The following is a 112,413-nucleotide window of genomic DNA, read 5'->3' as shown; positions in this document are numbered from 1 at the left end:
GCACGAGTTGGTGGTGCCGAGGTCGATGCCGATGATCTTTGCCATGTTCTTACTCCTGAAATTCGGAAAAATATGTTGTTATGAACTTGTGGATAACCCGGTGCGATTCAAGGGACGACGCGGGGATTTCCTGTGGGAATCTTGTGGGGCAGTGCCGATTTACTTCGGGGCGGCCACGGTGACCAGCGCCGGGCGCAGCACGCGCTCGTTGATCGTGTAGCCCTTTTGCAGCAGGCCGACCACGGTGTTGGCGTCCTGGTCGGCGGGCACCATCGAGATGGCCTGGTGCAGGTGCGGGTCGAACTTGTCGCCGGCAGCGGGGGCCACTTCGATCACCTTGTTGCGTTCGAGGGCGCTCTTGAGCTGGCGCAACGTGGCCTCGGCGCCTTCGCGGATCTGCTCGGGCGTGGCGTCCTTGACGGCCAGGCCGGCTTCGAGGCTGTCGGTCACCGGCAGCAGGCTCTCGGCAAAGGCTTCGACCGCGAACTTGCGGGCCTTGGTGATCTCGTCGTCGGCGCGGCGGCGGGCGTTCTGCACGTCGGCCTGGGCGCGCAGGTACTGGTCGGCCAGCTCGGCATTCTTGGTCTGCAGGGCAGCCAGCTCGCCTTGTGCCACGGCCAGGGCGTCGAGCGCCTCGGCTTCGTTGGCGGCTTGCGCGGCCTCCAGTTCTTCGGGACTGGGCTCGCCTTGCAGCATTTGAGAATTCTGTGCGGATTGTTGCGGGTCAGACATTTTTCAAAGAACCGGCGTGCGCCGGAAAACAAACACAGCCAGCCACTTGGGGCTGCTCTAGGGCTTTTCAAGCGTAAAAATGCGGCCAAAGCGGCCGCAAGAGGGGTGCGAAGTGGCTTTCGCGAGAGACACCGAGGAACCGGCTTCGCCGGGCCTCAGGTGTCGCCCCCGGTAGGGGGTTGGCGAAGCGGACACGAAGTGCCGCGCAGCCTGGGGGCGAGCCTCAATGTGCGTCGAGGAGCTCGACGTCGAACTTCAGGGTGGCGTTCGGGGGGATCACGCCGCCGGCGCCGCGGGCACCGTAGCCCAGCGAGGCGGGGATGATCAGCGTGCGCTTGCCACCGATCTTCATGCCGGCGACGCCTTCGTCCCAGCCCTTGATGACCTGGCCGGCGCCCAGCGAGAACGCGAAGGGGTCGTTGCGGTCGCGGCTGGAGTCGAACTTGGCGCCTTGCACGCCGTCGTTGAAGAGCCAGCCGGTGTAGTGCACATGCACGTGATGGCCGGCCTTGGCTTCGGCGCCGGTGCCGACTTCGGTGTCTTCGTATTGCAGGCCGGAGGGGGTGGTGGGCATGGGAAACGCTCCTTGCGTCGATGAAATGGGAGAGGAATCGGAGGCGCGGAGTTTACCGAGGCCCGGCGGGCCCCCGCTTCAGCCCTGGCTGTCGGAGCCGGGCGGCGTGGCTGCGGGAGGTGCTTCGTCGGGGGCGGAAGGCGCCGGCGCAGCGGGTGCCGCGGGCGAGGAGGCCTCGGCCGATGCAGGCTGAGCGGCGGCGGGCCCCGCGGCCTTCTTGCTCTGCCCGAGCTGCCACTTGGCCGCGAAGGCCTGCAGGTCGGACAGGCGCTTGAGCAGGTCCTGCCCGCTCAGCGTGAGGCAGTAGCCGTCGCTGCCGTGGCTCACGACGCCGGCTTCGCGCAATTCCTTGATGCGGGTGTTGAGGGTGTTGGGAGTGATGCCGCCGACGCTGTCCTGCAGCAGCCGGAAGGTCTGGGCGTGGCCGTCGCGCAGGGCCCACAGCACACGCAGCGCATAGCGGGCTTCGAGCAGGGCGAGCAACTGGCTGATGGCTGCGTTTTCCTTGGTACTCATCGACATCATCTCCTCGAAGCTGGGCGGACCGTCGGCCGGGGGCGGGCCGGGGCGGCGCACTCTTGTTTGTGATTGGTCGTCATGGACCGTCTGGCTGGCCGACGACTATAGCGCGAAGGATCAGGATGCTACTGGTTTTATAGCTGTGCAGGCATGCAGCATGCGGGTTTCGAGACAAAGCTTCACAAATCAGGCGTAGTTGGCCATGGCTTCGCCCAGGCGGATCGCGCGGGTGGGCGACCAGTCCGGGTTGAAGGCCAGCGCGGGCGCCGGAAACAGCATGACGACGGTGGAGCCCAGCAAGAACCGGCCCATCTCGTCACCCTTCTTGATGTCGATCTGCTGGTCGTTGTAGTGCCACTCGCGCAGCTCGCCCACGCGCGGCGGGTTGACCACGCCGTGCCACACGGTGGCCATGCTGCCGACGATGGTGGCGCCCACGAGCACGAGCACGAAGGGGCCGTTCGCCGATTCGAAGACGCACACCACGCGCTCGTTGCGCGCGAACAGGCCGGGCACGCCGCGCGCGGTGGTCGGGTTGACCGAGAACAGGTCGCCGGGCACGTGGATCATGCGCACCAGCCGCCCGTCGCAGGGCATGTGGATGCGGTGGTAGTCCTTGGGGCTCAGGTACAGCGTGGCAAAGCTGCCGTGCGCGAACTTGGCGGCCAGCGCGGCGTCGCCGCCGACCAGCGCGGTGGTCGTGTAGTTGTGGCCCTTGGCCTGGAAGATCTGGTCGCCCTCGATGGCGCCGAACTGGCTGATGGCGCCGTCCACGGGGCAGACGAGGTCGGCCTGCGCGAGCGGGCGCATGCCAGGCTTGAGGGCGCGCGTGAAGAACTGGTTGAAGCTCTTGTAGTGATGGATGTCGGACTCGAGCGCTTCGCCCATGTCGACGTTGTACTTGGCAACGAAGCGGCGAATGATCCAGGTGGTGACCGCGCCTCGTTCCTTGCCTGCGACCCAGCCGGCGAAATTGGTCAGGGCCTGCTTGGGGAACAGGTATTGGGGCAGAACTGCGGAGCGATCGGACACGTTGTGAAAGGCCTGGAATGCGGAATCGGACGGGCATTCTATAAAGCGCTTTTCCTTGGGGACGTAGGAAGCTTCCCTTGGTTCGCGAGGGTGGGCGCTCTTTGCGGGGCACGCGCCCGGCGGGCGGCGCGGCGCGGTCGGCCCCACTGTGCCGGCCGCTTCGCGGCTGCCCTGCGGTGCTCGCGTTTCGCGGGGTCTCGCAGAACTCGCTTCGCTCAAACAGCTGCGAGCCCTGATCCGCGAAACACTGCGCGCCTCGGCGGCACAGAGGGGCCGTCCGCACCGCACCGCCCACCGGGCGCTTGTGGGGGTGTGGATGCTGTCGGATGCGGGGGAGGGGGAGGTCAGTCGGCCTTGATGCCTGCGGCCTTGATCACCTGCGCCCACTTTTCCACTTCCGTTTTCTGGAAGGCGGCGATCTGCGCGGTCGTCATATCGGCGGGCTCCATGCCGAAGCCCTTGAGCTTGTCCTGCATCTCGGGCGTCGCGAGGATCTTGCGGATCTCGGTGTGCAGGCGATCGACGACGGGCGCCGGCGTGCCCGCGGGCACGAAGATCGCCTGCCACGACACCACCTCGAAGTCCTGCAGGCCGGGCACGCCCGACTCGGCGACCGTGGGCACGTCGGGCATCGAGGCCAGGCGCTTGGCCGAGGTGACGGCGATGGCGCGCAGCTTGCCGCTCTGGATGTGCGGGCCGGCGACCACGGTGGTGTCGAACATCATGTCGACCTGGCCGCCGATCACGTCCTGGATCGCCGGGCCGCTGCCCTTGTACGGGATGTGCGTGAACTTCACTCCCGACTTGTAGCCCAGCAGCTCCAGCGCCAGGTGCTGCGAGGTGCCCGTGCCCGCCGAGGCCGACGAGAGGCCACCGGCCTTGGCCTTGCTCGCGGCGATCACGTCCTTCAGCGTCTTGTAGGGGCTGGCCTGGTTCACCACCAGCACCACGGGGTTGGTGCCGATCAGCGTCACGGGCGCGAACGACTTCTGCGGGTCGTAGCCCAGCTTGGGGTACAGGCTCACGTTGATCGCGTGCGAGCTGATCGTGCCGCCCACCAGCGTGAAGCCGTCGGGCGCGGCGCGCGCGCCGATCTCCGAGCCGACGCTGCCGCCGGCGCCGCCCTTGTTGTCGATGATCACGCTCGTGCCCAGCACGGTGCCGAGCTTCTGGCCGATGAGGCGGCCCAGCACGTCGGTGGTGCCGCCCGCGGGAAAGGGCACGAGGTAGGTGATCGCCTTGCCCGTGGGCCAGGTGCTGCCGCCCTGCGCGAAGGCGGGCAGGGCCGCCGCCAGCGAGGCGGCGAGGGCGGACTGGATGAGTGTGCGACGTTGCATGGCTGTGTCTCCTTGTCGTGTCGCGTTCACGGCTTGATGTTCAGCTTGGTGATCAGCGCCTTGAAGTAGGCGTTGTCCTTGGCCAGCGTTTCCTTGAACGCCGCGCCGTCGGTGTAGACGTAGCCCAGGTTCTGCTTGTCCATCACCTCGTGCATGAGTGGCTCAGCGGCGGTCTTGGCGGTGATCTCGCGCAGCTTGGCCATCACTTCGGGCGGCGTGTTCTTCGGCGCGCCCAGGCCGCGCCACGTGCCGATCGACAGGTCGATGCCGCGCTCCTTGGCGGTCGGGATCTTCTCGAAGCCCTTCACGCGCTTGTCGGCCATCACCATCAGCACCTTGAGCTTGCCGCCCTGCACGTGCGTCGTGACTTCCGCGGGGCTCACGGCCACGGCCTCGATGTGGCCGCCCAGCAGCGCCAGCACGGCGGGCGCGGCGCCCTGGAACGGGATGTGGCCGAACTTGGTGCCGGTCTTGTCTTCGAGCGCGGCGGCGGCCAGGTGCCAGATCGAGCCGTTGCCCGAGTTGCCCACGCGGATGCTCTCGGGCGACTTCTTCGCGGCGGCGAGGAACTCTTCGATGGTGTTCCACGGCGCATCGGCCTTCACGGTGATCGCGGCCGGGTCGGCGTTGAGCTGCGCAATGGGCTGGAAGTCGTCGTAGTTGAACTTGGCCAGGCCCAGGTGCGGCAGCGTGAGCAGCTCCACCGTGAGCACGGCGAGCTTGTAGCCGTCGGGCTTGGCGTTGATCACCTCGGTCCAGCCGATGGCGCCGCCCGCGCCAGGGCGGTTGACGATCACGATGCTCTGCGAGATGTGCTTGCGGCTCGCTTCGGAAAACGCGCGCGCCAGCCCGTCGGTGCCGCCGCCGGGCTGGTAGGGCACGAGCAGCTCGATGGTGCGGTTCGGGAAATCGTTGGCTTGCGCCGCGGCGGGCGCGGCCAGGCCGAGCGAGAGGGCGGCGGTGGCCGAAAGGGCGGCAAGGCCGCGGACGAACTGGCTTCTTTGCATGGTGTCTCTGTCTCCGTTGTTGATCTGTTGTGCTGAGAAGGCGGGGGAGTGCGTCAGGGCATGTACTGCCCGCCGTTCACTTCGAGCACCTGCCCGGTCACGTAGCCCGAGAGTTGCTCGGAGGCCAGGTACAGGAAGGCGCCCACGCATTCGTCGGCCGTGCCCAGGCGTCCCATCGGGATGCCGGTCCTGAAGGTCTCGAGCATTGCGGGCGTCGAGAAGCGGTCCTGGAACGGCGTCTGGATCACGCCGGGCGCCACCGCGTTCACACGGATGCGGTCGCCCACGAGTTCCCTTGCCAGGCCGTGCGTGGCGGTGCTCACGAAGCCCTTGGCGCCCGCGTACAGGTAGGCGCCGGGCCCGCCGCCGGTGCGCGCGGCCACCGAGGTCACGTTGATGATGGCGCCGCTGCCTTGCTTGCGCATCTGCGGCACCGTCTCGCGGCAGAAGGCCAGCACCGAGCGCGCGTTGATGTGCATCACTTCGTCGAACAGCGCATCGTCGAACTCGGCGATGGGCATGCGCTTGACCAGGCTGCCGGCGTTGTTCACGAGCACGTCGATACGGCCGAACTGCGCCGTGGTTTCCTGCACGCAGGCGCGGATCGCGGCCGTGTCGCGCACGTCGGCCTGCAGCGCGAAGGCCGTGCCGCCGGCGGCGCGGATGGTGTCGACCACGCGGGTCGCCGCATCGGCCGAGCTGTTGTAGTGCACGGCCACGCGCATGCCGCGCGCGGCGAACGCGATGGCCACCGCGGCGCCGATGCCGGTGCTGGCGCCGGTGACGAGGGCGGTCTTGTCCTTGAGGTCTTCCATGGCTGTGCTCCGTGAGGGTGGTTCGATCAGGTGACCGGGGCCGGGTTGAACAGCACCAGCGCGTTGTGCAGCTTCCAGTGCTCGGCCCAGGTCTTCTTGCGGCCGCTGGCCACGTCGAGCATCAGGCGGAACATCTCCCAGCCGATGTCCTCGATGCTGGCTTCGCCATCGGCGATGCGGCCTGCGTTCACGTCCATCAGGTCGTGCCAGCGGCGCGCGAGGTCGCTGCGCGTGGCGACCTTGATCACCGGCACCTCGGCCAGCCCGTAGGGCGTGCCGCGGCCGGTGGTGAATACGTGCAGGTTCATGCCGGCCGCCAGCTGCAGCGTGCCGCAGATGAAGTCGCTGGCCGGCGTGGCGGCGTAGATGAGGCCCTTGTGCGTCAGCTTCTCGCCGGGCGCGAGCACGCCGGTGATCGGCGACGAGCCCGACTTGACGATCGAGCCCATCGCCTTCTCGACGATGTTCGACAGCCCGCCCTTCTTGTTGCCCGGCGTGGTGTTGGCGCTGCGGTCGACGCGGCCCTTGTCGAGGTAGGCGTCGTACCAGGCCATCTCGCGGATCATGGCGTCGGCCACTTCAGGCGTGGACGCGCGCGACGTGAGCTGGTCGATGCCGTCGCGCACCTCGGTGACTTCCGAGAACATCACGGTGGCGCCCGCGCGCACCAGCAGGTCGGTGCAAAAGCCCACGGCCGGGTTGGCGGTGACGCCCGAGAAGGCGTCGCTGCCGCCGCACTGCACGCCCACGACGAGCTCGCTCGCGGGCACGGTCTCGCGCCGGCGCTGGTTCAGGCGCGCGAGGTGCGCGTCGGCCTGGCGCATCACCGAATCGATCATCGACATGAAGCCCACGTGCGCGTCGTCCTGCAGGCAGACCACGTCGAGTTCTTCGGCGGGCGTGCCGCGCTGGTCGGCGATGGGGATGGTGCCGGGCGGCAGCAGCCGCTCGGGCTGCAGCTTCTCGCAACCCAGGCTCACGACCATCACCTCGCCGCCGAAGTTGGGGTTGAGGCTGATGTTGCGCAGGGTGCGGATCGGCACGATGGCGTCGGGCGCGTCGATGGCCACGCCGCAGCCGTAGCCGTGTTCGAGCGCCACCACGTCGTCCACATGCGGGTACTTCGGCAGCAGCTCGGCCTTGATGCGCTGCACGGCGAACTCGGTCACGCCCGCCACGCACTGCACGGTCTGCGTGATCGCGAGGATGTTGCGCGTGCCCACCGAGCCGTCGGCGTTGCGGTAGCCCTCGAAGGTGTAGCCGTCGAGCGGCGGCAGGGCAGGGGGCTTGACCGTGGCGATGGGCAGGCCGTCGAGCTCCGGCGCGACCGGCATGCGCATCACGCGCTCGTGCACCCAGCTGCCGCGCGGCAGCGCCTTGAGCGCGTAGCCGATCACCACGTTGTAGCGGCGGATGGCGTCGCCTTCGGCCAGGTCGGCGAGTGCCACCTTGTGGCCCTGGGGCACGGTGTCGACCAGCACCAGGCCGTCGTCGAAGGCCGTGCCGGCCTTCAGGCCGCCGTCGTTCGCGACGATGGCCACGTTGTCGGCCGCGTGGATGCGGATGTACAGCGGCGGTCGGGTGTTCGCATCGGCCATCGGGAGGCCCTTTCTCTTTTCTTTACTTCACCACCATGAACAGGCTGGGCAGCCAGGTGGAAAACGCCGGCACGAAGGTGACCACGCCGAGCGCGAAGATCAGCGCACCGTAGAAGGGCCAGATCGTGCGCATCACCGTGCCCACCGACACCCCGCCGATGGCACAGCCGACGAACTGCGTGGTGCCCACCGGCGGCGTGTTCAGGCCGAGCGCGCAGTTGATGAGCATCACCACGCCGAACTGCACCGAGGTCATTCCGTACTGCTGTGCAATGGGCAGGAAGATCGGCGTGCACAGCAGGATGGTCGCGGCCATGTCCAGGAAGGTGCCCAGCACGAACAGGATGATGTTGATGAGCAGGAAGATCATCCACGGCGTGGTCGTCACCTGCGACAGCATCTGGCCCGTGAGCTCGGCCACGCCGTACAGGCTGATGAGGTAGCCGAAGGTGCTCGAGATGCCGATCAGCAGCAGGATCACGCCCGTGGTGCGCACGGCCTTCGAAGCCGCCTTGATGAAGTGCTCCCACTTCAGCGTGCGGTACACGAAGATCGTGAGCGCCAGCGCATAGAGCACCGCCACCGCCGCCGATTCGGTCGCCGTGAAGATGCCCGACAAAATTCCGCCGAGGATCAGCACCACGATGAACAGGCCCGGCAGCGCCGCTGCGAACGAGCGCGCCACGATGGCCCAGCCGGGGAAGCTGCCGGCCGGGTAGCCGCGCTTCACGGCCACGAGGTACGCGGCCGCGAGGTTGCTCAGCGTGAGCACGGCCGCCGGCAGCAGCGCCGCCAAAATCAGCGCCGCGATCGACACCTTGCCGCCCGCTGCGAGCGAATAGATGATGAGGTTGTGGCTGGTGGGCATCAGCGCGCCGACCAGGGCCGCGTGGGTCGTCACGTTGACCGCGTAGTCGGCGTGGTAGCCCTCCTTCTTCATCATCGGGATCATCACGGCGCCCATGGCCGAGACGTCCGCCACGGGCGAGCCCGAGACGCCGCCGAACAGGGTGCAGGCCACCACGTTCGACATGCCGAGGCCGCCGCGCACGTGGCCCACGAGGTTGCGCGCGAAGTTGACGATGCGGTCCGCGATGCCGCCGTAGAGCATCAGCTCGCCGGCGAAGATGAAGAAGGGAATGGCCAGGAACGAGAAGATGCCCATGCCCGAGGTCATCTGCTGGAAGCCCACCGCGAGCGGCAGGCCTTCGTACAGCAGCGTGGCCAGGGCCGAGAGGCCGATCGAGAACGCCACCGGCACGCCGAGCAGCAGGAACAGCGTGAACGAGAGGCAGAGAATGAGAAGAGGGGTCGTCATGATGAGGTTCAGCCCCAGGCGGGTTCGACTTCGCGGCCTTGAGCGAGCGCGATGATGTGTTCGATCGAGAACATCACGATGAGGACGCCCGACACGGCGGCGGGCACGTACTTCCAGCCTTCGGAAATCCACAGCGTGGGCAGGCGGTAGTCCCACACCGATTCGGCGAGCGAGGCGCAGTTCCAGGCCATGGCCAGGCCGAACAGCAGGATCAGCGCGTGGATGAGGTATTCCATCTTCAGGCGCAGCCAGTCGGGTGCGAGCACGAGGAACGATTCGAGCCCGATGTGGCCCGCGTCGCGCACGCCCACGGCCACGCCCAGCATGGTCACGTAGAGCACCAGCAGCAGCGCGAGGCTCTCGGCCCAGGTGGGAGTGTTGTTGAGCACGTAGCGGCCGAACACCTGCCAGCTCACGGCGCAGATCACCGCGACGAGACCGAGGATGCCCAACCACATGCAGGCACGGGCGAGCGTGCGGCAAAGTTTGGTGTACATATTTCCAGCGCGAAAAATGGAGAGGCTCCGCCTCTTCGTGGCCCCTGGCAGGGGTGCAGGGTCACGAAGTGCGCGAAGCCTGGGGGCGAGCCCTGTTTACTTCGTGTCCTGGACGCGCTTGACCAGGTCCTTCAGCTTCGCGTCGGTGATGAACTTGTCGTACACCGGTTTCATCGCGGCCTGGAACGGGGCCTTGTCGACGTCGATGATCTCGGCGCCGCCGGCCTTCACCGTGGCCAGCGACTTCACTTCACGCTCCTGCCACTGCTTGCGCATGTAGGGCACCGATTCCTTGGCGGCCTGGCGCAGCCAGCCCTGCTCTTCGGTGGAGAGCTTGTCCCACGCGCGCTTGGAGAACAGCAGCATCTCGGGCGCCATCGAGTGCTCGGTCTTGCTGTAGTACTTGGCGACCTCGAAGGCGCGCGCGCTTTCGTAGGTGGGGTAGTTGTTTTCGGCGGCGTCGATGAGGCCGGTCTTCAGGCCCGTGTAGACCTCGCCCATGGGCATCGGCGTGGCGTTGGCGCCCATGGCCTCGAGCATCGACACCCACAGGTCGGACTGCTGCACGCGGACCTTCAGGCCCTTCATGTCGGCGAAGTTGCGCACCGGCTTCTTGGCCGTGAACATCGAGCGCGCGCCGCTGTCGTAGTAGGCCAGGCCCACGAAGCCCTGCTTCTCGCACGACTTCAGGATTTCTTCGCCGACCGGACCGTCGAGCACCTTGTGCAGGTGTTCGACCGAACGGAACAGGAAGGGCATGGTCGGCACCTGCGTCTCGGGGCAGATGTTGTTCATGGGCGCGATGTTCACGCGCACCATCTGCAGCGCGCCGATCTTGGTCTGCTCGATCGTGTCCTTCTCGTTGCCGAGCGCGCTGTTGTTGAAGACCTTGATGCTGTGCTTGCCCCCGGACAGCGCCTTGAGCCGTTCGCTCATGAACTTCACGGCGGTCACGGTGGGGTAGTCGTCGGGGTGGATGTCGGCCGAGCGGAACTCGGTGGCGCCGGCAGCCAGCGTGGTCAACGCGGCTGCCGCGCCGGCAGCAAGTGCGATGAGTGTCTTGTAGAGCTTCATTTGTCTCGTCCTCTTGGTGGTTGTCGTGAATGAAAGAAAAAGAAAAGGGTCAGCCGCCGAAGGCCGGCTCGGGCACGCCCGCCACGCCGGGGCGCAGCGCGAACACGCCGCCGGCCAGCGGCTGGTCCGACAGGTCGATGCCGCCGGGGCGGATCGAGGTGACGAACAGCGTGTCGAGCGTCGGGCCGCCGAAGGCGCACATGGCGGGCTTCTTCACCGGCACGGCGAGCGAGCGGTCGAGCCGGCCATCGGGCGTGAAGCGATGCACCAGGCCGGCGTCGTTGCCGCAGATCCAGTAGCAGCCGTCGACGTCCATCGCCGCGCCGTCGGGGCGGCCGGGCAGGGGATTCATGTCGACGAAGAGACGGCGGTTGCTCGGCGTGCCGGTGTCGGTGTCGTAGTCGAAGGCCCAGACGGCCTGCACGCTCGGGTGCGAGTCCGATAGGTACATCGTGCGGCCGTCGGGGCTGAAGGCCAGGCCGTTGGGAACGATCAGGTCGTCCAGTTGCAAGGCCGCGCCGTCGTCGCCGGGGCCGTAGCGGTACAGGCGGCCGACGCGCGCGCCCGCGGCCATGTCCAGCCGCATCGTGCCGGCCCAGAAGCGGCCTTGCCGGTCGCAGCGGCCGTCGTTGAAGCGCATGCCCGGCGCGGCGTGCGCCACCGGGGCGAGCGGCGCGGCCGCGAGCGTGCCGTCGGTGCGCTCGCGCAGCGAGAACAGGCCGCTTTCCATACCGGCGATCCATTCGCCGGGCCGGTCCGCGCGCGGTGCGATGCAGGCAATCATTTCGTCGGCGAGCCACTGCGCATGGCCTTCGCTTGCGTGCCAGCGGTTGAGCGTGCGCGCGGGAATGTCGACCCAGTACAGCGCCTGCTGCGCGGCCAGCCACACCGGGCTTTCGCCCGTGCCGTTGCGCGCGTCGAGAACGAGTTCGGCTTGCATGCGGTGGTGCGGCCTGTTCAGTCGCCGAACGGGCCTTGCGCGGTGAACGCGCCGCCCTGGTAGATGGCGTTCGGATCGGTGGGCGCCACCTTCGGCTGCGCCTCGACCTTGTCGCGGAACACCTCGGAGCTGTCTTGCGGCACGAAGCCCAGGTGCGCGGCGGCGGCGTTGTCCCACCACAGGTCGCGGTTGGCCGACATGCCGTAGACCACCGTGTGCTTCACGCCGGGCGTGAAGAGCGACTTCTCGATCAGCGTCGTGAGGTCGCGGTAGCTGAGCCAGGTGCTCATCATCCGGCGGTTGAGCGGCTCGGGAAACGACGAGCCGATGCGGATGCTCACCGTCTCGATGCCCCAGCGGTCGAAGTAGAACTGCGCCATGTCCTCGCCGAAGGACTTCGACAGGCCGTAGTAGCCGTCGGGCCGGCGCGCGGCGTGCGCGTCGATGTGCTCGTCCTGCTTGTAGAAGCCGATCACGTGGTTCGAGCTGGCGAACACCACGCGCTTCACGCCGTGACGGCGCGCGGCCTCGTACAGGTTGAACACGCCCTTGATGTTGGCTTCGAGCACTTCTTCGAACGGGCGCTCGACCGACACGCCGCCGAAATGGGCGATGGCGTCGCAGCCGGCCACCAGCGCGTCGACTGCGGCCTTGTCGGACAGGTCGCAGGGCACGACTTCTTCATGCGCGCCCGTGGCCGGCGCGATGTCGGCGATGTCGGAAAGGCGGATCACGTTCGCAAAAGGCGCGAGCCGTTCGCGCAGCACGCGGCCCAGGCCGCCGGCGGCGCCGGTCAGCAGCAGGCGGCCAAGCTGGGGGGAGGAGGCTTCAGGCGTCGACATGTCTTCGGGATGTGTGAGGGGAAGCGGAGGAGGTGGACAACGTCGTCACCGTTTTTAGGTGATAAGTTATCTGTTGTCGTACAACTGTGAGGGGATTATGATCGTCGTCATGGCCTCAACGACTGCGGGTAATCCCGAAGTTCAGACAACGACCGCTGACAACCCGGCGGGCAACGCCGCTTTCGTGGGGCGGCCGCGCCAGCGCGCGCGCGGCCTGGCGAACGGGCTGGTGGAAGACCTGGGCGAGAAGATCCGCAGCCAGTCGCTGCGCCCCGGCGACAAGCTGCCGACCGAGTCGGCCATCATGCAGGCCTACGGCGTGAGCCGCACCGTGGTGCGCGAGGCGCTGTCCAAGCTGCAGGCGGGCGGGCTGGTCGAGACGCTGCACGGCGTGGGCACCTTCGTGCTGCAGCCGCGCCCGGGCGGCATGGGCGGGGTGTTCCGCCTCGATCCCGGCGAGATCGCGACCTCGGTCGACGTGCTCGCCGTGCTCGAGTTGCGCATCAGCCTGGAGACCGAATCCGCCGGGCTGGCCGCGAGCCGGCGCACCGACGAGCAGCTGGTCGCGATGCGCCAGGCGCTCGACGCGTTCGAGCAGAACGTCAAGGTGGGCGGCGACACCGTGGCGCCCGACTTCGCCTTCCACCTGGAGATCGCGCAGTCGACCGGCAACCCCTACTTCGCCGACATCATGCGGCACCTGGGCACGACGATCATCCCGCGCACGCGCATCAGCGCGATCCGCGTGCAGGACGGCAGCTACCTGAGCCGCGTGAACCGCGAGCACGAGGAAATCTACGCGGCCATCGCGCGCCGCGACCCCGAGTCGGCACGCGCCGCGATGCGCATCCACCTGACCAACAGCCGCGAGCGGCTGCGCATGGCGCAGGAAGCCGCTCAGCAACAGAAAGCCAGGGCGGAGGCGGCCGGCCACGGCGCCGCCTCGTCCGACAACACCCCTTCGCGCTGAGTTCTCCCCGGGTTTTCGGGGCTCAAGTCTGGACAAGCTGATTTTCTAGTTGTACGATGACTGATAACATGCGGCGCCATCGCGGCCCCGCATGCCTGCATCGAACTTCAGGAGACAGCCCCCATGACCGTCAACCGACGCGGCGCGCTCGGCGCCGCCCTCGCCACCACACTGGCCGCCAGCCTGCCCTTGCACGCGTTTGCGCAAGGGGCGGGCGGCACCTGGCCTTCCAAGCCCATCCGTCTCATCGTGCCGTACCCGCCGGGCGGCTCGTCGGACATCATTGCGCGCGCCATCGGCCAGCCGCTGTCCGAGGCGCTGGGCCAGCCCGTGGTCATCGAGAACCGCGCGGGCGCCAACGGCAACCTCGGCGCCGACATGCTGGCCAAGGCGCCGGCCGACGGCCACACGCTCATGCTGTGCGACCTCGGCGCGCTGGCCATCAGCCCGTCGCTGTACCCCAAGCTGCCGTTCGACCCGTCGAAGGACCTGCGCAGCGTGGCCATGCTGGCCTACTCGCCGCACCTGCTGGTGGTGCACCCGTCGGTGCAGGCCAGCACGCTGAAGGAGCTGGTCGAGCTGTCGAAGAAGAGCGACCTCAACTTCGCCGTCACCGCCAGCGGCAGCACCGCGCACCTGGCCGGCGTCGAGTTGCAGCGCAAGAGCGGCGCCAAGTGGGAGTACGTGCCCTACAAGGGCGGCGTGCAGGCCGTGCTCGACACCGTCGCGGGCCAGACGCAGGTGCTCATGAACGGCATGTTGGCCACCTACCCGCATGTGCAAAGCGGCAAGCTCAAGCTCATCGCCGTGTCGAAGTCGACGCGCATGCCGCTGATCGGCAGCGTGCCGACCATCGCGGAGCAGGGCGTTCCCGGCTACGAGTCGGGCACATGGCAGGGCGTGGTCGCAGCGCGCGGCACCCCTGACGCGGTGATCGCCCGGCTCAACAAGGAACTGGTCCGGATCATCCGCACGCCCGACATCCGGGCGCGCCTTGCGGGGCAGGGCGCCGAGGTCGTGACCATGACCGCGCCCGAGCAGGACCAGTTCTTCGCCAAGGAACGCGCGCGCTGGGCGCAAGTGATCCAGCAGGCCAATCTCAAGCTCGATTGAGCGGCCCCTTCTTCCTCTCTCTTCTTTTCCTCATTTCTCTTTTTTCACTGGACGACTTCCGATGAACCCGCAAGAACTCAAGACCATCATGGGCTCCGGCCTGCTCTCGTTCCCGCTGACCGACTTCGACAGCAACGGCGACTTCAACAAGAAGGGCTACATCGAGCGCCTCGAATGGCTGGCACCCTACGGCGCGAGCGCGCTGTTCGCCGCGGGTGGCACGGGCGAGTTCTTCTCGCTGACGGGTGACGAGTACCCCGGCATCATCCAGACCGCGGTCGACACCTGCCGCGGCGTGGTGCCGATCATTGCCGGTGCCGGCGGCCCGACGCGCTTCGCCATCCAATGCGCGCAAGCGGCAGAGAAGGCCGGCGCGCACGGCATCCTGCTGCTGCCGCACTACCTCACCGAAGCCGGCCAGGAAGGCCTGGCCGCGCACGTCGAGGCCGTGTGCAAGAGCGTGAAGTTCGGCGTGATCGTCTACAACCGCGCCTCGAGCCGCCTCAAGCCCGACACGCTGGCCCGCCTGGCCGAGCGCAACCCGAACCTCGTGGGCTTCAAGGACGGCGTGGGCGACATCGAAGCGATGGTCGCGATCTTCCAGAAGATGGGCGACCGCTTCGCCTACCTGGGCGGCCTGCCCACGGCCGAGGTGTATGCCGCGGCCTACAAGGCCATGGGCACGCCCGTGTACTCGTCGGCGGTCTTCAACTTCATTCCGAAGACGGCGATGGATTTCTATCACGCGGTTGCCAACGACGACATGGCCACGCAGCACCGCCTGCTGAAGAACTTCTTCATGCCTTACCTGGAGCTGCGCAACCGCGTGCCCGGCTATGCCGTGAGCATCGTGAAGGCGGGCGCCAAGCTTGTCGGCCACGACGCCGGCCCCGTGCGCGCACCGCTGACCGACCTGAAGCCCGACGAGATGGACGCACTGAAGGCGCTCATCGACACGCTCGGCCCGCAGTAAGCCCGCACTGATCGCAGTCGACCGCACCACAAGACAAACAGGAGACAACGACATGCTCATCAGAAAATTCCTGCTCGCCGCCGCAGCGACCGCCGTGTTCGCGGGTTGTGCCGCCAGCGGTGGCAGCAGCAGCGGCGCAGCGGCCGAACCCGCAGTTGCGGCGGCCGCCGAGCGGCTGCGCGTCGCCATGGTCGACCCGACGCCGGCCGCGCTACGCGCGCTGGTGGCCGACGACCTGAGCTACGGCCATTCGGGCGGCAAGGTCGACACGCAGGCCAGCTTCATCGCCGACCTGCTCGACCGCAAGTCGGACTTCGTGACCATCGCGATCACCGACCAGACCATCAAGGTCGTCGACGGAAACACCGCCATCGTGCGCCACACGCTCACGGCCGACACCAACGACTCGGGCAAGCCCGGCAAGGTCGCGCTGAAGATCCTCGGCGTCTGGCAGAAGCAGGGCGGCGAGTGGAAGCTGCTCGCGCGCCAGGCTGTGCGCCTTCCTTCCTGATCGGACCACCGCGCATGAAGAGAATGCAATTCTTGGCGACGGGCTTCGCGCTCGCCGCCACCGCGCTGCTGTCGCCGCTGCACGCTTCGGCGCAGGCCGATGCATGGCCGCAGCAGAAACCCGTGACCATCATCGTGCCGTTCCCGGCCGGCGGCTCCACCGACATGGTGGCGCGCGCGCTGGCGCAGCAGCTGCAGGGCAAGCTCGGCGGCAGCTTCGTGGTCGACAACCGACCCGGCGCCACCGGCACCATCGGCACCGGCTTCGTGCGGCGCGCACTGCCCGACGGCTACACGCTGCTCGTGTCGTCGCTCGGCGCCTTCGTCGTCACGCCGCATCTGCAGAAGAGCGTGCCCTACGACGCGACCAAAGACTTCGACTACATCAGCGTGCCCGTGCAGGCGCCCAACGTGCTCGTCGCCAATGTCGCGCGGCCCGAACACACCGTGGCCGACGTGCTCGCGCTGTTGCGCAAGACGCCCGGCAAGGTCTCGTTCGCGAGCTCGGGCAACGGCTCGTCCGACCACCTGTCGGCTGAACTCTTCTGGCAGCAATCCAAGACCGAAGGCGTGCACGTGCCCTACAAGGGCGGCGCGCCGGCGGTGAATGACCTGCTGGGCAACCAGGTCGATTTCTCGTTCCAGAACGTGAACGCCGTGCTGCCGCACATCCGCGCCGGCAAGCTGCGCGCGATTGCCGTCACCGGCGACAAGCGCTCGCCCGTGCTGCCCGACGTGCCCACGCTCGCCGAAGCCGGCGTGAAGGGCGCCGAGGTCTATTCGTGGCAGGGCATGGCCGCACCCAAGGGTCTGCCGCCCGCCACGAAGAAGAAGCTGAGCGACGCGGTCATCGCCGCCATGCAGGACCCCGAGACGAAGAAGCGCATGCTCGACCAGGGCCTGGAAATCGTCGCGAGCACGCCCGAAGACTTCACCGCCTTCCAGTTGCGCGAGTGGGCGCGATGGAAGACATTGATCGACACCCGCCACATCACTGCCGATTGAGGCCACAGCCCGAAGATGACAAGTCCTGAATCCGTTTCCCATGTCGTGTCGGGCGCGCCCGTCGTCACCGCCATGCGCGTCGTGCCCGTCGCGGGCCACGACAGCATGCTGATGAACCTCAGCGGCGCGCACGGTCCGTTCTTCACGCGCAACCTGCTGATCCTCACCGACAGCGCCGGCCACACCGGCGTGGGCGAGGTGCCGGGCGGCGAGAAGATCCGCCAGACGCTCGAAGACGCGCGCGACCTCATCGTGGGCCAGCCCATCGGCAACCACAACGCCGTGCTCAACCGCATGCGCAGCGCCTTTGCCGCGCGCGACAGCGGCGGGCGCGGCCTGCAGACCTTCGACCTGCGCGTGACCATCCACGCCGTGACCGCCGCCGAAGCCGCGCTGCTCGACCTGCTGGGCCAGCACCTGGGCGTGCCCGTGGCGGCGCTGCTCGGCGAAGGCCAGCAGCGCGATGCGGTGCAGATGCTCGGCTACCTCTTCTACGTGGGCGACCGCACCAAGACCGACCTGCCGTACGAGACCGACCCCGGCGCCGACAACGACTGGTTCCGCCTGCGTCACGAAGAAACGATGACGCCCGAGGCCATCGTGCGCCTGGCCGAGGCCACGCACGTGCGCTACGGTTTCACCGACTTCAAGCTCAAGGGTGGCGTGCTGCGCGGCGAGGAAGAGGTCGAGGCGATCCGCGCGCTGCACGCGCGCTTTCCGCAGGCGCGCGTCACGCTCGACCCGAACGGCGGCTGGCTGCTGGCCGACGCCATCCGCCTGTGCCGCGACCTGCACGGCGTGATGGCCTATGCCGAAGACCCGTGCGGCGCCGAGGGCGTGTTCTCGGGCCGCGAGGTGATGGCCGAGTTTCGCCGCGCCACCGGCCTGCCCACCGCCACCAACATGGTCGCCACCGACTGGCGCGAGATGGTGCACAGCCTCTCGCTGCAGTCGGTCGACATTCCGCTGGCCGACCCGCACTTCTGGACCATGCAGGGCTCGGTGCGCGTGGCGCAGCTGTGCCAGGCCTGGGGCCTGACCTGGGGCTCGCATTCGAACAACCACTTCGACGTGTCGCTCGCGATGTTCACGCATGTGGCCGCGGCCGCACCCGGCAAGGTCACGGCCATCGACACGCACTGGATCTGGCAGGACGGCCAGCGCCTCACGAAGGCGCCGCTGCAGATCGAGGGCGGCCTCGTGCAGGTGCCCACGCGCGGTGGGCTGGGCATCGAGCTCGACATGGCCGAGGTCGAGAAGGCGCACCAGCTGTACCTGAAGCATGGCCTCGGTGCACGCAACGATGCGCAGGCGATGCAGTTCCTCATTCCGAACTGGACCTTCGACAACAAGCGCCCCTGCATGGTCCGCTGAGCGCCCGGTGCCTTCGTGCGCTGACGGCTGAAACATCCAAGGAGACTGAATGAACAAGCACATGGATCGCCGTCGCCTGCTGCAAGCGGCTGCCGGCTCGGCACTCGGCGCCGTGGCCGCCGCCGCGGGCGCCCAGTCGTTTCCCTACAAGCCGCAGCAGCGGTATCCCGATCCGTCGGTGCTGATCCTCGACCCCAGCTTTGCGAAGTACCGCATCTACAGCAGCACGCTCGAGCAGGTCGGCACCGGCATGCGCTGGGCCGAGGGCCCGGTGTACCTGCCGCGCGAGGGCTACCTCGTGTGCAGCGACATCCCGAACAACAGGCTGATGCGCTACGAGGAGAAGACCGGCGAGTTCAAGGTCCACAAGGCGAACGCCGGCTACTGCAACGGCAACACGCGCGACCGGCAGGGCCGCCTCATCAGCTGCGAGCACTCGGTGACGCGGCGCGTGGTGCGCACCGAGGCCGACGGGCGCATGACCGTGCTGGCCGACCGCTACCAGGGCAAGCGGCTGAATTCGCCGAACGACGTGGTTGTGAAGTCGGACGACACCGTGTGGTTCACCGACCCGCTCTTCGGCATCTCGGGCACGTGGGAAGGCGAGAAGGCCGCGTCCGAGCAGGCGACGACCAACGTGTACCGCCTCACGCCCGACGGCCAGCTCTCGGCGGTGATCACCGACCTGGTGAACCCGAACGGCCTGGCCTTCTCGCCGGACGAGAAAAAGCTCTACGTCATCGAGTGGAAGGGCACGCCCAACCGCAGCCTCTGGAGCTACGACGTGGCGGCCGACGGCAGCGTGTCGAACAAGCTGAAGCTCATTGATGGCACGGGCGCTGCGGCGCTCGACGGCTTTCGCGTCGACCGTGACGGCAATCTCTGGATGGGCTGGGGCTGGAGCGGCGCCGTCGCTCCCGAACCCGTCGATGCCGGCAACGGCATGAAGGTCTATCAGCCGCAGGCGAAATCCGAAGACCTCGATGGCGTCAAGATCTTCAATTCGCAAGGCAAGCCCATCGGTTTCATCCGCCTGCCCGAACGTTGTGCCAACCTGACGTTCGGCGGCCCCAAGAACAACCGCCTCTACATGGCGGCCAGCCATTCGCTGTACGCCCTCTACGTGGAGTCCGAAGGCGCCACCTAGCCTTCAGACTTTCCAACCTCCTCACCGCAACACGCACACAAGGACATCGACGATGACTGAATTCAACAACCTCATCAATGGCGAATGGCTGGCTGGCCAAAGCTACAGTCCCAACATCAACCCCAGCAACCTGGCCGACGTGCTGGGCCAGTACACGCAGGGCGACAAGGGCCAGGTCGATGCGGCCGTGGCTGCTGCCACCGCCGCCTTCCCCGCATGGGCGACGGGCAGCATCCAGGCGCGCTCCGATGCGCTCGACAAGATCGGCACGGAGATCCTCGCGCGCAAGGAAGAGCTCGGCACGCTGCTCGCACGCGAAGAAGGCAAGACCAAGGCCGAAGGCATCGGCGAGGCCACGCGCGCGGGGCAGATCTTCAAGTTCTTCGCGGGCGAGTGCCTGCGCCTGTCGGGCGAGGTGCTGCCGTCGGTGCGTCCGAACATCGGCGTGGAGATCACGCGCGAGCCGGTCGGCGTGGTCGGGCTCATCACGCCGTGGAACTTCCCCATCGCGATTCCTGCCTGGAAGATCGCGCCCGCGCTGGCCTTCGGCAACTGCGTGGTGCTCAAGCCCGCTGACCTCGTGCCGGGCTGCGCGTGGGCGCTGGCCGAGATCATCAGCCGCTCGGGCATTCCGGCCGGCGTGTTCAACCTCGTGATGGGCCGCGGCAGCGTGATCGGCGATGCGCTGGTCAACCACCCCGGCATCCACGCGATCAGCTTCACGGGCTCGGTGGGCGTGGGCCGCAACATCGCGATCCAGTGCGTCACCAACCACAAGAAGGTGCAGCTCGAAATGGGCGGCAAGAACCCGCAGGTGGTGCTCGACGACGCCGACCTCGCGCAGGCCGTGGAGCTCAGCGTGCAGAGCGCGTTCTACTCGACCGGCCAGCGTTGCACGGCGTCGAGCCGCCTCATCGTGACCGAGGGCATCTACCCGAAGTTCATCGAGGCGATGAAGGCGCGCATGGCGAAGATCAAGGTCGGCGACGCGCTCGCACAGGGCACCGACGTGGGGCCGGTGTCGTCGAAGTCGCAGCTCGACCAGGACATGGAATACGTCGCCATCGGCAAGGGCGAGGGCGCCACGCTGGCGGCCGGCGGTGAGCTGCTGACGCTGGAGACGGACGGCTACTACATGTCGCCGGCGCTGTTCAGCGAGTCAGCCGCGAACATGCGCATCAACCGCGAGGAGGTGTTCGGGCCGGTGGCGAGCGTGATCCGCGTGAAGAACTACGAAGAGGCACTGGCCACGGCGAACGACACCGAGTTCGGTTTGTCGGCCGGCATTGCGACGACCTCGCTGAAGTACGCGACGCACTTCAAGCGCCACAGCCAGGCGGGCATGGTGATGGTGAACCTGCCGACGGCGGGGGTGGACTATCACGTGCCGTTCGGTGGACGCAAAGGGTCGAGCTATGGGCCGCGTGAGCAGGGCAAGTACGCGCAGGAGTTCTTCACGACGGTGAAGACGGCTTACACGTTGGCCTGACGCTTCTTCTTGTCTCGTTGAAAGCCCCCTGTTTGGGGGCTTTTTTATGTCCGCTTGGTTCGGGGCGCGTGCGCAGGCCACCGGGTACTTCCCTCCGCGAATGTCCCCCGGCCTGCGGCCTCCTCCTTGATTTCGCTGCGGGAAGCACCCAGTGTCCTGCGCACGGGACGCGGCGGTGGGGTGCAGCCGATCAACGACCGCTCTGAACACGCTCACGTCGATGCGGTGCCTTGCGCAGCGAAATCAAGGAGGAGGGCGAAGCCCGGGGGACATTCGCGGAGCAAGGTACCGCGTCGGCGGGAGCGTCGCCCCGAACAGCTCAGGCCAATGGCGCCCTGCGGCTGCGACGCATCAGAAATTCGATCAGCTCGAAGATGCCTTCGCTGATCAGCGCCATCGCGGCAGCCGGCAACGCACCCGCCATCAACAGCTCGCGATCGTTGAGTGCCAGCCCCGTCACGATGCGCTCACCGAAACCGCCCGCGCCGATGAAAGCCGCGATGGTGGCCGTGCCGATGGCAATGGCTGTCGCGGTGCGAACTCCCGCCAGTAGCGTGGGCAACGCGAGAGGCAGCAACACCAACTGAAGGCTCTGCGGCGGTGTCATGCCCAGCGCGGTGCCGGCCAGTCGAAGTCCATTCGGCACTTCGGCCAGCCCGGTCACGGTGTTGCGCATGATCGGCAGCAGCGAATACAGCGTGAGCGCGATCAGCGCGGGCAGGGCGCCGATCGCGCCGAGCAAAGAGATCAGCACCGCGAGCAGCGCCAGTGACGGCACGGTCTGCATCACGCTCGCGAAGCCCAGCACCACGGCGCGCAGCCGCAGATGCGGAAACACGAGGATCGCGAGCGGCACGCCGATGAGGATGGCCACGCCGACCGACACCGCCACCAGCAGCAGGTGCTGGCGCGCCAGCGGCCAGAGGTCGGGACCAAAGAGCTTGGCCGTGAAGCCGCGCGCGGCGCTCGGTGGCGTCTTGCCGTCCTTGGTGGCGCCGGCGAGAAAGTCGCGCGCGATGGTGTCGAAGCGCACGCCCTGCAGTTCGGCGCGCGCGTTCATTGCGATCATCGCGTGCTCGTCGATCTTGCCTTCGAGCGCCTGCAACGCGGCCCAGGCCTTCGGCAGCCGCGCGGGCAGGTCGAGCTTGTAGAGCACCACCGCGTCGTAGCGCGGAAAGTACTGCTTGTCGTCCACGAGCACGCGCAGGCCGAGGTGGTCGATCTTGGCGTCGGTGGTGTAGATGTCGATGGCGTCGATCTGCTTGGCCGTCATCGCTTCGTAGGCCAGGCCGTGGTCGAGCCCGGTCGGCGTCTGCGTGAAGCCGTAGCGCGCAGCCAGGCCCTTCCAGCCGTCGGCGCGGCCGATGAATTCGTTCGACAGCCCGATGCGCAGCTCGGGGTGTTTGGCCAGGTCGCTCAGCGTGCGCAGCCCGAGCTTGTCGGCGTCGGCGGCGCGCACGGCCAGCGCGTAGCCGTCGTTGAAGCCCAGTGGAATCGCCACGCCCAGTCCGAGCGGCGCGAGCGCGGCGTTCATGGCCTCGCGCGTGTCGGCGGGCGAGCCCTTGAGGATCTCGAGCGCGATGGTGCCGGTGTATTCGGCGTAGAGGTCGATGGCGCCGGAGCGCAGCGCTTCGTAGACGATGGCCGTGTTGCCCAGGCCCTGGCGAATGACGGGCGGCGACGTTGTGTGCGGCGCGGCGGTCTGCGCCAGCACCTCGGCCAGGATGTACGACTCGGTGAAGCGCTTCGAGCCGACGCGCAGCGTCTCGTCGGCGGCCTGCGCGCGGGGTGCGGCGGCGGCCAGCCAGAGCATCGCGAAAAGCCACAGGGCGGGGTGCCAGAAGCTGCGAGGCAGGTGCATCCGGATCAGTGTATCGGCATCGCCGCGCCAGCCGTACCCGTCCGTCTCCTACACGCCGTGGTGCGCGAAGCCGATGCGCCCGGGCCGCGCGGCGGCCCATAGTGGCCGTCATGAAAAAAACCAGGCACGCGCCCCCCGGTCCCGACATCCACGGCCTGCGCGAGCTGCCCGGCCTGCGCGTGGACGGCTACAGCCTGCAGCTGCGCGACAAGGACGGCTTCGTCGGCGACCAGGCCAGCCAGACGGCGTTTCGCGAACTGCTCGAGCGCTGGCGCAAGCGGCGCCGCAAGGCCGGCCGCGACCCGCTGGGCGCGGCCCATTCGCGCGACCTGAGCAAGAAGCAGCTCGACCGCGCGCTGCAGGGAAAGACCGCCACGGCCGCCGGCGACGTGATGCACGGCGCCATCGAGGAGTTCGCGCAAGAGCTGGCCTTCGTGGTCCAGCGCTTCGTGCGCCAGCCCTCGTGGCGCAAGGTGCAGCGCATCGTGGTTGGCGGCGGCTTTCCCGAGAGCGACGTGGGCGAGCGCGCGATCCTGGAGGCGGGCGCGATGCTCGAAGACCTGGGCGTGCATGTGCAGCTGGGCCGGCTGTCGCACAACGTGGACGACGGCGGGCTGATCGGCTGGGCGCACCTGACGCCGCCACCGCTGCTGAAGGGGCACGACGCCATCCTGGCCGTGGACATCGGCGGCACCAACGTGCGCTGCGGCATCGTGAAGACGCGCCACCGCAAGGCGCCCGACTTCTCGCGCGCGAAAGTGGTCAAGCGAGAAAAGTGGCGCCACGCCGACGACGGCCCGAACCGCAGCCACATGGTCGAGCGCATCGCCGACATGCTCGAGGACATGGTGATCTACGCCGAGCGCCGCAAGATCCGGCTCGCACCCTTCATCGGCATCGGCTGCCCGGGGCTGATCCGTTCCGACGGCTCGATCGCGCGCGGTGCGCAGAACCTGCCGGGCGACTGGGAGAGCCGGGCCTTCCACCTGCCGGCCGCGCTGTGGCGGCGGCTGCCGATCATCGGCTCGGGCGCGACGCTGGTGCTCATGCACAACGACGCGGTGGTGCAGGGCCTGAGCGAGCTGCCCTTCATGCGCGACGTGCGCCACTGGGGCGTGCTGACCATCGGCACCGGGCTGGGCAACGCCAGCTTCACCAACCGGCGTTGAGCGCTACCTCTTACAGGTCTTCGGGCCGCAACTCCGCGCCGACGCGCGCAGTGGCTGAGGTGGTGGCGACATTGCCCGCCGCATCGGTGGCGCGCAGCTCGATGTTCGCCAGGCCCGCGCGCGCGGGCGTCCAGCTGCAGGCGTAAGGCGCGGCGCGCAGCGCGCAGACGGTTTTGCCATCGACGATGAAGGCCAGCTCGGCCACGCCGGTGTCGTCGCTCGCGCTGGCCGACAGCCGCACCGGCAGGCCGGCGGCCGACGAGGCCATGGGCGGCACGTTCAGCGTGACGGTCGGCGCCGTGGTGTCGGCGGGCGCACGCACGATCACCTGTGCCGACGCGACCTCGGCATTGCCCGCGGCGTCAATGGCGATCACGCGGACGATCTGCACGCCCGGCGCGGTCGGCGTCCAGTGGCAGGTGTAGGGCGGGGCGGTGAAGGTGCAGATCGGCAGGCTGTCGGTACCGATCACCTTCACGCCGAACACGCCGACGTTGTCGACCGCCACGGGCGCCAGCGCCACGGGCTGGCCCACGGTCGCCATCGCGGGGGCGGCCAGGGACACGGCCGGCTTCTGGCTGTCGGGCACGCCCAGCGGCAGGTCGATGGTGAAGGCCGCCTGCCCCTGCACCGCCTTCTGCTCGAAGGCGTCGAAGATGGTGAACCAGGTGGCGCCCGGTGCGCGGCCCGGGGCCTGGGCCTTCACGAGCAACGTGGTCTTGCCGACGGCGAAGCAGCTGAAGCCGCAGCGCCAGTCGAACACGAAGCGGCCTTCGGCATTCGTCGAGCCCTGCGCGATCGGCTCCAGCGGCTTGCCGGCGCCCGGGTCGCGCCACACCGAGACCGGTGCGCCGGCCAGCGCGGCGCCGCTCTCGCGCTCGGTCACGCGCACCTGCGTGGCGGTGGTCGCGGCCATGAACTTCGAGCTGCCGAGCTTGGGCCAGTCGCGCCAGTCGGTGTTGATCTGCGCCTTGCTGCCTTCGGTGAAGCGGATCAGGCCGAGCGTGGCGACGCGGTTGGCGGCCGGGTCGTAGCGCTGCTCGAACACGGTGCCCAGCAACGGGTCGAGGCGCCAGTGCTGGCGTGTCCACCAGTAGCGGTCGGTGTGCTTCACGAGGGCGAGGTCGCTGGCGGGCGCGGTCTCGGTGGTGTCGGCGACGGCGATGGCGTTGTAGTACTCGCCCGAGCCGGCGCCGAACACGTGCTCCAGCTCGTGCAGCAGGGTCTTGAGCTGGCGCCCGAGGTAGTCCTTCTCGGTGGACTCGGGCGCGGCCGGCGTGATGGCGCGCGACAGGCGCAGCGGGTCGTGGATGGCGGTCCAGTTCAGGTTCCAGGTCACGCCGGTGGGTGGGAAGGTGGTGCTGGTGGTCAGGCCGCCGTGGCTGTAGCCGCGCTTCGAGGGGCCGACGCACAGCACGATCTCGCCGCCGGCCACGCCGTTGAAGCCGCAGGGCGGCGCCGCGCCGGGCGCGACGATCTGCAGGTCTTTCGCGGGGTCGAAGGTGAAGCTGCGCACGGTCTCGCGCTGGAACACGGTGTTGAGGTCGGCCACGTACTGCGCGAGCCGGCGGCCGGCCTCGGGCGCGCCGATGTCGGCCGCCAGCTGCGGGTCGATGAAGAAGCGCAGGCGGTGCACGCTCGGCGTGGCGCGGCCGACTTCGTTCAGGGCCGCCCAGGCGGGAGCGGCGGACAACGGCAGCAGCAGGGCCAAAACGACAGGCAAGGCTGCGCCCAGCCGGCGCGCGAGCGCCAGCAGCGAATCAATGAAAGGCATCGATTTTTCTCCCCGTGCTCAGGGGAATCCGGCAGTGATCGACAACAAAGGGGATCGCTTGGGGCCGCGCGAAGGTGTCGCCCGGCGCCCAGCGCTCAAACCCCGCCGCGACCGCCTTTGCCGGTCACGCTCCTGCATCGCATCGAGGTCGCCGAAGGCGATACGCCCTGACGGACGCCGATGCTTCTGAAGTGCGGGGGGACTACTGGTTGCTCATTCAGTGCAGAGGGCGGGCGGACCGCTCATTCCTCCACACGATGTGGCAACAATCAGTGAACCTTTATCTTAATTTCTGGGCTCGTAGGAAGGGAACTGGCCTCGCTGTAGTGGTGCCTGTTATTTGGGCACTTTCTCACGACAACGGCGGTACGAATGGCGCTTCGGTGGGCCCCATGAGGCCGGGCCGGAGCGGGCTGCCCCGCAATGCAGGGGGCTCCGGAAGAACGGTCATCCACCGGAACCGGTGGCGATTCTAGTGTGAATGTTCAATTGGTTGCAATTGTGTTGCATTCGTGCACCTTGGGCGATGCACCGCCCGTCTACAGCTGGAACGCGACGGTCAGCAGCAGCCCTTCGGCCACGTCGCGCAGCAGCCCCGGGCGCCGCGCGCGGTAGGGCTCGCCGGCGGAGGCGGTGGTCTCGATCCATTCGGCCAGCCATTCGATGTCGTCGTGGCCGTAGAACACCACCGCCGCCTCGTGGTTCAGCAGCAGGCTGCGCAGGTCGAGGTTGATCGAGCCGCACATCGCCAGTTCGTCGTCGACCACCACGGCTTTGGCGTGCGCCATGAAGGGCAGCATGCGAAAGCTCACGCCGGCGCGCGCGAGGTCGCGCATGGCGCGTGCGCGCACGAAGTCGGCCAGCCGGTGGTTCGACTGCGCGGGCATCGCGATGGTCACCTGCACGCCGCGCCGCGCGGCGAGGCGCAGCGCATCGCGCAGGCCATCGCCGGGCACGAAGTAGGGCGTGATCGCGAGGATGCGGTGCTCGGCGCGAAAGCAGGCGTCGATGAGCAGCGCATGCGCCGTGTCCTCGGTCTGGTCGGGGCCGCTCGGCAGGAACTGGGCCATCGCGCAGCCGGGCCCCGCGGGCACGTCGGCGGCGGTGATGGCGCGCGCCTTGCGCCCGCGCACCGAGCTCCAGTCGTGGTCGAACTGGCGCGCGGCGGCGGCGGCCACGCTCCCCTGCAGGTCGAAGGACAGGTCGTGCCAGGCTTCGGGGTGCTTGTCGTTGCCGGAGAAGTACTCGCCCGCGAGGTTGCGCCCGCCCGACCACAGCCAGCGGTCGTCGGCGATGGTGAGCTTGCGGTGGTTGCGCAGGTTGCGCGGCCCGATGCGGCGCAGGCTGAAGAAGGGGCGGAACACCGCCACCTCGCCGCCGGCCGCGCGCAGCCGGTCGAAGTGATGGCGCGGCAGCGACAGTGCGCCGAAGCCGTCGAGCAGCACGCGCACCTTGACGCCCTCGCGCGCGCGCTGCGCGAGCCGCGCCAGCACGGCATGGCCGAGCGCGTCGTCGCCGATGATGAAGGTGCACACGTCCAGGCGCTGGCGCGCGCCGTCGATCACCTCGAACAGCGCCTCGCGCGCGGCCTCGCCGTCGGCGTGCATGCGGATCGCGCAGCGCCCGGGCGGCGCCAGGCCGAAGCTCTCGATCAGGTCGGCCGCCCAGTGGCCCGGCGGCAGCGAACGCGGCGGCCGGGGCGCACCGGCCGGGCGCAGCTTGCGCTGGCCGAACAGCAGGTACATCGGCAGGATCACGTACGGCATGAGCACCAGCCCCATGACCCACGCGATGGCGGTGGTGGGGGCGCGCTGCTCGCGGCGCGTGCGCGTGGTCAGCACATAGACCAGCAACGCGAAAGTGACGACAAGAAAATGCTGCGAAGGGGAGGGCAGCCAGTCGAAGAGGGTGTCCGGCATGGGCGGGTGATGCCTCGGTGCCCGCTCAGCGCTGCAGGAAGGCCGGCACGCCGCGCCCTTGCGAAGCCAGGAACCGCATCATCGGATCGACCACCGCGCGCACGGCGGGCCGCGCGCCCACGCGCTCGCGCCAGGCCACGAGGCGCGGCGTGGCGCTGGTCATGCCGGCGCCCTTGCGGTCGGCGAACACATGCGCCATGTAGAAGGCGATGTCGGCGAAGGAGTAAGGGCCGGCCAGGTATTCGCGCGTGGCGAGCAAGCCTTCCATCTCTTCGTAGAAGCGCGCGCAGCCGGCACATGCGGCCACGGCCGGCGCGCTCTGCATGGCGTCCTGCAGGCCGAAGAGCTTGATGACGTTGGGGAAGAACACCTCGTCCGACTTCTGCTCCAGCTGCCGCGCGCGGGCCCGGTCGGCGATGCCTTCGGGCCACAGCGCGGGCTGCGGGTAGCGGTCTTCGAGGTACTCGAAGATCTGCGTCGAGTCGAACAGTGCCACCTCGTCGTCGACCAGCACCGGCACCTGCTGCTTCACCGGGTTCACGCGCAGCACCTCGGGATGCTTGGGCTCGTAGGCGTCGTCGGTGGTGAACGGCACCATGATGAGCTCGAAAGTGATGCCTTTTTCGTACGCGGCGATCTGCACCTTCGCGCCGAACATGCTGAGGGGGCCGGAGTAAATCTGCGTCGTCGTCATGCCCCCGACTTCAACAGAAACGGCGCGTCAGGTCGAGCCCCAGACCTCCTGCGCCGTCTCGACCACGAGCCGCAGCTTGTTGCGCTGCGCTTCGACGGCGATGTTGTTGCCGTGCACCGTGCTGGAGAAGCCGCACTGCGGCGACAGCGCGAGTTGGTCGAGCGAGGCGTACTTGCTGGCGTCCTCGATGCGGCGCTTGAGCTCGTCCTTGTCTTCCATCTCGCCGAACTTGGTGGTCACGAGGCCGAGCACCACCGTCTTGCCCTTGGGCAGGTAGCGCAGCGGCTTGAAGTCGCCCGAGCGGGCGTCGTCGTACTCCATGAAGTAGGCGTCGAGGTCCATCTCCTTCAGGAGCGCCTCGGCCACCGGCTCGTAGTTGCCGGCCGCGGCGTGCGTGCTCTTGAAGTTGCCGCGGCACAGGTGCATGGCCAGCAGCATGCCCGGCGGCTTCTGCGCCACCACCTTGTTGATGAAGGCGGCATAGCGGTGCGGCAGCTCGTTCGGGTCGTCGCCGCGCTTGCGGGCGGCTTCGCGCATGTGCTCGTCGCACAGGTAGGCGAGGTTGGTGTCGTCCATCTGCACGTAGGTGCAGCCGGCCGCGGCCAGCGAGCGCAGCTCGTCGCCATAGGCCTTGGCCACGTCGTCATAGAACACGGGGTCGAGCTCGGGGTACGCGTCCTTGCTGATGCCCGCGCGTCCGCCGCGGAAGTGCAGCATCGTCGGCGAAGGGATGGTCACCTTCGGCGTGCGGCCGGCCGAGACCTGGCTTTTCAGGTACTGGAAGTCGGCGAGCTGGATGTCCTTCACGTGGCGCACCTTGTCGATCACGCGCATCGCGGGCGGCGCCAGTTCCTCGGTGCCGTCGGGGCGGCGGATGGTGACCGGGATGTCGGTCTTCACGCCGCCGAGCTGGTCGAGGAAGTCGATGTGGAAGTAGGTGCGGCGGAACTCGCCGTCGGTGATGCTCTTCAGGCCGATGTCCTCCTGGAAGCGGACGATCTCGGTGATGGCCTTGTCTTCGACCTCGCGCAGTTGCTCGGGCGTGATCTGGCCCTTGGCTTTCTGCTCGCGGGCTTCGAGCAGGTACTGCGGGCGCAGGAAGCTGCCCACGTGGTCGTAGCGGGCGGGCAGGGCGGCATGCTGGGACATGGAATGAACTCCGTCGTGACTGTGAACGAGCGGAATCCTAGCGCCTTCGTGAAAAGCCTGTTTGTATACGTAGACGTCAGTATTTACCCTCGAATAAGGGGTTTCATACTGGAATTTCTCTCTGTTATGTATACATTGCGTATTCATGAAGACGCCCACGACCGCCTTTCCGCTCAACGCCTGGTATGCCGCCGCCTACGACGTCGAAGTGCGTCACGCGCTGCTGCCACGCACCATCTGCAACCAGAAAGTGGTGCTGTTTCGCCGCACCGACGGCCAGGTGGCCGCGCTCGAAGACGCCTGCTGGCACCGGCTGATGCCGCTGTCGCTGGGCCGCCTCGAGGGCGACGAGCTGGTCTGCGGCTACCACGGCCTGGTCTACAACAGCCAGGGCCGCTGCACCCACATGCCGAGCCAGGAAACGCTCAACCCCTCGGCCTGCGTGCGCAGCTTTCCGGTGGTCGAGAAGCACCGCTTCGTGTGGATCTGGCCCGGCGACCCGGCCAAGGCCGACCCGGCGCTGGTGCCCGACATGCACTGGAACGACGACCCGGCCTGGGCCGGCGACGGCAAGATGATCCGCGTCAACTGCGACTACCGCCTCGTGGTCGACAACCTCATGGACCTCACGCACGAGACCTTCGTGCACGGCTCGTCGATCGGCAACCGCGAAGTGGCCGAGGCGCCCTTCGTGGCCACGCACGGCGACCGCTCGGCCACCGTCACGCGCTGGATGGAAAACATCGACGCGCCGCCGTTCTGGGGCAACCAGATCCGCCACGCGCGCGGCTACACGGGCAAGGTCGACCGCTGGCAGATCATCCGTTTCGAAGGTCCGTGCACGGTGAACATCGACGTCGGCGTGGCCGAGGCGGGCAGCGGCGCGGTGCCGTCGAACGACAACGCAGGCGACCGCAGCAAGGGCGTCAACGGTTATGTGCTCAACACCATCACGCCCGAGACCGACAAGACCTGCCTGTACTTCTGGGCCTTCTCGCGCAACTACTGCCTGGGCGAACAGCGCCTCACGCACGAGCTGCGCGAGGGCGTCTCGGGCATCTTCCGCGAGGACGAGATCGTGCTCGAGGCACAGCAGAAAGCCATCGACGAGCACCCCGACCACCAGTTCTACAACCTCAACATCGACGCCGGCTCGATGTGGGCGCGGCGCCTCATCGACCGCATGATCGAGAAGGAGCGGCCCGCGCGCGCCGCGATCCCGATCCGTCCCGTCCCAGAGAGCCAGGCCGCGTGATGAAGGTCGCCACCGTCTCTCCCGCCGAGCCCGGCGACAGCGGCAGTTCGCAGGCCGTGAAGGCGCAGCTGCGGCTGCGCGAAATGATCCTGGCGGGCGAGCTGCCCGGCGGCGCGCGCATTGCCGAGGTCGCCATCTCCGAACAGCTCGGCGTGTCGCGCACGCCGGTGCGCAGCGCGTTGATGCGGCTCGAACAGGAAGGCCTGCTCGAAGCCCTGCCCAACGGCGGCTATGCGGTGCGCACCTTTTCCGAGCGCGACGTGGCCGACGCCATCGAGCTGCGCGGCACGCTCGAAGGCCTGGTGGCGCGGCTGGCGGCCGAGCGTGGCGCGGCGCCCGTGGTGCTGCGCGAAGCGCGCGCCTGCCTCACGCGCATCGACGAACTGCTGCGCGAGCCCGCGCTCGACGACGCGGCCTTCTCGCGCTACGTGACGCACAACGAGAAATTCCACGCGCTGCTGTGCGAGATGGCGGGCAGCCCCGTCATCGCGCAGCAGCTCGAGCGCGTGGTCAACCTGCCGTTCGCCTCGCCCTCGGGCTTCGTCATCGTGCAGGCCAATTCGCCGGCCGCGCGCGACATGCTCGTGATCGCGCAGGACCAGCACCTGCAGGTGCTCGACGCCATCGAGTCCGGCGAGGGCTCGCGCGCCGAGGCGCTGATGCGCGAGCACAGCCGCATCGCGCGGCGCAACCTGCGCGAGGCGCTGCACGGCACGCCGAGCGCCGAACAGCGTCCGCTGCCGGGCGTGCAACTGATCCGCCGTCGCGGCTGATCGACGACTTCTTTTTTTCTTCTCTTTCCCCGCTGGTGTTCCCCGATGAAAAGCGATCTTCAATGGATGCAGGCGCAGGTGGTGGCGCTGCGCGACGTCACGCCCACCGTGCGCGAGTTCACGCTGCGCCCCGACACCGACTTCGTTGCCGCGCATGAGCCCGGCGCCCACCTGCAGGTGCAGGTGATGACCGAGCAGGGCCGCGTGCAGACGCGCTCCTACTCGCTGGTGGGCGAGGGCGACGGCAACTGCTGGCGCATCGCCGTCAAGCGGCTGGACGACGGCCGTGGCGGCTCGCGCGCGATGTGGCGGCTGGCCGAGGGCGACCGGCTGCAGGTGAGCGCGCCGCAGAACCACTTTCCGCTCGACCTCGCGGCGCCCGGCTACCTGCTGGTGGCGGGCGGCATCGGCATCACGCCGCTGGTGTTGATGGCGCAGCGCCTGGGCGCGCTGGCCCGACGCCGCGGCGTGCCGGTGGCCATGCTGTACGGCGCGCGCCATGCGGGCGAGTTCGGCTACCTCGACACCCTGCGCGACGCGCTGGGCGAGGCCGGCGTGCAGGCGCACGAAGGCGCCGCGCCCATCGACTTCGACGCCGCCATCGCCGCGCTGCCGCCCGGCGGCCAGCTCTACACCTGCGGCCCGGTGCCGATGCTCGAAGCCGTCAAGCGCGCCTGGGCCGCGGCCGGCCGGCCGCTCGCCGACCTGCGCTTCGAGACCTTCGGCAGCAGCGGGCGCCTCGCCACGCAGGCCTTCACCGTGCGCATTCCGCGCCACGACCTGTCGATCACCGTGCCGGCCGACTGCACCCTGCTCGACGCGCTCGACGCGGCCGGCGTGCAGACCCTGTCGGACTGCAAGCGCGGCGAGTGCGGCCTGTGCGCCATGGACGTGCTGGCCGTGGACGGCGAAGTCGACCACCGCGACGTGTTCCTGAGCCCGCACGAGAAGCAGGCCACCACGCGCATCTGCGCCTGCGTGTCACGCGCCGTGGGTACGCTCACGCTCGATTCCGCGTACCGCCCCGACCGTTGAAAACATCGGTTGCGCGATCATCGCGCAACCATTCGACTGATCGCGCAACAAAGTCCCGTGCGGCGGGTGGGTAGGTGGTTGCCTGCTCCGTCAATTGTTGCGAATTGTTCAAAATACGCCCGGTTTCGCGTTCCGTCCCTCAAAGGAAAAATTCCATGCAAAGACGCCATCTCATCCAGACCGCCGGCCTTTCGGCGATTGCGCTCGCCACCGCGCTGTCGCTGCCTGTGGCCAGCGCCCAGGACAACAAGTTCAAGATCGGCCTGATCCTGCCGATGACGGGGCAGTCGGCCTCCACCGGCCGCCAGATCGAGGCCGCCGCGCGCCTGTACATGGCACAGAACGGCGACACCGTGGCCGGCAAGAAGGTCGAGCTGATCGTGAAGGACGACACCGGCCTGCCCGACGTGACCAAGCGCCTGGCGCAGGAGCTCATCGTCAACGACAAGGTCAACGTGATCGCCGGCTTCGGCATCACCCCCGCCGCGCTGGCCGCCGCGCCGCTGGCCACGCAGTCGAAGACGCCGCAGGTCGTGATGGCCGCCGCCACCTCGAGCATCACCGAGGCCTCGCCCTACATCGTGCGCAGCAGCTTCACGCTGCCGCAGGTGTCGGTGGTGATGGGCGACTGGGCGCCCAAGAACGGCGTGAAGTCGGTGGTCACGCTGGTCACCGACTACGGCCCGGGCAACGACGCCGAGAAGTTCTTCAGCGACCGCTTCCAGCTCAACGGCGGCAAGGTGCTCGAGAAGCTGCGCGTGCCGCTGCGCAACCCCGACTTCGCGCCGTTCCTGCAGAAGGTGCGCGACGCCAAGCCCGACGCGCTGTTCGTCTTCGTGCCCTCGGGCGCGGGCGCGGCGGTGATGAAGCAGTTCCTGGAGCGCGGCATGGACAAGGCCGGCATCAAGATGATCGCCACCGGCGACGTGACGGATGACGATCAACTGAACGACATGGGCGACGGCGCGCTGGGCGTGGTCACCTCGCACCACTACTCGGCCGCGCACCCTTCGGCGCTGAACAAGAAGTTCGTCGAGGCCTTCCAGAAAGCCAACCCCAAGATGCGCCCCAACTTCATGGCCGTGGGCGGCTATGACGGCATGCGCGTGATCTACGAAGCCCTCAAGACCACCAAGGGCCAGGGCGGCGGCGAAGCGCTGCTGGCGGCCATGAAGGGCCAAGTCTTCGAAAGCCCGCGCGGCCAGGTGCTGATCGATGCGCAGACGCGCGACATCGTGCAGGACGTGTACCTGCGCAAGGTTGAAAAGAAGGACGGGCAGCTCTACAACGTCGAGTTCGACGTGCTCAAGGGCGTGAAGGACCCGGGTAAAGCCAAGTAATTTCGCTTCGCCGGTGGGAACGTTGCCGTTCAGGGCGGCGCTCCCGCCGACGGGGTGCCTTGCTCCGCGAATGTCCCCCGCCCTTCGGGCTCCTCCTTGATTTCGCTGCGCAAGGCACCCCATCGACGTGAGCGGGTTCAGAGCGGTTGTTGATCGGCCGCGCACCACCGCCGCGTCCCGTGCGCAGGACACTGGGTGCTTCCCGCAGCGAAATCAAGGAGGAGGGCGAAGCCCGGGGGACATTCGCGGAGGGAAGTATCCGGTGGCCTGTGCACGTACCCCGAATAGCAGCATCCTGAACGACCGCACCAGACCCAGACAACCGACATGCTGACCATTCTTTTCGACGGCATCGCCTACGGCATGCTGCTCTTCGTCCTCGCCGTGGGGCTGGCCGTGACGCTCGGGCTGATGAACTTCATCAACCTCGCGCACGGTGCCTTCGCCATGGCGGGCGGCTATCTCACCGTGTTCGCGATGCAGAAGTTCGGCGTGCCGTTCCTGGCCTGCCTGCCGCTCGCGTTCATCGTCGTCGCGCTGGCTGGCGCGCTGCTGGAGCGCACGCTCTACCGGCCGATGTACGGCAAACCGCACCTGGACCAGGTGCTGTTCTCCATCGGGCTGGCGTTCATGGCCGTCGCGGCCGTCGACTACTTCGTCGGCTCGTCGCAGCAGAACCTGCAGCTGCCCGAGTGGCTGCGCGGGCGCAGCGAATTCGGCGACGGCGCGTTCCTGCTGGGCATGGGCCACTACCGCATCTTCATCATCGCCGTGTGCGCCGTGCTCACCGTGGTGCTGCAGCTCATCCTCTCGAAGACCCGCTTCGGCAGCCGCCTGCGCGCCGCCGTCGACGACCCGCGCGTGGCCGCCGGGCTGGGCATCAACGTCAACATCGTGTTCCTGCTGACCTTCGCCGTGGGCTCGGGCCTGGCCGGGCTGGGTGGCGCGCTGGGCGCGGAAATCCTCGGGCTCGACCCGACCTTCCCGCTCAAGTACATGATCTATTTCCTCATCGTCGTCTCGGTCGGCGGCACCTCGTCGATCACCGGGCCGCTCGCCGCCGCGCTGCTGCTCGGCATTGCCGACGTGGCCGGCAAGTACTTCATTCCGAAGATGGGCGCGTTCACCGTCTACCTGCTCATGATCCTGATCCTCATGTGGCGGCCCCAGGGCCTGTTCACGCGCAAGGGAGGCCGCTGACATGAGCGCGCCTGCCTATGAATCGGCCCTGCTGCGCACCGCGCGCTGGCGCCCCTGGGAGTTCGTGGTCTGGGCCGTGGCCTTCGCGCTGCCGCTGGCCATGCCCTCGCACTCGCTGCTGGTCAACGAGATCGCCATCGTCGCGCTGTTCGCGATGTCGCTCGACCTCATCCTCGGCTACACCGGCATCGTGTCGCTCGGCCATGCCGCCTTCTTCGGCTTCGGTGCGTACGCCGCCGCGCTGTTCGCCAAGCTCGTCATGCCCGACCCGACCGTCGGCCTCGTGTTCGCCACCGTGCTGTCGGCCGTGCTGGGCCTCGTGGCCAGCGTGACCATCCTGCGCGGCAGCGACCTCACGCGGCTCATGGTCACGCTGGGCACCGCGCTGCTGCTGCTCGAACTGGCCAACAAGCTCGACTGGCTCACCGGCGGCGCCGACGGCCTGCAGGGCGTGGTCATGGGGCCGGTGCTCGGCCTCTTCGAATTCGACCTGTATGGCCGCACGGCCGCCTGGTACTCGCTGGCCGTGATGCTGGTGCTGTTCCTCGTGATGCGCCGCATCGTGCATTCGCCCTTCGGCGCCACGCTCAAGGCCATCCGCGACAACCGGCTGCGCGCCATGGCCATCGGCATCCCGGTGGTGTCGCGGCTCGCCGTGGTCTACACCGTGGCCGCCGGCATCGCGGGCGCCGCGGGCGCGCTGCTGGCGCAGACCACCGGCTTCGCCTCGCTCGACGTGCTGGCCTTCGACCGCTCGGCCGACGTGCTGCTGATGCTGGTCATCGGCGGCGTGGGCTGGCTCTATGGCGGCGTGGCCGGCGCCATCGTCTTCAAGCTGCTGCAGACCTGGCTGTCGTCGGTGACGCCGCAGTACTGGATGTTCTGGATCGGCCTGATCCTCGTGCTGCTGGTGCTCGTGGGGCGCGACCGCCTGCTCAAGCCGTGGACCTGGTTCGGCGCTGCAAAGAAGAAGGGCGGTGCGGCATGACCACCGACACCGTGCTCTCGACCCAAGGCCTCGTGATGCGCTTCGGCGGCATCACCGCCACGAACAACGTCACGATGGAACTCAAGCGCGGCGCGCGCCATGCGCTCATCGGCCCGAACGGCGCCGGCAAGACCACGCTGATCAACCTGCTGACGGGCGTGCTCACGCCCACCGAAGGCCGCATCTCGCTGCTCGGCGAAGACATCACCACGCTCGCGCCGCACAAGCGCGTGGCGCGCGGGCTGGTGCGCACCTTCCAGATCAACCAGCTCTTCGACTCGATGACGCCGCTGGAAACGCTGGCGCTCGTGGTGTCGCAGCACCAGGGCATCGGCGCGCAATGGTGGCGCCCGCTGGGTGCGGACAAGCGCATCGCCGAGCGGGCCGGGCAGCTGCTGGAGCAGTTCCACCTCGCCGACGTCGCGCAGCAGCAGACGAAGTTCATGGCCTACGGCAAGCGCCGCCTGCTGGAGATCGCGATCGCACTGGCCTGCGAGCCGCGCGTGCTGCTGCTCGACGAGCCCGTGGCGGGCGTGCCCGCCGGCGAGCGCGAAGAGCTGCTGCAGACCGTGGCCGCGCTGCCGGCCGACGTGTCGGTGCTGCTCATCGAGCACGACATGGACCTGGTGTTCAGCTTCGCCGACCGCATGACCGTGCTGGTCAACGGCGCGCTGCTGACCGAAGGCGACCCCGAGACGATCGCCAATGACCCGAAGGTCAAAGAGGTCTACCTGGGCCACGGAGAACATGCCCATGTCTGAACTGCTGCGCATCGAAAACCTGAGCGCCGGCTACGGCGAGGCCGTGGTGCTGCACGACGTGGCCTTCACGCTCGGCGAGGGCCAGACGCTCGCGCTGCTGGGCCGCAACGGCACCGGCAAGACCACGCTCATCAACACGCTGGCCGGCGCCACGCGCCAGCACGGCGGCACCATCGCGCTCGGCGGGCAGTCGGCGCTGCACAAGCTGCAGCCGCACCAGCGCGCGGCGGCCGGCATCGGCTGGGTGCCGCAGGAGCGCAACATCTTCAAGTCGCTCACGGTGCACGAGAACCTGACGGCCGTGGAGCGCCCGGGCCAGTGGAACCCGCAGCGCGTCTACGAGATGTTCCCGCGCCTGGCCGAGCGCAAGACCAACCTGGGCACGCAGCTGTCGGGCGGCGAGCAGCAGATGCTGGCCGTGGGCCGCGCGCTGGTGCTCAACCCCAAGCTGCTGCTGCTCGACGAGCCGCTCGAAGGCCTCGCACCGATCATCGTGGAAGAGCTGCTGCGCGCCATCCGCCGCATCACGCAGGGCGAAGGGCTGGCCGCGATCATCGTGGAGCAGCACCCGCAGGCGATCCTCGCGATTTCCGACCAGGCCGTGGTGCTCGACCACGGGACCATCGTGCATGCCGACACCGCGGCGGCGCTGCGCGCGCAGCCGGAAGTGCTCGACCGGCTGCTGGGCGTGGCGCGGTAGCGGCGGCCGATCACACAAAACAACCAGGAGACAGACAGATGGCGATCCCCCAGACAGTGTTCAGCGGGGGCGCCATGCTGGCGACCGCCGCCTTGCTCGCCGCATGCGGCACGGCGCCGACCGGCCCCACACGCCTGGGCCTCGGCGCCGATCCGGCCCCCGCCTGCGCGGCGCTCACCGCGCCGGTGGCGGCCACCGCGATCGGCCTGCCCAGCGGCGCGGCGACGATCGATTCGGCAGCGCTCGTGCCGGCGTCTGCACTGGGCGTGGCCGAGCGCGGCCCCAGCCCCGCGTCGCGCATCACGCCGGCGATGCCTGCGTACTGCAAGGTGCTCGGGCGCATCGCACCGGTCGACGCGAGCGCGCCGCCGATCCTGTTCCAGGTCAACCTGCCGCTCGCATGGAACGGGCGCAGCGTGCAGTACGGCGGCGGAGGCTTCAACGGCACGCTGATCACCGGCCTGGCGCTGGTGCCTGCCGCGCGCTTCGACCTGCCCACGCCGCTCGCGCAGGGCTACGTGACCTACGGCACCGACTCCGGTCACCAGAACGTGCAGGGCCAGCCGCCGCAGGCCTTCGCGCTCAACGACGAGGCGCTCGTGAACTTCGCGCATGCCTCGTACAAGAAGGTGCGCGACGTGGCGGTGGCGCTGACGCAGCGCGCCTACGGCCACGCGCCGCAGAAGCTCTACTTCATGGGCAGCTCCGAAGGCGGGCGCGAGGCGCTCACGATGGCGCAGCGCTATCCGCAAGATTTCGACGGCATCTTCAGCCGCGTGCCGGTGATCAACTGGACCGGTCTGCAGCATGCGGGCACGCGCAACGGCATCGCCACCTTCGGCGAAGGCTGGCTGCGGCCCGCGCAGGTGCAGCTGGTGCACAACGCGGTGCTCGCGTCATGCGATGCGGCCGATGGCGTGGCCGACCGCATCGTGTCGAACCCGGTGGCCTGCCTGCAGCGCTTCGACCCGGCCACCTTGCGCTGCGCATCGGGCACGAGCGGCGACAACTGCCTCAACGACGCGCAGGTGCAGGCGGTGCGCACGCTGCGCTCGCCGTGGCGCTCGCCCGTGCCGCTGGCGCATGGCGTCACCGACTACCCGGGCTGGGGCATCGGCGGCGAAGGCACGCCGGCCTTCGCGTCGATGGGCGGATGGAACGCCTGGTGGACTGGCACCGCTGCACCGACCGTGCCGCCGGAGCCGAGCAACGGCATCGCGTGGTTCTACGGCAGCGGGGCGCTGCAGTATTTCTATGCGCGCAATCCGTCGCTCGACGTGCGCAACTACCGCGCCGAAGACTTCGCCGCGCGCATCGCCACCGTGTCGCAGCTGATGGACTCGACCAACCCCGACCTGAGCGCCTTCCATGCGCGCGGCGGCAAGCTGCTGATGCTGGAGCACATGGCCGACTACGCGCAGAGCCCGTTCGCGGGCATCCGCTATTACGAGTCGGTGGTGGCACGCATGGGCCGCGAGAACGTGGACCGCTTCATGCGCCTGTACACCGCGCCCGGTGTGGACCATGTGGGCAGCGGCGCACCGGCCAACGTCGACATGCTCGGCGCGCTGGCCGACTGGGTCGAGCGTGGGCGTGCGCCGTCGGGGCTGCAGCTGCTTGAACAAGAAGTGCAGCCGCCGTTCAAGACGACCCGTGCGCGTCCGCTGTGCGAGTGGCCGCTGTGGCCGCGTTATGTGAGTGGGGATGCGTCGCAGGCTGCGAGCTTCCAGTGCAGCCGGTAGCGTTCGCTTGAAGAGGCCGCGATCTTCAAGGGGCGGTTGAAGGAGTTTCGGGGCGAGGGGGCTTTTTCATGTGCGGGTGTCACCGCAGACTGCAGGCATCCGAACTCCACAACGCACCGACCCATGAGCACCACGCCCCTCATCAGCATCGCCGTCCTGAAGGCCAAGACCGGCCAGCGCGAGGCGCTGCGCGACGCCTTGAGCGCGCTGGTGGCGCCCACGCGGCAGGAGCCCGGCTGCCTCGACTACACCTTGTTCGAACTGCGCGACGAGCCCGGCAGCTTCTACATGCGTGAGTCGTTCCAGGACCAGGCCGCGCTGGACGCGCACTTCGCCACGCCGTATTTCCAGGCCTTCGAAAAGCGGTTCGACGCGCTGCTGGACGCGCCGATCCGGCTGGTGTTCCTGGAGAAGGTCGCCTAGGCGCCGGCCTCAGAACTGGTACTTCGCGCTCGCGACCACCGCGCGGTCGCTGCCGGGGTAGTACTTGCTGTACGCGCGCGATGCGGCGTACTGGCGGTTGGCCAGGTTCGTGGCGCTCAAGGCGAAGCGCCAGGGCCCGCGCTTGTAGTGCACCGTCGCGTCGAGCAGCGCGACGCCGCCTTCGGACGAGGTGTTGCCCACGTCGTTCCAGCGCTTGCCGATGTAGCGCACGCCGCCGCCGAAGCCGAAGCCGTTGCCCATCGTGTAGTCGAGCCAGAGCGAGGCCGTGTTGCGGGGCACCTGGATCGGCGTCTTGCCGCGCTCGGTCTCGTTGGCGCTTTCGCGCACCTGGGTGTCGAGCCAGGTGTAGGAGGCCGTGAGGTTCAGGTCGCGCGCCAGCTCGGCCTTGGCTTCGAGTTCGAGCCCGCGCGAGCGGATGCGGCCGATCTGGCGCGCCTCGAAGGTGTTCTGGTCGTAGGTCACCACGTTGGATTTGCGCAGGTCGAACACGGCCGCGGTGAACAGCGCGCGCGTGCCCTCGGGCTGGAACTTGACGCCGGCCTCCACCTGCTTGCCGCGGCTCGGCCGGAACGGCGTGCTGTTCAGGTCGACGCCGCTGGTCGGCATGAAGGATTCGGCGTAGCTGAGGTAGGGCGCCCAGCCGTTGCCGACGAGGTAGCTCAGGGCCGCACGGCCGCTGAACTTGTCGTCGGTCTGTGTCGTGCGCTCGCCTTTCAGCCGATCGTAGGTGGCGGACTTGACGTGGTCCTGCCGTCCACCGAGCGTGAGCAGCCAGTGGGGGCCGAACTTGATCTGGTCCTGTGCGTACACGCCGAGCTGCTCGGTGGTCTGCGTGAAGTTGCTGTCGGGCCGGAACGGTTCCGCCACCGGCAGGCCGTTGACGGGAAAGCGCAGATCCAGGCTCGGCGCCGGCCCGGAGAACTGCTTGGCCGTGTACCGGACGCGCGACCAGTCGACGCCGAACAGCAGCGTGTGCTCGACGTCGCCGGTGCGGACGCGGCCCTGCAGCTGCGTGTCGGCGGTCCATTGGTTGACCCACTCGGGGGCGAAGCGCGCGGTTCGCCGCAGCGTGTAGCCGTCGGGCGCGAGGTTGACGACCACGTGGTGCTTGTCGGTGTCGAAGCTGAAGTAGCGCGTGTTCTGGCGCACCGTCCAGTCGTCGTTGATGTGGTGTTCGAACAGGTAGCCGAGCGACGATTGCTGCTGCTTGATCCGGCTGTAGTTCGGTTCGCCCTGGATGAGCCCGGTGTCGCGTCCCTTCGCGTCGGTCACGTTGAAGGTGTCGTCGCTGGCATCGCTCTTCAGGAATTCGCCGAGCAGGGTGAACGAGGTGGCGGCCGACGGCTGCCAGCGCAGCGAAGGCGCGAGGTAGCTGCGCTTCACTTCGGCGGGGGCGCCGTTGGGATAGCGCTGCTGGCTGTTGCTGTCCAGCTCGACGCCCACGAGGCGGTAGCTCAGCGTGTCGCTCAGGGCGCCGCCCAGGTCCACGGCCAGCTGCTTGCGCTGGAAGCTGCCGTACTGCACTTCGATCTCGCGCGTGGGCGTGCTGCTCGGCATCTTGCTGACGCGGTTGACGATGCCGCCTGCATCGCCCAGACCGAACATCACCGACGACGGGCCGCGCAGCACCTCGACGCGCTCGACGCCGTAGGGCTCGGTCAGCGAGTAGGCCGGCAGCAGCAGGCCGTCGCGGTACATGGCGTTGCCTGCGGTGGCGTCGAAGCCGCGCAGCAGCAGCCAGTCGATGCCGCGTGCGTCGTAGCCCCAGTTGCCGGCAACCACGCCGGGGGCGTAGCGCACGGCTTCCATCACGGTCTGCACGCCGCGCGCTTCGAGTTCTTCGCGGCCGATGACGGAGATCGACTGCGGCACTTCGAGGATCGGCGTGTCGGTCTTGGTGGCGCTCTGGCTGCGCCGGGCGACATAGCCCGGCACCGGGCCTAGGCTGGTTTCGAGTTCGGCGGTGGCGCTCACGGTCACGGCCGGCAAGGTGGCGCCGGCGGCGCTTGGCGCTTTCTCGATCACCAGCGTGCTGCCCGCTACGCGGCCGGCCAGCCCGCTGCCCTGGAGCAGTTGCGCGGCGGCGGCCTGCACGCTGAGGCTGGCCTGCACCGGGCGGCCCTGCAGGCCCTGCAGCAGACCCGGCGCCGCCAGCAGCTGCACGCCGGCCTGGCGCGCAAGCTGGTTCAGCGCCTGGTCCAGCGGCTGGGCGGGGATCGAGAAGGCGATGGCTGCGCCGGCGGCAGGCGGTGTCGCGCTCTGGGCCCAGGCGGTCTGGCTGGCTTGAGCGACCAGGCACAGCACGGCTGCCGCGATCAGGTGGCGCCGGCCGGCGGGGAGAAGAAGGTGGCGGGAGGGCATGCGGTTCTCTCGGTTCAGGTCGGGGTCATGAAAATTCCGGGACGTCCGCAGGGCGGTTGTTCCGGGCTCCATGGACTGATACGACCGAGCGAGCGCAATCCCTCATGCAGATCGCAAGAAAGACAAGGCAAGGCCAGCAGGCGGATGCCGGCGTCAGGAGATCGGGCGGCGTTCGATGACCAGGGCACGCTCCGCCCTGTCGTCTTCGCGCACCCGCACCGGCAGGCTGTTGGGCAGCAGGCGCAGCCAGGTGCCCGCCTCGGCAATGCGCACGCGCCCGAACACCGGGAGTTGCGCGGCCTCGGGCGCCACGCGCAGGGGGCGCGGGCTGTAGCGCGCCAGGCGCTCCACCACCTCGCCGAGCGGCTGGTGATGAAAGTCGAGCCAGCCGTCGCGCCACGGGGCCACGGCGCTGTTCACGGCGTTCGCGGCCGGTTGGGCCGCAGACAGCTGATGCGCCGTGTCGATGAAGGCGCGGTCGCCCGCGCCGAGCACGCGCGCGTCGCCGCTCGCGCTGCGCACCCGCACCTGGCCCGATTCCACCGCGACGCGCACGCCGCCGTCCTGCAGCGCGACCTCGAAGCGCGTGCCCAGCACCGTGATCTCGTGGCCCAGCGCGCTGACGATGAAGGGGCGCGCCTCGTCGCGCGCCACGTCGAAGAACGCGCTGCCGGCCAGCAGCCGCACGGTGCGGCGCGCGGCGAAGTACTGGACCTCGGCGCGGCTCGCGGCGTCGAGCGTGAGGCGGCTGCCGTCGGGCAGCGCCTGCGCCTGGATGCGTCCGATGGCGGTCGCCAGGGTGGCGCTGTAGCCGGGCATCCACTGGCGCCAGGCCTGCCAGAGCGCGGCGCTGCCGACGCTGAGGCCGCCCACGCCGAGCAGGGCCGACAGCGCGCGGCGCCGCCCGGTGCGCGCCGGCGCCACGTCGCCGCGCCAGCGGTGCAGCGCGGCCTCGACGCTGTCGAGCGCCCGCATCACCTCGCGCTCCACGGTCTTGATCGACACGCCGTGGCGGCGCGCCAGTTCGGCATGGCAGGCGCCGTCGAGCCGGTCGGCCAGGAAGATGTCGCGGCTGCGCGGCGGCAGGGCCCGCAACGCGGCATCCACCGCGTCGAGTGCCTGCCGGTGGGCGACGCCATCGGCCACGTCCCGTGTGCTGTGGTGGTCGTGTCCCGTCGTCAGCCCGGTGTCGAGGTCGACGGGGGCGGGGCTGAAGCGCTCCGCGCTGCGCTGGCGGCGGCGCAGGTGGTCGATGGCGAGGTTCTCTGCCACGGTGTAGACGTAGGCGCGCACGGCGGCCTCGGGCGGGGCGGGGTCGGCGGTGGTGTCGTCCCGCGCTTGCGCACGCTCGGCCAGCCGGACCCACGTGTCGTGCGCCAGTTCCCGCGCCTCGTGCGGGCTGCCGGTGCGGCGCGCGATGAAGCGCACCAGTTCCTGGTAGCTGTCCTGGAAGGCTTTCAGCAGCGGGCTGGAGGAGAGTTGGGCGGACATGGGCTGGGGTGTGGCGCGCGAATCGCAGGAGAATTATTGTCGAGAATAGTTCTCATTTGATGGCGGCATACCCGAATCGGCCCCGTTCTGTGGCGAACGGGGCCATCGCCGGCCCAGACCGGCGATGCGGCTAGATTGCGCAGCCGTCAGGGCCGCAGGCTTCCGGCGCAGCTGCAGAAGGCGCCGGTGCGACGAAGGTGGCGAGCTGCGCCTTCCAGTCGTCGGCACGCCCCAGCCACGGCCCGATGTCGATGCGGCCGGCGCTGCCGTCGGCCTGCGCCAGCACGAAGGTCGGAAAGCCCTGGCCGCCCGCGCGCTGCAGCAAGTCGCGGCTCGCGGCGATGTGCTGTGCGGTCGCGTCACCCGTGTGCTGCTCGAAGGCCGCAGCGAAGTCTTCGGCGTCGAAGCCGAGCTCGACCGCCAGTTCGGCGAGCACGCCGGCCTCCGCGATGCGCCGGCCCTCGACATAGTGGGCCTGCTGCACCCGGTGCGCCATGTCCAGCCCGCCGCCCGCGCGCAGCGATTCGGCCGCGAGGATGGCGGTGATTGGCGGTTCGGAGTCCATCACCGCGGCGGTGTCGCGCAGCAGGCCTTCGAAGTAGGCCTCGCCGAAGGGCTGGCCCGTGAGTTCGGCGATGCGACGGTCGTGCGGGATCACGTAGTCGCGCCACTGCGGCGTGATGGGGCGGCGGTTGGCGCCGGTCATCATGCCGCCGGCGTGGAGTTCGACGCGCAGGCCCGGCACGGTGCGCGCGGCCTCGACCAGCGGCGCGGCGGCGTAGCACCAGCCGCACAGCGGATCGAAGATGCAGTGCAGGGTGGCGGTATCGCCGTTGTTGTCGGTTATTGCGGCCACTTCATTTCTCCCTTGATGACCTTGGCGCCCAATTCGAGCGACGAGGCGTCCTCGAGCTTCGGGTAGCGCTGCTTCATGGCGGCGATCAGCGCGGCCGAGTCCTTGGCCTTCGTTGCTTCGGTTTCGAAGGCCTTCAGGTAGTCGCGCGTGAACTTCACCGACGCCACGGTGTAGGGTGCCGAGCCGTCGGCGTTCGGCAGGTAGTGGCCGGGCACCACGGTCTTGGGATGCAGCGCGGCGATGCGGTCGAGGGTCTTGAGCCAGTCGCGGCGCGATTGCACCGTCTGCGTGTCGGCCACCCAGACGTGGATGTTGGCCGACACCGGAATGCCGCCGACCACCGCCTTCAGCGAGGGAATCCACGCGAACGTGCGCGCGGGCGAGGGGCCGTCCAGGCCGACGACCTGGATCTTCTTGCCTTCGAGCACGAGGCTGTCGCCGGCCAGCGGCTCGGGCACCACCAGCGCCTGGGGCGCGTTGTCCTTGAGGATCGGGCCCCAGTGCGCGAGCTTGCCGTCCTTCGATGCCTGGATGGCGGCGACGGTCTGCGGCGTGGCGACGATCTTGGCGTCGGGGAAGGCGGCGCGGATCACGTCCAGGCCGAAGTAGTAGTCGGGGTCGCTGTGGCTGATGTAGACCGTGGTCAGCTTCTTGCCGCTGTCCTTAATCTTCTGCACCAGCGCCTGCGCGTCGTTGCGCTGGAACTGAGCGTCGACCAGCACGGCGTCGGTGGCGCCGGCAACCAGCACCGACGACACAGGGAACATCGACTTCGTGCCGGGGTTGTAGACGTCGATCTTGAGCGGCTGGGCAGCCTGGGCGGCGAGCGGCGCGAGGGCGAATGCGGCGGACAGGGCGGCGGCGGCAACGAGGGTTCTGCGGAACATGGCGGTGTCTTTCGATCGGTTGAGTTGAGGGTGACAGCGTGAACAGACCGAATGTTAGGTTGCGCGAAACGAAACAAAAACCACCGCCAGCACAATGGATCGTTTCGGTTATCGGACGAATCAGGCGGCTTCCGCGCGGTCCGTGGCGCACCGCTCGAGGTGCGCGACCAGCAGCTGCGCCGAGGGCGACAGCGCCGCCTCGCTGCGAAAGCAGATCGCGAAGCGCCGGCGCGCCCAGTCGTCCGTGAGCGGCATCAGCCGCAGTCCGAAGGCCTCGGTGAAGGGCCGGGCGACCTCTGCCGGCACCACGCTGATGGCCAGCCCGGCGCGCACCACGCGCAGCGCCGCATCGAAGTTGGACACCAGCACGCGGTACACGAGCGGCTTGCCGGCCACGGCCGCCTCGCGCGCGAGCATCAGCTGCACGGCGCTGAGCGCGGGCATGCCGACGAATTCGTGGTCGAGCACCTGCTCGAAGCGCACCGCGTCGTGGCGGGCCACGGGGTGCGACGGGTGGGCCACGATGGCCAGGTGGTCCGAGCGGTAGTCGCGCCGCTCCAGCCCGTCGAGGTCGGCCGCGTCCCAGCACAGCCCGATGGACGCGATGCCCTCGCGGATGCCGCGCACGATCTCGGGGCTCACGCGTTCTTCCATGTCGACGCGGATGTTGCGGTGCGCCGGGTCTTGCAGGAAGCCCGCCACGTCCTCGGCGAGCGATTCGGCCATGACCGACGCGGACGCCAGGATGCGCACATGCCCGCGCGCGCCGCCCGCGTAGGCGGCCATGTCGCGCTCGATGCGGGTGGCGCTGCCGAGCATGGCGCGTGCGTGTTCGAGCAGCGTTTCGCCGGCCGGCGTGGGCACCACGCCGCGGCGCTTGCGCAGCAGCAGCGGCGTGCCGACCGTGTCTTCGAGCTGCGCGAGGCGCTTGCTGATCGCCGAGCCGACGATGTTCGCTTGCTCGCCCGCGCGCGCGATGCTGCGGCTCTCGCAGACGGCGACAAACAGGCGCAGGGTGGTCAGGTCGAGGTCTCTCATGAAGTTCCAGTTTGGAAGCCGATGGCTTCCAAAATATACCTTCACGACTGAATCGGAACTTCTACGATCGGCGTCATTCAGTTCCTCACGACGGAGACACCCTCTTGATTCACGCCTTCCTGCCGCCGTGCGCGGTCGTCCGCGAAGTGGGCCTGCGCGACGGCCTGCAAAGCATTGCCCGCGTGCTGCCCACCGCACGCAAGCTCGAATGGATCCGCGACGCGCACGCGGCCGGCCAGCGCGAGATCGAGGTCGGCTCGTTCGTGCCGGCGCACCTGCTGCCGCAGCTGGCCGACACGGCCGAGCTGCTGGCTTTTGCGAAGACGCTGCCGGGGCTTTTCGCCTCGGTGCTGGTGCCCAACCTGAAGGGCGCCGAGCGCGCCATCGCGGGCGAGGCCGACCTGATGATGGTGCCGCTGTCGGCCAGCCACGCGCACAGCCTGGCCAACCTGCGCAAGACGCCCGACGAGGTGGTGGCCGAGGTCGGCCGCATCCGCGCGGCGCGCGACGCGACGGGCTCGAAGACGCTGATCGACGGCGGCGTGGGCACGGCCTTCGGTTGCACGCTGCAGGGCCATGTCGACCCCGACGAGGTGCTGCGCCTGATGCAGGCGCTGCTCGACGCCGGCGCCGACCGCGTGAGCCTGGCCGACACGGTGGGCTACGCCGATCCGGCCATGGTGCGCAGCCTGTTCGAGCGCGCATTGCGCATCGCGGGCGACCGCCTGTGGTGCGGGCATTTCCACGACACGCGCGGGCTGGGCCTGGCCAATGTCTACGCCGCGCTGGAGGTCGGCATCACGCGCTTCGACGCCTGCCTGGCCGGCATCGGCGGCTGTCCGCATGCACCGGGCGCGAGCGGCAACGTCGACACCGAGGACCTGGTCTTCATGCTCGAGAGCATGGGCGTGGCGACGGGTGTCGACCTGCCGAAGCTGCTCGACTTGAGACAGCGCGTGGCCGGCTGGCTCGACGGCGAGACGCTGCAGGGCACGGTGTGGCGCGCGGGCTTTCCGAAGACCTTTGCACCGGCGGAAGGCGTCGCGGCATGAGCACGGAAGAAAAACGCCTGCCGCTCGCGGGCATCCGCGTGGTCGAGTTCACGCACATGGTCATGGGGCCGACCTGCGGCATGGTGCTGGCCGACCTGGGCGCCGAGGTCATCAAGGTCGAGCCCATCGACGGCGATCGCACGCGGCACCTGCTGGGCGCGGGTGCGGGCTTCTTCCCGATGTTCAACCGCAACAAGAAGAGCATCGCGCTCGACCTGCGCCATCCGCAGGGGCTCGAGGCCGCGTTGCGCCTGTGCGCCACGGCCGACGTGGTGGCGCAGAACTTCCGGCCCGGCACGATGGACAAGTACGGCCTGGGCTATGCCGCGCTGGGCAAGCTCAATCCGCGCCTCGTGTACGTGAACCACACGGGTTTCCTGCCCGGCCCGTACGAGCATCGCACCGCGCTCGACGAGGTGGTGCAGATGATGGGCGGCCTGGCCTACATGACGGGGCGCCCCGGCGATCCGCTGCGCGCGGGAACGAGCGTGAACGACATCATGGGCGGCATGTTCGGCGCCATCGGCGCCATCGCCGCGCTGATGCAGCGCGCCGACACCGGCCGGGGGCAGGAGGTGCAGTCGGCGCTGTTCGAGAACAACGTGTTCCTGGTCGGCCAGCACATGCTGCAGTACGCCATCACGGGGCAGGCGGCCGCGCCGATGCCCGAACGCATCTCGGCCTGGGCGCTGTACGACGTGTTCACCGTGAAGGACGGCGAGCAGATCTTCCTGGCGGCCGTGAGCGACGCGCAGTGGAAGACCTTCTGCGATGCGCTGGGCTTCGACGACCTGAAGGCCGACGCCACGCTGCAGACCAACAACGACCGCGTGCGCCTGCGCCCGACCTTGCTGGCCGCGTTGCGCACGCGTCTGGCCGACCGTTCGGCCGCCGAGCTGTCGGCGATCTTCGAGGCGCGGGGCTTGCCGTTCGCACCGATCACGCGGCCCGAAGACCTGTATGCCGATCCGCACCTGCAGGCCACCGGCGGCCTCGCCGACATCCGCCTGCCCGACGGCGAGCGGGCCGGCGAGATGGCGCAGACCACGCTGTTCCCGATCACGCTCGGCGGCGAGCGGCTGGGCGTGCGCCTGCATCCGCCGACGCTGGGCGAGCACACGCGCGCGCTGCTGGCCGAGCTGGGCTACGCGCACGAACAGGTCGAGGCGCTGCATGCCGAAGCGGCCGTGGCCTGATCCTTCAAGCACCGACAAAGACAAAGAGAGACAAGACCCATGAGCCCGATTCCGTTTTCCTCTTCTTCATTCAACCGCCGTGCGTTGCTCGGCCTGGGGGCGTCGGCGGTCGTGCTGTCGGCCGCCCGCCCGGTGTTCGCGCAGGGCGGCGACAAGCCCGTGCGCTTCATCCTGCCGATCAGCGCGGGCTCGGGAGTGGACGCCATTGCGCGCGCCGCCTCGGTCGCGCTCGGCAAGGCGCTGGGCCAGCCGGTGGTGATCGAGAACCTGCCGGGCGCCGGCGGCATCACCGGCACCTCGGCCGTGATCAAGGCGCCGCCCGACGGGTTCACGCTCGGCATGGTGTCGAACAACCACGTGATCAACCCGAGCGTGTTCAAGAAGATGCCCTTCGACGCCATCGCCGACATCACGCCCATCAGCGTGGTCGGCGCCACGCCGCTGGTGCTGGCCGTGAACCCGAAGCTGCCGGCGAAGAACGTGAAGGAGCTGGTGGCGCTGCTGCGCGCAAAACCCGAGGGCTACAACTACGCCTCGTCGGGCAACGGCACGATCATCCACCTCGCGGGCGAGATGTTCATGGACGAGGCCGGCGTGAAGGCGCGGCACATTCCGTACAAGGGCACCGGGCCGATGGTGACCGACATGATCGCGGGGCAGGTCGAGATGGGCGTGGTCGCGTTGCCGGCGGTGCAGCCGCATCTGAAGAGCGGCGCACTGCGCGCCATCGGCCTGTGCGGCCCGGCGCGCTCACCGGCCGCGCCCGAGATTGCGACGATCGCGGAGCAGGGGCTGCCGAACTACGCGGTCGAAGGCTGGTTCGCGGTGATCGGCCCGCCGAAGATGCAGCCGGCCGACGTGAAGCGCGTGCACGAGGCCATCGTGGCCGCCTTTGCCGCGCCCGAGGTGCGCGAGGCGATGGACAAGCAGGGCAACATCGTCAAGCCCACGTCGCCAGAGCAGGCCGCGAGCTACTTCCGCAGCGAGGCCGCGCGCTATGCGGCGCTGGTGAAGAAGGCGAACGTGGTGCTGGAATGAAGGTCTTGCGCCTTCCCCTTCGCGAGAAGGGGAAGGCAACGTGCGGGCCCTACGCCGGACTCACCGCGCGGTACAGCGCCCGCACGAAATCCGACTGCGTGATCATCCCCGTCAGCCGCTTCTCTTCATCGATGATCGGAATGTGGTGGTGGCCGCCTTCGGAGAACAGCGGCACCAGCTCGACCACCGGCCGGTCGGCGCTGGCCACGCGCACCTGGCGCGTCATGATCTGGCCGACCACCTCGGGCTTGTTCGACATCACCGTGCGCGTGGCGCGGATCAGGTCGCGCAGCCGGCCGGCGATGCCGTCGTGGTGCTGCAGGTCGAGCTGGCGGAAGAAGTCGGCCTGCGTGACGATGCCGACCACGCGGCGCGTGCGATCGATGACGGGCAGTGCCTTGATGCGGTGCTGGTGCATCAGCGTCCAGGCCTCCTGCAGCGGCGTGCCGAACTCCACCGAGATCGGCGTGCGCGACATGATGTCGGCGCAGTGCAGCGTGCCCAGGCGGCGCTTGTACGACTCGAGCTCGGTCTGCTGGATCAGCGACTCGAGGTCGTCGCGGCTGATGTCGAGCACCTGGTTGTAGCGCGCCAGCACGGCGTCGATGTCGGCCTGGCTGAAGCGCGCGTCGGGCGAGGGCGGGCGCGCCACCTGCACGTGCGGATAGCGCCGCCCCGTGAGCGTGTTGTAGGCCACGCCAGCCAGCACCAGCAGCAGCGAGTTCACGAGCACCGGGAACAGCGCCGCCGAGAAATCGGTGGTGTGCGTGAGCACCGCCAGCAGCGCCGCCGCGCCGCCGGGCGGGTGCAGGCAGCGCGTGAAGAACATCAGGCCGATGGCCAGCGCCACGGCCACGGCGGCAGCCACGGCGGTGTCGGGAATCCAGCTGGCGCAGGCGATGCCCACCAGCGTCGACAGCGTGTTGCCGCCGATCACCGACCAGGGCTGCGCCAGCGGACTGGCGGGCACGGCAAACACCAGCACGGCGGTGGCGCCCATCGGCGCGACCAGCCACACCGCATGCTCCAGCGGCACGGACAGCCAGCGGCACAGCAGGCCGGTGATCAGCAGCCCGATGCCTGCGCCGCCCACGGCGCGCAGGCGCTCGCGCGCGTTGACGTTGGAAGGGCCCGGGAGCCAGGCGCGCAGATAAGTCCACAGTGCGGCGAATCGCATCCCCCGTCCCCTTCAGGCTTCTTCGTGTGCCACCCGACGCCCGATGTCGGGCCAACGGTGGTGCAGCCAGACCCAGGCGACCAGCCCGATCGTGAGCATCAGCGCGGAGGTGAGGGCCAGTGCCAGCGTGGAGTGCATCACCAGCGGCGCCACCGCGCCGGCCACGACGCCGTTGGCGGTGGAGCCGATCACGGCCTGCAGCGACGAGGCCATGCCGCGGCGCTCGGGGTGCAGGTCGAGCACCAGCAGCGTGACCACCGGCACCATCAGCGCCCAGCCGAAGGCGAACACCGCCAGCGGCCACACGGCCCAGGCCACGTGCGCCTGAAAGAAGATGTTGGCCACCACGTTGACCACCGAGGTGACCATCATGATCAGGAAGCCGTCACGGATCTGCCGCTTGGGCGCCACCTTGCCGGCCATGCGGCCGCTGGCGCGCGCGCCGAGCATGATGCCGCCGATGGTCAGCAGGAAGAACCAGAAGAACTGCTGCGGCTGCAGCGCCAGGTGGTCGCCCAGGAACGCGGGCGCGGCCAGCACGTAGAGGAACATGCCGTTGAAGGGCACGCCGCTCGCGAAGGCCAGCAAGAGAAAGCGCGGGTCGGAGCACAGGTCGCGGTAGCCGCGCATCAGGTGGCGCACCTGGAAGGGCTGGCGGTGGTCCTTGTGCAGCGTCTCGGGCAGCAACTTGTAGTTGGCGACGAACAGCACCACGCCCACGGCCACGAGGAACCAGAAGATCGAGTGCCAGCCCGCGTGCACGAACAGGAAGCCGCCCACGATGGGCGCGATGGCCGGCGCGACGCCGAAGTAGATCGTGACCTGGCTCATCACCCGCTGCGCTTCGGCCGGCGGGAACATGTCGCGGATGACGGCGCGCGACACCACGATGCCGGCGCCGGTCGACAGGCCCTGCAGGCCACGGAACAGCACCAGCTGCGTGATGTTCTGCGACAGCGCGCAGCCCAGCGAGGCCAGCGTGAACACCGCCAGCCCCCACAGCACCACGGGCCGGCGGCCGAAGCTGTCCGACAGCGCGCCGTGGAACAGGTTCATGAAGGCAAAGCCGAACAGGTAGGCCGACAGCGTCTGCTGCATCTCGGCCGGCGTGGCGCCGATCGATTTCGCGATGCCCGAGAAAGCCGGGATGTAGGTGTCGATGGAGAAGGGCCCGAGCATGCCCAGCACGGCGAGCAGCACGGCAAGCGCCCAGCGCGGGGCCTGCCAGAGTTTGTCTGCGTCGGGATTCATGGAAAGGCGGCTCCGTTGTACTTGTAGTGTGTCGGTGGAAAAACGAGAACGCCCGCCGCCCGGGTGAGGGGCAAGGCGGGCGCTTGGGCTTCAGCGAACCTGGATTACAGGGTGTCGATGAAGCTGCGCAGCTTGTCGGAACGCGACGGGTGCTTCAGCTTGCGCAGTGCCTTGGCTTCGATCTGGCGGATGCGCTCGCGGGTCACGTCGAACTGCTTGCCGACTTCTTCCAGCGTGTGGTCCGTGCTCATCTCGATGCCGAAGCGCATGCGCAGCACCTTGGCTTCGCGCGGCGTGAGGGAGTCGAGGATGTCCTTGACCACGTCGCGCAGGCCGGCTTGCATCGCGGCCTCGATGGGGGCCGTGTTGCTGCTGTCCTCGATGAAGTCGCCCAGGTGCGAATCGTCGTCGTCGCCGATGGGGGTTTCCATCGAGATCGGCTCCTTCGCGATCTTCATGATCTTGCGGATCTTGTCTTCCGGGATCTCCATCTTGGCGGCCAGGATGCCGGCGTCGGGCTCGAAGCCGAACTCCTGCAAGTGCTGGCGCGAGATGCGGTTCATCTTGTTGATCGTCTCGATCATGTGCACCGGGATGCGGATGGTGCGCGCCTGGTCGGCGATCGAGCGCGTGATCGCCTGGCGGATCCACCACGTCGCGTAGGTCGAGAATTTGTAGCCGCGACGGTATTCGAACTTGTCGACCGCCTTCATCAGGCCGATGTTGCCTTCCTGGATCAGATCCAGGAACTGCAGGCCGCGGTTGGTGTACTTCTTGGCGATGGAGATCACGAGGCGCAGGTTGGCCTCGATCATTTCCTTCTTGGCATCGCGCGAGGACGATTCGCCCTCGTTCATGCGCTTGTTGATGTCCTTGAGCTCGGTCAGCGGCACCACCACGCGCGACTGGATGTCGGTGAGCTTCTGCTGCAGTTCCTGCACCGGCGGGATGTTGCGCGCGAGCACGGCGCTCCAGGGCTTGCCGGCCGCGGCCTGCTTCTCGACCCACTTGAGGTTCAGCAGGTTGGAGGCGATGCGGTTGCCGTTCTTGTCGAAGCCGCTGAAGTCGCGGATGAACTCGTCCTGCGGGAAGCCGCACTTGTCCACGATGATGCGGCGCAGTTCGCGTTCCTTCTTGCGCACGTCGTCCACCTGCGTGCGCACCAGGTCGCACAGCTTCTCGATGGTCTTGGCCGTGAAGCGGATGGTCATCAGCTCGTCGGACACGGCCTGCTGGGCCTTGGTGTACGCGGGCGTGCCGTAGCCTTCCTTCTCGTAGATCTTGTGGATCTTCTCGAACATCTCGGCGATGCGGTCGAAGCGCGAGAGGGCTTCGTTCTTGAGTTCTTCGAGCTTCTTGGTCAGGGCCTTGGAGCCGCCCTTGCCGTCGTCGTCGTCTTCTTCGTCGAATTCGTCGAAGTCTTCTTCGGCCACGTAGTCGTCGGCCTCGTTGGGGTTCGAGAAGCCGTCCACGATGGTCGAGATGACGACCTTGCCTTCACGGATGGTCGCGGCCATTTCGAGGATCGCGGCGATGGTGGCGGGGGAGGCCGAAATGGCTTCCATCATGGCCATCAGGCCGCCTTCGATGCGCTTGGCGATTTCGATTTCGCCTTCGCGCGTCAGCAGCTCGACCGTGCCCATTTCGCGCATGTACATGCGGACCGGGTCGGTGGTGCGGCCGAATTCGCTGTCCACCGTGGAGAGAGCGGCTTCGGCTTCTTCCTCGGCTTCTTCCACCGTGGTGGCGGTGGGCGCGGTGTTGTTCAGCAGCAGGGTTTCGGCGTCGGGCGTCTGCTCGTACACCGCCACGCCCATGTCGTTGAGCATGGTGACCACGACTTCCATGGTCTCGGCGTCGACCAGCTTGTCGGGCAGGTGGTCGGAGATTTCGCCGTGCGTGAGGTAGCCGCGGGTCTTGCCCAGCGTGATCAGGGTCTTCAGGCGCGAGCGGCGCTTGGCCAGGTCTTCTTCGGAGAGCACGGTCTCGTCGAGGCCGAACTCCTTCATCAAGGCGCGTTCCTTCGCCTTGCTGATCTTCATGCGCAGCGGCTTGACCTTCTCTTCGGTGGTCGCGACGGCCGCGGGCTCGTCACCGGCCAGGTCTTCCTCGATGTCCGACAGGTCGATGTCGCTCTCGCCGGCTTCCTTGGCGGCCTTGGGCTTGCGCCCGCGCTTGGCGCCGGTGGCGGGCGCAGCGGCAGCGCCGGCGGCCTTGGGCGGACGGCCAACTTTCTTGGCAGCGGGGGCAGCCGTGGCAGTGGCCGCGGCTTTTTTGGGATCGTCGAGAGAGGTCGATTTCGTGGGCACGGTTTTCACTTTCGTTGCGGCTGCCGTTTTGGACGCGGCGGCAGCCGTCTTGGTTGCCGGTTTGGCACCGGCTTTCAGCGGTTTCTCTGCTGCGGGCTTGGTGGCGACGCTCTTGGCGCTTTTGGCAAGTGAAGGAGCAGGCTTCTTTGAACTGGGCATACGACCTCGTTACGACAAGAAAAGACAAGCGGGATCACAGGCGCGCTGCCACGCGGACAGCACCACCATGCCCGTGCACAGGCACGGACAAAACAATTGGGAAACGAGGAATTAATTCCTCACCAGGCAAGATGTCGGGCGAACATTTGGTGTGCAGTCCTTGCGGTTATTGACCCTTTCCGCCGGAATTTACCGTTGGAGTGCGTTGCGCTAGGGGTCGGCCCGGAGGTGCTGCTGTCGCTCTTGCCTAATTTCGCCAGTTGCGAAGCCCTACATTATAGCCTGTTGCGCAAATTTCAAGCAGTATCTGTCCCCGACGCGCGAATGCGGCCTCGCAATTCGAGCCGGCGGGCTTCCAGCGCCTTGTAGCGTTCCAGGGCTTTCGGGTCTTTTCCAACCGAAGCGATGGCCTCGCTCTGCTGGGCCTTGAGCCGGTCGTCGAGCATGAAGTCGAGCACGCTCCCCAGCTCCTTGGCGGCCTCGGCCAGGTGCTGTTCTTCCTCGCCCTCGGGCACCGGCCCGGCCTCGGAAACGCTCATGAGGCGCTCGGCCAGCGGCGCGAAATCGAGCCCGCGCAGGCCTTCGCGCAGCGCCGCCCAGGGTTGCACGCCGTGCTCGTGCAGCTGGCTGTCCAGCCAGGTGAAGAGGGCGCCGTGCTCGCCCGGCAGGTCGCACAGCATCACGTGCAGCTCGTGCGACAGCGCCTCCCACTGCGCCATGTTCGACAGCACCAGCCGCACCGCCACGTCGGGCCGGCTCGGCGGCTTGCCGCGTCCGCGCAGCGGCTCGATGGGCTCCTCGAACTTGCCGCCCCAGCGCTTGCCCTTGGTGAACTTGCGCGGCTGGAACTTGGGTTTGCTCTCGTTTTCGTAGCGCGGCGGCTCGTAGTCCTGCGTCGGCGGCAGGTCGGGGTAGTAGTCGCCCGGGTCGTTGCCGTAGCTGTCGGGTTCGCTGTGGCGCTGCGGCGCCTGGGATGGCTGGCTGCTGCCGCCACTCTTGCGCGGACCGGGCGCGGCGGTGGCCCACAGGTCGGACAGCGCCGCGGCGTCGAGCTGGACCAGCGTGGCGATCTCGCTGAGCAGCTGTCGCTTGAGCGCGCCGTCGGGCATCGCGCTCCAGAGCGGGCGCACATTGCTCGTCATGTGGGCGCGGCCCTCGGCGGAGCTCAGGTCGCAGCCTTCGCGCGCGGCTTCGAGCATGAAGCGCGACAGCGGCGTGGCCTCGGCCACGAAGCCCGCGAAGGCCTCGGCGCCGTGCGCGCGGATGTAGCTGTCGGGGTCGTGCTCGGCCGGCAGGAACAGGAACTTGATGCTGCGCGTGTCGGTGGCGTAGGGCAGGGCGCCGTCGAGCGCCTTGCGCGCGGCGCGGCGTCCGGCGGCGTCGCCGTCGAAGCTGAACACCACCGATTCGGTGAAGCGGAAGAGCTTTTGCACATGCTCGGTGGTGCAGGCGGTGCCCAACGTGGCCACCGCGTTCGGAAAACCGAGCTGGGCCAGCGCCACCACGTCCATGTAGCCTTCGGTGACGAGCGCGTAGCCGCGGTCGCGGAAGGCGGCGCGGGCTTCGTACAGGCCGTAGAGTTCGCGGCCCTTGCTGAAGACGGGCGTCTCGGGCGAGTTCAGGTACTTGGGCTTTTCGTCGCCGAGCACGCGCCCGCCGAAGCCGATGCACTCGCCCTTGACGTTGCGGATCGGGAACATCACGCGGTCGCGGAAGCGGTCGTAGCGCTTGGCCTCCTCGTCGCTGAGCTTGCCTTCCTCGTTGTTGACGATCACCAGCCCGCTCTCGGCGAGCAGCGGATCGTCGTAGTCGGGAAACACGCTGGCCAGCGCGCGCCAGCCGGCCGGCGCATAGCCGATGCCGAACTGCTTGGCGATCTCGCCCGACACGCCGCGGCCCTTGAGGTAGTCGATGGCGCCGGGCGCCTGGCGCAGCGCCTTGCGGTAGGCGTCGCCGGCTTTCTCGAGCACGTCGGTCAGCGTGGCCTGCTTCTGGCGCTGGCTGGCGGCGCGGGCGCGTTCGGCGGGCGAGACGTCGTCCTCGGGCACGACCAGGCCGTACTGGCCGGCCAGGTCGTGCACGGCCTCGACGAAGCCCATGCCCGCATGTTCCATGAGGAAGCCGATGGCGTTGCCGTGCACGCCGCAACCGAAGCAGTGATAGAACTGCTTGGTCGGGCTGACCGAGAACGAGGGCGACTTCTCGCCGTGGAAGGGGCACAGCCCCATGAAATTGGCGCCGGCCTTCTTGAGCTGGACGTAGCGGCCGACGATTTCGACCACATCGGCGCGCGCGATGAGTTCCTGGATGAATGAAGCGGGGATGGTCATGGCTGCGGGGAGCGGCAAATCATACGCAAGCGCACGGGCGGCATACTGAACCCCGCCGCAAATCCACATCACGCATGAAGACGCCACTGCCTTTGCAACACGCCGCGCCGCTGCTGCGCCATCCGCTGCGCTTCGTCTGGGGCGCGCTCAAGGACTTCCGAGCCAACCAGGGGTTGCTGCTGGCGGGGGCCGTCGCCTACTACGCGCTGCTGTCCATCGTGCCGCTGCTGATCGTGAGCGTGATGGCGCTGTCGCACGTGATCGACCAGGCCGAGCTGCTGCGCACCATCGGGCGCTACCTCGAATGGCTGCTGCCGGGGCAGTCGAAAGCGATCGTGGCCGAGCTGTCGAGCTTCCTGGACCACCGCTCCGTGCTCGGGCCGGTGCTGCTGGTGACGATGATTTTCTTCAGCTCGCTGGCGTTCAGCGTGCTCGAAAGCGCGATGGCGGTGATCTTTCACCACCGCAAGGACGATCACAAGCGCCACTTTCTCGTGTCGGTGGCGATGCCGTACCTCTACATCCTGAGCCTGTGCGCGGGGCTGCTGCTGGTCACGCTGGTGTCGGGGGCGCTGCAGCTGGTGGGGCAGGAAAGCGTCGACCTGCTGGGGCGCAGCTGGTCGCTGTCGGGCATTTCGGGCCTGCTGCTGTACCTGCTGGGGCTGGGCGGCGAGATCTTCATGCTGACCTCGCTCTACCTCGTGATGCCGGCCGGGCGCATGTCGCTGCGGCATGCGCTGCTGGGCGGCGTGACCGCTGCGCTCTTGTGGGAGGCCACGCGGCGCGTGCTGATCTGGTATTTCTCGACGCTGTCGCAGGTGAACATCGTCTACGGCTCGCTCACCACGGCGATCGTGGTGCTGCTGAGCCTGGAAATCGCCGCCATGCTGGTGCTGCTCGGGGCTCAGGTGATCGCGAACTACGAGCGCCTGGACCGCACCGGCAGCACGAAGCTGCCGGCGTCCGAGCTCAGCGAGGGGCCAATCGAATCGCTCCGTCCAGACGAATCACCTCGCCGTTGAGCATGTCGTTCTCGATGATGTGCTTGGCCAGCTTGGCGTAGTCCTCGGGCGTGCCCAGGCGCGACGGGAAGGGCACGCTGGCGGCCAGCGCCTCCTGCACTTCCTGGGGCATGCCGAACAGCATGGGCGTGCCGAAGATGCCGGGGGCGATGGTCATGTTGCGGATGCCGCTGCGCGCGAGGTCGCGGGCGATGGGCAGGGTCATGCCGACCACGCCGCCCTTCGAGGCGCTGTAGGCGGCCTGGCCGATCTGGCCGTCGTAGGCCGCGACCGAGGCGGTCGAGATCAGCACGCCGCGTTCGCCGGTGGCCTCGGGCTCGTTCTTGCCCATGGCGTCGGCCGCCAGGCGGATCATGTTGAAGCTGCCGATCAGGTTGACCGTGACGGTCTTGCTGAACACGGCCAGCGCGTGCGGGCCGTTCTTGCCCACGGTCTTCTCGGCCGGCGCGATGCCGGCGCAGTTGACCAGGCCCATCAGCTTGCCGAGCTTGACGGCGGCAGCCACCACGGCTTGGCCGTCGGCTTCCTGGCTCACGTCGCACTTGACGAACACGCCACCGATCTCGCGGGCGACGGCTTCGCCCTTGTCAGCCTGCATGTCGGCGATCACCACCTTGGCGCCGTTGGCGGCCAGCATGCGCGCCGTGCCTTCGCCGAGGCCCGAAGCGCCACCGGTCACGATAAAAACTTTGCCGTCGATCTGCATTGAGAGTCTCCTGAAATGAGACCCGCATTATCGAAGACGGCCGCCGGACGAAAAAAAAAGGCCTCGTCGTGAGACGAGGCCCTGAATTGGATCCGTGAGGACCCAAGGAGACAACTGGTGGTGGTCGGTGCTTAGCGCTTGCGCGAAGCGGTGGCCGTCTTGGCAGCGGCGACGGCTTGGGTCGACACGGCGTTGAAGTTGGCTTCGGCGACGTCCGACGCTTGCTTGACGGCCTTCTGGACCGATTCGAAAGCGTTGTTGGCGGCGGCCACGGCGCTCTTGAGCACGGCGACGGCGGTTTCCGAACCGGCGGGGGCGTTCTTCGAAGCGCTGTCGACGAGGCCGACGAAGGCTTGCTGGGCTTCAGCGGCCTTGGCTTCGAAAGCCTTCGAGAATTCGGCGCTGGTGCCTTGGGCGATGTCGTACAGGTGACGGCTGTAGGCAGCGGTCTTTTCGGCCAGGGGCTGGAACAGGCTGGCTTGCAGCGTCAGCAGCTCTTGGGCGTCCTTGACGTTCAGGGCAGCTTGAGCGGTGCTCTGAGCTTCGGTCAGGGCGGCCTTGGAAGCGGTCACGTTCAGTTCGACCAGCTTTTCAACGCCTTCGAAGGCCTTGGTGGTCAGGCCGAACAGGGTTTCGAGGTTGGCTTTTTGGGCGGCGAGGATTTGGTCAGCGGTCAGGGCCATTTGAGATCTCCAGAAAGGATGATGGGGTGGTCGATTCACGTTGCGCTGCGCCTCGTCGTCTATGTTGCGGTGCAGCATGGCCTCAAGTATAGGCAGCTGAACGCGGCGATCAAGTGGTTTTTGCTGCTCTGCAGCAATTTAGAAGCGGCCTTCTAAATCCGGCCTGCGCGGCCAGAATGCGGCCATGCGTGCTTTCTATTCCGGGCAGTTCGTCCTGCCCCTGCCGCCGGGCCATCGTTTTCCCATGTCGCGCTACGCGATGCTGCGCGATCGCCTGCAGGAGCAGCTGCCGGCCGTCGAGATGGACGCGGCCCCGCGCGCCACCGACGACGAGCTGGCGCTGGCCCACACCCCCGAATGGATCGCCGCCGTCAGCGAAGGCCGCGTGAGCCCGCAGGCCATGCGCGAGATCGGCTTTCCCTGGAGCGAGGCGATGGTCGAGCGCTCGCGCCGCTCCACCGGCGCTACCATCGCGGCCTGCCGCGCGGCCTTCGCGGGCGGCGTGTCGGCCAACATGGCGGGCGGCACGCACCACGCCTATGCAGACAAGGGCAGCGGCTTCTGCGTCTTCAACGACGCGGCGGTGGCCGCGCGGCTGATGCAGGTCGAGCAGGCCCGCGCCGGCCGGCTGCTCAGGGTGGCCATGATCGACCTCGACGTGCACCAGGGCAACGGCACCGCCCGCATCTTCCAGGGCGACCCGAGCGTGTTCACGCTGTCGGTGCACGGCCAGAAGAACTTTCCGTTCCGCAAGGAGGCGAGCGACCTCGACGTGGAGCTGCCCGACGGCTGCGGCGACACCGACTACCTGGCGGCGCTGGAGCACGCGCTCGACGAGCTCGACCGCCGCTTCTCGCCCGGCCTCGTGATCTACCTGGCCGGCGCCGACCCCTTCGAGCGCGACCGGCTGGGCCGCCTCAAGCTGAGCTTCGACGGGCTGGAGGCGCGCGACCGCCGCGTGTTCGACTGGACCTGGCAGCGGCGCATCCCCACGGCCTTCGCGATGGCCGGCGGCTACGCCAGCGACATCGCCGAGACGGTGCAGGTGCAGCTGGGCACCTTCCGGGTGGCGCTGGACTACTGGCGCCGCTGGCAAAATGCCGCGCGATGAGCGCCCCCACCACACCCGCACAAACCCCCAAGCCCACGCCCCACACCCGCAGCGCCTACCGGGCGTTTCGCAGCATCCCGACGCGCTGGGCCGACAACGACATGTACGGCCACGTCAACAACGTCGTCTACTACAGCTGGTTCGACACCGCGGTGAACGCGCTGCTCATCGAGCGCGGCGCGCTCGACATCCATGGCGGCCAGACCATCGGCTTCGTGGTCGAGACGCAGTGCAACTACTTCGCGCCGGTGGCCTTCCCGCAGACGGTGGAGGCGGGCATCCGCGTGGCGCAGGCGGGCCGATCGAGCGTGCGCTACGAGATCGCGCTGTTCGCCGAGGGTTCCGACACCGCCGCGGCGCAGGGGCACTTCGTGCATGTGTACGTCGACCGCGCGACGCAGCGGCCGGTGCCATTGCCCGAGGCGCTGCAGCAGGTGGTCGATTCGTTGCGCGCCTGAGCGCCCATGAAAAACGGCGCCCGCAGGCGCCGTCCGTGAGAGGGGCCGCAGCCCCGCTTACATCGTCTTCTTCATGGCCTTGATGTCGGCCTTGCCCTGGGCTTCATCAGCCTTGGCCTGCTTCACGCAAGCGTCCTTGGCCGCGCCATTCTGGTCGTCGCACTTTTCCTTCGCGACTTCATAGGTGGCCTTCACCTTTTCTTCGGCCACCTTGCGGGCATGGCTGTCGCTCGGCTGGTACTGCTGCTCCAGCTCGGCCTTGGCCACTTCTTCCTTGCCCTTGGCTTCCTTCTGGCAGACGTCCTTGGCGTTGTCCTTCATCGTGTCGCACTGGGCCTTGGCGACCTTGTAGTCGGCCTCGACCTTTTCCTTGGCGACCTTGTACTCGTCCTTGGTCATCGCACCGGCCTGGCCGGCGACGAAGAAGGAGGAGGCGAGGGCGAGCATGACGAGGTGTTGTTTTTTCATGGTGTGTGTCCTTTGCGGTGAATGACAGGGAAAGAGAAGAAAAGGGCGCAGGGTGCCTGCTTCTTTCTCAGTTCTTCTCGAACCAGAGTGCGTCCGGCGAGCGGCCGTCGCGAGATTCCCAGTCCTTGACCTGCTTCTCGGCCTCGTCGCGGCTGATGCCGTGGCGTTCCTGGATGCGGCCCAGCAACTGGTCGCGCTTGCCGGCGATGACGTCGAAGTCGTCGTCGGTCAGCTTGCCCCACTGCTCCTTGATCTTGCCCTTGAGCTGCTTCCAGTTGCCTTCGATGGTGTCCTTGTTCATGCGAATCTCCTTGAGAAAGAGTGATGACCCGGCGGAACATGCCGCCGCCGTGAAACCAATGTCGCGTGGGTGATTCCCCCTGCCGGTAGGACGTGCAGGCCGGCCCTCGTAGGCACAGGCCGACGCTGGCCGTGATAATGGAACGGACGCCGACGACAGAGACCCGAGACACCGCGCACCGCACCATGATCATTCACAGCCTGCTCGACACCGACCTCTACAAGTTCACGATGATGCAGGTGGTCCTGCACCACTTTCCGGGGGCGCGGGTCGAGTACCGCTTCAAGTGCCGCAACCCGGGCGTCAACCTCGCGCAGTTCGCGGGACAGATCCGCGACGAGATTCGCAGCCTGTGCTCGCTGCAGTTTCGTGACGCCGAGCTCGCCTACCTGCGCTCGATGCGCTTCATCAAGAGCGACTTCGTCGACTTCCTGGGCCTGTTCAGGCTCAACGAGAAGTACATCAACGTCATCCCCCAGCCCTCGGGCGAGCTCGAGATCCGCATCAAGGGGCCGTGGCTGCACACCATCCTGTTCGAGATCCCGGTGCTGGCCATCGTGAACGAGGTCTACTTTCGCAACACGCAGAAGAACCCCGACTTCGAGGAAGGCCGCCGCCGCCTCGACCTCAAGATCAGCCAGCTGCAGGAAGCCGGCCTGGGCGACCTGAAGATCGCCGACTACGGCACGCGCCGCCGCTTCTCGAAAGACTGGCACGAGGAAGTGCTGCGCACCCTGACCCAGCGGCTCGGCGCCGTGGCCTCGCCGCCGGCCAAGTCGCCCGCGGGCGAACGGCTGCCGCAGCTGGCGGGCACCAGCAACGTGCTGTACGCCATGAAGCTGGGGCTCATTCCGCTGGGCACCATGGCGCACGAGTACCTGCAGGCCTGCCAGGCGCTGGGCCCGCGCCTGCGCGACAGCCAGATCTTCGGCTTCGAGAGCTGGGCCCGCGAATACCGCGGCGACCTGGGCATCGCGCTGTCCGACGTGTACGGCATGAGCGCCTTCCTGCGCGACTTCGACCTGTACTTCTGCAAGCTCTTCGACGGCGCCCGCCACGACAGCGGCGACCCGTTCCAGTGGGGCGAGCGCATGCTGGCGCACTACCACGCGAACCGGGTCGATCCGCTCACCAAGACGCTGATCTTCAGCGACGGCCTCACGGTGCCGCGCACCATCGAGCTGTACCAGCAGTTCCGCGGGCGCTGCCTGCTGGCCTTCGGCATCGGCACCAACCTCACCAACGACCTGGGCTACGAGCCGCTGCAGATCGTCATCAAGATGATCCAGTGCAACGACCAGCCGGTGGCCAAGCTGTCGGACACGCCGTCCAAGAACATGTGCGAGGACGAGAAGTACCTGGCCTACCTGCGCCAGGTGTTCGAGATCGAACAACCCCCCGTTTGAAGGCTGTACTGACCTGTCTGGTACGGTACAGCCCCCATGAAGAAAACGATCCGACTGACGGCAGCCGCGGCGCTGCCGATGCTCTTTCCCGCCCTGGCCTTCGCCGCCGATTTCGACGGTGCCGCGCTCTCGCCGTTGTGGGGCGTGCCGTTCGCCGGCATCCTGCTGTCCATCGCGCTGCTGCCGCTGGCCACGCCCTCGTTCTGGCACCACCACTACGGCAAGATTTCCGCCGCCTGGGCGCTGGCCTTCCTGCTGCCTTTTGCCGCGACCTACGGCGCGGGGCTGGCGGGCGTGCAGCTCGTGCATGCGCTGGTGGCCGAGTACATCCCGTTCATCATCCTGCTCACGGCGCTCTTCACCGTGGCCGGGGGCATCCACATCCGCGGCAACCTGCACGGCACGCCCGGGCTCAACACGGCGATCCTGGCCATCGGCGCGGTGCTCGCGAGCTTCATGGGGACGACGGGCGCCTCGATGCTGCTGATCCGGCCGCTGATCCGGGCCAACGACAACCGGCAGCGCAAGGTGCACGTGATCGTGTTCTTCATCTTCATCGTGTCGAACGCGGGCGGCTCGCTCACGCCGCTGGGCGACCCGCCGCTGTTCCTCGGCTTCCTCAAGGGCGTGGGCTTCTTCTGGACCGCGCAGCACATCCTGCCCGAGACGATCTTCATCCTGGCCGTGCTGCTGGCGCTGTTCTATGCCATCGACCGCCACTTCTACCGCAAGGACGGCGTGCTGCCCGTCGACCCGACGCCCGACACCCCGCGCCTGGGCTTCGACGGCGCGGCCAACTTCTGGCTCTTGGGCGGCATCGTCGCGCTGGTGCTGCTGAGCGGCTTCTGGAAATCGCCCGTGGTGTTCGACGTGTTCGGCACCGAGGTCGGCCTGCCGGGCCTGGTGCGCGACGTAGGACTGGCGCTGATCGCCATCGTCTCGTACAAGCTCACGGCGCCCAAGGTGCACGCCGACAACCAGTTCGAGTGGGGCCCGATGGCCGAGGTGGCCAAGCTCTTCGCCGGCATCTTCCTGACCATCATCCCGGTGATCGCCATGCTCAAGGCCGGCACGCAGGGCCCGTTCGGCGCCATCGTCGCGGCCGTGACGCGCGCCGACGGCCAGCCCGACCCGGCCATGTACTTCTGGGCCACCGGCATCCTGAGCTCGTTCCTGGACAACGCGCCGACCTACCTCGTGTTCTTCAACACGGCGGGCGGCGACCCGGCGGCGCTCATGACCACGTATGCCAGCACGCTGGCCGCCATCTCGGCCGGCGCCGTGTTCATGGGCGCCAACACCTACATCGGCAACGCGCCGAACCTGATGGTCAAGGCCATCGCCGAAAGCCGCGGCGTGCGCATGCCCAGCTTCTTCGGCTACATGGCGTGGTCGGGGGCGATCCTGGTCCCGCTGTTCGTCCTGTGCACCTTCATCTTCTTCCGTTGATCCTTCCAGCCCTTCAAAGAAAGAGACACGTTCCATGAGCAGCAGCAAGCCCAAGATCCTGGTCGCGCGCGCGGTGTTCCCCGAGACCCTCGCGCGCCTGGCGCAGTATTTCGAGGTCGAGTCGAACCAGGCCGACGAGACCTGGAGCAAGGACCAGCTGATCGCGAAGCTGCAGGGCAAGCAGGGCGCCTTCACCACCGGCAGCGAGCGCATCGACGCCGCGGTGCTCGACGCCTGCCCCGAGCTGAAGATCTGCGCCAACATGGCCGTGGGCTACAACAACTTCGACGTCGACGCCATGGCCGCGCGCGGCGTGCTGGGCACCAACGCGCCCGACGTGCTGACCGAGACCACGGCCGACTTCGGCTTCGCACTGCTCATGGCCACAGCGCGCCGCATCACCGAGAGCGAACACTTCCTGCGCGCGGGCAAGTGGGAGAAGTGGAGCTACGACATGTTCGCCGGCTCCGACATCCACGGCTCGACGCTCGGCATCATCGGCATGGGCCGCATCGGGCAGGGCATTGCCCGGCGCGGCGCGCACGGCTTCGGCATGAACGTGATCTATCACAACCGTTCGCGCCTCGACGCCGCGCTCGAAGCCGAATGCAAGGCCCGCTACGTCGGCAAGGAAGAGCTGCTCAAGACCGCCGACCACGTCGTGCTGGTCGTGCCGTACTCGCCGGCCTCGCACCACACCATCGGCGCGGCCGAGATCGCGCTCATGAAGCCGACCGCCACGCTGGTCAACATCGCGCGCGGCGGCATCGTCGACGACGCGGCGCTGGCCGTGGCGCTGCGCGAAAAGCGCATCGCCGCCGCCGGCCTCGACGTGTTCGAGGGCGAGCCCAAGGTCCACCCCGACCTGCTCACCGTGCCCAACGTGGTGCTCACGCCGCACATCGCCAGCGCCACCGTGCCCACGCGCCGCGCCATGGCCGACCTGGCGGCCGACAACCTCATCGCCTGGGGCACCGGCAAGGGGCCTCTGACGCCGGTCACGCCGGTGCCAGCGGCCACGAAGTAACCCGAAACCTGACCGCGAGCGCGACACGCCCCCACCTTGGAACTGACGGATCTGATTCTTCTCGCACTGGCCGCATTCGCCGTGGTGCAGCTGGTGCTGGTCATCTGGCTGTTGGCCCGCCGGCCACCCCCACCTGACCACAGCGAAATGCTGGGCGTGCTCGCCGCCATGGGCCGCGCCAACGAACGCACCGAGCGCGAGCTGCGCCACGAGATCGGCGAAAGCTCGCGCGGTGCACGCCAGGAAACCGCGCAGGCCTTCGCCACCTTCCAGCAGTCGCTGGTGCAGCAGGGCGCCGAGGCCACGCGCACGCAGAACGCGCAGCTCGACGCCTTCGCGCTGCAGCTCGCGTCGCTGCAGAAGACATTGGCCGACACGCTGAACACCCAGCTGCAGGGCCTGAGCGAATCGAATGCGCGCCGCCTTTCCGAGGTGCGCACGACCATGGAAACCCAGCTGGCCCAGCTGCAGCAGAGCAACGCCGCCAAGCTCGACGAGATGCGCAAGACCGTCGACGAAAAACTGCAGAGCACGCTCGAGGCGCGCCTGGGCGAAAGCTTCAAGCAGGTGGCCGACCGGCTCGAGCAGGTGCACAAGGGCCTGGGCGAGATGCAGACGCTGGCCGTCGGCGTGGGCAGCCTGCAGCGCGTGCTGACCAACGTGAAGACGCGCGGTGTGTTCGGCGAGGTGCAGCTCGAGGCGTTGCTCGAGCAGGTGCTCACGCCCGAGCAGTACGCGCGCCAGGTCGAGACCAAGCCGCGCAGCGGCCAGCGCGTCGACTTCGCGATCCGCTTTCCGGGGCGTGGCGACGACGGCGCGCCGGTGTGGCTGCCGATCGACGCCAAGTTTCCGCGCGACGACTACGAACGCCTCATCGACGCCCACGAGCGCGCCGATGCGGCCGGTGCCGAGGCCGCGGCCAAGGCGCTCGAGACGCGCATCCGCGTCGAGGCCAAATCGATCGCCGAGAACTACCTTGCGGCGCCGCACACCACCGACTTCGCGATCCTGTTCCTGCCGGTCGAAAGCCTCTACGCCGAGGTGCTGCGCCGCCCCGGCCTGATGGACGCCATCCAGCGTCAGCACCGCGTGACGCTGGCCGGCCCGACCACCTTGCTCGCCATGCTCAACAGCCTGCACATGGGCTTTCGCACGCTGGCGCTGGAGCGCCAGGCCTCCGAGGTCTGGAAGGTGCTGGGCGCGGTCAAGACCGAGTTCGAGCGCTACGGCGAGTGGGTCGCGCGCATCAAGGAGCAGGTGGCCAAGGCCTCCGACACCATCGACAAGGCCGACACGCGCGCCAAGCAGATGCGCCTGGCGCTGCGCAAGGTCGAGGCCTTGCCCGAGGCGCAGTCGCAGGCGCTGCTGCCGCCCACGGCCGACACTGACAGCGAGGCCGACGACACCCCGTGAAAGGTTCTGAACTGCTGCGCGTCATCGTGGCGCAGGTCTGTTTGCACGCCACGATGGCGGGCATGCGACTGGCCACCCCGCTGCTCGCGCTGCAGCAAGGCTACAGCGCAGCGGCCGTCGGCCTGCTGATCGCGCTGTTCGCGCTGACCCAGGTGTTTCTGGCGCTGCCGGCCGGGCGCTTCGCCGACCGGCACGGGCTCAAGCGACCGCTGTGGTTGTCGGTGATCGCGGCCTCGGGCGGGGCAGGGCTGGCGCTGGTTTTTCCGGTGTTCCCCGTCATGTGCATCGCCGCGCTGCTGACCGGTGGCGCCACCGGCGCGACCGTCATCGCGCTGCAGCGGCACGTGGGGCGCTCGGCCACCGACCCGACGCAGCTCAAGCGCGTGTTCAGCTGGCTGGCCATCGCGCCGGCGGCGGCGAACTTCGTCGGGCCCTTCCTGGCCGGGATGCTGATCGACCACGCCGGCCGCGCGCCGGCCGACCTGCTGGCCTTTCGCATCTGCTTCGCCGTGATGGCCTTTTTGCCGCTGCTGTGCTGGCTGCTGGCGCGCGGCGCGCACGAGCCGCCGCGGGTGGCGCCGGTGCCGGGCGCCGCGCCCACGCGCGCCTGGGACCTGCTGCGCGAGCCGATGTTCCGCCGCCTGCTGTTTGTGAACTGGCTGCAGTCGTCGAGCTGGGACGTGCACGCCTTCGTGCTGCCGGTGCTGGGCCACGACCGGGGCATCAGCGCCTCGGTGATCGGCTCCATCCTCGGCGCCTTCGCGATCGCCGCGGCGGTCATCCGCATCGTGTTGCCGCTGATCGCGTCGCGTGCGTCGGAGCGCAGCGTGATCCTGAGCTCGACCGTCGTCACTGCGGCCGTGTTCGCCATCTACCCGCTGCTGAATTCACCGTGGACCATGGGCATCTGCTCCGTGGTGCTGGGCTTCGCACTCGGCGCGGTGCAGCCAATGGTGATGAGCATGCTGCACCAGATCACGCCGCATGCGCGGCATGGCGAGGCGTTGGGGCTGCGGCTGATGACCATCAACGCATCGAGCGTCGCGATGCCGATGCTGTTCGGCTCGCTCGGTGCGCTGATCGGCATTGCCGGCGTGTTCTGGGTGGTGGGCGGCGTGCTGGCGCTGGGCGCCAAGGCAACCTGGGGATTGAAGCTGTGACGGCGGTTTGAATCCCACGTTGCAAATGACAGTAATTCTCATTTGATTGACAAAATACTGACTCAAAGTCAGTATCGACGCCTTCTTTCTTCCTGACCCGAAGGCGTCCATGGACTCCCATTCCCCGTCGGCCGCGGCCGACCCGCGCCGCCGCCTGGCCCTGGTGGCGGCGGTCTATCTCGGCAGCTTCATCGCCACGCTCGACGTGAGCATCGTCAACGTGGCGCTGCCCACGCTGCAGCGCGCGCTCGCCACCGACCTGGCCGGGCTGCAGTGGGTGATCGACATCTACGCGCTGTGCCTGTCGGCCTTCATGCTGTCGGCCGGCCCGATCGGCGACCGCTACGGCCGCAAGCGCGCCTGGCTGGCCGGCGTGGTGGTCTTCACCGTGGGCTCGGCGATGTGCGCGATGGCGTCGGGGCTGCCGATGCTGCTGGCGGGCCGCGCGGTGCAGGGCGTGGCCGGTGCGCTGATGATCCCGGGCGCGCTGTCGCTGCTGGCGCATGCCTTTCCCGAGCCGGCCAGCCGCGCGCGGGTGATCGGCGGCTGGTCGTCGTTCACGGCGCTGTCGCTGATCCTCGGGCCGATGCTCGGCGGGCTGCTGGTGGACCACGCGGGCTGGCAGAGCATCTTCCTCATCAACCTGCCGATCGGCGTGCTGACCGTGGCGCTGGGCATGTGGGGCCTGCGCGAGTCCTCGCACCCCGAGCATGCGGCGCTCGACCCGGCGGGGCAGGTGCTCAGCGTGCTCTGGCTGGGCGCGTTGACCTACGGGCTGATCGCTGCGGGCGAACACGGCTGGGGCTCGCGCCACGCGGTGATCGCGCTCGTCGCGGCGGGTGTCGGGCTGGCGCTGTTCCTGGCCGTGGAGGCGCGCGTGGAGCGGCCGCTGCTGCCGCTCGCGCTGTTCCGCGACGCGCGCTTTTCGGTCACCAACTTCGCCTCGTTCGTGCTGGGCTTCTCGACCTACGCCAGCCTGTTCTTCTTCTCGCTGTTCCTGCAGCAGGTGCAGGGCTGGTCGGCCAGCGAGACGGGTTGGCGGCTGGTGCCGCAGTTCGTGGCGACGGGCCTCGTGGCCTCGCAGTTCGGCCGGCTGGCGCGCCGCTTCGAGGTGCACACGCTGATGGTCGCGGGCTACGGACTGATCGGCGTGGCGATGCTGCTGCTGACGCTGTTCTCGGCCGACACGCCGTACCTGCCGCTGGCGCTGCTCTTCGTGGCGCTGGGTGCGGGCGCGGGCCTGGCCGTGCCGGCCACGAGCACGGCGGTGATGGCCTCGGTGCCCGCGCAGCGCTCGGGCATGGCCTCGGCCACCATGAACGCGCTGCGCCAGGGCGGCATGCTGATCGGCATCGCGCTGCTCGGCACGCTGATGCGCACGCGCGCCACCGCGCTGATGGCCGATTCGCTCGCGCGTGCCGGCGTGCCCGATGCACCGCAGGCGGCCGTGGCGGCGGTGTCCCGCCACGACCTCGGCGCGCTGGCCGCGCTCGACCCCGGCATGGCGCAGCGGCTCCTGAGCGATGCGCTCGCGGGCGGCTTCCATGCCGCGATGGCCTGTGCCGGCGTGGCCGGCCTGGTGGCGGCGGGGCTGCTGCTGCGTGTCAGGCCGCGTGCCGCCGCGCTCGCCGCCCCCACGCGTGCCTGAGCCGTTCGCCATGCCCGCCGTCCGCATTCCCTTCCTGCGCCGCAGTGCCCGGCGCCTTCCGGTTGTCTACAAGGAGTCTTTCATGATCCGTCACGAACTCAGTCAATGGCCGCTGGTCATCAGCGTGTCCGCAGGCCTGCAGACGCTGGAAAGCCTGCAGGCCTTCACCGAGGACTGGAACCGCTGGCTCGACCGCGGCGAGCCCTTTGTCTCGCTGCGCGTGTTTGCGGACGCCGACGCGCTGGTGCATCCCGAGGGCAGCGCCCAAAGCGCCAGGCAGTGGCTGCAGGCGCGCGGCGCCGACATCCGCCGCCATATGATGGGCATGGCGAGCGTGGTGCCCGCCGACCAGTTCGAGAAGATCAGCAAGATGAACGTCGAAAAACTCTTCGGCATTCCCGCCAGCACCTTCGCCCGCACCGACGAGGCCCTGGCCTGGCTGCGCGAGCGCGTGCTGGCCCCGCGCGGGCTGCGTCTCGATGCTGCGGCGGTGCACGCCGCCATCGACACGGCACGCGCCGGTACCTGAGCATGACAAGCAGCAGCCCCGACGACGCCCCCGCCACCGCCGCGCGCCGCCGCACCAAGGCGCCGCAGACCCGCGCCGTCGCGCTGATGGACGCCGCCGAGCAGCTGTTCATCGCCAAGGGCATCCCCGCCACCAGCATCGACGACATCGCGGCCGGTGCGCAGGTGGCCAAGGGCACCTTCTACCTGTACTTTCCGTCGAAGGAGGCGCTGCTCGGCGCGCTGCAGCAGCGCTTCGTCGACACCTTCTGTGCGCGCCTGCAGGAGGCGATGGACCGCCACGCGCCGGGCAAGTACCGCGCGCGGCTCAAGGCCTGGGTGGAAGCGGGGCTGGAGACCTACCTGGACAACGTCGCGCTGCACGACGTGGTGTTCCACGAGTACCGGCCCGAGGACCGGCGCATGCGCAACGACAACGTCGTCATCACGCAGCTGGTCACCCTGCTGAAGCAGGGCGACGCCGCGGGCGTGTGGGAGGTCGAGGACGCGACGCTGACGGCCGTGATCCTCTTCAATGCGCTGCACGGCGTGGCCGACGATGCCGTGGCCATGGGGCCGCACGCGAACCCCGTGGCCGACCGCCGCCGCCGCGCCCGCGCGCTCACGCGCTTCTTCGAGCAGGCCCTGCGGCCCGACGACAGCGACGACGCCTGACCGGGGCGGTCAGAGTTTGTAGAAACGCTTGATGGCGTCCCACGCGTCTTCGGGCGCGTCGACGTATTCGAAGAGCTTCACGTCGCCAGGCGAGATCACGCCTTCGTCGACCAGGAAGTCGAAGTCGATCAGCTTCTTCCAGTAGTCCGAGCCGAAGAGCACGATCGGCACCGGCTTCGACTTCTTGGTCTGCACCAGCGTGATCACCTCGAACAGCTCGTCGAGCGTGCCGAAGCCGCCCGGGAACGCCACCAGCGCTTTCGCACGCATCATGAAATGCATCTTGCGGATCGCGAAGTAGTGGAACTTGAAGCTCAGCGCCGGCGTGACGTAGGGGTTGGCTTCTTCTTCCATCGGCAGCGCGATCGCCAGGCCGACCGAGAGGCCGCCGGCTTCGTGCGCGCCGCGGTTGGCCGCCTGCATGATGCCCGGGCCGCCGCCGGTGCACACGAAGAGCTTGTCCTGCGGCTCCTTCTTCTCGCTGTACTGCGCGACCAGCTTGCCGAAGGTGCGCGCCTTCTCGTAGTAGTGCGAGTTGCGCGAGAGCCGGCGCCAGCGCTCGGCCAGGGCCGTGTCGCCGGCCGCCTCGGCCTGCGCGACCAGCGCGGCGGCCTCGTCTTCGCTGCGGAAACGCGCGCTGCCGAAGACCACCACCGTGTTCTCGATGCCGTGGGCGCGCTGCTCCAGGTCGGGCTTCATCAGCTCGAGCTGCATGCGGATGCCGCGCGTTTCGCGGCGCAGCAGGAACTCGGGGTCGGCGAAGGCCAGGCGCGAGGGATCGGGGTCGAGGGGCAGGCCCCGGTCGGAATGGGACTGCAGCGTGGCCCAGGCATCGGCCAGGCGCTTGTCGTGAATGTTGTGCGTGTTGTTCATGAAACGGTCGTCGAACGGAATTGGCTTGGCATTGTGCGCCGATGCAACCCGCGTGCCCGCCAACGAAAAAGGCTCCTTGCGGAGCCTTCGTCGTGGTGGTGGTCAGCCGGGTGCAGACGCGCTCAGACGCGCTTGCGGTATTCGCCGGTGCGGGTGTCGATTTCGATCTTGTCGCCTTGCGACACGAACAGCGGCACGCCGACTTCGAAGCCGGTGGCGATCTTGGCGGGCTTCATGACCTTGCCCGAGGTGTCGCCCTTGACGGCCGGCTCGGTCCAGGTGATTTCGCGCTCGACGCTGGTCGGCAGTTCGACCGAGATGGCCTTGCCGTCGTAGAACACCACTTCGACGGCCATGCCGTCTTCGAGGTAGTTCAGGGCGTCGCCCATGTTCTCGGCTTCGACTTCGTACTGGTTGTACTCGGCGTCCATGCAGACGTACATCGGGTCGGCGAAGTAGGAGTAGGTGCACTCCTTCTTGTCCAGCACGATCTGGTCGATCTTGTCGTCGGCCTTGAAGACCACTTCGGTGTTGAAGTTGGCGATCAGGCTCTTCATCTTCATGCGCACGGTGGCGCTGTTGCGGCCGCCGCGGCTGTATTCGGTCTTGAGGACGACCATCGGGTCCTTGCCGTGCATGATGACGTTGCCGGCGCGGATTTCTTGAGCGATTTTCATATCAGGTTCTCTGGATGTTGGCCGCTCGGTGCGCGGGGCCCTCGGCGCTGCATGCCGTCGTATCTGGCCCCGCCGTACATGTCCCGCGGCAGGTTTGGCGAAAGGCGTCCCCGACCGTGGCGGCCAGGGCTGAATTCCGCAAAGCCCGCTATTTTAGCTTTTTCCGGCGACCAGCTGCCGCAACTGGGCCAGCAGATCGTCCTGCGCGAGCAGCCTGTCGCGCGCCGCACGGGCGGTTTCGCGCCAGGCCTCCAGCGGGCCGGGCGCGGGCAGGGGCGCGCCGCCGAAGCCGTTCCAGGCGTGGTGAAAAAGCCGCAGCCCCGGCGGGGCGCCGAGCCAGTCGAGCCAGGCGTTGAGCTTGACGTGGTGCGCGTCGTCGTCCTGCGGGTAGATCTGCCAGACCAGCGGCGCGCCGGCCCAGAGGGCGCGCACCAGCGAGTCTTCGCCGCGCACGAAGTTGAGATCGCAGGCCCACAGCAGGTGGTCGAAATCCGCCTGGCTGAGGTAGGGGAGGTATGAAATTGATAGCGAACCCCGGCCGCCCGGCGGGCGATCGGGCGTGTCGGTGTTCGCAAGGCAGGCCTGCACCGCATGCGCGGCCCGGCCCGCGGTGACGAGCAGCCGCGTGGGCACCGGGTCGGCGGCCAGCTGGGCGAGCAGTGCGGCCAGCGCGGGCGGCTCATAACAGAAGAGCGACACCAGGCGCTCGCCTTCCTGCCAGGGAATCTGCTGCGCCTCCAGCCAGCGCGCCCGGTCGAAGCGCGCCTGGCGCGCCATCAGGTCGGGCTCGCGCAGCAGGCCGCCGGTCGCGGGCGTGAAGCCGGGGTAGAAGAAACGTTTCGTCAGCCCGGCGCCCGGGCCCTTGAACACGGGCGAGGGCAGCCGGTGGAGTTTCTCGACATAGGGCTCGGCCGACAGGTACTCGAGGTTGATCCAGGCCTGCGCAGGGCCCGGGGCCTGCGCGAAACGCGCGATGAGTTCCGGCTCCGGGTCGCAGCCGAAGGCCTCGACCAACACGTCAGGCACCGAATCGGCAACGGCGCGTCGCACGGCTTCGGCGTCGGACCAGTCGATCACCTGCACGCCGTCGCAACCGGCCGGTGCCATCCAGTGCAGTGCCGTCGGGTCGTCGACCCACAACCGCGCGCGTTCACCCGCCGCCGCCAGCTGGCTGGCCAGGCGCCAGCAGACACCCAGGTCGCCGTGGTTGTCGATGACCTTGCAGAAGATGTCCCATTGCATGCGCGTGCCCATGGCCGCGAGTGTGCCTGTCTTCGCGGTCGCTCAGGCGCGGGCGAAAACGTGGCCCGCTTGCTATGCTGCCCCTCGCCACAACAACCATCGGAGAGAGCCAGACCATGAGGATGCAGACCCGCCGCCGTTCGTCGTTTTCTTCTTCGCCCTTGAGCAGCGCCAAACGCGGCGTGCTCGCGCTCTCGCTGGCCCTGGCCGGCATCGCCGGCGCCCAGGCCCAGACCGCGCCGCTCACCGCGCAGCAGCAGCGCTTTCGCGAGATCTACAAGGAACTGATCGAGATCAACACCACACACTCGGTGGGCGACAACACGGTCGCGGCGCGGGCCATGGAAAAGCGGCTGGTCGACGCGGGCTTCGCGCCCGGCGACATCCAGATCTTCGAGCCCTTCCCGAAGAAGGGGAACCTGGTCCTGCGCTTCAAGGGCGACGGCAGCAAGAAGCCGCTGCTGCTGCTGGCCCACATCGACGTGGTCGAGGCCCGCCGCGAAGACTGGAAGACCGACCCCTTCAAGCTGCAGGAAACCGGCGGCTACTTCACGGCGCGCGGCGCCATCGACGACAAGGCCATGGCCGCGGCGCTGGTCTCCGTGCTGGGGCAGCTCAAGCAGGAAGGCTTCAAGCCCAAGCGCGACATCATCCTGGCGCTCACCGCCGACGAGGAGCGCGGCGACGCGCTGAGTAACGGCGCCTTCTGGCTCATCAACAACAAGCCCGAGCTGCTGCAGGCCGAGTTCGGCATCAACGAGGGCGGCGGCGGCGAGCTGCGCGGCGGCAAGCCGAACCTGCACCGCATGCAGGTGGCCGAGAAGATGTACACCACCTACATGCTCGAGGCGCGCGACGTGGGCGGCCACAGCTCGGTGCCCACCAAGACCAACCCGATCTACGCGCTCTCGGCCGGCCTGGAGCGCCTGGGCAACTACGCCTTCCCGATCAAGCTCGCGGACGTCACCAAGACTTACTTCGCGCGCAGCGCCCCCTTTGCCACCGGCCAGCTGGCCGACGACATGCGCGCCATCGGCAGCGGCAACCCCGACGCCGGCGTGCTCGAGCGCATGACGGCCAACCCGGCCTACAACGCGCAGCTGCGCACCACCTGCGTGGCGACGATGGTGCAGGCCGGCCATGCCGAGAACGCGCTGCCGCAATCGGCCAAGGCCACGGTCAACTGCCGCATCCTGCCGCACGATGACCCTGAAGAAGTCGAGCGCCTGCTGACCCAGGCCGTGGGCAACGACAAGATCGTGGTGCGCAACATGGGCAAGCCGCTGCGCAGCCCGGCCTCGCCGCTCAACGGCGACCTCGTGAAGACGGTCGAGACGCTCACGCAGCAGATGTGGCCCGGCGTGCCCGTGGTGCCCGCCATGAGCACCGGCGCCACCGACAGCCGCTTCCTGCGCAACGCCGGCATCCCGATGTACGGCGTGACCGGCATGTTCCTCGAGCCGGCCGATGCGCGTGCGCACGGGCTGGACGAGCGCATCGAGATCCAGCGTCTGTACGACGGGCGCGAGTTCCTGTACCGGCTGGTGTCGGAAGTCGCGAAGTAAATAGATAGATAAGTGATCAGGCCAAAGGGCCGGCGCGGTGAAGGCTGCGCCGGCCCTTGGCCGTTCAGGGCGTGAAGGTGTCGCCCAGCACGATGCCTTCGCGGCGTGGGTCTGCACCGCCGGTCAGCGCCGGCTTGCCGCCGACGTTCGTGCGGATGATGGTGCTCACGCCGCTGGACTGCGCCCCGAGGTTCACCGTGTGGCCGAGCGCGCGCAGGCCGGCGATCAGCGGGTCGTTGTTGCCCGAGTTGGAGGTGTCGATGGCCGGGTGCTCGCCGCCCACGTTGGTGAGGCTGTAGGTGGCGCCGGGGGGCGTCGGTGGTGGGGTGTTGGTGGCACCGAAGTCGACCAGTGACGTGGCTTGTTGCGCATCGAGTCCCCAGTCGAGCGCGCCAACCAGCGTCTTCACCACGTACTGGATGATCGTGCCGCCGCCTGGCGAGCCGGTGCCCATCACGAATTCGCCCATGCTGCCGTCGGCGTTCTTCTTGAACACCAGCGTCGGCGCCATCGTGCTGCGCGGGCGCTTGCCGGGGGCGACGCGGTTGGCGAACTTCACGTTCGGGGTCACCGAGGTGTCGATCGGGTTGAGTGCGAAGTCGGTCAGCTGGTTGTTCAGCAGGAAGCCCTGCGTCATGTGGAACGAGCCCATGCTGCCTTCCACCGTCGTGGTCATCACGACCACGTTGCCTTGCTTGTCGACGACGGTGAAGTGCGTGGTGCCATGCTCTTCGGTCTTGTCGATGCCCAGCGGCACATCGCCCCGGTCGCCAGCCTTGGCGAGATTCATGCTCTTCGTCAGGCTGATGAGGCTGGCGCGGCCCTGCAGGTAGGACTTGTCGATCAGCATGGCGGGGCTGCCGCCGGGCAGCGGCACGAAGTCGGTGTCCGCCACGTACTTGTCGCGGTCGGCATATGCCAGCCGCTCGGCCTCGCTCACCAGGTGCACGCCCATCACGCTCGGCCTGCCGCCTTCGAGGTCGATGGCGGTCGGCTTGTACAGGCCCAGGTTGAAGGTCTCGAGGATGCCGAGGGTCGCCACCACCGCGATGCCGCCCGAGGACGGCGGCGACATGCTGCAGATGTAGTACTCGCGGTAGGTGCTGCAGACCGGGTCGCGGCGCTTGGCCTTGTAGTTGGCCAGGTCGGCCAGCGTGGTCTTGCCGGGCGTGATGGCCGAGCCGTCGCTGGCCGCCGTGGTGACGCCGATCTTGTCGACGATGCTCTTGGCGATGTCGCCCGTGTAGAAGGCGTTGGCGCCCTGTGTGGCGATGGTGTTCAGCGTCTTGGCGTAGGCCGGGTTCGTGAGCTTGGTGCCCAGCGCCTTCGGCGTGCCGTCGGCGTTGAAGAAATAGGCCGTGGCGTCGGCGTCGCGCTTCAGGCTCGACGCGGAACCCGCGATGGCGGTTGCCATGCGGCCGCCGATCAGGAAGCCGTCGGACGCCAGCGTGATGCCATAGCCGAACAGGTCTTTCCAGGGCAGCTTGCCGTGGTCTTGATAAGCGATGTCGAGCATGCGCACGGCGCCGGGCGTGCCGATGGAGCGGCCGCTCGCTCGGGCGCCGCCGGGCTTGGGGGCGGTCTGGTCGTTCGTGTCATCGATCCAGCGCAGGTAGTTCTCGGTGGCCGCGGCAGGCGCCGTCTCGCGACCGTCATAGGCCTGCACCTTCTTCGTCGCCGCGTCGTAGTGAAGCATGAAGGCGCCGCCGCCCAGCCCGCTCGACTGCGGCTCGACCAGGCCGAGCACCGCCTGCACCGCCACCGCCGCATCGACCGCGCTGCCGCCGGCTTTCAGCACGTCGCAGCCGGCGCGCGTGGCCAGCGGATGGTTCGCGACCACCATGTAGTTCTTGGCGTACACCAGCTTGTGGCCGGGCACGTAGCCCGACGCCGGCTCGGGCGCGGCCGGATCGCCCGGGTCGCCCGAGCCGACGACCACGGAGGTGCCGCTGCTCGGGATCTGGCAGCCGTTGTCGGCGGCGGGCGGGGCTGTGGGCGTGGGCTGGTTGGCCGCGTTGATCGCGGCAATGGCGGCGACCAGTGCGGCGTTGTTCTGCGCGTTGTTGTTGCTGTTGCCGCCGCAGCCGGCCACGGCCAGGGAGAGCGCGAGGGGCGTCAGCGCCCACCACGCGCGCGTGGAGTTTTTCTTCATGAATATTTCCCTTTGCTGTTATTCGAAAGACAAGAAAGACAAAGGGCGCTCCTCGCGCCCGCTCCGATCATCAGCACATTTCGTTCCACGCCGTGTCGGGGTTTCGCCGGGGGCGCCACCGGGCCTCACGCCGCGCGCCACAATAGCCGTCATGTCCGACGTGCATTCCGATCAATTGCTCAGCGAAGTCGCGGCCCTGCCACAGTTGCCGGGCGTCTACCGCTATTTCGACGCGGCCGGCGCCGTGCTGTATGTGGGCAAGGCGCGCAACCTGAAGAAGCGGGTCGCCAACTACTTCCAGAAGAGCCACGGCGGCACCCGCATCGGCCACATGATCTCGAAGATCGTGCGCATGGAGACCACCGTGGTGCGCTCCGAGGCCGAGGCGCTGCTGCTCGAGAACAACCTGATCAAGACGCTCAAGCCGCGCTACAACATCCTGTTTCGCGACGACAAGAGCTATCCCTACCTGAAGATCGCCTCGCACGGGTTTCCGCGGCTGGCCTACTACCGCGGCGCGGTCGACAAGAAGCACCGCTACTTCGGGCCGTACCCGAGCGCGTGGGCGGTGAAGGAGTCGATCCAGCTGCTGCAGAAGGTGTTCCGCCTGCGCACCTGCGAGGACACGGTGTACGCCAACCGCACGCGACCCTGCCTGCTGTACCAGATCAAGCGCTGCAGCGGCCCCTGTGTGGGCCTCATTTCGCCCGAGGCCTACGCGCAGGACGTGGCCAGCGCCGAGGCCTTCCTGCTCGGCGACACGCAGGGCGTGCTCTCCACACTCGAACAGCGCATGACGGCGCACGCCGAGAAGCTCGAGTTCGAGCAGGCGGCCGAGCTGCGCAACCAGATGTCGGCCATCTCGCGCGTGCTGCACCAGCAGTCGATCGAGGTGGTGTCCGACAAGGACGTCGACATCCTCGCGGTCAAGGTGCAGGGCGGCAAGGCCTGCGTCAACCTCGCGATGGTGCGCGGCGGGCGCCACCTGGGCGACCGCGCGTACTTCCCGGTGCACGTGGACGACGCGGCGCAGATCCACCATGGCGAGCTCGACGCCGAAGAAGGTGCCGACCCGGTGGTCGCCGACCCGATCGAGGTCCAGGTGCTCGAGGCCTTCATCGCCCAGCACTACATCGACGTGCCGGTGCCCGCCACGCTGGTGCTGGGCCGGCAGGTGAGCCGGGCGCTCATCGAGGCGATTTCGCAGCAGGCCGGCGCGCGCGTGACGGCCGTGTTCCAGCCGCACGAGCAGCGCCGCCACTGGCTCGAGATGGCAGAGACGAATGCCGGCCTGCAGCTGGCGCGGCTGCTGGCCGAAGAGGGCTCGCAGCAGGCACGCACCCGTGCGCTGGCCGACGCGCTCGAGCTGGCATCGGACGACCTGGAGAACTTCCGCGTCGAGTGTTTCGACATCTCGCACACGGCGGGCGAGGCCACGCAGGCCTCGTGCGTGGTGTTCGCGCACCACACGATGCAGAACCGCGAGTACCGCCGCTACAACATCGAGGGCATCACGCCCGGCGACGACTACGCCGCCATGCGTCAGGTGCTGCACCGCCGCTACGGCAAGCTGGCCGAGGCGATGGCGGCCGAGACGCAGGCGCTGGCCCCGGGCGATGCCGAGAGCGAAGGGGCCGAGGGCGTCGAGGCGCCGCCGCCCCGGACGCCGGCCGCGCGCATGCCCGACCTGGTGCTGGTCGACGGCGGCAAGGGCCAGGTGTCGATGGCGCGCGAGGTGTTCAGCGAGCTGGGCCTGCCGCTGTCGCTGATCGTCGGCGTCGAGAAGGGCGAGGGCCGCAAGGTCGGGCTCGAAGAACTGGTGTTCGCCGACGGCCGCGAGAAGGTCTACCTCGGCAAGGATTCGGCCGCCCTGATGCTCGTGGCCCAGATCCGCGACGAGGCGCACCGCTTCGCCATCACCGGCATGCGCGCCAAGCGCGCCAAGGTGCGCGTGGGCGGCAGCCAGCTCGAAGACATCCCGGGCATCGGGCCGAAGCGGCGCGCGCGCCTGCTGCAGCGTTTCGGCGGCATCCGCGGCGTGGCGGCGGCGAGCGTCGAAGACCTCGCCTCGGTCGAAGGTATTGCCACCGAACTGGCCGAGGAAATCTATCGCGCGCTGCGTTGAAGCCGGGATTGCCCCCGTCCTTCCGGCGCTTCACGCGTGCATGACACAATCGCCCGCATGTTCTGGACCCTACCGACCATCATGACCTGGACGCGCATCGTCGCGATTCCGTTGATCGTCGGCGTTTTCTACCTGCCGATCAGCGAACCGACGCGCAACCTGATCGCCACGGTCATGTTCATCGTGTTCGCCGCCACCGACTGGCTCGACGGCTATCTGGCGCGCAAGCTCAACCAGACCTCTTCCTTCGGCGCCTTCCTCGATCCGGTGGCCGACAAGTTTCTCGTCTGCGCCGCGCTGCTGGTGCTGGTGCATCTGCAGCGCGCCGATGTGTTTGTTGCGCTCATCATCATCGGCCGCGAGATCGCCATCTCGGCGCTGCGCGAATGGATGGCGCGCATCGGCGCCGGCAAGAGCGTGGCGGTCCACATGATCGGCAAGGTCAAGACGACCGTGCAGATGGTCGCGATTCCCTTCCTGCTCTATGACGGGCACCTCTTCAAGGTGATCGACACCGGCCTCTGGGGCCAGTGGCTGATCTGGATCTCGGCGGTGCTCACTGTCTGGTCGATGGTCTATTACCTGCAAAAGGCCATTCCCGAGATCCGGGCCCACTCCAAATGACCGCGGCCGTCTCGGTCCGCAACGCAGGCTGGCTGCGGGCGATGCCGGCGGTCTTCGTGCTGATCTGGAGCACGGGTTTCATCGTTGCGCGCTATGGCATGCCCTACGCGCCACCCCTCAAGTTCCTTGCCGTGCGCTATGCGCTGTCGCTCGCCTGCTTCGGCGTGTGGGTCGTGCTCGCACGCGTGGCGTGGCCGGCGAAGCGATCGCAATGGGGGCACCTGGCGGTCACGGGCGTGCTGATGCAGGCCGGCTACCTGGGCGGCGTCTGGGCGGCCGTGCATGCGGGCATGGGCGCGGGGCTGGTGGCGCTGCTGGTCGGCATCCAGCCGGTGCTCACGGCGGTCTGGCTTTCTTTCAACGGTGGGCGCATTTCGGGACGGCAGTGGACTGGGCTGGCCCTGGGTTTCGCCGGGCTGGTCTTGGTGGTGTCGCGCAAGCTGGGGCAGGGCACCGAGGTCAACGCGCTGACGATGGGGCTGGCCGTGATGGCGCTGCTGTCGATCACGGCGGGCACGCTGTACCAGAAGCGCTTCGTCGCGCCTTGCGACGTGCGCAGCGCCAGCGCGGTGCAGATGGCCGCTGCGCTGCTCGTGACCCTGCCTTTCGCCGCGCTCGAGGCGCAGGCCATCGAATGGAACACGCATTCGATCGGCGCCATGGCCTGGTCGGTGCTGGCGCTGTCGCTGGGCGGCAGCTCGCTGCTCTATATGTTGATCCAGCGCGGCACGGCCACCGCCGTCACCAGCCTGCTGTACCTCGTGCCGCCGTGCACGGCGCTGATGGCTTGGCTGCTGTTCGCCGAACCGATCACCTGGACCACGGTGCTGGGCATCGGGCTGACGGCCGTCGGCGTGAGCCTCGTGGTGCGCGCGGAGCGCTGACGGCGCTTTCTTCTTTCAGCGCCCGCCCGGCTTGGCCGGCTTCCAGGGCTCCGAACGGAACTGCTCGATGAGGTGATCGACCAGCAGGCGCACGCGGCGCGGCGTCTTCGGCCGCCACGGCGCGACCCAGTGGATGTCGGCGTCGGGCATGCCGTACTGCGGCAGCACGCGCACCAGCTCGCCGCTTGCGAGCTGCGGTGCGATGTCCCAGAGGCTGCGCAGCATGACACCGTGGCCCGCGAGGCACCAGTCGCGCACCATCTCACCTGAATTGCTCGTGAGCGGACCTTGCACCCGCACGCGCGCCGTGCTGCCGTCGCGCGCGTGGCGCAGCGTCCAGAGCGCGAACTGGCGCGATTGGGCGGCGTCGCCGTTCTCGCGCGCGATCAGGCAGTCGTGCGTGGCCAGCGCTTCCACCGCGGCCGGCGTGCCGCGGCGCGCCAGGTAGTCGGGCGAGGCGGCCAGCACGCGCTGGTTGCGCGCGATGCGGCGCGTGGTCCAGTCGGCGGCGCGGTGCTGCTGCACCGCCCACAGCCAGACCGCACCGTCGTAGCCTTCGGCGCCGAGGTCGGGCAGTTGCTCGGTCAGCAGCAGCTCGACCTGCAGGCCGGGGTGCTGCGCCTGGAAGTCCGCCAGCGCCGGGCCGAGCCAGCAGCGGCCGAAGCCGAAGGTGGCCGCGAGGCGGACCGTGCCGATCAGTGCGTTCTGCCGCTCGCCGAGTTCGCTTTCGAGCGCCGCGAAGCCTTCGAGCAGCGTGCGCGCATGCAGGCACACGGCCTCGCCCTCGGCCGTGACGCTGAGCCGCCGCGTCGTGCGGTCGAATAGCCGCTGCCCGAGCCGGGCCTCCAGCGCGCCGAGCCGCTTGGTGATGACCGAGGGCACCACGTCGAGCGTGGCGGCCGCGCCGGCCAGGCTGCCCTGGTCGCGGATGGCCAGCACCAGTTCGAGATCGCCGCGTTCCATCGCGTGGGGATTCATGCCAAAGAGGAAAGTATGAATTGGCTGATTGTTGCTTGATGGTCGCCAGGGTGCAACGCACAATCGTGGCGTGACGGCCTCTTTCCTCGACTTCCCCCGCTTCGACATCGTCCGCGATGGCGTGCACATCCACGGTCGCATCGGCGGGCAGGGCGCACCCTTGCTTCTGTTGCACGGGCACCCGCAGACCCATGCGATCTGGCACCGCGTGGCACCCGCGCTGGCCGAGCGCTTCACGGTGGTGGCCGTGGACCTGCGCGGCTACGGCGACTCGGGCCGCCCGGCGGCCGACGCCGAACACGCGGTCTACAGCAAGCGGGAGATGGCGCGCGACGCGCTGGCCGCCATGCAGCACCATGGCTTCGAACGCTTCGCCGTGCTCGCGCACGATCGCGGCGCGCGCGTGGCGCACCGGCTCGCGGCCGACCATCCCGGCGCCGTCGAGCGCATGCTGCTGCTCGACATCGCGCCGACGCTGGCCATGTACGAACACACCTCCGAAGCGTTTGCCAAGGCCTACTGGCACTGGTTCTTCCTGATCCAGCCGCCGCCGCTGCCCGAGGCGCTGATTGCGTCCGACCCGGTGCGCTACGTGCGCAGCGTGATGGGCGGGCGGCACGCGGGGCTCGCGCCGTTCGCGCCCGAGGTGCTGGCCGAGTACGAACGCTGCATTGCCATCCCGGGCACCGCCGAATCCATCTGCGAGGACTACCGCGCCTCCGTCACCATCGACCTCGTGCACGACCGCGCCGACATCGCCGCCTGCCGCCGCCTCGCGCAGCCGCTGCGCGTGCTGTGGGGCGAGCACGGGGCGGTGGGGCGCGCGTTCGATGTGCTCTCGCTGTGGCGCGAGCGGGCCGACGACGTGTCGGGCCGCGCACTGCCCTGCGGCCACTACATCCCCGAAGAAGCCCCCGAGGCCTTGCTGGCCGAGGCGCTGAATTTTTTTGTTTCCCCCGAACACCCAGGAGCCCATCCATGAGCACCCACAGAATCGCAGTCATCGCCGGCGACGGCATCGGCAAGGAAGTCATGCCCGAGGGGCTGCGCGTGCTCGATGCGGCGGCGCGCAAATTCGGCATCGACCTGAAGTTCGACCACTTCGACTTCTCGAGCTGGGACTATTACGAGAAGCACGGCCAGATGCTGCCCGACAACTGGAAGGACCAGATCGGCGGCCACGACGCCATCTTCTTCGGTGCGGTCGGCTGGCCCGAGAAGATTCCCGACCACGTGTCGCTGTGGGGCTCGCTGCTCATGTTCCGCCGCGAGTTCGACCAGTACATCAACCTGCGTCCCGCGCGCCTGATGCCCGGCATCGTCGCGCCCGTGGTGCGCCGCGACGGCACGCCGCGCGCGCCCGGCGAGATCGACATGTACATCGTGCGCGAGAACACCGAGGGCGAGTACTCGAGCATCGGCGGGCGCATGTACCAGGGCACGCCGCGCGAGATCGTGGTGCAGGAAACCGTGATGTCGCGCGTGGGTGTCGACCGCGTGCTGAAGTTCGCCTTCGAGCTGGCGCAGTCGCGGCCGAAGAAGCACCTGACCAGCGCCACCAAGTCGAACGGCATCTCGATCACCATGCCGTACTGGGACGAGCGCGTGGTGGAAATGGCCAAGGGCTACCCGGGCATCACGCTGGACAAGTTCCACATCGACATCCTCACGGCGCACTTCGTGCAGCGGCCCGACTTCTTCGACGTGGTGGTGGCGAGCAACCTGTTCGGCGACATCCTGTCCGACCTCGGCCCCGCCTGCACCGGCACCATCGGCATCGCGCCCAGCGCCAACCTCAACCCCGAGCGCACCACGCCTTCGCTGTTCGAGCCGGTGCACGGCTCGGCGCCGGACATCGCCGGGCAGGGCATCGCCAACCCGATCGGGCAGATCTGGTGCGGCGCGATGATGCTGGAGTTTCTCGGCCACAAGGACGCGCACGACGCGATCCTGGCGACCATCGAGAAGGTGCTCGCGCCCCAAAGCGGCGCACCGCGCACGCCGGACATCGGCGGTCGGGCGGGCACGGCCGACCTCGGAAAGGCAATTGCCGAGGCCCTTTGAAAAGTACGTCGCGAAACGCCCCTAAAATCGCGCGCTCCGCTGGGCTGCAGTGCGTTGTGTCTTATTGACACCCCGCAGACCAGTGGTTGTAATCCTCGCTGGCAGTGCGCTGCCGAGGCGTCAGGCCTGCCATGTTCTTGAGTCGCTCCCGTCGCGGCCAGGTCGCAGCTGACGAAAGCCGACCAACTTTTTTTCGACAAGGGGCCCTTGTGAACAAGACCGAACTGATTGAGCACATCGCAAAGAACGCCGATATTTCCAAAGCCGCAGCGACCCGTGCGCTCGAATCCACCATTGGCGCCATTCGTACCACGCTCAAGAAGGGCGGTTCCGTGTCGCTCGTCGGTTTCGGCACTTTCGCAGTCGGCAAACGCGCAGCCCGCACCGGCCGGAATCCCCGCACCGGCGACGCGATTAAAATCAAGGCAGCCAAGATCCCGAAGTTCCGTCCCGGCAAGGCGCTCAAAGACGCGCTGAACTGAGGCTGTAGACTCGGAGAGTATTCCAGGTGGGGTGCTTAGCTCAGTTGGTAGAGCGGCGCCCTTACAAGGCGTAGGTCGGGGGTTCGAGCCCCTCAGCACCCACCACCACCCGATGCAAAGGCGAACACCGGTTCGCCTTTTTTATTGCCGTCCGGCGCCCGTCGAAAAAGAGTGTTCAAGCATGTTTGATACCTTCCGCAAGTACAACAAAGTCGTGATGATTTTCTTGTTCTTGCTGATCATTCCCTCGTTCGTCTTCTTTGGTGTCGAGCGCTACCAGGGCATGGGCGGCGACGAGAAGGTGGCCCGCATCCAGGGCCATGACATCACCAAGCCCGAGTGGGACCAGCAGCACCGCGTCGAGACCGACCGCATCCGCCAGCAGTCGCCCAACGTCGATCCGACGCTGCTCGACTCCGATGCGCTGCGCTACGCCACGCTGGAACGCATGGTGCGCGACCGCGTGCTGGCGGCCGCGGCGGTCAAGACCAACATGTCGGTGTCCGAAGACCGCCTTACGCGCATGTTCGCGCAGGACGCCGGCCTGGCCGCGTTCCGCACGGCCGACGGCAAGTTCGACCGCGAAGCCTTCCTGCGCGCCACCGGCCGCACGCCCGAGCAGTACGAAGCGTCGGTGCGCGCCGACATGGCCTCGCAGCAGGTGCTGCTGGGCGTGACCGGCACGAGCTTCGCACCGGCGGCGCTGACCGCGGCCACGGTGAATGCCTTCTACGACCGCCGTGAAATCCAGGTCGCGCGCTTCGCGCCCGAAAGCTTCGCGTCGAAGGTCACGGTGAGCGACGCCGACATCGAGGCCTACTACAAGGACCACACGTCGCAGTTCCAGGCGCCGGAGCAGGCCAGCATCGAGTACCTCGTGCTCGACCTCGAAGCCGCGAAGAAGAACATCGTCGCGAACGAAGCCGACCTCAAGACCTACTACGAACAGAACACCGCGCGCTTCGGCACCAAGGAAGAGCGCCGCGCGAGCCACATCCTGATCACGGCGCCGGCCAGCATGTCCAGCGGCGACCGCGCCAAGGCGAAGGCCAAGGCCGAGCAGTTGCTGGCCGACGTGAAGAAGGCACCGGCCACCTTCGCCGACGTGGCACGCAAGAACTCGCAGGACCCCGGCTCGGCCGAGAAGGGCGGCGACCTCGACTTCGTCACGCGCGGCGCGATGGTCAAGCCTTTCGAAGACGCGATGTTCGCGCTCAAGAAGGGCGACATCAGCGACCTCGTCGAGACCGAGTTCGGCTATCACATCATCCAGCTGACCGACATCAAGCCGGCCGTGGTGCCGCCTTTCGAGAAGGTGCGCGCGACCATCGAGAACGACGTGCGCGCCCAACAAGCCACGCAGGAATTCGCGAAGGCTGCGGAAATTTTCACGGACACCGTCTATCAGCAACCCGAGAGCCTGAAGCCGGCCGCCGAGAAGCTGAAGCTCACGATCCAGACTGCCACCAACGTGCCGCGCACGCCCGCGCCGGGCGCCACCGGCCCGCTCGCCAGCCGCAACTTCCTGCAGGCGCTGTATGCCTCCGACTCGCTCGACCGCAAGCAGAACACCGAAGCCATCGAAGTCGGTCCGAACCAGCTCGCATCGGGCCGCGTGACGCAGTACACGGCCGCGCATCCGATTCCGCTGGCCGAGGTGAAGGACAAGATCCGCGCACAGCTCATTACCGAGCGCGCCGCAGCACTGGCCAAGACCGAGGGCGAAGCCAAGCTCGCCGCCTGGAAGGTGAAGGCCGACGGCGCTACTTTCGGCGCGCCGGTCACGGTGTCGCGCATCGATGCGCAGTCGCAACCGACGCCGGTGATCGACGCCGCACTGCGTGCCGACGGCGCCAAGCTGCCCGCGCTGCTCGGCGTGGACCTCGGCACGCAAGGCTACGCAGTGGTCCGCGTGACCAAGGTCGTGCCTCGCACGCCGCCGACGGCCGAACAGGCACAGCAGGAAAGCATGCAGATCGCCCAGTCGGTGACTGCCGCCGAAGCCGCTGCCTACTACGAGCTGCTGAAGCAACGCTTCAAGGTGGAGATCCTCGTGCCGAAGCCGGCCGACACGCTGCCGACTGCTGCCGCGGCGCGCTGAGACAGACGGGCAACTGCTGCTCGCCACAAGCCCGGGTTCGACGACCCGGGCTTTTTTTTGGTCGCACGAGGGACAAGCGCGTGTCGCGCTTCTTGCCAGAATCCGGCGCATGGGAACCCTTTACCTCGTGCGCCACGGGCAGGCCAGTTTCGGTGCTGCCGACTATGACAACCTGAGCGAACTCGGACACCGGCAGTCCGTGCGCCTGGGTGAATACTGGCGCGAGCGCGGCATGCGTTTCGATGCCGTCATCACCGGCACGCTGAAGCGCCACAAGCAGACCTGGGAGGGCATCGCGCAGGGGCTCGGGCTGTCGCGTGACGACGTGCTCCCATGGCCGGGACTCAACGAGTACGACAGCGAAGCCGTCATTGCCACGGTGCACCAGGGCAAGCTCGAGAAGCCCGATTCGCCCGAGATGTACCGCCATCATTTCCGTCTGCTGCGCGATGGGCTCGGCGCGTGGATGCAGGGGCGCACGGCGCCGGTCGGCATGCCGAGCTACGTCGACTTCCTGGCCGGCGTGACCACGGCGCTCGACCATGTGCGCGAGCGGCACCACGGCACGAAGGTGCTGGTCGTGTCGAGTGGCGGGCCGATCAGCACCGCGGTCGGCCACGTGCTGGGCACGAGCGCCGAGACGACCATCGAACTCAACCTGCGCATCCGCAACAGCTCGGTGACCGAGTTCGCCTTCACGCCGAAGCGGCACATGCTCGTGACCTACAACACCTTGCCGCACCTCGACGGCCCGGCGTACGAGGACTGGGTCACCTACTCCTGAACCGCGTCAGGCCTGCCAGACGCCGTAGCCGGCGCGGCGCAGGGCGATGCCCAGGTCGACCTCCATCAGCCGCGCATCGTCGTACGGCATCGGGTTGTAGCGTTCGTAGAGCGCGGGCAGCAGCCGCAGGCCGAATTCCTGCACGAAGCGGTTGGCCTGGATGCCGGCCTTGTGCTTGTCGAAACGGATGTCGGGGTCCAGGCCGGTCATGCCGACATAGACGAAGGGCTTGCCGAGCTGGTAGTCGGGGTTGGCGCGCCGGAAGCGGCCGTTGTTCCAGACGCGGTCGTCGAGTTCGACCACATAGACGTGGTGACGGGCGCGTGGTTTGCGGGGCATCGACGGGAAGGCCTCGCGAGGCTGGCTGAAGAAGTGTGGGGCCCAGGCAGCCGGAAGAACCGCCGGCCGCATTGCGCGGCACGGCGTCAGGGGCATCAGCTCTTGCGCTTGATGAGGCCGTAGAGAATCAGCAGCACGATCGCGCCCAGCACGGAGGCGATGAAGCCGGCGCCCTGGCCGGCGGTGTACCAGCCCATCGCCTGGCCGAGGTAGGTCACGCCCAGCGAGCCTGCAATGCCGATCAGCGTGGTCACGATGAAGCCGGCGGAATCGTTGCCCGGCTTGACGGCCCGCGCCACGAGACCCACTACGAACCCGATCAGGATAGTCCAGACGATGCTCATGAAGAAGTTCCTTTGATGAAGTGAAGTGGCGAAAGCCGGGCCCGGTCGGGCCGCTCGCATTCATGATAGCGGAGCCATTCGCGCGTCGGCGTCGGCCTGCCACATCGAACGGGTGACTGCGAAGTTATGCCCATGGGGCAGGGCGCATGTGTGGTGGCAGGCCATCGCGGACGGTCTCTGAAGGCGCTGGGCTGCATGTCGGTGTGGCATTTCGGCGTCTTTGGTGATCGCGGAAGCGAAAGCTGCGATTTTTAACGCTACAATCAGAGGCTCTACGGTGGCTGTAGCTCAGTTGGTAGAGTCCCAGATTGTGATTCTGGTCGTCGTGGGTTCGAGTCCCATCAGCCACCCCAAAAAATTCAGTCCCAGCGCTATTTCTCAATAGCACCCAAGGGATTCCAACGCCGGGCTTGCCCGGCGTTGTCATTTCTGGCTTCGCCGTCGCTTCAAGCGCCAGGTTGCACGCCGCATTCTTTCCCCGCTACCCGCGATTTTGAAAGTACCCAAAATGGTGCGCATGTGTTGCGGGTTGTTGCATTCCGCCAATGCGCCTGCATTTTTCTGCTGAAAAGGCGCTTGTGGCAAAAGTGGTTTGAATTAGAATTCAGCCGTTTTCAATTCACAACAGGAGTCCAACAATGGCTTCGTCACTCGCCGATATCAATTCCCAGATCCAGAAGCACGACGAGCAGATTGCGCAATTGCGCAAGCAGGCCGAAGACCTGCGCAACCAGGAACGGGCCGGCGTGATCGAAGAAGTGCGCAGGAAGATTGCGGAATACGGTTTGACCGCTTCCGATCTGAAGCTGGGTGGTGGTCGCGCCGCCGCAACCAAGCGCAGCGCAGGTCCTGCAGCCGCCAAGGCCGCCGCCAAATACCGCGGCCCGACGGGCGAAACCTGGTCCGGCGGCCGTGGCCGCAAGCCGCGCTGGGTCACGGAAGCCCTGGCAGCCGGCAAGTCGCTCTCCGATTACGAGATCAAGTGATTGCCTGCAGAATCAGTTGGACATTCGCCCAATAAAAAAGCCCGCTTCGGCGGGCTTTTTTATTGGATGGCGCGCACGGCGATGCGCGCTCGTCCGATCAGTTCACCATCACCAGTTTTCCCTTGACGCCGCGCGATCCCATGTGCGCATAGGCGGCCTTCAATTCGGCCATCGGCATCGTGCTGTCGATCACCGGCTTGATTTTTCCCTGGCCGTACCACTGGGCCAATTCGGCCATCATCTGCGCATTGGCCTTGGGTTCGCGCTTGGCGAAATCGCCCCAGAACACGCCCACCAGCGACGCGCCTTTGAGCAGCGTGAGATTCAATGGCAGCGACGGGATCGGGCCCGATGCAAAACCGACTACCAAATAGCGACCGCGCCAGCCAATCGAGCGGAATGCGGGTTCTGCGAAATCGCCGCCCACGGGGTCGTAAATCACATCCGGGCCTTTGCCATCGGTCGCGGCTTTGATGGCGTCGCGGAAACCATTGGGCAGTGCGTGCGTCGTGTAATTGATCGTCGCGTCGGCGCCGATCGAGCGGCACAGTTCGCACTTTTCGTCGGTCGATGCCGCGGCGATCACCTTGGCGCCCGCCGCCTTGGCGATCTGGATGGCCGCGGTGCCCACACCGCCGGCCGCGCCGAGCACCAGCACGGTTTCGCCGGCCTTGAGCTGCGCGCGGTCCATCAGTGCGTGCCACGAGGTGGCGTAGATCATGATGAAAGCGGCTGCGTCGACATGGCCGAAACCTTCGGGCAGCGGCATGCACAGCGCGGCGGGTGCCAGCGTGTGGGTGCCGAAGCCGCCGGTGCCCGACAGGCACGCCACGTTCTGGCCGACCTTGAGGTGCGTCACGCCTTCGCCCACCGCCTGGATCACGCCCGCATATTCCGATCCGGGAACGAAGGGCAGCGGCGGCTTCATCTGGTACTTGTTCTGCACGATCAGCAGGTCGGGGAAATTCAGGCTGGCGGCCTTGATCTCGATCAGCACCTGGCCCGGGCCCGGCGTGGGGGTGGGCAGTTCTTTCCAGGTCAGCGCGTCGACGCCGGTGGGGTTTTCGCAAAGCCATGCGTGCATGCTCGGGGTCTCCTTCGAATGAGTCGTGTGGGCAATGAATTCGGGGCGATGATAGGCGGCGCTGTGGTGCGGCGTTGTCCCTGCTGCGACGCACCCCGCACCTACAATCCGCTGCACCCAGAAGCACCATGAAGATACTTATTTCCAATGACGATGGCTTTCAGGCGCCGGGCATCGTCGCGTTGCACGACGCACTCAAGGACATCGCCGACGTCGAGGTGGTGGCACCCGAGCACAACAACAGCGCCAAGTCGAACGCCCTCACGCTGGCCGCACCGCTGTATGTGCACAAGGCGCACAACGGTTTCCGCTACGTGACGGGCACGCCGGCCGATTGCGTGCACATCGCGCTCAAGGGCCTGCTCGACTACCGGCCCGACCTGGTGGTCTCGGGCATCAACAACGGCGCCAACATGGGCGACGACACCATCTATTCAGGCACCGTGGGCGCGGCGATGGAGGCCTACCTGTTCGGCATCCCGGCCATCGCCTTCTCGCAGATCGAAAAGGGCTGGGCGCACGTGGATGCGGCGGCCCAGGTGGCGCGACGGCTGGTGCAGCAGATCGAGCGCGAGAAGATGCTCGGTGGCCCCGCCTTCCTGCTCAACGTGAACGTGCCGAACCGCCCGTTCGACGAACTGAAACCGGTCAAGGTGTGCCGGCTCGGGCGCCGCCACGCGGCCGAAAAGGTGATCACGCAGGACAGCCCGCGCGGCGAAACCATGTACTGGATCGCCGGTGCAGGCAGCGCCAAGGACAGCGGGGAGGGCACCGACTTCCACGCGACCGCGGCCGGCCACATCGCGCTGACGCCCTTGCAGATCGACCTGACCGACCATGCCAACCTGGGCCAATGGCGCGAGACGGTTGCCCGTCTCGGCAATTGACGACATGGCGACCCCTCCGCGGCCCAGTTTCCCGGTTCGACTGACCCCCACCGCTTCGGCCGCCACGCGCGGGCGCATGCCCGCTGTGCCGGTCAAGCCGATGGTCCCGTCCACGCCCTCGATGGCTTCCGACGCCGTGCGGGCGCGCATGGTGCAAAAGCTCGCGGCGCAGGGCATCACCGATGCGCGCGTGCTTCGCGCCATGGGCACCGTCGAGCGGCATCGCTTCGTCGACAGCGCGCTGGTCAACCAGGCCTATGAAGACACCAGCCTGCCGATCGGGTTGGGGCAGACCATTTCCAAGCCCAATGTGGTGGCCCGCATGATCGAGCTGCTGCTGGGCGCGCCGGCGCTGGCCGGCAAGCCGCAGGAGCGGCTGGGCCGCGTGCTCGAGATCGGCACCGGCTGCGGCTACCAGGCCGCGGTGCTGAACGAGGTGGCGACCGAGGTCTACAGCATCGAACGCCTGCGCGGACTGCACGAGCGCGCGCGCACCAATCTGCGGCACTTCCGCCTGGCCACCGTCCACCTGATGTTGGGCGACGGCATGATCGGCTACGCGAAGGGCGCGCCGTACGCGGGCATCATCGCCGCGGCAGGCGGCGAGGCCGTACCCGAGGCCTGGATCGCGCAGCTCGCGGTGGGCGGGCGCATCGTCGCGCCGACCCATTCCGCCACGGGTGGACAGGCCCTCGTCGTGATCGACAAGACCCCCCGTGGGCTCGAGCGGCGCATTCTTGAGGCGGTTCACTTTGTCCCCCTAAAATCGGGCATCGCTTGAAGGAATAACAAATGCAGGGTTTTGGCAATCGGAGTTTGTTCGCAGGCATCACGTTGGCTGTTGTGCTCGTGATCGCGGGCTGCTCCGCACCGCGCGGTCCCGCACCGGTCGAAGACCGGGGCACCATGACGCGCGCACCCGGGGCAACGACGCCCGGCGGTCCTCCCATCACGACCGACGCGTCCGGCAAACCGCTCCCCGGTATCGAGAACTACGGCAAGCCCGGCTACTACGCCGTGCGCCCCGGTGACTCCATCCGCCGCATCGGCAGCGAAACGGGCCAGCGCTGGCAGGACATCGTGCGCTGGAACAACCTCGACAACCCCGACCTGATCGAAGTCGGCCAGGTGTTGCGCGTGATTCCACCGACCGGCGGGAGCACGGCGGTCGCCACCGCACCGTCCACCTCTGCGCCTGCTGCGGCCACCGAGGCGACGACCAAGCCTGTGGCTCCGCAGGCGTCCGTCACGCCGGCCGTGCCGGCCAGCGGCGCGAGCGGCACCACCAAGCCGCCTGTCACGGCCTCGCCTTCGGGCCCGAGCAGCTCGGGCGACGACGACCTGGGCTGGATCTGGCCTGCCAGCGGTTCGCTGATCGCCGGTTTCGACGAAGCCAAGAACAAGGGCTACGACATCAGCGGCAAGGCCGGCGACCCCGTGCTGGCCGCGGCCGATGGCCGTGTGGTCTACGCCGGTGCCGGCCTGCGCGGCTACGGCAACCTGATCATCCTGAAGCACAACAACACCTACCTCACGGCGTATGCGCACAACCAGACGCTGCTCGTGAAGGAAGACCAGTCGGTTCAGAAGGGCCAGAAGATCGCCGAAATGGGCAACAGCGACGCCGATCGCGTGAAGCTGCATTTCGAGATCCGCCGCCAGGGCAAGCCCGTCGACCCGTCGCGCTACCTGCCCAACCGGTGATGCCATGGCTGCCTCCCGCCCTCTTCGCACACTGCCCGTGCGTGGGCTGGCGGGGCAGGGCAGCCCTTCACCTCGAAGCAACGGTGGCCGCAATGGCCATCAGGACAGCAGCGACGAGCCGCTGAGCACGGACGCTCTTCCCGACGACCCCGCAGCGGATCCGTCGATTCCCTCCGCAGCATCGGCCCCGCCTCACGGCACCGCCGCCGAGGTCATGGGCGGCGAGGGCGCCGATGCCCTGACCATCTACCTGCGCCAGGTCCGGCGCACCGGGCTCTTCACTCCCGCCGAGGAATACACCACCGCCTGCGCCGCACGCGCCGGCGACTTCGCGGCGCGGCAATCGATGATCGAGCACAACCTGCGGCTCGTGGTCAACATCGCCAAGAACTACCTGGGGCGCGGCATGCCGCTGTCCGATCTCATCGAGGAAGGCAATCTCGGGCTGATGCATGCCATCACGAAGTTCGAGCCCGAACGCGGGTTTCGCTTCTCCACGTATGCGACCTGGTGGATCCGCCAGTCGGTCGAGCGCGCCGTCATCACGCAGTCGCGGGCGATCCGCCTGCCGGTGCATGTCGTGCGCGAACTGCAGCAGGTCCTGCGGGCGCGCCGCACGCTCGAGGGCGACGCGGAGTTCCTCGCGAGCCGGCCGGACGGCGTGCGCGTCGAGGACGTGGCCGCGCTGCTCGGTCGCGAGGTGCAGGCGGTGGCCGACCTGCTGGCGCTGGCCGAGGCGCCGCGTTCGCTCGATGCGGGCGACGCGCGCGGCGAAGAGGGCTTCACGCTGGCCGACACCGTGGCCTCCGACGACGAGCAGGGCAACCCTGCCGGCGTGACGCACACGCACGAGGTGGAGCGCCTGCTCGACCAGTGGGTGCAGGCCCTCAACGCGCGGGAGCGCGAGGTGCTCGAAGGCCGCTACGGCCTGCACGACCGGGAGCCCGAGACGCTCGAGGTGCTGAGCGTGCGGCTGGGCCTGACGCGCGAGCGCGTGCGGCAGATCCAGAACGAGGCCCTGGCCAAGATGCGCAAGCAGCTGGCGCGCTCCGGCGTCGGCCGCGACGCGCTGTTCTAGCGGTGTGAAGAAAAGAAGGTAACCCGTCGCGCCGGGACCACCCCGGCCACGCTGAGACAATCGGGGGATGACGGAATCCATCGAAGAAAAGAAAGTCCCCGCGAGCCCCGCCGATGAATGGCTCCAGGTCGAGTCGCTCGACCTGGACGCGCAAGGCGTCTCCCACAAGTCCGACGGCATGGTCGTGTTCATCGAAGGCGCATTGCCCTTCGAGGAGGTGCAGTTCAACGTCCATCGCCGCAAGAACAACTGGGAACAGGGCACGGTCACGCAGATCCGCCGCGAATCCTCGCAGCGCGTGCGCCCCGGCTGCCCGCACTTCGGCCTGCACACGGGCGCGTGCGGCGGCTGCAAGATGCAGCACCTGGACGCCGCCGCCCAGGTGGCGGTGAAGCAGCGTGCACTCGAAGACAACCTCTGGCACCTGGGCAAGGTCAAGCCCGAGAACCTGCTGCGCCCGCTCGAGGGCCCGGCCTGGCACTACCGCTACCGTGCGCGCCTGTCGGTGCGCCACGTGGTCAAGAAGGGCACGGTGCTGATCGGCTTCCACGAGCGCAAGAGCCGCTACCTGGCCGACATGCAGGTCTGCCCCGTGCTGCCCAAGCAAGTCAGCGCCATGCTGATGCCGCTGCGCGCGCTGATCGGTTCCATGGACGCGCGTGACACCTGCCCGCAGATCGAGCTGGCCTGCGGCGACGCGCCGGACTCGACCGCGCTGGGCACCATCGCCCTGGTGCTGCGGCACCTGGAGCCGCTGTCGGGCGCCGACATCGGGCGGCTCAAGGCGTTCGCGGCCGAGAACGAGGGCGTTCAATGGTGGCTGCAGGCCAAGGGCCCGGACACCGTGAAGCTGCTGGAAGAGGGCGGCACGCCGCTGGCCTACCGCCTGCCCGCGTTCGGCGTGACGATGCCGTTCAAGCCCACCGATTTCACCCAGGTCAACCCGCACATCAACCGTGCGCTGGTAGGCAAGGCGCTGCGCCTGCTCGACGTGCAGCCCGAGGAGCGCGTGATCGACTGGTTCTGCGGCTTGGGCAACTTCACGCTGCCGCTGGCGAGCCAGGCGCGCGAGGTGCTCGGCATCGAGGGCAGCGACACGCTGGTGGCACGCGCCACCGACAACTTCCAGAGAAACCAGCCTGCAACGCCCGAGCGGCGTGCGCTCTCGGCCACCCGGTTCGTGGCGCGCAACCTGTTCGACATGACGCCCGAGATGCTGGTGGCCGACGGCAGTGCCGACAAGTGGCTGGTCGATCCGCCGCGCGAAGGTGCCTTCGCGCTGGCCAAGGCCATGGCCGACCTGCATCAGCAGCCTGAATTGCGCACCGGTGGCTGGACGCCGCCCAAGCGCATCGTCTACGTGAGCTGCAACCCGTCGACGCTGGCGCGCGATGCCGGCCTGCTGGTGCACCAAGCGGGCTACCGCTGCACCTTCGCGGGGGTGGTGAACATGTTCCCGCACACGGCGCACGTCGAGTCGATCGCGGTCTTCGAGCTGGAATGAAAAAAGGCCCCACGGGGCCTTTTTTCTTGGGGTCGGAGCAAGCCGCTCAGTCGCGCTCGCCGCCGAAGATGCCCAGCAGGGCCAGCAGGCTCTGGAACACGTTGAACATGTCCAGGTACAGGGCCAGCGTGGCGCTGATGTAGTTGGTCTCGCCACCGTCCATGATCTGCTTCAGGTCATAGAGCATGTAGGCCGAGAAGATGCCGATGGCCGCCACCGAGATCACCAGCATGCCGGTGCTCGAGCCCACGAAGACGTTGATGACCGCGCCGAGCATCAGCACCAGGGCGCCGACGAACAGGAACTTGCCCATGCCCGACAGGTCGCGCTTGATGACCGTGGCCAGCGAGGCCATCACGAAGAACACGCCGGCGGTGCCGCCGAAGGCCGTCATGATCAGCTCGGGGCCGTTCTTGAAGCCCAGCACCATCGCGAGCAGGCGCGACAGCATCAGGCCCATGAAGAAGGTGAAGCCCAGCAGCACCGGCACGCCGGCGGCGGAGTTCTTGGTCTTCTCGATCGCGAACATGAAGCCGAAGGCGCCGCCGAGGAAGACGATCAGGCCGAGTCCGCCGGTGAGCGAGCGGGTGATGCCGGTGCTCACGCCGATCCAGGCGCCCAGCACGGTGGGCAGCAGGCTCAGCGCCAGCAGCCAGTAGGTATTGCGCAGCACGCGCTGGCGTTCGGCCTGCGGCAGTGTCTGGCCGTAGCCGGTGGAAGTGTCGAGGGTGGTCACACGGTCGTTCATGGCCGAAGCTCCTGAGGTTGCTGCATGCAATGACACGCAGTTGGGCGCATTCTAGGGGGCTGCAAGAGGGGGCCTTGCAAAGACCGTATGCCCGTTGTTCTTAAGCCCCCGCGGGACGCTGCGGCGCCCCGCCGTTATGCTGTCGGGTTTCGACGCAACCTGAGCCTATCCATGAAGACCAAATCATTCCTCGAACTCGCCGACGTCAAGGCCATCGCCGCTGCAGCGGAAGCCGAGGCCCTGAAGAACAACTGGGCCGTGACCATCGCCATCTCCGACGACGCCGGCAACCTGCTCTGGCTGCAGCGCCTGGACGGCGCCGCCGCGCTGTCCTCGCACATCGCTCCGGCCAAGGCACACACCGCCGCCATGGGCCGTCGCGAGAGCAAGGTCTATGAAGATATCATCAACGGCGGCCGCACCGCGTTCCTGACGGCGCCCCTGGTGGAAGGCCTGCTCGAAGGCGGCGTGCCGATCGTCAAGGACGGCCACGTCATCGGCGCCGTGGGCGTGAGCGGCGTGAAGTCGAACGAAGACGCGCAGATCGCCAAGGCCGGCATCGCCGCGCTCGGCCTGTAAGCCTTTTCATTCGCCCAAAGCAAAACGCCGACCAGATGGTCGGCGTTTTCTTTTTCGGGGCTTCAGCGTGAAAAAAAGCTTGGCTAGTCGGCGAACCGTTGGCTAGCAAAAAACGACCCTTCGGAGATGAATCTCCTCGAGTCGCCCCACGATGAAACTTGCGCGAGGGGCGGGCTGAACGACCTACTTGGTCAGGATCAGCTTGCCGAGTTTGGTGGCTTGAAGCCGGTAGAGCGAGCCGTTGTGCATGATGCCCACGGTCTTGCTTCCTTTCAGAAGCTCCGTGCTTTCGACCATCGGCGCCGGACGCGCTGCCTGGATCGATGCATGACCGCCACCCGATTGGTCGAGCGAAGGGTGGTTCAGGACAGAAAAGGCATTCGGGGTGGCTGGCATCTGGAGTTCCCTTTTATGGAAGCGATGAGTGAATGATAATGATTCTCAATATAAAGTCAATCGTCGCGATCAACTTTTTTTCGATCCGTCATTCACCCGTTCAGATCACTTCGTGTCGGGCTCGGTGATGAAGCCGATCTTGCGCACGCCGGCTTCGCGCGCCTCGGCCATGGCCTTGGCCACGCGCTCGTAGCGCACGGCCTTGTCGCCGCGGATGTGCAGCTCGGGCTGCGGTTCCTTGGCGGCTTCGGCGGCCAAGCGGTTCGGCAGCTCGCTGTCGTCGATCTTCTGTTCGTTCCAGTAGTAGGCGCCGTCGGCCGTGACGCTGAACAGGATGTTCTGCGGCTTGGGCTGCTCGGGTTCGCTGCTGGCGCGGGGCAGGTCGATGTTGACCGCGTGCTTCATGACCGGCACGGTGATGATGAAGATGATCAGGAGCACCAGCATGACGTCGACCAGCGGCGTCATGTTGATCTCGTTCATCACCTCATCGGGTTCGTCTTGAGTTCCGAAAGCCATGATGCTGCTCAGCCCTTCTTGAGCGGAACCACGACGGCTTCGCCGCTGCCGCTTTGCACGCGGGCGCCGGTCACGAAGTAGGCGTGCAGGTCGTGGGCGAAGCTGTTGAGCTTGGTCAGCACGAACTTGTTGCCGCGCACCAGGGCGTTGTAGCCCAGCACGGCGGGAATGGCGACCGCCAGGCCCAGGGCCGTCATGATCAGCGCTTCGCCGATCGGGCCGGCCACCTTGTCGATGGTCGCCTGGCCGGCCGAGCCGATGCTCATCAGCGCGTGGTAGATGCCCCAGACCGTGCCGAACAGGCCGATGAACGGCGCCGTCGAACCCACCGAAGCGAGGATGGCCAGGCCGGTCTGCAGGCGCGCCGTGAAGGCGTCGATGCCGTTGCGCAGGGCGCGCGTGATCCAGTCGCTCACGTCGAGCGCGTCATGCAGGTGCGCCTTGGTGTTGCGGTGGTGGGCGGCGGCTTCGCGGCCTTCGAGCGCCAGGGCGCGGAAGGGGTTGCTGTCGTCGGTGCCCAGCTTGTTCAGGGCGGTGGCGAAGTCTTCGCTGTGCCAGAAGTCCTGCGAGTGCTTGGCCAGGCGCTTGTATTTGATGACGTCGAGCGCCTTCACGATGATCACGATCCACGATGCGAGGGACATGCCGATCAACAGAACCGCGACAGCCTTGGTGACGAAGTCGCCCTGATTCCAGACGTTCATCAAGCCAAATTGGGAATCCATACGAAGTTGCTCCAGAGAAAAATTAGTTCAGGACGTAGTTGACGGGGGCGTCGTAAGACATGGCCTGCACCACGCCGTTGACCTTGCCGGGCACGAACCGGCATTTCATGATGTATTCGACGGCGGCCTCGTCGAGGCGGTCGAAGCCGCTGGACTTCTTGACCTCCGCACTCTTGGGCAGGCCGTCGGCGCCCACGAGCACGCGCACGATCACCTTGCCCTGCTCGCCGAGCCGCTTGCTCATGGCGGGATAGACCGCCTTCGGGTTCTGCAGGTAGTCGGCATTGCTCGACGGCAGTTGCACAGCGGGCGGCGCTGGGGGCGACGGCGGCGGTGCGGGAGGGGCCGGCGGCGCGGGCGGTGCCGGGGGCGCGGGTGGAGGCGGCGGCTCGGTGGTGCCCGAGGTCGCGTTCGGCGCGGGCGTCGGCTTGGGTTCGCGGATGGCCTGCGGACGCGGCGGCGGCGGCGCCTTGCTCACCTTGGGTTGCGGCGGCGGAGGAGGCGGGGGCGGCGGATCGGCCTTGGGTTTCGGCGGTTCGACGAACTGGCTCAGGATCTCGACGGGAATCACCACTTCGGCGGCCCGACGCAGCAGGCCGCTTTGCAGCGCCCACAGCGCGGCGCCGTGAAACAGGATCACGCCGCCGGCAATGACGACAGTGCGCGACAGGCCAAGAAAGGAGGGAGGGGGGGCAAAGCGGTCAGACACGATCAACCATTCGAATGCGGGCACTACAAATCGTGCCCCGATTGCAGCAAAACCGCTACAGAGACGCTACTTGCGAAAAATCCACCAGACAGAGCCGGCGACGAGGATCAGGCTGCCGCCGAGAGCCGAGACGAGTTCCATGCTTTGCTTTCCTTGATGGAGTTGGCAAGCTGGATCGCTCTCGGCGCCGATTCGCAGTTCAGGGCGGCGACCGGGTGAGAGACACTGCACTGCGCCACGATGTCGCGGGCACAACCTTCACACTGGCCACACTGGGTGGCCACGCCGAGTTCGAACTGGACTTCGTCGAAAGTCATGCCCGCGCGCACATGACGTGCGATTTCACGGTCAGAGACTCGGCGGCAGACGCAAACGATCATGGCGGTGAAAGCGGCAGTTGGCTGGCTGTTGGATGTGACTCATTATAAATAAGAATCCATCGCATTTGCAATCACTATGACTGACATGCAGTCGGAGTTTGCAAGCCGGTGTTACACCTCGGCCCAGAGCCGCAAGAGGTTGTGATAGTGGCCGGTGAGCGCCACGGTTTCCTCGCATTCGCCCAGGCGGGCGCGCAGTTTCTGGATGGTCTGGTCGAGTTCGAACAGCATGCCGCGCTGGGCGTCGCTGCGCACCATGCTCTGTAGCCAGAAGAAGGAGCACACCCGCGCCCCGCGCGTGACCGGGTGCACGCGATGCAGGCTGCTCGCCGGATAAAGGATGAGGTCGCCGGCCGGCAGCTTGACCTCGTGGGAGCCGTAGGTGTCGATCACTTCCAGCTCGCCGCCGTCGTAATCCTCCGGATCACTCAAGAAGAGGGTGCACGACAGGTCGGTGCGCAGCTGCTGGCTGCTGCCCGGCACCGCGCGCACCGAGCCGTCGACATGCACGCCGTAGTGCTCGCCACCCTCGTAACGGTTGAACAGCGGCGGCACGAAACGCGCGGGCAGCGCCGCCGAGAAGAACAGCGCGTGGCGCGAGAGCGCCGCCAGGATGGTCGCGCCGAGTTCGCGCGAGACCGGCGAAGACTCCGGCAACTGGCGGTTGCGCTTCACCTGCGCGCCTTGGTCTCCCACGGTTTCGCGGCCGTCGACCCAATGGGTGGCATCGAGCGCGGCGCGCATCTCGCGCACCTGGTCCGGGCTCAGCACGTCGGGCACATGCAGCATCATTTCGGTGAACTCCACAAGAAAAAAGCCCCGGCGCAGGCCGGGGCTCGAGTGTCGCACCGCGCCTGCCGCAAGGGCCGGCACAGAGGCGACGCGGTCGTCGGGATCAGAACGCGAAGTTCGCGGTGATCTTGGCCGAGCGAGGGATGCCCGGCGTGTAGCGGTAGCCGCTCTTGTTGATGGCAGCCGCGTACTGCTTGTCGAACACATTGGCGATGTTCAGCTGGATGTCGACGTTCTTGTTGATGCGGTACGACGCCATGGCATCGAACACCCAGTAGGAGTCGATGTACGCCGGTGTGCCCACCGCGCCGTCGGTGCCGCGGTGCAGCTTGCCGTTGTAGCGCGCGCCGCCGCCGACCGTCAGGCCGAACGGGAACTGGTAGGTGGTCCAGGCCGTGAAGGAGTTCTTCGGCGTGTAGGTCAGCACGTTGGTGCCGTCGGCGGTGACGTTGGGGCCGCTTTGCACTTTGGTGTCCATCGTCGTGAAGCCGGCGCTCATGCCCCAGCGTTCCGTGATGGTGCCCGCCACGCCCAGCTCGATGCCCTGCACGCGCTTCTTGCCGCTCTGGTAGTACAGCGCGGTGTTGGTCGGGTCCTGCACGACTTCGTTGGTCACGTCGGTGCGATAGACCGCGCCGGTCAGAGACAGCTTGTCGTCCAGCACGTCCCACTTCGTGCCCACTTCGAAGGTCTTGGCCTTTTGCGGCAGGAAGTCGGTGCGCGCCGCGCTGTTGCCCGTGCCGGCGGCCGACAGCGAGAAGTTCGCGCCGCCCGGGGGCTGGGCCGAGGTGCCGTAGGCCGCGTAGATGCTGCCGTTCTTCGCGGGCTTGTAGACCACGCCGATCTTGCCGGTGAACAGGTTGTCGGAGAGCTTGAGCGACGAGGGCACCAGCGTGCCGACCGGCAGGCCGGGGTTGGTCGTTGCGGTCGACAGCGTCGCGCTCTGGAACGAGGTGCTGTAGTGGTCGAAGCGCAAGCCGCCGGTGATCTGCCATTGCTCGTTGAGCTTGACGGTGTCGAAGGCGTACAGGCCGACCGTGTTGGTCACGCCCTTGCTGTCGGCGCCGCTGAGCATGCGGTTGTAGCCGTTCACGTAGGGGTTCGGCGCGTACAGGTTGGCCACGGGCCAGGCGCCGTTCTGCACGACCTTGCCGTTGAACGTGGCGCCGGGGCTGAAGTAGCCCAGGCTCGACTGCTCTTCACGGATCAGCTCGACGCCCGCGCTGAGCGAGTGGCTCAGGCTGCCGGTGTTGAACTTGGCGGTCACGTTCGTCTGGTTGACGAAGATCGTGTTTTCCTGGTTCTTGTTGGTCGGCAGGTTGCGCGTGGTTGTCCAGGTCGACGGCAGGCCCGGGATCGGCGTGCTGAGGAACGCGGTGTTGCCCGAGGGCGGCGGGTTGCCGTTGGTGCCCAGGCCGCCGAGCATGAACGCCGTCAGCATGTAGTCCTGCTTCGTCTTGCCGTAACGGGTCGTGTTGCGCAGCGTGATGTCGGGCGTGAAGTCGTGCTCCACGCGCGCGGTGAACATGTCGGCCGTCACCTTGTTGAAGTCGTAGGCGGTGCCGTAGAAGTTCTTCGGATCGACCGGTGCCGCGTAGTTCAGGAAGCTGCGGCGACGTGCACCCAGGGCAACCGGATCGGGGTTCGAATAGCTGGGCAGGCCGATGGTCGGCACGCCGCCATCGGGCACGTTGTCCTGGTCGACGTGCAGATAGTCGAAGTAAAAGCGCGTGGGCGAATTCAGGCCGAGTGCGATCGAAGGTGCAATGGCCGTGCGCTTGTTCTTGACGAAGTCGCGGCCGGGCACGCCCGAGTCTTCCATCGCCGCATTCAGGCGGAAGGCGGCGCCGATGCCATTGGCGCTGCTGAGCGACTTGTTCCAGTCGATGCTGCCGCGCTTGTAGTCGGCGCTGCCGAAACCGAGCGAGCCCAGGAAGCTGTCTTCGAGCTTCGGCTTCTTGGTGACGAGGTTGATGTAGCCGGTGGGCGAGGTGCGGCCCACGTCGGTGCCCGACGGGCCCTTCACGACTTCGACCTGCTCGATGTTGAACATGTCGCGCGAGACCGAGCCCAGGTCGCGGATGCCGTCCACGAAGATGCTGCTGGAGCTGTCGAAGCCGCGCATGAACACGGCGTCGCCGGTGTTCGTGTTGCCGTTCTCGCCCAGGAAGAAGGTGCCGACGCCGGCGGTGTTGCGCAGCGCTTCGGTGAGCGTGGTCGCGCCCTGCTCGCGAATGATCTGTTCCTTGATCACCTGGATGGTCTGCGGCGTGTTCACCAGCGGGGCCGTGAACTTCGGGTTGGCCGAGGTGTCGGTCTTGTAGTCGGCGGCGCTCGAATCCTGCACGCGGACTTCAGGCAGTGCCCGCCCGGTCTGGGCAAAGGCGGCGGGGGCTGCGATGGCCAGCAGCGTGGCTGCGGCGGCACCCGAAAGGTGAGGAACGGCGCGTGCGACGGCGTGTTTGCGGCTCTTGATATAGGCCATGTTGTTTTCTCCAGAAAGGGCGGGCGGGCAGAGCTCGACTGGCTGGGTCCGGGCGACGCACTCTCGGGGAGAAAAAGGGCGGCAAGACTGGCTGGGTGAGCTGATTTGCGAAGGGTTTTTGCAAATCGATGCAAATGATATTGCTTCTCAATACCAAGGTGCTCAACTGGCCGCTTTTAACCAGAAAGTTTCGCCCGCTCCGTTGCCGGCGCGCAACTGACGAGGCTGCGCGGGCCGTTCAGTAGACGTCGCGGCGGTAGCGTCCGCTGGCCGACAGCTCGGCCCAGAGGTCGTCGCCGGCGATCTGCCGCAGCGCCGCGTCGACGCCCGATGCCATGCCCTGGAGGCTGCCGCAGACATAGACGGCGGCGCCATCGCGCAGCCAGGCTTGCAGCGTGTCGGCCATCTGCAGCAGGCGGTGCTGCACGTAGAAGCGCTCGGCCTGGTCGCGCGAGAACACCATGTCGAGCCGCGCGAGCGTGCCGTCGGCCTGCCAGGCTTCGATTTCTTCGCGGCAGAGGAAGTCGTGGGCGGACTGGCGCTCGCCGAACACCAGCCAGTTGTCTTTTCGGCCAGCGGCGGCGCGTGCGCGCAGGTGAGCGCGCAGGCCGGCCAGTCCGGTGCCGTTGCCGATCAGGATCAGCGGACGGTTCTCGTTGCCCTCGAGCCGGAAGCCGCGGTGCGGCCGCAGGCGCAGCGCGACGGAGTCGCCGACCGAAAGCGTCGAGGTGAGCAGGCCCGACGCGGCGCCCATCGAGCCGTCGGGATGCTGTTCTTGCCGCACGAGCAGTTGCAGTTCGCCATCGGCGGGCAGGGAGGCGATCGAGTAGTCGCGTGGCCGCGCCGGATCGCTCGCGACGGCGACCTGCACCAGGTCGCCCGACGCCCAGTGCGGCAGGGCGCCGGCTTGCGGCGTGAGGCCGAGGTGGAAGACCGGGCCGCCCGTGCTGCCGGCGTTGAGCAGTTCGCGCCGCGTGAGCTTCCAGGGCGCAAAGCTCGCCGGGGCGTCGTCGCCGCCCTCTGGCGCATCGCCCCAGCGGGCGTGCCAATCGGCGAGCGCGGCGGGATCGCTGTTGTCGACCTCGATGGGATCGAAGTCGCGCACGGCGCCGGCCGTGTGGAGCCACGCGTCGAGTGCGCGGCCGAAGCCGCAGAAGTGGGCGTACTGGCGGTCGCCGAGCGCCAGCACGGCGTAGCGCAGCGACGGCAACGCGAGCGGCGCGCCCATCACGCGTTCGGCGAACACGCTGGCGCCGTCGGGCGCATCGCCTTCGCCGTAGGTGCTGGCCACGAAGAGGGCGCGGCGGGCCGAGGCCAGCGTGGCGCTGTCGAGGGCGTTGAGGGCCATCACGCGCACGGCCGTGCCGGCCGCGCGCAGCCGTCGCGCGGTCTGCCACGCGATGGTTTCCGCCTGGCCGGTCTGGCTGGCGAACAGCACGAGGGTGGGCGACGCCTGCGCGCCGTCACCGGCCGACAGGGCCGCGGCTTCGCGTGCGGCCGTGGCCTGCAGCCGTCGCTGGCGTGCGTAGATGCCCAGGCACAGCGCGGCATAGGCCGTGACCGTCGCGCTGGCGCCCAGCGCACGCCACAGGGTCTCGGTCATGCGCCCGCCTGCGCCTGCCACGCGGGCGTGGCGCGCTCGGAGATCGATCCGTCGTCGGCACGGGCGATGAACAGGGCCGCGATGTCGCGCTGCTGCGCGAAGGTCAGCCCCTCGTCGGGGCCGAGCACGGTCAGCACGGTGGCGAGCGCATCCGCCTGCATGCACTGCGGATGCAGCACCGTGACGCTGGCCAGCGCATGCGCCACCGGCTCGCCGTCGCGCGGATCGATGGTGTGCGACCAGCTGCGGCCTTCGATGGCGCGCCGATGCCAGCGGTCGCCCGAGGTGGCCACGGCCATGTCGGCCAGCGCAATGCGTTGCGGGGTCGGCATCTCGGTGTCGACCTGCACCTGCCACGGCGCGCCGCCGGGTCGTCGGCCGATGCCGCGCAGCTCGCCGCCGATTTCGAACAGCAGGTCGGTGAGGCCGAGCGCGCGCAGCGCGTCGACGCCGTGGTCCACCGCGAAGCCCTTGGCGATGCCCGACAGGTCGAGCTGCACGCCGCCGGGTTGCAGGAGCGTGTGGTTGGGCGCATCGAAGGTCAGCCGTTGCCAGCCGACGTTCGAGTGGATCGCGGCCAGCGCGTCGGGCGAGGGCAGGGCGTTGTCCTGTGATGCTGCGGGGCCGAAGCCCCAGCGCGCCACCAGCGCACCGACCGTCGGATCGATCGCGCCGCCGCTGGCCTGCGCCCACGCGAGGGCGCACCGCATCACCTGTGCGAATTCGGCTGGCAGCGCATGGCGCGAGCCGGCGGGCGCGGCGTTGAAGCGGCTGATGAGGGAGTCGGGCTCCCAGTGGCTCATCTGGTCGATCACGCGCGCGAGCGCGGCCTCGACCGCCTCGCGCACCTGTGCGAGCGGCAGCATCCGCGGGTTGTCGAAGCGCAGTGACCAGGTCGTGCCCATCGTCTGCCCGCCGAGCTGCTGGAGGCTGGCTGGATCGGCGGGGCGGGGAACGGCCGCGTTGGCGTAGCCGCCCGCGCGCCAGGTGCTGAAGGAAAGGCCCAAGGAAAAACGCAGGGTCAGGGCATCACTTCCAAGGTGGCCGCGTAGCTCAGGCGGCGTTCCTTGGCTTGCGGCACGGTGGTCTTGCTGTCCTTGGTGCTGGCGTCGAGCCAGTACATGCCGGCGGCCGGCCAGGTCACGCTGAACTGGCCCTTGTCGTCGGTCTTGAGCTTGAGCTCGTCGAGCTTGTCGCGGTACTGGGTGTTGCCGGCGGTCACCGTCACTTCGAGGTCCTTGGCGGGCTTGCCGTCCAGGTGCAGCGTGAAGGTGGCCTTCTCGCCCTTGGCCAGGTCGGTCGGGCTGCCGGCGGCGATCAGCTCCAGGCCCTGGCCGATAGGCTTGAGCGCCGAGGGCTTGCCGACGGTCACGAAGGTCTCGATGCGGCCGGCCGACTGGGTGATGGTCACGTCCTGCGCGTCGGCCGGGATTTCCTTGGCGATGGTTTCGGCCGTGCCGCGGGCGCGCTTGTTCTGGCCCGTGGCCTTGTCCTTCCAGGCGGCGAACGCGCCGTTGTTGACCACCGCGATGCGGTAGGTGCCCGGCTGCGCGACGTTCACGTCGAACACGTTGCGCAGCTTGAGCTTGGCTTCGGATTCCGGTTTGACCGTGCTGCCGTCGGGCGCGGTGATCTGCAGGCCGTCCAGGCGCAGCGGCGCGTGGTTGGCAACGAACAGGTCGTTCGACACGGCGGCGTCGACGCTCACGGTGTCGGCCTTCGACAGCACGGTGGTCGAGGGCAGCAGCCAGGCGTTGTGCGCCTGGGTCACGGAAGCAACGGCCGAAAGGGCGAGGGCGAGGCCGGCGGCGCGCAGGGTGAAGCGGGTCATGGTGGTCCTTGGAATGAGTGGGCGGGCGGTGTGGGTGACGGCGGCGTTCAGGGCTTGAGTTCGAGCTTGATTTCGCCGAGCTCTTCCTTGCCGGCCGCGACCGGTTGCGCGGCCGCGGTGGGCGGCCACTGGAACGGGATGGTCACGACCTCGCGGCCGCCGACTTCACGGGCGGCTTCCACCACCAGCTTGTAGGCGCCGGGCGCGAGCTTGGGCATGGCACCCGAGCCCTCGGTGAAGCTCAGCTGGTGCTTGCCCGCGGGCTTGGAGGCGCCGGTGACGCCATCGACCGGCACCGCCAGTTCACGGCCGCCGCGGCGCCACCACTGGCGCATGTCCTTGAGCCACTTGGTGCCTTCGCCCTCGGGGTTGTTAGTCTTGGTGCGCACGTCGTACCAGACGGCCAGCGTGCCGGCCATCGTGCTGTCGGCGCGTTCGATCCAGGTCGCCACGTAGGGGCGGTGGTACTCCGACACGTTGAGCCGGGGAATCTCGATGTTGACCGACAGGCCAGCGGCGATGGCCGGGGCCGCGAACAACGCCGACATGGCGATCGGTGCGAGCGAGTAGCGAAGGTGCACGGGAAAACCTCTTTCTTCCTGAATCAGCAAAGACAACGCACCGGCCGATCCGTCGATCGGATCGGTCAGTGAATGAACAGCAACGCGAGCAGCACCGGCACCACCAGCCCCATGCCCACCATGGGCCAGGTGAAGGGGCGGTTGCCTGCGTGCATCTTGAGAATGAACAGCCCGGTGACCGAGAAGACCAGCGTGGCGGCTGCGAAGATGTCGATGAACCAGCTCCAGGCCGTGCCGGTGTTGCGGCCCTTGTGCAGGTCGTTGAAATAGGAGAGCCAGCCGCGGTCGGTGCGCTCGTATTCGACCTCGCCCTCGGGCAGGCTCAGGCGCAGCCAGGCGTCGCCGCCGGGGCGGGGGAGCGGGAGGTAGATTTCGTCGTCGGACCACTCGGCTTCGCGGCCGGCGGTGTCGATGTCCCATTGCTTGCGCAGCCAGGCCTGCAGTTCGGCGGGCAGCGGGGCCTTCCCTTGCTGAGCCTTGGCGGCCGGCAGCTGCTGTTCGAGGCGGGCGCGCAAGGCGTCGTCGACCGTGCCGTGGTGCGTGGTGACCACCGGCTTGGCCTCGATCTGGCCCGCGTGGTTGAGCGTGAAGCCCGTGACGCTGAACAGGATCATCCCGACGAGACAGATGGCGGAACTGACCCAATGCCACTCGTGGAGGGTCTTGAGCCAATAGGCGCGGCGGCGGTTGTCGGAACGGGCGGGGGCAGTCATCGAAAGCGCGAATTGTAGTCGCGCGAATGAGAATGACTGCTATTCAGTGGCTATGAAGTTAAGTAAAGAGCAATAAAAAACGGGGCCGAAGCCCCGTTTGTTTGCAATGCCGTGGCGGTGTTGCGTTGTGCTTACTCGAGCTCGCCCACTTGCAACTGCAGGTAGTTCTGCAGGCCGACGCGGTCGATCAGGTCGATCTGCGTCTCCAGGAAGTCGATGTGCTCCTCGGTGTCGTCCAGGATCTCTTGCAGCAGGTCGCGCGAGACATAGTCGCGCACCGATTCGCAATGCGCGATGCCGTCCTTGATGGTCGCCTGCGCGCCGGTTTCGGCGCCGAGGTCGCAGCGCAGCAGCTCGGGCACGTCTTCGCCGATGTTCAGCTTGCCCAGGTCCTGCAGGTTGGGCAGGCCGTCGAGCATGAAGATGCGGTCCATGAGCTTGTCGGCGTGCTTCATCTCGCCGATGGATTCCTCGTATTCCTTCTTTGCCAGCTTGTCCAGGCCCCAGTGCTTGAGCATGCGGTAGTGGAGGAAGTACTGGTTGATCGCGGTCAGCTCGTTCTTGAGCTGCGCCTGCAGGTGTTCGATGACTTTGGGGTCGCCCTTCATGATTATTTTCCTTGTTCTGAAAGCGGTGATTGTCGGAGGGGCGAACACACGCTTGCAAGCAAACCCATGCTGCGCCGGTCTGCATGCGTGTGATGGTGATACACGTTCGTATTGACCTGGCGCAAGGCGATGCGCGAGGCGATGGCAAACATAGCGGGTTCCAATACTTTCAATAGTTGATATCTATCAAAAACGATATATTGGTAGTTATACTCATGGCTCACGCTTATTTTTCCAACCGCAGCATCCAAGGAATCACATGTCCCTGATCAACACCGCAGTCCAACCCTTCAAGACCCAGGCTTACCTCAACGGCAAGTTCATCGATGTGTCCGACGAGACGCTCAAGGGCAAGTGGTCTGTGCTGATCTTCATGCCGGCGGCCTTCACCTTCAACTGCCCGACCGAAGTCGAAGACGCGGCCGACCACTACCCCGAGTTCCAGAAGCTGGGTGCCGAGGTCTACATCGTGACCACCGACACGCACTTCTCGCACAAGGTCTGGCACGACACGTCGCCGGCCGTCGGCAAGGCCAAGTTCCCCCTGGTGGGCGACCCGACCCACACGCTGACCAACGCGTTCGGCGTGCACATCCCCGAAGAAGGCCTGGCACTGCGCGGCACTTTCGTGATCAACCCCGACGGTGTCATCAAGACCGCCGAAGTGCACTCCAACGAAATCGCCCGCGACGTCAAGGAAACCCTGCGCAAGCTCAAGGCAGCGGTCTACACCGCCGAGCACCCGAACGAAGTCTGCCCGGCCAAGTGGAATGACGGCGACAAGACCATCGCTCCGTCGTTCGACCTCGTCGGCAAGATCTAAGCGCCCCGCGCAAAGCCCGGGCGCTCACGAGGCCCCGGGTTTTTTTGTCCCCAGTTGATAGTTTCCAGTTATCGAAAGAGAGTCCGCCATGCTTGACGCCAGCACCAAAGCCCAATTGAAGAGTTACCTCGAACGCGCCACGCAGCCGATCGAGATCGTTGCCTCGCTCGACGACAGCAAGGCTTCGGGCGAAATGCTGTCGCTGCTGAAGGACGTTGCCGAAGTCTCGCCGCTGGTCACGCTGACCGAAAGCCGCGACGACAACCACCGCAAGCCCTCGTTCTCGGTCAACCGCCCGAGCGAAAACCACGGCCCGCGCTTTGCCGGCCTGCCGATGGGCCATGAATTCACGTCGCTGATCCTTGCGCTGCTGCAGATCGGCGGCTACCCCCCGAAGGTCGAGCAGGCCGTGCTCGACCAGATCAAGGCGCTCGACGGCGATTTCGAGTTCGAGATCTACGTCTCGCTCACCTGCCACAACTGCCCCGACGTGGTCCAGGCGCTGAACCTGATGGCCATCCAGAACCCGCGCATCCGCACCACGATGATCGAGGGCGGCACTTTCCAGGACGAAGTCAAGGAACGCCAGATCATGGCCGTGCCGACCGTGTTCCTGAACGGCACCGAGTTCGGCCAGGGCCGCATGAGCCTGGAAGAAATCCTCGCCAAGATCGACACCAGCGGCGTCGAGCGCGAAGCTGCCAAGATCGCCGCCAAGGATGCGTTCGACGTGCTGATCGTCGGCGGTGGCCCCGCCGGTGCCGCTGCCGCGGTGTACGCCGCACGCAAGGGCATCCGCACGGGCGTTGCCTCGGAGCGCTTCGGCGGCCAGGTGCTCGACACGCTGGGCATCGAGAACTTCATCTCGATCAAGGAAACCGAAGGACCGAAGTTCGCCCATGCCCTCGAAGAGCATGTGCGCGACTACGACGTCGACATCATGAACCTGCAGCGCGCCAAGGCGCTGGTGCCCGGCAAGGACCTGATCGAGGTGCAGCTCGAAAGCGGCGCCTCGCTCAAGAGCAAGACCGTCATCATTTCGACCGGTGCCCGCTGGCGCAACATCAACGTGCCGGGCGAGCACGAGTTCAAGAACAAGGGCGTGGCCTACTGCCCGCACTGCGACGGCCCGCTGTTCAAGGGCAAGCGCGTGGCGGTGATCGGCGGCGGCAACTCGGGTGTCGAGGCCGCTATCGACCTGGCCGGCATCGTCGGCCACGTGACGCTGATCGAGTTCGACACGCAACTGCGCGCCGACGCCGTGCTGCAGCGCAAGCTCAAGAGCCTGAAGAACGTCGACATCTTCACCAACGCGCAGACCACCGAGATCACCGGCGACCAGAAGGTCAACGGGCTGGTCTACAAGGACCGCGCATCGGGCGAGCTGAAGAAGGTCGAGCTCGAAGGCGTGTTCATTCAGATCGGCCTGGTGCCCAACACCGACTGGCTCAAGGGCACGGTCGAGCTGACGAAGCACGGCGAGATCGTTGTCGACGCGCGCGGCCAGACCTCGGTGCCCGGCGTGTTCGCGGCGGGTGACGTCACCACGGTGCCGTTCAAGCAGATCATCATCGCGGCCGGCGACGGCGCGAAGGCGGCGCTCGGCGCGTTCGACCACCTGATCCGCACGACGGCCCCTGCGTGAGTAAGTCTTAAGTGCCTGAAGTTGTGAAGATGAGAATTATTCTCATAAAATAAAAACACGGGCACACCGCTGCCCCTCATTGCCAGCCAGGTCACTCGCGCAACCCTTTGCGCCTCAAGGTCCAGCAAGCAGTTCTTCAACTGTTTTCTGGACCTTTTTCGTGACCGCTCATTTCCCTCGACCGTCTTCCCATCGACCCGCGCTGCTGCCCTGGCTGATCGCCTCTGCCTTCGGCATGGCCGCCGCGCCCGCGTGGTCCCAGCAACTCGCGGCGCTCGGCGAAGTGGTGGTGAGCGGATCGCGCTCGGAGCAGGCCAAGGACGACCTGCCGCTGAGCATCGAGGTCATCAACCGCCAGGACATCGAGAGCAAGCAGATCCACGACATCCGCGATGCCGTGCGCGACCTGCCCAACGTGTCGGTCAAGCGTTCGCCCGCGCGCTTCGGGTTGGCGCAGGGCAACACCGGGCGCGACAGCAACGCGGGCTTCAACATCCGCGGCCTGGACGGCAACCGCGTGCTGCTGCTGACCGACGGCATCCGCACGCCACGCAGCTACGTGTTCAGCGCCAATGCGTTCGGCCGCGACTACTTCGACATCAGCCTGGTCGAGCGCATCGAGATCATCAAGGGCCCGGCCTCGGCGCTGTACGGCTCGGACGGCCTGGCCGGGCTGGTCAACTTCATCACCCGCGAGCCCTCGTCCTTCCTGCGCGAGGGCAAGACCTTCGGCGGCAGCGCGAACATCGGCTACAGCGGTGAAGACAACGGCGTGCGCGGCGGCGTCACGCTCGCGGGCAAGGCGAACGACGTGCTCGAGTGGCTCGTGTCCGCCAACCTGGGGCACGCCAGCGAACTCGAGAACCGGGGCTCGCTCAACGTGCCCAACCTCGACCGCACCGCGCCCAATCCGCAGCGCGACCAGACCCGTTCGCTGCTGGCCAAGGCCATCCTCACGCCCAACGCCGACCAGCGCCACGCCTTCACCTTCGAGCACGTCGAGAAGCGCAGCCGCTACAACCTGCTGTCGGGCGTGGCCAAGCCGCCGTATGCATCCACCTCGGTGATCGGCCTCAATGCCAAGACCGACCTCGACCGTGACCGCCTGACCTACGAAGGCCGGCTGCGCCTGAACAGCGTCGTGGCCGACAACCTGCTCGCCGTCGTGAGCTACCAGAAGGCCGGCTCGCGCGAGTACATCTACGAAGACCGCTTCACCGCGGCCGACCGCACGCGCGACGTCACCTACGACGAGAACACCTGGCAGTTCGGCCTGCAGGCCGACAAGACGATCCGCATGGGCAGCTGGGCGCAGAAGATCACCTACGGCCTGGACTACACGCGCACCAACGTCGAGAACCTGCAGACCGGCCTCGTGCCGCCGGCCGGCGAGAGCTACCCGCTCAAGCGCTTTCCCGACACGCGCGAAACCTCGACGGCTTTCTACGTACAGGACGAGTTCATCCACGACCGCTGGAGCATCACGCCCGGCATCCGCTTCGACCGCTTCTCGCTCGATGCGAAGCAGGCGGGCTTCAACGCGCAGGCCGTGTCGCTGTCGGGCTCGGCCGTGTCGCCCAAGCTGGGCGTGCTGTTCCGCGCCACGCCGCAGTTCAGCGTGTATGGCAACTACGCCTCGGGTTTCAAGGCGCCCAACGCGTTCCAGGTGAACAACTTCTTCGAGAACGTGATCTCGGGCTACAAGACGATCCCGAACCCGAACCTCAAGCCCGAGAAGAGCCAGAACATCGAGCTGGGCGTGCGCGGGCGCACCGGCCTCCTGAGCTTCGACGTGGCCGCCTTCACCGGCGACTACAAGGACCTCATCGAGAACGACAAGCTCGTGGGTGGGCGCGGCATTCCGCGCATCGACCCGCTGATCTACCAGACCGTCAACGTCGGGCGCGCGCGCATCAGCGGCTTCGAGATCAAGGGCGAGCTCGACTTCAC

105 protein-coding genes, 2 tRNA genes and 2 pseudogenes (2 of these 109 running past the window's edge) are annotated in these 112,413 nt (G+C 67.8%); 55 read left to right on the top strand and 54 right to left on the bottom strand.

The features are described from left to right. From dnaK to AC07O4_RS24665, 14 genes and pseudogenes are all read right to left on the bottom strand, one after another. Positions 1-45, bottom strand: the start of a protein-coding gene (dnaK, locus tag AC07O4_RS24730; protein WP_495305911.1) for a molecular chaperone DnaK. 1,896 nt of this gene lie to the left of the window's left edge; 45 of the gene's 1,941 nt are visible here — the first part of the coding sequence; it begins with the start codon at positions 43-45; its stop codon lies beyond the left edge, outside the window. A 114-nt stretch (positions 46-159) separates the two neighbouring features. Then, a complete protein-coding gene (grpE, locus tag AC07O4_RS24725) occupies positions 160-732 on the bottom strand; it encodes a nucleotide exchange factor GrpE (protein ID WP_082817966.1) in 573 nt (190 codons plus the stop codon). 223 nt (positions 733-955) lie between these two features. After that, positions 956-1,306 carry an FKBP-type peptidyl-prolyl cis-trans isomerase gene (locus AC07O4_RS24720; protein WP_159277610.1) on the bottom strand — a complete coding sequence of 117 codons (351 nt, stop codon included), beginning with the start codon at positions 1,304-1,306 and terminating at the stop codon, positions 956-958. A 213-nt stretch (positions 1,307-1,519) separates the two neighbouring features. Beyond that, positions 1,520-1,822 (bottom strand): annotated as a pseudogene (locus tag AC07O4_RS24715) (winged helix-turn-helix transcriptional regulator); the annotation flags it as partial. 189 nt (positions 1,823-2,011) lie between these two features. Next, positions 2,012-2,857 (bottom strand): archaetidylserine decarboxylase, encoded by an 846-nt coding sequence (gene asd / locus AC07O4_RS24710; RefSeq protein WP_070059678.1) that lies wholly within the window; start codon positions 2,855-2,857, stop codon positions 2,012-2,014. Positions 2,858-3,201: 344 nt separating this feature from the next. After that, positions 3,202-4,194 (bottom strand): Bug family tripartite tricarboxylate transporter substrate binding protein, encoded by a 993-nt coding sequence (locus AC07O4_RS24705; RefSeq protein ID WP_495305910.1) that lies wholly within the window; start codon positions 4,192-4,194, stop codon positions 3,202-3,204. Between the two features lie 26 nt (positions 4,195-4,220). Beyond that, the gene (locus AC07O4_RS24700) at positions 4,221-5,201 is read right to left on the bottom strand and encodes a tripartite tricarboxylate transporter substrate binding protein (protein WP_495305909.1); all 981 of its coding nucleotides are present in this window, start codon (positions 5,199-5,201) and stop codon (positions 4,221-4,223) included. Between the two features lie 53 nt (positions 5,202-5,254). Next, complete coding sequence (locus tag AC07O4_RS24695) at positions 5,255-6,016, bottom strand: SDR family NAD(P)-dependent oxidoreductase (protein ID WP_495299286.1); 762 nt, start codon at positions 6,014-6,016, stop codon at positions 5,255-5,257. 26 nt (positions 6,017-6,042) lie between these two features. Continuing rightward, positions 6,043-7,614 carry a galactarate dehydratase gene (garD, locus tag AC07O4_RS24690; RefSeq protein ID WP_495305908.1) on the bottom strand — a complete coding sequence of 524 codons (1,572 nt, stop codon included), beginning with the start codon at positions 7,612-7,614 and terminating at the stop codon, positions 6,043-6,045. Between the two features lie 22 nt (positions 7,615-7,636). Then, positions 7,637-8,932 (bottom strand): TRAP transporter large permease, encoded by a 1,296-nt coding sequence (locus AC07O4_RS24685; protein ID WP_070059673.1) that lies wholly within the window; start codon positions 8,930-8,932, stop codon positions 7,637-7,639. A gap of 8 nt (positions 8,933-8,940) precedes the next feature. Continuing rightward, positions 8,941-9,429: a TRAP transporter small permease gene (locus AC07O4_RS24680; protein ID WP_062470671.1), complete on the bottom strand. Its 489-nt coding sequence runs from the start codon at positions 9,427-9,429 to the stop codon at positions 8,941-8,943. A 96-nt stretch (positions 9,430-9,525) separates the two neighbouring features. Continuing rightward, a complete protein-coding gene (locus AC07O4_RS24675; protein WP_307585981.1) occupies positions 9,526-10,503 on the bottom strand; it encodes a TRAP transporter substrate-binding protein in 978 nt (325 codons plus the stop codon). A 49-nt stretch (positions 10,504-10,552) separates the two neighbouring features. Next, entirely contained in the window at positions 10,553-11,443 is an 891-nt protein-coding gene (locus AC07O4_RS24670; RefSeq protein ID WP_495305907.1) for an SMP-30/gluconolactonase/LRE family protein, read from the bottom strand. Between the two features lie 17 nt (positions 11,444-11,460). Next, entirely contained in the window at positions 11,461-12,285 is an 825-nt protein-coding gene (locus tag AC07O4_RS24665; protein ID WP_495305906.1) for an NAD-dependent epimerase/dehydratase family protein, read from the bottom strand. Positions 12,286-12,394: 109 nt separating this feature from the next. Here AC07O4_RS24665 and AC07O4_RS24660 point away from each other — a divergent pair, with 109 nt between their 5' ends. The 8 genes from AC07O4_RS24660 (at position 12,395) to AC07O4_RS24625 (ending at position 20,866) form a co-directional block, all read left to right on the top strand. Further along, the gene (locus tag AC07O4_RS24660; RefSeq protein WP_495262792.1) at positions 12,395-13,255 is read left to right on the top strand and encodes a FadR/GntR family transcriptional regulator; all 861 of its coding nucleotides are present in this window, start codon (positions 12,395-12,397) and stop codon (positions 13,253-13,255) included. A gap of 123 nt (positions 13,256-13,378) precedes the next feature. Continuing rightward, positions 13,379-14,368 carry a Bug family tripartite tricarboxylate transporter substrate binding protein gene (locus tag AC07O4_RS24655; protein WP_095950647.1) on the top strand — a complete coding sequence of 330 codons (990 nt, stop codon included), beginning with the start codon at positions 13,379-13,381 and terminating at the stop codon, positions 14,366-14,368. A 61-nt stretch (positions 14,369-14,429) separates the two neighbouring features. After that, positions 14,430-15,341, top strand: coding sequence for a 5-dehydro-4-deoxyglucarate dehydratase (gene kdgD / locus AC07O4_RS24650; protein WP_062470656.1), 912 nt, complete (start codon positions 14,430-14,432; stop codon positions 15,339-15,341). A 52-nt stretch (positions 15,342-15,393) separates the two neighbouring features. After that, the gene (locus tag AC07O4_RS24645) at positions 15,394-15,852 is read left to right on the top strand and encodes a nuclear transport factor 2 family protein (RefSeq protein ID WP_139706626.1); all 459 of its coding nucleotides are present in this window, start codon (positions 15,394-15,396) and stop codon (positions 15,850-15,852) included. A gap of 14 nt (positions 15,853-15,866) precedes the next feature. Further along, positions 15,867-16,856, top strand: coding sequence for a Bug family tripartite tricarboxylate transporter substrate binding protein (locus tag AC07O4_RS24640; RefSeq protein ID WP_495305905.1), 990 nt, complete (start codon positions 15,867-15,869; stop codon positions 16,854-16,856). Positions 16,857-16,871: 15 nt separating this feature from the next. Next, positions 16,872-18,230, top strand: coding sequence for a glucarate dehydratase (gene gudD / locus AC07O4_RS24635; RefSeq protein WP_495305904.1), 1,359 nt, complete (start codon positions 16,872-16,874; stop codon positions 18,228-18,230). A 49-nt stretch (positions 18,231-18,279) separates the two neighbouring features. Then, entirely contained in the window at positions 18,280-19,377 is a 1,098-nt protein-coding gene (locus AC07O4_RS24630) for an SMP-30/gluconolactonase/LRE family protein (protein ID WP_495305903.1), read from the top strand. Positions 19,378-19,429: 52 nt separating this feature from the next. Next, complete coding sequence (locus AC07O4_RS24625) at positions 19,430-20,866, top strand: aldehyde dehydrogenase family protein (protein ID WP_495305902.1); 1,437 nt, start codon at positions 19,430-19,432, stop codon at positions 20,864-20,866. A 319-nt stretch (positions 20,867-21,185) separates the two neighbouring features. On the opposite strand, the gene AC07O4_RS24620 is transcribed toward AC07O4_RS24625, so the two are convergent. Further along, a complete protein-coding gene (locus AC07O4_RS24620) occupies positions 21,186-22,727 on the bottom strand; it encodes a glycine betaine ABC transporter substrate-binding protein (RefSeq protein WP_495305901.1) in 1,542 nt (513 codons plus the stop codon). A gap of 110 nt (positions 22,728-22,837) precedes the next feature. Between AC07O4_RS24620 and AC07O4_RS24615 the strand changes: the two genes are divergently transcribed. After that, positions 22,838-23,896: an ROK family protein gene (locus tag AC07O4_RS24615; RefSeq protein ID WP_495268709.1), complete on the top strand. Its 1,059-nt coding sequence runs from the start codon at positions 22,838-22,840 to the stop codon at positions 23,894-23,896. 10 nt (positions 23,897-23,906) lie between these two features. Here AC07O4_RS24615 and AC07O4_RS24610 read toward each other — a convergent pair whose 3' ends face one another. The 4 genes from AC07O4_RS24610 to AC07O4_RS24595 form a co-directional block, all read right to left on the bottom strand. Further along, positions 23,907-25,670 (bottom strand): Ig-like domain-containing protein, encoded by a 1,764-nt coding sequence (locus AC07O4_RS24610; protein WP_495305900.1) that lies wholly within the window; start codon positions 25,668-25,670, stop codon positions 23,907-23,909. Positions 25,671-26,209: 539 nt separating this feature from the next. Continuing rightward, on the bottom strand, positions 26,210-27,589 hold the full coding sequence (locus tag AC07O4_RS24605; protein WP_095744593.1) for a phospholipase D-like domain-containing protein: 1,380 nt from the start codon (positions 27,587-27,589) through the stop codon (positions 26,210-26,212). Between the two features lie 25 nt (positions 27,590-27,614). Next, complete coding sequence (locus AC07O4_RS24600) at positions 27,615-28,283, bottom strand: glutathione S-transferase family protein (RefSeq protein WP_495305899.1); 669 nt, start codon at positions 28,281-28,283, stop codon at positions 27,615-27,617. A 27-nt stretch (positions 28,284-28,310) separates the two neighbouring features. Beyond that, positions 28,311-29,432 carry a 5-methyltetrahydropteroyltriglutamate--homocysteine S-methyltransferase gene (locus AC07O4_RS24595; protein WP_062470629.1) on the bottom strand — a complete coding sequence of 374 codons (1,122 nt, stop codon included), beginning with the start codon at positions 29,430-29,432 and terminating at the stop codon, positions 28,311-28,313. A 145-nt stretch (positions 29,433-29,577) separates the two neighbouring features. On the opposite strand from AC07O4_RS24595, the gene AC07O4_RS24590 reads away from it, so the two are divergent. The 10 genes from AC07O4_RS24590 (at position 29,578) to AC07O4_RS24545 (ending at position 39,649) form a co-directional block, all read left to right on the top strand. Then, on the top strand, positions 29,578-30,687 hold the full coding sequence (locus tag AC07O4_RS24590) for an aromatic ring-hydroxylating dioxygenase subunit alpha (RefSeq protein ID WP_159272602.1): 1,110 nt from the start codon (positions 29,578-29,580) through the stop codon (positions 30,685-30,687). Continuing rightward, positions 30,687-31,460 (top strand): GntR family transcriptional regulator, encoded by a 774-nt coding sequence (locus tag AC07O4_RS24585; RefSeq protein ID WP_062470623.1) that lies wholly within the window; start codon positions 30,687-30,689, stop codon positions 31,458-31,460. Before AC07O4_RS24590 ends, AC07O4_RS24585 begins: the two co-directional genes overlap by 1 nt. Positions 31,461-31,505: 45 nt before the next feature. Continuing rightward, entirely contained in the window at positions 31,506-32,495 is a 990-nt protein-coding gene (locus tag AC07O4_RS24580; protein WP_495268715.1) for a PDR/VanB family oxidoreductase, read from the top strand. Positions 32,496-32,650: 155 nt separating this feature from the next. Next, entirely contained in the window at positions 32,651-33,835 is a 1,185-nt protein-coding gene (locus AC07O4_RS24575) for an ABC transporter substrate-binding protein (protein WP_062470617.1), read from the top strand. 327 nt (positions 33,836-34,162) lie between these two features. Beyond that, positions 34,163-35,035: a branched-chain amino acid ABC transporter permease gene (locus AC07O4_RS24570; RefSeq protein WP_056582994.1), complete on the top strand. Its 873-nt coding sequence runs from the start codon at positions 34,163-34,165 to the stop codon at positions 35,033-35,035. Between the two features lies 1 nt (position 35,036). Beyond that, entirely contained in the window at positions 35,037-36,023 is a 987-nt protein-coding gene (locus AC07O4_RS24565) for a branched-chain amino acid ABC transporter permease (protein WP_062470615.1), read from the top strand. Continuing rightward, positions 36,020-36,784 carry an ABC transporter ATP-binding protein gene (locus tag AC07O4_RS24560; protein ID WP_095744598.1) on the top strand — a complete coding sequence of 255 codons (765 nt, stop codon included), beginning with the start codon at positions 36,020-36,022 and terminating at the stop codon, positions 36,782-36,784. Before AC07O4_RS24565 ends, AC07O4_RS24560 begins: the two co-directional genes overlap by 4 nt. Then, positions 36,777-37,484, top strand: a complete 708-nt coding sequence (locus AC07O4_RS24555; RefSeq protein WP_492695154.1) for an ABC transporter ATP-binding protein — start codon at positions 36,777-36,779, stop codon at positions 37,482-37,484. Before AC07O4_RS24560 ends, AC07O4_RS24555 begins: the two co-directional genes overlap by 8 nt. Before the next feature lie 38 nt (positions 37,485-37,522). Further along, positions 37,523-39,226, top strand: coding sequence for a tannase/feruloyl esterase family alpha/beta hydrolase (locus AC07O4_RS24550; RefSeq protein WP_495305898.1), 1,704 nt, complete (start codon positions 37,523-37,525; stop codon positions 39,224-39,226). 123 nt (positions 39,227-39,349) lie between these two features. Continuing rightward, positions 39,350-39,649: a putative quinol monooxygenase gene (locus tag AC07O4_RS24545; RefSeq protein ID WP_070059654.1), complete on the top strand. Its 300-nt coding sequence runs from the start codon at positions 39,350-39,352 to the stop codon at positions 39,647-39,649. 9 nt (positions 39,650-39,658) lie between these two features. Here the strand turns inward: AC07O4_RS24545 and AC07O4_RS24540 are convergent, their stop codons facing one another. The 5 genes and pseudogenes from AC07O4_RS24540 to AC07O4_RS24520 form a co-directional block, all read right to left on the bottom strand. Continuing rightward, positions 39,659-42,031, bottom strand: a complete 2,373-nt coding sequence (locus AC07O4_RS24540) for a TonB-dependent siderophore receptor (protein WP_495305897.1) — start codon at positions 42,029-42,031, stop codon at positions 39,659-39,661. 153 nt (positions 42,032-42,184) lie between these two features. Then, complete coding sequence (locus tag AC07O4_RS24535; protein ID WP_495305896.1) at positions 42,185-43,522, bottom strand: sigma-70 family RNA polymerase sigma factor; 1,338 nt, start codon at positions 43,520-43,522, stop codon at positions 42,185-42,187. 130 nt (positions 43,523-43,652) lie between these two features. Then, complete coding sequence (locus AC07O4_RS24530; RefSeq protein ID WP_495305895.1) at positions 43,653-44,378, bottom strand: DsbA family protein; 726 nt, start codon at positions 44,376-44,378, stop codon at positions 43,653-43,655. After that, positions 44,372-45,265, bottom strand: a pseudogene (locus AC07O4_RS24525) (MBL fold metallo-hydrolase); the annotation flags it as partial. The pseudogene AC07O4_RS24525 and the gene AC07O4_RS24530, both read right to left, overlap by 7 nt. Positions 45,266-45,385: 120 nt before the next feature. Further along, positions 45,386-46,303 carry a LysR family transcriptional regulator gene (locus tag AC07O4_RS24520; RefSeq protein ID WP_495305894.1) on the bottom strand — a complete coding sequence of 306 codons (918 nt, stop codon included), beginning with the start codon at positions 46,301-46,303 and terminating at the stop codon, positions 45,386-45,388. 104 nt (positions 46,304-46,407) lie between these two features. Here AC07O4_RS24520 and AC07O4_RS24515 point away from each other — a divergent pair, with 104 nt between their 5' ends. Genes AC07O4_RS24515 through AC07O4_RS24505 form a run of 3 tightly spaced genes read left to right on the top strand, consistent with a single transcriptional unit; the run spans position 46,408 to position 49,589 of the window. Next, positions 46,408-47,355 carry a hydroxymethylglutaryl-CoA lyase gene (locus AC07O4_RS24515; protein WP_495305893.1) on the top strand — a complete coding sequence of 316 codons (948 nt, stop codon included), beginning with the start codon at positions 46,408-46,410 and terminating at the stop codon, positions 47,353-47,355. Beyond that, entirely contained in the window at positions 47,352-48,551 is a 1,200-nt protein-coding gene (locus tag AC07O4_RS24510) for a CaiB/BaiF CoA transferase family protein (RefSeq protein WP_495305892.1), read from the top strand. The genes AC07O4_RS24515 and AC07O4_RS24510 overlap by 4 nt, the downstream gene beginning before the upstream one ends. 39 nt (positions 48,552-48,590) lie before the next feature. Further along, complete coding sequence (locus AC07O4_RS24505) at positions 48,591-49,589, top strand: Bug family tripartite tricarboxylate transporter substrate binding protein (protein ID WP_095950667.1); 999 nt, start codon at positions 48,591-48,593, stop codon at positions 49,587-49,589. Between the two features lie 49 nt (positions 49,590-49,638). Here the strand turns inward: AC07O4_RS24505 and AC07O4_RS24500 are convergent, their stop codons facing one another. The 4 genes from AC07O4_RS24500 to dnaG form a co-directional block, all read right to left on the bottom strand. After that, positions 49,639-50,766: an HPP family protein gene (locus AC07O4_RS24500; RefSeq protein WP_495305891.1), complete on the bottom strand. Its 1,128-nt coding sequence runs from the start codon at positions 50,764-50,766 to the stop codon at positions 49,639-49,641. Between the two features lie 12 nt (positions 50,767-50,778). Beyond that, positions 50,779-52,017, bottom strand: coding sequence for a multidrug effflux MFS transporter (locus AC07O4_RS24495; protein WP_062470580.1), 1,239 nt, complete (start codon positions 52,015-52,017; stop codon positions 50,779-50,781). A gap of 104 nt (positions 52,018-52,121) precedes the next feature. Continuing rightward, positions 52,122-54,485 (bottom strand): RNA polymerase sigma factor RpoD, encoded by a 2,364-nt coding sequence (gene rpoD, locus AC07O4_RS24490; protein WP_493192884.1) that lies wholly within the window; start codon positions 54,483-54,485, stop codon positions 52,122-52,124. Positions 54,486-54,781: 296 nt separating this feature from the next. Then, positions 54,782-56,815: a DNA primase gene (gene dnaG / locus AC07O4_RS24485; protein ID WP_495305890.1), complete on the bottom strand. Its 2,034-nt coding sequence runs from the start codon at positions 56,813-56,815 to the stop codon at positions 54,782-54,784. A 74-nt stretch (positions 56,816-56,889) separates the two neighbouring features. Here dnaG and AC07O4_RS24480 point away from each other — a divergent pair, with 74 nt between their 5' ends. Beyond that, positions 56,890-57,837, top strand: a complete 948-nt coding sequence (locus AC07O4_RS24480) for a YihY/virulence factor BrkB family protein (RefSeq protein ID WP_495305889.1) — start codon at positions 56,890-56,892, stop codon at positions 57,835-57,837. Here AC07O4_RS24480 and AC07O4_RS24475 read toward each other — a convergent pair. Both AC07O4_RS24475 and AC07O4_RS24470 read right to left on the bottom strand, forming a co-directional pair. After that, positions 57,785-58,543: a 3-hydroxyacyl-CoA dehydrogenase gene (locus AC07O4_RS24475; RefSeq protein WP_495305888.1), complete on the bottom strand. Its 759-nt coding sequence runs from the start codon at positions 58,541-58,543 to the stop codon at positions 57,785-57,787. The two genes, AC07O4_RS24480 and AC07O4_RS24475, sit on opposite strands and share 53 nt — an antisense overlap. A gap of 131 nt (positions 58,544-58,674) precedes the next feature. Further along, entirely contained in the window at positions 58,675-59,226 is a 552-nt protein-coding gene (locus AC07O4_RS24470) for a phasin family protein (RefSeq protein ID WP_492732543.1), read from the bottom strand. 184 nt (positions 59,227-59,410) lie between these two features. On the opposite strand from AC07O4_RS24470, the gene AC07O4_RS24465 reads away from it, so the two are divergent. After that, entirely contained in the window at positions 59,411-60,337 is a 927-nt protein-coding gene (locus AC07O4_RS24465; RefSeq protein ID WP_495305887.1) for a histone deacetylase family protein, read from the top strand. Continuing rightward, positions 60,334-60,795 (top strand): acyl-CoA thioesterase, encoded by a 462-nt coding sequence (locus AC07O4_RS24460; protein WP_095744612.1) that lies wholly within the window; start codon positions 60,334-60,336, stop codon positions 60,793-60,795. Before AC07O4_RS24465 ends, AC07O4_RS24460 begins: the two co-directional genes overlap by 4 nt. 57 nt (positions 60,796-60,852) lie before the next feature. Here AC07O4_RS24460 and AC07O4_RS24455 read toward each other — a convergent pair whose 3' ends face one another. Next, positions 60,853-61,263, bottom strand: a complete 411-nt coding sequence (locus AC07O4_RS24455; RefSeq protein WP_095744613.1) for a hypothetical protein — start codon at positions 61,261-61,263, stop codon at positions 60,853-60,855. Between the two features lie 67 nt (positions 61,264-61,330). After that, positions 61,331-61,564: a CsbD family protein gene (locus AC07O4_RS24450; RefSeq protein ID WP_095950977.1), complete on the bottom strand. Its 234-nt coding sequence runs from the start codon at positions 61,562-61,564 to the stop codon at positions 61,331-61,333. A gap of 185 nt (positions 61,565-61,749) precedes the next feature. Here AC07O4_RS24450 and pncB point away from each other — a divergent pair, with 185 nt between their 5' ends. The 8 genes from pncB to AC07O4_RS24410 all read left to right on the top strand — a co-directional run bounded on the left by pncB (position 61,750) and on the right by AC07O4_RS24410 (position 70,849). After that, the gene (pncB, locus tag AC07O4_RS24445) at positions 61,750-62,970 is read left to right on the top strand and encodes a nicotinate phosphoribosyltransferase (RefSeq protein WP_070059637.1); all 1,221 of its coding nucleotides are present in this window, start codon (positions 61,750-61,752) and stop codon (positions 62,968-62,970) included. 36 nt (positions 62,971-63,006) lie between these two features. Next, positions 63,007-64,419, top strand: a complete 1,413-nt coding sequence (locus AC07O4_RS24440; protein ID WP_159277575.1) for a sodium:proton antiporter — start codon at positions 63,007-63,009, stop codon at positions 64,417-64,419. A gap of 34 nt (positions 64,420-64,453) precedes the next feature. Next, positions 64,454-65,446: a 2-hydroxyacid dehydrogenase gene (locus AC07O4_RS24435; protein WP_495305886.1), complete on the top strand. Its 993-nt coding sequence runs from the start codon at positions 64,454-64,456 to the stop codon at positions 65,444-65,446. A 42-nt stretch (positions 65,447-65,488) separates the two neighbouring features. Further along, complete coding sequence (locus AC07O4_RS24430; RefSeq protein WP_495305957.1) at positions 65,489-66,859, top strand: DNA recombination protein RmuC; 1,371 nt, start codon at positions 65,489-65,491, stop codon at positions 66,857-66,859. After that, positions 66,856-68,019, top strand: a complete 1,164-nt coding sequence (locus AC07O4_RS24425) for an MFS transporter (RefSeq protein ID WP_159277573.1) — start codon at positions 66,856-66,858, stop codon at positions 68,017-68,019. Before AC07O4_RS24430 ends, AC07O4_RS24425 begins: the two co-directional genes overlap by 4 nt. A gap of 109 nt (positions 68,020-68,128) precedes the next feature. Next, the gene (locus AC07O4_RS24420) at positions 68,129-69,667 is read left to right on the top strand and encodes a DHA2 family efflux MFS transporter permease subunit (protein ID WP_495305885.1); all 1,539 of its coding nucleotides are present in this window, start codon (positions 68,129-68,131) and stop codon (positions 69,665-69,667) included. An 82-nt stretch (positions 69,668-69,749) separates the two neighbouring features. Then, positions 69,750-70,196, top strand: coding sequence for a hypothetical protein (locus AC07O4_RS24415; protein ID WP_495305884.1), 447 nt, complete (start codon positions 69,750-69,752; stop codon positions 70,194-70,196). A gap of 2 nt (positions 70,197-70,198) precedes the next feature. After that, positions 70,199-70,849, top strand: coding sequence for a TetR/AcrR family transcriptional regulator (locus AC07O4_RS24410; protein ID WP_354347215.1), 651 nt, complete (start codon positions 70,199-70,201; stop codon positions 70,847-70,849). Positions 70,850-70,858: 9 nt separating this feature from the next. On the opposite strand, the gene AC07O4_RS24405 is transcribed toward AC07O4_RS24410, so the two are convergent. From AC07O4_RS24405 to earP, 3 genes are all read right to left on the bottom strand, one after another. Then, on the bottom strand, positions 70,859-71,722 hold the full coding sequence (locus tag AC07O4_RS24405; protein WP_070059745.1) for an LOG family protein: 864 nt from the start codon (positions 71,720-71,722) through the stop codon (positions 70,859-70,861). Between the two features lie 122 nt (positions 71,723-71,844). Then, positions 71,845-72,399 (bottom strand): elongation factor P, encoded by a 555-nt coding sequence (gene efp, locus AC07O4_RS24400; RefSeq protein WP_062479082.1) that lies wholly within the window; start codon positions 72,397-72,399, stop codon positions 71,845-71,847. Positions 72,400-72,552: 153 nt separating this feature from the next. After that, the gene (gene earP, locus AC07O4_RS24395) at positions 72,553-73,641 is read right to left on the bottom strand and encodes an elongation factor P maturation arginine rhamnosyltransferase EarP (RefSeq protein WP_495305883.1); all 1,089 of its coding nucleotides are present in this window, start codon (positions 73,639-73,641) and stop codon (positions 72,553-72,555) included. Positions 73,642-73,757: 116 nt separating this feature from the next. On the opposite strand from earP, the gene AC07O4_RS24390 reads away from it, so the two are divergent. Beyond that, positions 73,758-75,206 (top strand): M20/M25/M40 family metallo-hydrolase, encoded by a 1,449-nt coding sequence (locus AC07O4_RS24390; RefSeq protein WP_095744620.1) that lies wholly within the window; start codon positions 73,758-73,760, stop codon positions 75,204-75,206. Between the two features lie 64 nt (positions 75,207-75,270). Here the strand turns inward: AC07O4_RS24390 and ggt are convergent, their stop codons facing one another. Then, positions 75,271-77,358 carry a gamma-glutamyltransferase gene (gene ggt / locus AC07O4_RS24385; protein ID WP_495305882.1) on the bottom strand — a complete coding sequence of 696 codons (2,088 nt, stop codon included), beginning with the start codon at positions 77,356-77,358 and terminating at the stop codon, positions 75,271-75,273. 151 nt (positions 77,359-77,509) lie between these two features. Between ggt and uvrC the strand changes: the two genes are divergently transcribed. The 3 genes from uvrC to AC07O4_RS24370 are packed head-to-tail and all read left to right on the top strand — an operon-like array spanning position 77,510 to position 80,991. Continuing rightward, the gene (gene uvrC / locus AC07O4_RS24380) at positions 77,510-79,483 is read left to right on the top strand and encodes an excinuclease ABC subunit UvrC (protein ID WP_070059627.1); all 1,974 of its coding nucleotides are present in this window, start codon (positions 77,510-77,512) and stop codon (positions 79,481-79,483) included. Between the two features lie 57 nt (positions 79,484-79,540). Further along, the gene (pgsA, locus tag AC07O4_RS24375) at positions 79,541-80,107 is read left to right on the top strand and encodes a CDP-diacylglycerol--glycerol-3-phosphate 3-phosphatidyltransferase (protein WP_062479069.1); all 567 of its coding nucleotides are present in this window, start codon (positions 79,541-79,543) and stop codon (positions 80,105-80,107) included. After that, positions 80,104-80,991 (top strand): DMT family transporter, encoded by an 888-nt coding sequence (locus AC07O4_RS24370; protein WP_095950969.1) that lies wholly within the window; start codon positions 80,104-80,106, stop codon positions 80,989-80,991. Before pgsA ends, AC07O4_RS24370 begins: the two co-directional genes overlap by 4 nt. Before the next feature lie 15 nt (positions 80,992-81,006). Here the strand turns inward: AC07O4_RS24370 and AC07O4_RS24365 are convergent, their stop codons facing one another. Continuing rightward, a complete protein-coding gene (locus AC07O4_RS24365; RefSeq protein ID WP_495305881.1) occupies positions 81,007-81,969 on the bottom strand; it encodes a LysR substrate-binding domain-containing protein in 963 nt (320 codons plus the stop codon). Positions 81,970-82,039: 70 nt separating this feature from the next. On the opposite strand from AC07O4_RS24365, the gene AC07O4_RS24360 reads away from it, so the two are divergent. The 6 genes from AC07O4_RS24360 (at position 82,040) to AC07O4_RS24335 (ending at position 87,400) form a co-directional block, all read left to right on the top strand. Further along, positions 82,040-82,951 carry an alpha/beta fold hydrolase gene (locus AC07O4_RS24360; protein WP_495305880.1) on the top strand — a complete coding sequence of 304 codons (912 nt, stop codon included), beginning with the start codon at positions 82,040-82,042 and terminating at the stop codon, positions 82,949-82,951. Further along, the gene (locus tag AC07O4_RS24355; protein WP_062479058.1) at positions 82,948-84,033 is read left to right on the top strand and encodes a tartrate dehydrogenase; all 1,086 of its coding nucleotides are present in this window, start codon (positions 82,948-82,950) and stop codon (positions 84,031-84,033) included. Before AC07O4_RS24360 ends, AC07O4_RS24355 begins: the two co-directional genes overlap by 4 nt. Positions 84,034-84,242: 209 nt before the next feature. Further along, positions 84,243-84,515, top strand: a complete 273-nt coding sequence (locus AC07O4_RS24350; RefSeq protein WP_007830705.1) for an HU family DNA-binding protein — start codon at positions 84,243-84,245, stop codon at positions 84,513-84,515. 29 nt (positions 84,516-84,544) lie between these two features. Further along, positions 84,545-84,620 (top strand) — tRNA-Val (locus tag AC07O4_RS24345). A 76-nt stretch (positions 84,621-84,696) separates the two neighbouring features. After that, the gene (locus tag AC07O4_RS24340; protein ID WP_495305879.1) at positions 84,697-86,616 is read left to right on the top strand and encodes a SurA N-terminal domain-containing protein; all 1,920 of its coding nucleotides are present in this window, start codon (positions 84,697-84,699) and stop codon (positions 86,614-86,616) included. 109 nt (positions 86,617-86,725) lie between these two features. Next, positions 86,726-87,400, top strand: coding sequence for a histidine phosphatase family protein (locus tag AC07O4_RS24335; protein ID WP_495305878.1), 675 nt, complete (start codon positions 86,726-86,728; stop codon positions 87,398-87,400). Between the two features lie 6 nt (positions 87,401-87,406). On the opposite strand, the gene AC07O4_RS24330 is transcribed toward AC07O4_RS24335, so the two are convergent. Together AC07O4_RS24330 and AC07O4_RS24325 are read right to left on the bottom strand one after the other, a co-directional pair. After that, the gene (locus AC07O4_RS24330; RefSeq protein WP_095744681.1) at positions 87,407-87,739 is read right to left on the bottom strand and encodes a hypothetical protein; all 333 of its coding nucleotides are present in this window, start codon (positions 87,737-87,739) and stop codon (positions 87,407-87,409) included. A gap of 95 nt (positions 87,740-87,834) precedes the next feature. Beyond that, positions 87,835-88,083 (bottom strand): GlsB/YeaQ/YmgE family stress response membrane protein, encoded by a 249-nt coding sequence (locus AC07O4_RS24325; RefSeq protein ID WP_062479046.1) that lies wholly within the window; start codon positions 88,081-88,083, stop codon positions 87,835-87,837. Positions 88,084-88,360: 277 nt separating this feature from the next. Between AC07O4_RS24325 and AC07O4_RS24320 the strand changes: the two genes are divergently transcribed. Next, a tRNA-His gene (locus tag AC07O4_RS24320) sits at positions 88,361-88,436 on the top strand. Positions 88,437-88,721: 285 nt separating this feature from the next. Beyond that, entirely contained in the window at positions 88,722-89,069 is a 348-nt protein-coding gene (locus AC07O4_RS24315) for an H-NS histone family protein (protein ID WP_056583066.1), read from the top strand. A gap of 97 nt (positions 89,070-89,166) precedes the next feature. Here AC07O4_RS24315 and AC07O4_RS24310 read toward each other — a convergent pair whose 3' ends face one another. Then, positions 89,167-90,153 carry an NADPH:quinone oxidoreductase family protein gene (locus tag AC07O4_RS24310; protein ID WP_095744683.1) on the bottom strand — a complete coding sequence of 329 codons (987 nt, stop codon included), beginning with the start codon at positions 90,151-90,153 and terminating at the stop codon, positions 89,167-89,169. Between the two features lie 128 nt (positions 90,154-90,281). Between AC07O4_RS24310 and surE the strand changes: the two genes are divergently transcribed. From surE to rlmD, 5 genes are all read left to right on the top strand, one after another. Further along, on the top strand, positions 90,282-91,040 hold the full coding sequence (gene surE / locus AC07O4_RS24305; protein ID WP_062479041.1) for a 5'/3'-nucleotidase SurE: 759 nt from the start codon (positions 90,282-90,284) through the stop codon (positions 91,038-91,040). 4 nt (positions 91,041-91,044) lie between these two features. Beyond that, a complete protein-coding gene (locus AC07O4_RS24300; RefSeq protein ID WP_095950964.1) occupies positions 91,045-91,821 on the top strand; it encodes a protein-L-isoaspartate(D-aspartate) O-methyltransferase in 777 nt (258 codons plus the stop codon). A gap of 11 nt (positions 91,822-91,832) precedes the next feature. Next, positions 91,833-92,744 carry a peptidoglycan DD-metalloendopeptidase family protein gene (locus AC07O4_RS24295; RefSeq protein WP_062479036.1) on the top strand — a complete coding sequence of 304 codons (912 nt, stop codon included), beginning with the start codon at positions 91,833-91,835 and terminating at the stop codon, positions 92,742-92,744. Positions 92,745-92,748: 4 nt separating this feature from the next. Then, positions 92,749-93,822: a sigma-70 family RNA polymerase sigma factor gene (locus AC07O4_RS24290; protein ID WP_495305877.1), complete on the top strand. Its 1,074-nt coding sequence runs from the start codon at positions 92,749-92,751 to the stop codon at positions 93,820-93,822. Positions 93,823-93,889: 67 nt separating this feature from the next. Further along, positions 93,890-95,326 carry a 23S rRNA (uracil(1939)-C(5))-methyltransferase RlmD gene (rlmD, locus tag AC07O4_RS24285; protein WP_139706094.1) on the top strand — a complete coding sequence of 479 codons (1,437 nt, stop codon included), beginning with the start codon at positions 93,890-93,892 and terminating at the stop codon, positions 95,324-95,326. Between the two features lie 46 nt (positions 95,327-95,372). On the opposite strand, the gene AC07O4_RS24280 is transcribed toward rlmD, so the two are convergent. Next, positions 95,373-96,074, bottom strand: coding sequence for a Bax inhibitor-1/YccA family protein (locus tag AC07O4_RS24280; protein WP_062479032.1), 702 nt, complete (start codon positions 96,072-96,074; stop codon positions 95,373-95,375). A gap of 171 nt (positions 96,075-96,245) precedes the next feature. Here AC07O4_RS24280 and AC07O4_RS24275 point away from each other — a divergent pair, with 171 nt between their 5' ends. Further along, the gene (locus AC07O4_RS24275) at positions 96,246-96,653 is read left to right on the top strand and encodes a GlcG/HbpS family heme-binding protein (RefSeq protein ID WP_056583078.1); all 408 of its coding nucleotides are present in this window, start codon (positions 96,246-96,248) and stop codon (positions 96,651-96,653) included. A gap of 183 nt (positions 96,654-96,836) precedes the next feature. Here the strand turns inward: AC07O4_RS24275 and hemP are convergent, their stop codons facing one another. The 7 genes from hemP to AC07O4_RS24240 form a co-directional block, all read right to left on the bottom strand. After that, positions 96,837-97,049 (bottom strand): hemin uptake protein HemP, encoded by a 213-nt coding sequence (gene hemP, locus AC07O4_RS24270; RefSeq protein WP_062479029.1) that lies wholly within the window; start codon positions 97,047-97,049, stop codon positions 96,837-96,839. Positions 97,050-97,154: 105 nt separating this feature from the next. Beyond that, on the bottom strand, positions 97,155-97,568 hold the full coding sequence (locus AC07O4_RS24265; RefSeq protein WP_062479026.1) for an ExbD/TolR family protein: 414 nt from the start codon (positions 97,566-97,568) through the stop codon (positions 97,155-97,157). A gap of 8 nt (positions 97,569-97,576) precedes the next feature. Beyond that, the gene (locus AC07O4_RS24260) at positions 97,577-98,293 is read right to left on the bottom strand and encodes a MotA/TolQ/ExbB proton channel family protein (protein WP_062479023.1); all 717 of its coding nucleotides are present in this window, start codon (positions 98,291-98,293) and stop codon (positions 97,577-97,579) included. A gap of 22 nt (positions 98,294-98,315) precedes the next feature. Then, positions 98,316-99,005, bottom strand: coding sequence for an energy transducer TonB (locus tag AC07O4_RS24255; RefSeq protein WP_070059744.1), 690 nt, complete (start codon positions 99,003-99,005; stop codon positions 98,316-98,318). Positions 99,006-99,109: 104 nt separating this feature from the next. Continuing rightward, positions 99,110-99,382 (bottom strand): (2Fe-2S)-binding protein, encoded by a 273-nt coding sequence (locus AC07O4_RS24250; RefSeq protein WP_062473051.1) that lies wholly within the window; start codon positions 99,380-99,382, stop codon positions 99,110-99,112. A 111-nt stretch (positions 99,383-99,493) separates the two neighbouring features. Then, positions 99,494-100,174: a Fe2+-dependent dioxygenase gene (locus AC07O4_RS24245; RefSeq protein ID WP_070059743.1), complete on the bottom strand. Its 681-nt coding sequence runs from the start codon at positions 100,172-100,174 to the stop codon at positions 99,494-99,496. 103 nt (positions 100,175-100,277) lie between these two features. After that, positions 100,278-102,659 (bottom strand): catecholate siderophore receptor Fiu, encoded by a 2,382-nt coding sequence (locus AC07O4_RS24240; protein WP_307586075.1) that lies wholly within the window; start codon positions 102,657-102,659, stop codon positions 100,278-100,280. Between AC07O4_RS24240 and AC07O4_RS24235 the strand changes: the two genes are divergently transcribed. Beyond that, complete coding sequence (locus tag AC07O4_RS24235; RefSeq protein ID WP_307694215.1) at positions 102,658-102,879, top strand: hypothetical protein; 222 nt, start codon at positions 102,658-102,660, stop codon at positions 102,877-102,879. The two genes, AC07O4_RS24240 and AC07O4_RS24235, sit on opposite strands and share 2 nt — an antisense overlap. Positions 102,880-102,897: 18 nt before the next feature. Here AC07O4_RS24235 and AC07O4_RS24230 read toward each other — a convergent pair whose 3' ends face one another. The 6 genes from AC07O4_RS24230 to bfr form a co-directional block, all read right to left on the bottom strand. Then, a complete protein-coding gene (locus AC07O4_RS24230; protein WP_495305876.1) occupies positions 102,898-104,262 on the bottom strand; it encodes a sulfite reductase subunit alpha in 1,365 nt (454 codons plus the stop codon). Further along, positions 104,259-105,269, bottom strand: coding sequence for an FAD:protein FMN transferase (locus AC07O4_RS24225; protein WP_495305875.1), 1,011 nt, complete (start codon positions 105,267-105,269; stop codon positions 104,259-104,261). Before AC07O4_RS24225 ends, AC07O4_RS24230 begins: the two co-directional genes overlap by 4 nt. Positions 105,270-105,283: 14 nt before the next feature. Continuing rightward, the gene (locus AC07O4_RS24220; protein ID WP_095950795.1) at positions 105,284-106,093 is read right to left on the bottom strand and encodes a DUF4198 domain-containing protein; all 810 of its coding nucleotides are present in this window, start codon (positions 106,091-106,093) and stop codon (positions 105,284-105,286) included. Positions 106,094-106,140: 47 nt separating this feature from the next. After that, on the bottom strand, positions 106,141-106,641 hold the full coding sequence (locus AC07O4_RS24215; protein WP_174543631.1) for a DUF2271 domain-containing protein: 501 nt from the start codon (positions 106,639-106,641) through the stop codon (positions 106,141-106,143). A 98-nt stretch (positions 106,642-106,739) separates the two neighbouring features. Beyond that, positions 106,740-107,387 carry a PepSY-associated TM helix domain-containing protein gene (locus tag AC07O4_RS24210; RefSeq protein ID WP_495305874.1) on the bottom strand — a complete coding sequence of 216 codons (648 nt, stop codon included), beginning with the start codon at positions 107,385-107,387 and terminating at the stop codon, positions 106,740-106,742. Positions 107,388-107,518: 131 nt separating this feature from the next. Next, positions 107,519-107,995 carry a bacterioferritin gene (gene bfr, locus AC07O4_RS24205; RefSeq protein ID WP_062473038.1) on the bottom strand — a complete coding sequence of 159 codons (477 nt, stop codon included), beginning with the start codon at positions 107,993-107,995 and terminating at the stop codon, positions 107,519-107,521. Between the two features lie 259 nt (positions 107,996-108,254). Here bfr and ahpC point away from each other — a divergent pair, with 259 nt between their 5' ends. The 3 genes from ahpC to AC07O4_RS24190 all read left to right on the top strand — a co-directional run. Continuing rightward, on the top strand, positions 108,255-108,818 hold the full coding sequence (gene ahpC / locus AC07O4_RS24200; protein WP_070059611.1) for an alkyl hydroperoxide reductase subunit C: 564 nt from the start codon (positions 108,255-108,257) through the stop codon (positions 108,816-108,818). Positions 108,819-108,906: 88 nt separating this feature from the next. Further along, positions 108,907-110,463, top strand: a complete 1,557-nt coding sequence (gene ahpF, locus AC07O4_RS24195) for an alkyl hydroperoxide reductase subunit F (protein ID WP_062473035.1) — start codon at positions 108,907-108,909, stop codon at positions 110,461-110,463. A 160-nt stretch (positions 110,464-110,623) separates the two neighbouring features. After that, positions 110,624-112,413, top strand: the 5' portion of a protein-coding gene (locus tag AC07O4_RS24190) for a TonB-dependent hemoglobin/transferrin/lactoferrin family receptor (RefSeq protein WP_495305873.1). It continues 427 nt past the right edge of the window; 1,790 of the gene's 2,217 nt are visible here — the first part of the coding sequence; its start codon is at positions 110,624-110,626; its stop codon lies off the right edge, out of view.

The organism is Variovorax sp. GW821-FHT09D04 (assembly GCF_059416405.1).
This window is presented reverse-complemented; position numbering and strand designations above follow the sequence as displayed.

Coding starts and splice junctions, on each gene's coding strand:
- AC07O4_RS24505 (WP_095950667.1), top strand. CDS start 48,591: ATGAGCCCGATTCCGTTTTCCTCTTCTTCATTCAACCGCCGTGCGTTG.
- AC07O4_RS24300 (WP_095950964.1), top strand. CDS start 91,045: ATGGCGACCCCTCCGCGGCCCAGTTTCCCGGTTCGACTGACCCCCACC.
- AC07O4_RS24245 (WP_070059743.1), bottom strand. CDS start 100,174: ATGATGCTGCATGTGCCCGACGTGCTGAGCCCGGACCAGGTGCGCGAG.
- AC07O4_RS24720 (WP_159277610.1), bottom strand. CDS start 1,306: ATGCCCACCACCCCCTCCGGCCTGCAATACGAAGACACCGAAGTCGGC.
- AC07O4_RS24455 (WP_095744613.1), bottom strand. CDS start 61,263: ATGAAAAAACAACACCTCGTCATGCTCGCCCTCGCCTCCTCCTTCTTC.
- AC07O4_RS24230 (WP_495305876.1), bottom strand. CDS start 104,262: ATGACCGAGACCCTGTGGCGTGCGCTGGGCGCCAGCGCGACGGTCACG.
- rlmD (WP_139706094.1), top strand. CDS start 93,890: ATGACGGAATCCATCGAAGAAAAGAAAGTCCCCGCGAGCCCCGCCGAT.
- AC07O4_RS24390 (WP_095744620.1), top strand. CDS start 73,758: ATGAGGATGCAGACCCGCCGCCGTTCGTCGTTTTCTTCTTCGCCCTTG.
- AC07O4_RS24335 (WP_495305878.1), top strand. CDS start 86,726: ATGGGAACCCTTTACCTCGTGCGCCACGGGCAGGCCAGTTTCGGTGCT.
- AC07O4_RS24295 (WP_062479036.1), top strand. CDS start 91,833: ATGCAGGGTTTTGGCAATCGGAGTTTGTTCGCAGGCATCACGTTGGCT.
- AC07O4_RS24355 (WP_062479058.1), top strand. CDS start 82,948: ATGAGCACCCACAGAATCGCAGTCATCGCCGGCGACGGCATCGGCAAG.
- kdgD (WP_062470656.1), top strand. CDS start 14,430: ATGAACCCGCAAGAACTCAAGACCATCATGGGCTCCGGCCTGCTCTCG.
- AC07O4_RS24280 (WP_062479032.1), bottom strand. CDS start 96,074: ATGAACGACCGTGTGACCACCCTCGACACTTCCACCGGCTACGGCCAG.
- AC07O4_RS24600 (WP_495305899.1), bottom strand. CDS start 28,283: ATGACGACGACGCAGATTTACTCCGGCCCCCTCAGCATGTTCGGCGCG.
- surE (WP_062479041.1), top strand. CDS start 90,282: ATGAAGATACTTATTTCCAATGACGATGGCTTTCAGGCGCCGGGCATC.
- pncB (WP_070059637.1), top strand. CDS start 61,750: ATGATCATTCACAGCCTGCTCGACACCGACCTCTACAAGTTCACGATG.
- AC07O4_RS24620 (WP_495305901.1), bottom strand. CDS start 22,727: ATGCACCTGCCTCGCAGCTTCTGGCACCCCGCCCTGTGGCTTTTCGCG.
- AC07O4_RS24560 (WP_095744598.1), top strand. CDS start 36,020: ATGACCACCGACACCGTGCTCTCGACCCAAGGCCTCGTGATGCGCTTC.
- AC07O4_RS24590 (WP_159272602.1), top strand. CDS start 29,578: ATGAAGACGCCCACGACCGCCTTTCCGCTCAACGCCTGGTATGCCGCC.
- AC07O4_RS24265 (WP_062479026.1), bottom strand. CDS start 97,568: ATGGCTTTCGGAACTCAAGACGAACCCGATGAGGTGATGAACGAGATC.
- AC07O4_RS24495 (WP_062470580.1), bottom strand. CDS start 52,017: ATGAATCCCGACGCAGACAAACTCTGGCAGGCCCCGCGCTGGGCGCTT.
- AC07O4_RS24220 (WP_095950795.1), bottom strand. CDS start 106,093: ATGACCCGCTTCACCCTGCGCGCCGCCGGCCTCGCCCTCGCCCTTTCG.
- AC07O4_RS24310 (WP_095744683.1), bottom strand. CDS start 90,153: ATGCACGCATGGCTTTGCGAAAACCCCACCGGCGTCGACGCGCTGACC.
- AC07O4_RS24410 (WP_354347215.1), top strand. CDS start 70,199: ATGACAAGCAGCAGCCCCGACGACGCCCCCGCCACCGCCGCGCGCCGC.
- AC07O4_RS24675 (WP_307585981.1), bottom strand. CDS start 10,503: ATGAAGCTCTACAAGACACTCATCGCACTTGCTGCCGGCGCGGCAGCC.
- ahpC (WP_070059611.1), top strand. CDS start 108,255: ATGTCCCTGATCAACACCGCAGTCCAACCCTTCAAGACCCAGGCTTAC.
- AC07O4_RS24465 (WP_495305887.1), top strand. CDS start 59,411: ATGCGTGCTTTCTATTCCGGGCAGTTCGTCCTGCCCCTGCCGCCGGGC.
- AC07O4_RS24235 (WP_307694215.1), top strand. CDS start 102,658: ATGTTGTTTTCTCCAGAAAGGGCGGGCGGGCAGAGCTCGACTGGCTGG.
- AC07O4_RS24610 (WP_495305900.1), bottom strand. CDS start 25,670: ATGCCTTTCATTGATTCGCTGCTGGCGCTCGCGCGCCGGCTGGGCGCA.
- AC07O4_RS24370 (WP_095950969.1), top strand. CDS start 80,104: ATGACCGCGGCCGTCTCGGTCCGCAACGCAGGCTGGCTGCGGGCGATG.
- AC07O4_RS24405 (WP_070059745.1), bottom strand. CDS start 71,722: ATGAACAACACGCACAACATTCACGACAAGCGCCTGGCCGATGCCTGG.
- AC07O4_RS24700 (WP_495305909.1), bottom strand. CDS start 5,201: ATGCAAAGAAGCCAGTTCGTCCGCGGCCTTGCCGCCCTTTCGGCCACC.
- AC07O4_RS24260 (WP_062479023.1), bottom strand. CDS start 98,293: ATGGATTCCCAATTTGGCTTGATGAACGTCTGGAATCAGGGCGACTTC.
- AC07O4_RS24615 (WP_495268709.1), top strand. CDS start 22,838: ATGAAAAAAACCAGGCACGCGCCCCCCGGTCCCGACATCCACGGCCTG.
- AC07O4_RS24630 (WP_495305903.1), top strand. CDS start 18,280: ATGAACAAGCACATGGATCGCCGTCGCCTGCTGCAAGCGGCTGCCGGC.
- dnaG (WP_495305890.1), bottom strand. CDS start 56,815: ATGACCATCCCCGCTTCATTCATCCAGGAACTCATCGCGCGCGCCGAT.
- AC07O4_RS24480 (WP_495305889.1), top strand. CDS start 56,890: ATGAAGACGCCACTGCCTTTGCAACACGCCGCGCCGCTGCTGCGCCAT.
- AC07O4_RS24365 (WP_495305881.1), bottom strand. CDS start 81,969: ATGAATCCCCACGCGATGGAACGCGGCGATCTCGAACTGGTGCTGGCC.
- AC07O4_RS24290 (WP_495305877.1), top strand. CDS start 92,749: ATGGCTGCCTCCCGCCCTCTTCGCACACTGCCCGTGCGTGGGCTGGCG.
- AC07O4_RS24605 (WP_095744593.1), bottom strand. CDS start 27,589: ATGCCGGACACCCTCTTCGACTGGCTGCCCTCCCCTTCGCAGCATTTT.
- AC07O4_RS24250 (WP_062473051.1), bottom strand. CDS start 99,382: ATGATCGTTTGCGTCTGCCGCCGAGTCTCTGACCGTGAAATCGCACGT.
- AC07O4_RS24540 (WP_495305897.1), bottom strand. CDS start 42,031: ATGCCCTCCCGCCACCTTCTTCTCCCCGCCGGCCGGCGCCACCTGATC.
- gudD (WP_495305904.1), top strand. CDS start 16,872: ATGACAAGTCCTGAATCCGTTTCCCATGTCGTGTCGGGCGCGCCCGTC.
- AC07O4_RS24210 (WP_495305874.1), bottom strand. CDS start 107,387: ATGACTGCCCCCGCCCGTTCCGACAACCGCCGCCGCGCCTATTGGCTC.
- grpE (WP_082817966.1), bottom strand. CDS start 732: ATGTCTGACCCGCAACAATCCGCACAGAATTCTCAAATGCTGCAAGGC.
- AC07O4_RS24575 (WP_062470617.1), top strand. CDS start 32,651: ATGCAAAGACGCCATCTCATCCAGACCGCCGGCCTTTCGGCGATTGCG.
- AC07O4_RS24685 (WP_070059673.1), bottom strand. CDS start 8,932: ATGACGACCCCTCTTCTCATTCTCTGCCTCTCGTTCACGCTGTTCCTG.
- AC07O4_RS24555 (WP_492695154.1), top strand. CDS start 36,777: ATGTCTGAACTGCTGCGCATCGAAAACCTGAGCGCCGGCTACGGCGAG.
- AC07O4_RS24520 (WP_495305894.1), bottom strand. CDS start 46,303: ATGAGAGACCTCGACCTGACCACCCTGCGCCTGTTTGTCGCCGTCTGC.
- AC07O4_RS24695 (WP_495299286.1), bottom strand. CDS start 6,016: ATGGAAGACCTCAAGGACAAGACCGCCCTCGTCACCGGCGCCAGCACC.
- AC07O4_RS24645 (WP_139706626.1), top strand. CDS start 15,394: ATGCTCATCAGAAAATTCCTGCTCGCCGCCGCAGCGACCGCCGTGTTC.
- AC07O4_RS24595 (WP_062470629.1), bottom strand. CDS start 29,432: ATGTCCCAGCATGCCGCCCTGCCCGCCCGCTACGACCACGTGGGCAGC.
- AC07O4_RS24510 (WP_495305892.1), top strand. CDS start 47,352: ATGAGCACGGAAGAAAAACGCCTGCCGCTCGCGGGCATCCGCGTGGTC.
- AC07O4_RS24470 (WP_492732543.1), bottom strand. CDS start 59,226: ATGGCCCTGACCGCTGACCAAATCCTCGCCGCCCAAAAAGCCAACCTC.
- hemP (WP_062479029.1), bottom strand. CDS start 97,049: ATGCCAGCCACCCCGAATGCCTTTTCTGTCCTGAACCACCCTTCGCTC.
- AC07O4_RS24580 (WP_495268715.1), top strand. CDS start 31,506: ATGAAAAGCGATCTTCAATGGATGCAGGCGCAGGTGGTGGCGCTGCGC.
- AC07O4_RS24535 (WP_495305896.1), bottom strand. CDS start 43,522: ATGTCCGCCCAACTCTCCTCCAGCCCGCTGCTGAAAGCCTTCCAGGAC.
- pgsA (WP_062479069.1), top strand. CDS start 79,541: ATGTTCTGGACCCTACCGACCATCATGACCTGGACGCGCATCGTCGCG.
- AC07O4_RS24440 (WP_159277575.1), top strand. CDS start 63,007: ATGAAGAAAACGATCCGACTGACGGCAGCCGCGGCGCTGCCGATGCTC.
- AC07O4_RS24315 (WP_056583066.1), top strand. CDS start 88,722: ATGGCTTCGTCACTCGCCGATATCAATTCCCAGATCCAGAAGCACGAC.
- AC07O4_RS24680 (WP_062470671.1), bottom strand. CDS start 9,429: ATGTACACCAAACTTTGCCGCACGCTCGCCCGTGCCTGCATGTGGTTG.
- AC07O4_RS24215 (WP_174543631.1), bottom strand. CDS start 106,641: ATGTCGGCGTTGTTCGCGGCCCCGGCCATCGCCGCTGGCCTGTCGGTC.
- AC07O4_RS24475 (WP_495305888.1), bottom strand. CDS start 58,543: ATGCAGATCGACGGCAAAGTTTTTATCGTGACCGGTGGCGCTTCGGGC.
- AC07O4_RS24550 (WP_495305898.1), top strand. CDS start 37,523: ATGGCGATCCCCCAGACAGTGTTCAGCGGGGGCGCCATGCTGGCGACC.
- AC07O4_RS24665 (WP_495305906.1), bottom strand. CDS start 12,285: ATGTCGACGCCTGAAGCCTCCTCCCCCCAGCTTGGCCGCCTGCTGCTG.
- bfr (WP_062473038.1), bottom strand. CDS start 107,995: ATGAAGGGCGACCCCAAAGTCATCGAACACCTGCAGGCGCAGCTCAAG.
- AC07O4_RS24705 (WP_495305910.1), bottom strand. CDS start 4,194: ATGCAACGTCGCACACTCATCCAGTCCGCCCTCGCCGCCTCGCTGGCG.
- AC07O4_RS24585 (WP_062470623.1), top strand. CDS start 30,687: ATGAAGGTCGCCACCGTCTCTCCCGCCGAGCCCGGCGACAGCGGCAGT.
- AC07O4_RS24275 (WP_056583078.1), top strand. CDS start 96,246: ATGAAGACCAAATCATTCCTCGAACTCGCCGACGTCAAGGCCATCGCC.
- AC07O4_RS24415 (WP_495305884.1), top strand. CDS start 69,750: ATGATCCGTCACGAACTCAGTCAATGGCCGCTGGTCATCAGCGTGTCC.
- garD (WP_495305908.1), bottom strand. CDS start 7,614: ATGGCCGATGCGAACACCCGACCGCCGCTGTACATCCGCATCCACGCG.
- AC07O4_RS24450 (WP_095950977.1), bottom strand. CDS start 61,564: ATGAACAAGGACACCATCGAAGGCAACTGGAAGCAGCTCAAGGGCAAG.
- AC07O4_RS24660 (WP_495262792.1), top strand. CDS start 12,395: ATGGCCTCAACGACTGCGGGTAATCCCGAAGTTCAGACAACGACCGCT.
- AC07O4_RS24545 (WP_070059654.1), top strand. CDS start 39,350: ATGAGCACCACGCCCCTCATCAGCATCGCCGTCCTGAAGGCCAAGACC.
- AC07O4_RS24640 (WP_495305905.1), top strand. CDS start 15,867: ATGAAGAGAATGCAATTCTTGGCGACGGGCTTCGCGCTCGCCGCCACC.
- ahpF (WP_062473035.1), top strand. CDS start 108,907: ATGCTTGACGCCAGCACCAAAGCCCAATTGAAGAGTTACCTCGAACGC.
- AC07O4_RS24625 (WP_495305902.1), top strand. CDS start 19,430: ATGACTGAATTCAACAACCTCATCAATGGCGAATGGCTGGCTGGCCAA.
- AC07O4_RS24340 (WP_495305879.1), top strand. CDS start 84,697: ATGTTTGATACCTTCCGCAAGTACAACAAAGTCGTGATGATTTTCTTG.
- AC07O4_RS24435 (WP_495305886.1), top strand. CDS start 64,454: ATGAGCAGCAGCAAGCCCAAGATCCTGGTCGCGCGCGCGGTGTTCCCC.
- AC07O4_RS24655 (WP_095950647.1), top strand. CDS start 13,379: ATGACCGTCAACCGACGCGGCGCGCTCGGCGCCGCCCTCGCCACCACA.
- AC07O4_RS24565 (WP_062470615.1), top strand. CDS start 35,037: ATGAGCGCGCCTGCCTATGAATCGGCCCTGCTGCGCACCGCGCGCTGG.
- AC07O4_RS24325 (WP_062479046.1), bottom strand. CDS start 88,083: ATGAGCATCGTCTGGACTATCCTGATCGGGTTCGTAGTGGGTCTCGTG.
- uvrC (WP_070059627.1), top strand. CDS start 77,510: ATGTCCGACGTGCATTCCGATCAATTGCTCAGCGAAGTCGCGGCCCTG.
- rpoD (WP_493192884.1), bottom strand. CDS start 54,485: ATGCCCAGTTCAAAGAAGCCTGCTCCTTCACTTGCCAAAAGCGCCAAG.
- AC07O4_RS24330 (WP_095744681.1), bottom strand. CDS start 87,739: ATGCCCCGCAAACCACGCGCCCGTCACCACGTCTATGTGGTCGAACTC.
- earP (WP_495305883.1), bottom strand. CDS start 73,641: ATGCAATGGGACATCTTCTGCAAGGTCATCGACAACCACGGCGACCTG.
- AC07O4_RS24240 (WP_307586075.1), bottom strand. CDS start 102,659: ATGGCCTATATCAAGAGCCGCAAACACGCCGTCGCACGCGCCGTTCCT.
- AC07O4_RS24420 (WP_495305885.1), top strand. CDS start 68,129: ATGGACTCCCATTCCCCGTCGGCCGCGGCCGACCCGCGCCGCCGCCTG.
- AC07O4_RS24670 (WP_495305907.1), bottom strand. CDS start 11,443: ATGCAAGCCGAACTCGTTCTCGACGCGCGCAACGGCACGGGCGAAAGC.
- efp (WP_062479082.1), bottom strand. CDS start 72,399: ATGAAAATCGCTCAAGAAATCCGCGCCGGCAACGTCATCATGCACGGC.
- AC07O4_RS24460 (WP_095744612.1), top strand. CDS start 60,334: ATGAGCGCCCCCACCACACCCGCACAAACCCCCAAGCCCACGCCCCAC.
- AC07O4_RS24570 (WP_056582994.1), top strand. CDS start 34,163: ATGCTGACCATTCTTTTCGACGGCATCGCCTACGGCATGCTGCTCTTC.
- ggt (WP_495305882.1), bottom strand. CDS start 77,358: ATGAAGAAAAACTCCACGCGCGCGTGGTGGGCGCTGACGCCCCTCGCG.
- AC07O4_RS24500 (WP_495305891.1), bottom strand. CDS start 50,766: ATGCGATTCGCCGCACTGTGGACTTATCTGCGCGCCTGGCTCCCGGGC.